Source organism: Marinomonas sargassi (assembly GCF_025716875.1).
In the GTDB taxonomy this organism is placed as follows: Bacteria; Pseudomonadota; Gammaproteobacteria; order Pseudomonadales; family Marinomonadaceae; genus Marinomonas; species Marinomonas sargassi.
Genome location: NZ_JAOVZB010000003.1, coordinates 115,344 through 230,686 on the forward strand (window position 1 = coordinate 115,344; position 115,343 = coordinate 230,686).

Consider the following 115,343-nt stretch of genomic DNA (forward strand, 5'->3'; position numbering starts at 1 on the left):
ATAGGGTACCCTGCAGCCACTTTACCTATTATGGGCATGCCGAGGTCTTCAACTGCTTCTTCAGGGGATTGGTCAACAAGGCGAATGCCGCGAGATGCGCCTGCTAACATTTCAATCGCACCTTTTTTGCAAAGGGCTTTTAAATGTTCTTCAGCAGCATTCGGTGACTTGAACCCTAATTGGCGAGCAATCTCGGCTCTAGTGGGTGGGAAACCAGTTTCGTCAATAAATTCACGGATGGTTTCTAATACGTCAGACTGTCTTTTGGTTAATTTAATCATAGGCTTATCTGGTTGTTTATACAGTAACTGTTATTATATACAGCATTCTTAACTAATCTCAATAATATAAATGCTTTCAGATGAATTAAAAAAACAAATACAGCTTGCTTACCGAGCGTATTTAGATGCTAAGTCGCATAAACCAAGAGCTGGTCAGCGAGAAATGATCGGCACTATCGCTCGAACCTTGGGGAATATTAAGCAAGGTACCGAAGGCGAGCGACTAGAAGAAAAACACGTAGCGGTTGTCGAAGCGGGAACAGGCACAGGTAAAACCCTGTCTTACTGTCTAGCGGCGATTCCTATTGCTAAAACGCGGGGGCTAAAGCTTATCGTCTCGACTGCGACTGTGGCTTTGCAAGAGCAAATTCTTCATAAGGAATTACCAAGTTTACTGGAACATACAGACCTTAGTTTCAAATATACTTTGGCGAAAGGTCGTGGACGTTACCTTTGTCTGAATAACCTTGAGGGCTATTTAGGAGAGGAAGAAGCCTCTGTTGAAGACATGTTTGCAGGCCTATTTGAGCAACATTTGCAGGCCGATGATGTTAATAGTGTTTTGTATCAAGAGATGGATGCCGCTTTATCTAAGGGTGATTGGGACGGTGATAAAGATAATTGGGATGGCATCATTCGGGAGCAAGACTGGCGACGCTTAACAACGGATCATCAGCAATGCACTAATCGTAATTGCGCCAACTATTCAGCCTGTCCATTCTTCAAAGCGAGAGCTGAGATAGAGGTGGCGGATGTGATTGTTGCTAACCACGATCTGGTACTGGCAGATTTGTCTCTCGGCGGCGGCGCTATCTTAACCGCACCGAAAGAGACGATTTATGTATTTGATGAGGGACACCATCTTCCCGATAAAGCGATAGGGCACTTTCGTCATGAAGTTCGCTTGCAAGGAAGTATCACTTGGCTTCGTCAGTTAGAAAAAAACCTAGTGACTCTAAAGCAAGAGTTAACGGACAGTGTGAGTGTTACCGGTCAGTTATTAATGAAGATCCCACAACAAATACAGAGTATTGTTAATTTCATTCAATATGCCCAACAGGGTCTAGCGCCTTATGTCGCTAATCTAGGTTTAGATCAAGATAGCAATGTCCATCGCTTTGAGCAGGGGGTTATTCCCGAAGAGCTAAGGCAGCTTGCCTATAGCCTGCAAACTTCTTTTCAAAAGCTGTTTAACAGCATTGAAAGTATTCAAGACGAGTGCAAAAAAACAAAGCAAAATGAAGGTATGGGTGTTACGCCTGAAGTGGCTGAAACATGGCAGCCAATTTTGGGGGCAGTACTAGGAAGACTTGAGCAATCTACCAGCTTGTGGCGACTTTACTCGACCTTGGATGACCAAAAATATCCGCCAAATGCCCGCTGGTTAGTATTGTCTGGACAAGGTATGGAACAAGATATTGAGTTGGGTGGGTCGCCTATTTTGGCAGCTAATACTTTACGTCAACAATTGTGGGATAAATGCTTTGGTGCTGTCGTTACTTCAGCTACACTGACTGCGCTCAATCAGTTTCATCGTTTCAATATGAGGTCTGGTGTTCCGCAAGAAAGTCAGTACTTGCAGGTGCTTAGCCCATTTGATTTCCAAAATAACGGCATTTTAGTTATTCCTCATATGGACCATGAACCCAATCAAGCGGAAAAGCATACAGTCGAAATAACGGAATATATCAATAAGCATATCGACAAGGATAAGGCGAGCTTAGTCTTGTTCTCTTCCCGTCGTCAAATGGAAGAAGTGGCGCAATCTATTGATGCTGGCTTACAAGAAATCTTATTAACTCAAGGCGAGCAGTCGAAAAGAGTGATTTTAGACTCTCATAAAGCGCGAGTGGATGATGGTAAAGGCAGTCTACTGTTTGGTTTGGCAAGTTTTGCTGAAGGTGTGGATTTACCGGGTGAATATTTAACGACCGTTTTTATCGCTAAAATTCCTTTTGCAGTACCAGATGATCCAGTTGAAGCTACGCTAGCTGAGTGGATACAAAGGCGTGGTGGTAACCCCTTCATGGAGATTACTATTCCAGATGCTTCGTTACGTTTGGTGCAGGCAACCGGTAGGCTACTGAGGAATGAGAATGACTCAGGTGAAATTCATATTTTAGATAAAAGATTGCGCACTAAGAGGTATGGCTCCCAACTGATAAACAGTTTGCCACCATATCGTCAGCAGTAACCTTGTATATCGAAACAATGTAAAGCAAAGGGTGATAAAAAATCGCCAATTAGGTACACTCTGTGCCCAGATATTAAACTCAAATTATTATAGAAGCGTAAAGATTCCAATATGGAAAACCAAACTCAAGCAACACCTTCAGAAAAACCAGCATCACCAAAACGTAATCGTCGTTCATACAAGGGTCCAAGAAATAAAAAAACGTCTGACTCAAGTAACTCCGAAGTAAAAACTAGCCATGATGCAACAAGTGGTATTTGGTCTTTAGACGATTTTCCTGTTGAGAAGGTTGAAGGTAAGCAGCGTTTCCATGACTTGAATCTGCCAGATCGAGTATTGAAGTCAATTGCTGAAATGGGTTTCGAATACTGTAGTGAAATACAAGCCGAGACTTTGCCTATTACTCTAGAGGGTTATGACATTATTGGTCAGGCTCAGACAGGGACAGGTAAAACAGCTGCCTTTCTAATTGCTATGATTAGTGATTTCTTAGATTACCCATTGGAAGAAGCTCGAGCGAATAATATCGCCCGTGGTTTGATTATTGCGCCAACACGTGAATTGGCTTTGCAAATCGCGGATGAAGCAGTCAAGTTAACGACAAATTGTCATCTTAATGTTGTTTCGCTTGTTGGTGGTTTAAGTTATGAAAAACAAAAACAAGCATTAGAAAGAGAGAATGTCGATATTCTTGTCGCAACACCGGGTCGTTTGTTGGATTTTGCTCGTAGTCGCAAAGTGCAGTTAAACAAAGTTGAATGCCTAGTGTTGGATGAAGCGGACCGAATGCTGTCTATGGGCTTCATACCTGACGTGAAAAGCATCATTCGTATGACGCCGAATAAAGAAACTCGTCAGACTATGTTGTTTAGTGCGACTTTCCCGAAAAGCGTGCAAGAACTGGCTCAGCAATGGACCTTCTTCCCAAAAGAAGTCTCTGTTGTTCCTAAAGAAGCGACGAATCAGAATATCGAACAGGTTATTTATACTGTTGAAGCAGAGCAGAAATGGCCTATCTTGAAGCAGTTGATTCAAGAAAATTCAGGTCAAAGAACCATTATCTTTGCTAACCGTCGTGATGAAACTCGTGGCCTACATGAGCGCCTACGTAAAGCTAATATCAATTGCGCCATCTTGTCTGGCGAAGTTTCTCAAGATAAGCGTGTCAAAACACTGAAAAACTTTAAAGAGGGTGCCATTCAGGTGCTAGTTGCAACCGATGTTGCAGGTCGTGGTATCCATGTAGACAATGTGGAGTTAGTAGTTAACTACTCTTTACCTGAAGATCCAGAAGACTATGTACACCGTATCGGCCGAACGGGTCGTGGCGGAGAGACAGGCAAGTCTGTGAGCTTTGCAAGTGAAGATGATGCGTTTATCATTCCTGAAATAGAAAAAGTAGTTGGTGAAAGTATTCGCTGTGAATACATGGTTGATGTCTCCCAATAGTCATCTTTTATGAATAAACGCAAATGCATTTAGAAAGTAATTTTGCAGATTTGGGTAGTGGTTTTTCCTCAAAAACGACTATCCGCCCCCTCCATGAACAGCGTTTGGTTGAGTTTAATCAGACGCTAGCTTCTTTTTTATCTATCGATATTAAACATCCAGAAACGAAAGATTTACTCTGCGGTAATGTGCCTATCTCTCATAGTGTCAGCATGGTTTATGCGGGACATCAGTTTGGCGGCTTCTCCCCTCAACTTGGTGATGGGCGAGGTGTCCTTCTGGGGGAGGTGCGTGGACAAGATAAAAACCTATACGACTTGCATATGAAAGGTGCGGGATTAACGCCTTACTCCCGTAGAGGGGATGGTCGTGCCGTGTTACGTTCATCTATACGTGAGTACTTGGCTAGTGAGGCTATGCATGCTCTTGGTGTGCCAAGCTCTAGAGCGTTAGCGCTCTATGATAGTCGGGAAGCGGTATATAGGGAGCAACCAGAAAAGGGCGCTATGTTACTAAGAGTGGCAAACGGTCATATTCGTTTTGGACACTTTGAGTACTTCTTCTATCAAGGTAAAACTGAAGAGCTGGATCAGCTAATCGAGTACTGTCTAAAGCATTATTACTCCCAATTTTTGTCATCCGAGACACCTTTAAAGAGCATGCTCATTGAGGTGGTTGAACGTACTGCTAGAATGATTGCTAAATGGCAGGCTATTGGTTTTCAGCACGGGGTGATGAATACCGATAATTTCTCCTTTACTGGAGAAACGATTGACTATGGCCCTTATGGTTTTATGGATGACTATGATCCTGCTTGGGTCTGTAATCACTCGGATTATGAGGGGCGCTATGCGTTTGAGCGTCAGCCAGGTGTTGGCTTATGGAATTTGAATTGTTTGATGCGCTGCTTTTCAAAGCACCTATCGAAAGATGAATTAGTAGATATTTTAAAGCATTATGAGCCAGAGCTTCAGTCTCATTATGACGAGCTTATGGCGGCTAAGTTAGGCCTATATAAAACAGAAAAATTGCACGCTTTACTCTCTTTTCTATTCACCATCTTGCAATCAGAAAAAATGGATTACAGTGTGTTCTTTCGCTTGTTAAGCAAGCTGGAAGAAAATACATTTTCATTAATATTGGATGAGGTTATCGATAGGGAACGTATGCGTGCTTGGTTGCTAGAGTACTGTGTTGAGCGATCTAAGCAGAAAGCTAGCTGGCAGGATGTTAGCCTAGCTATGCTACAGGTTAATCCAAAATATATTTTAAGAAACTATTTGGCTCATGATGTCATCGTGGCTGCTGAAAATGGTGATTTTTTGCCTTTCAGACGCTTGCTAAAAGTATTAACTAGCCCTTTTGATGAGCATGAAGAGTCAGAGACTCTAGCGCAGCGCCCACCAGAGTGGGGTAAGTCTTTAGAAGTAAGTTGTTCTTCTTAGTCGAAAAGGATATTGAGAGAATATGGTTATGAAGCATTCAGTATGTGTTTTGGGTGGAGGTAGTTTTGGTACTGCTTTAGCTAATATTATGGCCAATAATGGTCATCAAGTGAGTCAGTGGATGCGTAATGAAGATCAAGTAGAGGAAATTAACCTCACTGGTTTAAATAGTCGCTACTTGCCAAATGCACCGCTAAACAGTGAATTACTGGCCACCAGTAATTTAGAGCAGGCTATTCGTGAAAGCGATACTATTTTTGTATCTATTCCGTCTAAATCGTTTGAGCAGGTAGTGAACAAGATAGAGCCGTTACTTACTGCTGATAAGATGTTAATTAGTACTACGAAAGGTTTTAACCCAAATCGCTTTGAACTAATGAGTGATATATTGCGCCGTAACCCGTCGACATCAAAGATTGGTGTGCTAAGTGGACCTAATTTAGCAAAAGAGATTGCAGCAGGACAGATAACGGGTTCGGTAATTGCTAGTCCAGATGATAGCGTTAGAAACATGACGATAGATTTGCTTAAATCGCCTACTTTTCGAGTCTATGAGAGCCACGATCCAACGGGTGTTGAGTTGGCCGGTGCGCTTAAGAATATATATGCTATTGTGTGTGGATTGGCTAAGGCAATGCAGGTTGGCGAAAACACCATGGCTATGCTAATGACCAGAAGTTTGGCTGAAATGAGTCGTTTTGCTGTGCATTTTGGCGCTAATCCTATGACTTTTTTAGGTTTGGCAGGTATGGGTGACCTAATCGCGACCTGTACATCACCATTGAGTCGTAACTACCGAGTTGGTTTTGCTGTCGGCTCAGGTAAAACGTTGGACAACGCGATAGAAGAAATTGGCGAAGTAGCCGAAGGGGTTAACACCCTAAGAATGGTGGTAGGGGAGGCCCATAAGCATGGTTTGTATATGCCGCTTGCTGAAGGTCTTTCGAAATTATTGTTTGAAAACGCTGAGCTTAAAATTCTAGTGGGCTCGATGATGACTGGCGATCAAAAATGGGATGTCGAATTTGCGACAAATGAGGAGAATAAAAATGTCTAAACCAGGTTATAGTGATCAAGGTTTTTGGTTTCGTTTAGTTTTTATGTTGATCTATTGGTTGATTCTTAATGTGTCATTAACCGTTTTTGGTATTTTGCTTTTGATTGTGACGGCATTTAAATTTGCTTCAAAAGAACAGCCTGAAACTTTAGCTTGCTGGCTCACCTCAGTGACGGCTTATATCAAGCAGATTGTTTCCTTCTTATCCTTTGAAGAGGAAGAAAAGCCTTTCCCTTTTCAACCTTGGCCGGAAGCTAAAGCGGATGAGCAAAACTAAGCGCATTTACATTATGCGCCACGGGCAAGCTGAAGGTTACCATGGTGCAGGTGATTCAAAGAGAAACTTAACTCAGGCAGGTATTGAAGAAGTTGTCTCTACGGCGACCTTGTTTAAAGATAAAGGTATTTCACTTGATGCTGTGTTCGTTAGTCCATATGTTCGAGCTCAGCAAACAGCGCAAGCGTTTTTTTCTGTTGTGGGCACTGATGGCATCGAGCGTATTGACTCTGCTGATATTACCCCTGATGGTGATGTACTTCAGGTTGGAGCATGGTTATCGTCTACCCCATATGATTCCGTTTTATTAATCACTCACCAGCCTTTTGCTTCTTTTTTGGCTGACTTTTTATCAGACGAGCCACTGCCTGTTGGTTTTGCTATGCCAACCGCAGCCCTAGTTGCTTTAGAGGGTGAAGTCTTGGCGGGCGCTTGCTGTCAGTATAATTGGCAATTACTGCCGTCTTAGCTTTTTTGTGGGTTGTGTCATTGGTTTTTGTTGAGGAATAAATGGGAAAGGACGTAGTTTATAGATTGCCTCATACTGAGCTTAGAGGCTTACAATTTTTCCCATCAGAATCTTCTGATATCAAAGTACTGTCTTTACATGGTTGGCTGGATAATGCTGCTAGCTTTATAAACCTTTCAAAGCACCTTTCAAGCTTCTCTCATATCACTTTAGATCTGGCTGGACATGGTGACTCCAAGCATCGGCCTGATGGAAGCTTCTACCATCTTTGGGATTATGTATTGGATATAGTTTCAGTTCTAAAAGCTATGGAACAAAGTGTGTGGTTGGTTGGTCATAGTATGGGTGGAGCAGTGGCAATGCTGGTTGCGGCTATTGCTCCAGACAAAGTCCGAGGTTTGATTGTTTTGGATAATGTGGGGCCTCTGATTGATTCGTCTGAGGCAAGAGTGAACACTCTGCAGCGTTCTGTTAATAAAATGCTCAAACATCGGGTCGATCGAAAAAGCCTTTATCAAAATGAGGCGGAAATGATCTCTGCTCGGATGAATGGGTTCACTAAACTATCAGAAGATGCGTCTAGATTATTAGTGGAGCGTGGGGCAAAAAAAGAAAATGATACTTGGGTTTGGAAACATGATGGTAAGTTAACTTTTCCATCTCCATATCGCATGGATGAAGAGTCAGTGCGGGCTTTTATTAAAGAAATAAAGTGCCCGACATTGGTTTTATTGGCAAATGATGGTGTTTATAAAGGTAATAAGGCTTTTGTAGAAAGGCGAGCATCTCAATTTTCTTGGGTTAAGCTTAAGTGGCTCGATGGCAGTCATCATTTTCATTTAGAAGTTGATACATGCTCGGCAGTAGCAAAAGAAATACAACAATTTATAGAACTGAATTAATCATTATTTATCCTAATTGAATAGGTAAGGAAGTTGTATTATGAAACTCTATAGTGCGTTTTGGGTTGTGGCTTTAGTATTTAGCTCCTATGCGTTCTCTGTAGTTGAGATTTCACCTTATCGTGATGCGCAATTGGTGAAAAGTAAGTTGCAAGAAAATATTGCAGTGGATATCCCTCTAGGGAAAATTAGCCGATCAGGTAGAGGTTGGGAGCCGGATGTTATTCGCACTGTTAACGGAGATGAGTTTTCATCACTTTATAAAATTAATCGTAATGCCTTGTTGTCGGATGTTTATAGCTATTATCGTAGCCAGCTTTTATTAAATGGCGCGCAGATCGTTTTTGAGTGTCAAAGTAGAGGTTGTGGTAGTAGTAATGCATGGGCGAACAACTTTTTTAAAGACTATTTGCTTTATGGTTCTGACCACAGTCAGCATCTATTAGTTGTTGAGAATATGCAGGGTATATACAGCATCCTTTATTTGAATCGCCGTGGTGCTGGTGATGTAATGGTGCGTTTAGATACGGTAACCACAGCTAATATAAGTGGCTCTGAATCAGATGTTGTTGCACAAATGGCTGTGGAAGATTTACCAAGAATACGCCGTTTTTTAAATGATCTTCCAAGTGATAAAAGAGTTGTGGCGTTTGTTACTAGTAATGGCGATAGTGGAAAAACAGCTATTCAGAACGGTGACGCTTTAATATCTACGGTTGTGACTGGTTTGGGGCGTAATTTGGCTGGTAAGGTTCGTTTCATTAACCTAGCAGATATGGGGCGAGAGTCTCTAGGTGAAAACCAAATATCTTTTGTTTATATTGAGTAATATAACTCATTAAGGCTGACACTTATCCAATCGGATTGATGTTATATAACCTTAGAAGACGACATAAAGAAATAAGTGGAAGGCCTATAAGGCTGTTCGGGTCTTGACCTTCCATTTTCTCGAACAGGCTCACTCCCAAACCCTCACACATAAAACTACCTGCACAATGTAATGGCTGCTCTATTCGGACGTAGTTTTTGATCTCTTCAATTGTAAGTTGTCTAAAATAGACGTGATATTCACTGGTCTCATACTGATAACTTTCATCTTCTTGATTGAAAAGGCATAAGCCAGTTAAAAAACTTACCTTTTGACCGCTGAACTCTTTTAGCTGATTTATTGCATTTTCCTCAGAAAGCGGTTTACCTAATATCTTGTCGTTTAAGATGGCAACTTGATCCGACGCAATAATAAGAGCGTCTAGTTGAGTGCAAGTTTGATTGTATTCCTGATGAACAGCGATCGCTTTCTCAATACTTAATCGCTTGACTAGTTGGTGCGCCGATTCATGCTCTTTTTGGCTTTCGTCAATGTTTGGAGAGAGGCATTCAAAAGGAAGATTTAACCGAGTTAAAAGGCTTTTTCTATAAGGAGAGGATGAACCGAGAATAAGCTTTTTTTGCATGTCTAGTGTGCCATTTCATTGAAGGATTTCAGTATTTTACGTTTTTTTTGCCTTTGTGGGCGAATAAGGTGAAAAAAAAGCCTGAAAACGCACATAGACTTTGACAATTCCAGCCCTTAACAATAGAATTTGCCGCCATGTTGAATGACGCATTACCTAAATATTTTGACCCTCGTAAATACGCTAGCCAAGAGCTAACGCTTGAAGGAGGGGTGCCCCTTAAAAACTTTAAGGAGCTATCTGCTATTTTAGCCTCTGATGAGGGTAATGTACTTATTCATCTGAACTTTAGAGTTGATGAGGATAGGCGATATATTGCTACCGGATCAATTACAGCTCAAGTACAAGTTGTATGTCAGCGCTGTATGGGGCCTGTTCCCCACGATTTGGCGGTGGATTTATCTTTGGCTTTTGTCTATGACGAAGACCATGCGAAAAATCTTCCAGAAATTTATGATCCTGTTGTCATGACCGACGGTGAAGTAATTTTGGCAGATATGGTAGAGCAAGAAATTATACTTGCGTTACCTATTGTCGCTTATCACGAAGAAAGTGGTTGCAACCCAACAGCTGTAAAGTATGCATCGTCTACCGATGACGCACCGGATGACGAAAAACCGAATCCATTTAGTATATTGGCCCAATTAAAGGCCAAGAAAAGTTAGGAGCTCCAAAAATGGCAGTACAAAAAAGCAAAGTAACACGTTCACGTCGCGGTCAGCGCCGTTCACATGACGCTTTGACAGGCGCAACACTTTCTGTAGAAAAGACTACTGGTGAACTTCACCGTCGTCACCATATTTCTGCAGACGGTTTTTACCGTGGTCGTCAAGTTGTTGCACCTAAAGGTGAGTAACTAAGAGGCCCATGATCAGGGTAGCTTTAGACGCTATGGGCGGGGACTTAGGTCCCCGCATTGCATTTGATGGTGCAATAGAAGTTCTTTCTCGCCATAGCGATGTTTCCATTACTATTTACTATTCCCCAGTTTCTGGTGTAGATACGCCAGCGCCAAACGAACGCCTATCTCTAATTCCTTGTTCTGATGTGATTGATGGTGATGATGATATTGTTTTGTCATTGTTTCGTCGCAAAGACAGTACTCTATATCGATCTTTAGAAGCTCTATCTAATGGCACCTCTGATGTTGCTGTCACCCTAGGTAATACTGGTGCTATGGTTGCTTTGGCTAGATATGTTTTGGGGCTTTTAAGGCCTAAACTTTACCCAGCTTTGATTCGAGAACTTAGATCCAATCCATTGCGCTGTTTAGTAGACTTAGGTGCTAATGTGCACTGTGCTCCTTCTATGTTGTATGGCTTTGCTGAGTTGGGCGCCGCTTATGTGGAAGCGATAGCAGATGAAGAGGCCAAAGTGGGCTTACTAAATGTTGGAGTGGAAAGTACCAAAGGTAGTTCTGTTATTAAAAAAACCGATGATTTGTTATCGGATTGTAGTTGGCCTAAGTATTTGGGTTACGCAGAAGGTACAGAATTGTTTGATGGTGACAAAAATGTCATTGTTTGTGATGGTATGGTGGGGAATGCTGTATTAAAGGCTTCCGAAGGACTTTTGTCTTTTATTATGGAGAAGTTTAAAGCGGAGCAGGGTGCTGCGTCTTTATTGAAGAGTTTTTACCAAATTGAGCGTCGGCATGGTGCTTGTCTTGTCGGTGTACGTGGCAATTTGGTAAAAGGTCATGGTTGTTCTGATGTTCCTGCGACAGTTGGGGCAATAGAGTATGGGATTGATATTGCGCGAGCAGACCTCTGTACTGCTATGCAAACGCGCTTGTGTAATGAGGAAATAAAATGAGTACTAAATTAGCTTTTGTTTTTCCTGGTCAAGGTTCTCAGCAGCTGGGTATGCTTGCTGACCTAGCAGAGAAGCATGATGTGATAAAGCAGACATTTTCAGAGGCTTCTGATGTGTTAGGTTATGACTTATGGGATCTTGTGCAAAACGATGCTGAGCAGCTTAGTCAGACAGATAAGACACAGCCAGCTTTATTAACGGCGAGTGTGGCTTTGTGGCGTTTATGGGAGCAACAAGGTGGCGCTAAGCCGGATTACGTTGCAGGCCATAGTTTAGGGGAATACTCAGCTTTAGTTTGTGCGAACGTTATGAGCTTTGCAGATGCTGTTGCGCTGGTTAAGCTGCGTGGTGAATATATGCAACAAGCAGTACCTGCAGGTGAGGGAGCAATGGCAGCTATCATCGGCTTAGATGACGATAAAGTTGTTGCTGCTTGCGACGCCGTTGAAGGTGTAGTGAGTGCGGTAAACTTTAATTCACCTGGTCAGGTGGTTATCGCTGGCCATGTTGCTGCTGTCGAAGAAGCGATGGCTAACGCTAAAGAAGCGGGCGCAAAACGTGCTTTGCCTTTGCCTGTTAGTGTTCCATCCCATTGTGAACTGATGATTCCTGCTGGTGAGAAACTTGCAGAAAAATTAGCTTCAATTGAGTTCAATACCCCATCATGTGTATTAGTTCAGAATGTAACGGCTGAAGCGGTTTCTGATCCTGCTGTTATTAAGGCTAATTTGGTTTCTCAATTGAGTGAGCCAGTGCTTTGGACTCAATCTGTTGCTTTGCTTTCTAGCTTAGGTGTTGCCGCAACTATTGAGTGTGGTCCGGGTAAAGTTTTGAGTGGTTTGAATAAGCGTATTGTGAAAGGTTTGTCGGCATCTGCTATTGGTGATGTGGCAGGTTTTGAAGCAGCAATATCTGCATAAGTTTGGTTATTTATTTTAATTGGTTTTGTGGAGACGAATATGAGTCTTGAAGGGAAAATTGCTCTGGTAACAGGGGCAACTCGTGGAATTGGTAAAGCCATTGCAAAAGCATTGGTTGCTCAGGGCGCTACTGTTATTGGTACAGCAACAAGTGAGTCCGGTGCGCAAAGTATTAGCGAATACCTTGGTGAAAATGGTAAAGGTTGGGTCCTAGACGTGTCATCGAGCGAATCTGTTGATTCTGTAGTTAAAGAAATTACCGCTGAATTTGGTGCGCCTACCGTTTTGGTAAATAATGCCGGTATTACTCGCGACAACTTAATGATGCGTATGAAAGAAGATGAGTGGGAGCAAGTGGTGAACACTAACCTAACTTCTGTTTTCCGTGTTACTAAAGCATGTCTTCGTGGTATGACAAAAGCGAAGTTTGGTCGTGTTATTAGCATCAGCTCTGTTGTTGGCTCTATGGGCAATGGTGGGCAAACAAATTATTCAGCAGCTAAAGCTGGCTTAGAAGGTTTTAGTCGTTCTCTAGCGGCTGAGATTGCATCCCGCGGTATTACCGTGAACTGTGTTGCACCAGGCTTTATTGAAACAGATATGACTAAGGTTCTTCCAGAAGAACACAAGGCGAAATTGGTAGAGAAAGTACCTTCGGCTCGTCTTGGTCAACCAGAAGAAATTGCGGCTTCAGTCGCATTTTTAGCGTCAGAAGGCGCGGCTTATATCACCGGAGAGACATTACATGTGAATGGCGGCATGTATATGTCGTAATTTGAGTTGAATTTTATTTTGAATTCGACGAAAATACGTTTTCGGTTCATGTCGAGAATCATGTAAATAGTTATCGAATAATAATATGCTCACACTGAGCTGTTAATGAGTAGAATAGGAACTTCTAATGAGTAGCATTGAAGAACGCGTAAAAAAAATTGTTTGTGAACAACTAGGTGTTAAAGAAGAGGAAGTTGTAATGACTGCTTCTTTCGTAGATGACCTTGGTGCAGACTCTCTAGACACTGTAGAGCTAGTTATGGCTCTTGAAGAGGAATTTGATACTGAAATTCCTGATGAAGAAGCTGAAAAAATTACAACTGTACAAGCGGCGAATGACTACATCAACGCTAACTTGTAAGACTTTGATTTACTGAGTTTCCCGAAAAGCCGCTTGTATGTAATACAGCGGCTTTTCTTATTATTAGTCGTTCAATAAAAACAATAAATTCTGGAGGAATTGTATGTCTCGTCGTCGGGTTGTAGTCACGGGAATTGGAATGGTGACCCCCCTTGGCAATAACGTGAAAGATACGTGGGATAATATCTTGGAAGGTAAAAGCGGTGTGTCTGATATCACATCTTTTGATGTGAGCCAGTTCTCAACTCGTTTTGCCGCGCAAGTGAGTGACTTTGATGCGACTCAATATATGAGCAACAAAGAAGCTCGGAAGATGGATCTTTTCATTCAGTATGGCATTGCCGCCTCAGTACAGGCACTAGATGATGCCAACCTTAATGAAGAAACTGCTGATTTGTCTAGAGTAGGGTGTGCGATAGGCTCAGGTATTGGTGGTTTGCCAATGATTGAGAAAAACCTTGAATTATTGAATGCATCTGGCCCAAAACGTATTTCTCCATTTTTTGTTCCTGGCGCGATTATTAATATGATTTCTGGTCATGTGGCGATTCGATTTGGCTTTAAAGGGCCTAATATCTCCATAGTGACAGCTTGTACAACAGGTACGCATAACATAGGTATGGCTGGGCGCATGATTGCATATGGCGATGCTGACGTAATGGTAGCCGGTGGCGCTGAAATGGCAATTACACCTCTAGGTATTGGTGGTTTTGGCGCAGCTAGAGCTTTATCTACACGTAATGATGACCCTAAAACGGCAAGCCGCCCTTGGGATAAAGACCGCGATGGTTTTGTAATGGGGGATGGTGCAGGGGTGCTCGTGCTTGAAGAATACGAACATGCTGTTGCCCGTGGCGCGCAAATATATGCAGAATTAGTGGGCTTTGGCATGAGTGATGATGCCCATCACATGACGGCTCCTCCTGAGGGCGGTGCAGGTGCTGTTTCAGCAATGAGCGCGGCCTTGAAAGATGCCAAATTACAGCCAGAAGACGTGGACTATATTAATGCCCATGGTACATCTACATTAGCAGGTGACTTAGCTGAAACACAGGCTGTTAAAACTCTTATGGCTGGAGCCGCGACTGATGTCGCTATAAGTTCAACTAAGTCTATGATTGGACACCTGTTAGGCGCTTCTGGTGCCGTTGAGTCAATATTTTCTGTTCTTGCTATTAGAGATCAGATAGCGCCGCCAACCATTAACCTAAATGAAGCAGGTGAAGGCTGTGATTTAAACTATGTACCAAGCACACCGCAGAAACGCAAAATCAATGTGGTTTTGAATAATTCATTTGGCTTTGGCGGAACAAATGGAACCTTAGTGTTTAAGGGTATGAAGTAGAACTATTTAGGGTGGAGATAGCTCCACCCTAATATTTAGTGAATCTGACCTGTCGGGAGTTCACGTAAAGCCTGTATTTCCTCAGCAATATTATAATCTTGTTGTTTGCTGTCTAGCTCATACAATCGATCTTCTAAATTTTGGTATAACGCAATTTCCTCGTCACCTAAAAAGTGAAGGCATTCTCCGCCTGTGAACCATAATAACTCGCGTTTTATTAGAGGGACGAGGTTTGCATAGCAGCGAATGAAGCGGGAGAGGACATCCTGAGCAATAAAAGTGTAATCCGGGCTGTTTTGTTTGATGGTTGTGCTTAACTGATCCCATTTATCTAAAAAGTCCTGCTCCTCTTCTGCTAGATCGGTTTGGTTAAAAGGGGCGTGTTCAGAAATACGGTGACGTAAGTCTTCAAAGGCGTTGAGTATATATAGAGTGCGATTTTCCACGTAAAAACCTTGTTAGCGAATTATTTAGATGGCGTCTGCCATACGAGAGTTGTAATTATGACATATGCAATTGAAATAAGAGACCTTAAAAAGCAATACGAAAATGGTTTTGAGGCGTTAAAAGGTATTAATCTGAAGGTGAAAAAGGGTGACTTTTTTGCCTTGCTTGGTCCAAATGGTGCCGGTAAATCTACGGCTATTGGAATCCTAAGTTCCTTGGTTAATAAATCTTCTGGTTCAGTTTCGATATTTGGTGTGGATATTGATCAGGATTTCGCTAAAGCAAAAAAATACCTAGGTGTGGTACCGCAAGAATTCAATTTTAATGTTTTTGAAACTGTCTTTAACGTGGTGGTCACGCAGGCGGGCTTTTATGGCATCAAACGCCCTTTGGCCATGGAAAGAGCTGAGAAGTATTTAAAGCTGCTTGATCTGTGGGATAAAAAAGACACTCAATCGAGAATGTTATCGGGTGGTATGAAACGTCGCCTAATGATAGCTAGGGCACTAATTCATGAGCCCGAAGTGCTCATTTTAGATGAGCCTACCGCTGGTGTGGATATTGAGTTACGTCGCTCTATGTGGGAGTTCATTAAGAAGCTGAACGAGCAGGGGACGACCATTATACTAACGACACATTACTTAGAAGAAGCAGAACAATTGTGTCGAAATATTGCCATCATCAACTCTGGAGAAATTGTCGAGAATACCAGTGTGAGTGCTTTATTAAAAACCTTGAATCAAGAAACGTTTATTTTGGATTTAGATAATCCTTTGCCAAATGGGTGGGGGGTAGCAGGTTTTTCCGTAGCATTTGATGAGACTTCTTGCTCCGCTGAAGTGGAAGTGGTCAAGGGGCAGTCGTTGAATGCAATATTTAGTGCTTTAAGTGAGCAATCAATCAATGTGTTGAGTATGCGCAACAAGTCAAATCGACTTGAAGAGCTATTTGTGAAATTGGTTAAAGGAAAGTGATATGAAAAACTCTGAAATCTGGGTTGCGTTCTTTACAATTTTAACAAGAGAGATTCGTCGATTTACTCGTATTTGGCCACAAACCCTGTTGCCACCTGCCATTACGATGACATTATATTTTGCTATCTTTGGTAATTTAATCGGTAGTCGTATTGGTCAAATGGGGGGCTTTTCTTACATGGAGTATATTGTCCCTGGTTTAATTATGATGTCGGTGATTACCAACTCATACTCCAATGTGTCTTCCTCGTTCTTTTCTGCGAAATTTCAGCATAGCATCCAAGAGTTGCTAGTATCCCCTACACCTAATTGGGTGATTTTATTAGGGTATGTTTTGGGTGGTGTTGCGCGTGGTTTATTGGTTGGCTTAGTTGTCACAATACTGTCATTGTTTTTTACTAATTTGTTAGTAGAAAACTTGTTACTTACCGTATTAGTGGTATTTCTAACGGCAATTATGTTTTCGCTTGGGGGCTTTGTGAACGCGCTTTACGCTCAAAGCTTTGATGATGTGTCCATTATCCCGACCTTTGTTTTAACGCCTTTGACATATTTAGGCGGTGTTTTTTATTCGATTGATTTATTGCCTGATTTTTGGCAATCTCTGTCGCTCTTAAATCCGGTGCTTTATATGGTGAATGCTTTTAGATTTGGCATTCTTGGTGTATCTGACATTGATGCATATTGGGCATTAGTAATGATATCTGTGTTTATACTTGTTCTTTTTTCTTATAGCTTACATTTGCTTGAGAAGGGCAAGGGAATTAGAAATTGAGGTAAGTGTTATATGGGCTTTTTACCCTTAGGTCAGCAAACGGAATATGTTTCTGAGTACGATGCAGGGTTGCTTTACCCCATTCCGAGAGTGGATAAATGGACCGAGATGGGAATTGAGTCCGAACGCCTTCCATTTTATGGAGAAGATATATGGAACGCGTATGAGGTGTCATGGCTAAATTTAAAAGGCAAACCAATAGCAGCCATTGCTGAATTTCGCTTGCCTTGTAATTCGCCAAATATTGTTGAGTCAAAATCATTCAAGTTGTATTTGAATTCTTTAAATCAAATGCGCTATGAATCGATGGAAGAAGTGCAGGCTATTTTAGAGCGTGATTTGTCTAATGTAGTCAAAGGGAATGTTTCTGTTGTTTTAAGAGATGTTGATAGCATGTCTTCTTTGGTGGTATTAACGCCAGATTACTGCATTGATGAATTGGATGTGGAAATAACAGACTACCACCCGAACGCGGACCTTTTATCAGTAGCTCAAGAAGAAAGTTTTGTAGAAGAGCGCTTGGTGAGTCACTTATTAAAATCCAATTGTCCTGTGACGAATCAGCCTGATTGGGGTTCAGTCTTTATTGACTATAAAGGGCCTCAAATTAACCATGAAAGCCTATTGAAATATATTGTCTCATTCCGTGAGCATACGGATTTTCATGAGCAATGTGTGGAACGTATTTTTATCGATATTATGCGTCAATGTAAGCCTGAATCTCTCACGGTATATGCCCGTTATGTAAGGCGAGGTGGGTTGGATATTAATCCTTACCGTTCATCTGTCCCTTTGATTTTAGGTAACGATAGACTCACTAGGCAGTAATTGCTTTCAAATAAAAAAGGCGCGATATTTATCGCGCCTTTTTTATTTGAAATGTGCTCTATTTGAGTATTTGAGCTGCATGTTCTTTGGTTTTGACCTTGCTGATTATGTCTGAGATTTTGCCTTCCTCATCGATAATGAAGGTTGTTCTTACCGTACCCATAGACTCTCTGCCCATGAATTTCTTCAGCTGCCAAGTTCCATAAAGCTCATGGACAGCTTTGTCTACGTCCGCTATGAGTGGGAAAGGGAGGTCATATTTTGCGATGAAGTTTTGGTGCTTCTTTTCTGTATCCGTGCTAATTCCTAGAATCACAAAGTCTTGAGCTAGCAGGGCGTTGTAATTGTCTCTTAAGTCACAAGCTTGCGCTGTACAGCCAGGGGTGTTATCACGTGGGTAAAAGTATAAGGCAACTTTTTTTCCACGGAATTGACTTAGTGTGATGGTTTCACCGTTTTGATCTTTAGCACTAAAATCTGGTGCAATTTGTCCTATCTCGATCGTCATATTAAAAGTCTCTCAATGCAATGTCAGTGGGTAACAAAATAAGTCTATTAAATAGCTTAACAAGTCAGGCAAAAAAAATCTCTGGTTTTAAAATTCTTGTTAATTTACATGGGCTTTACGACAGTCAATTATTGTTAAACTTCCATCTGAGCGTTACTATAGGCGCGCTTATAATTTTATCGGAGACTTGAAATGATCACAGGTAGTTTAGTTGCGCTTATCACCCCTATGTCAGCAGATGGCGCTGTAGACACTAACAAATTAGATGATCTAATTGAGTTTCATATTAATGAAGGTACTCACGGTATTGTCGCGGTTGGTACAACGGGTGAATCTTCTACTTTAACCCATGAAGAGCATGCCAATGTTATTCGCCAAGTCGTGAAGACTGTTAATGGCAGAGTTCCGGTTATTGCTGGCACGGGTGCGAACGCAACCCATGAAGCCATTGATTTAACCAGAAGAGCTAAAGAAGCAGGAGCTGACGCCTGTTTATTGGTGACACCTTACTACAACAAACCCACACAAGAAGGTTTGTTTCAGCACTTTACTGCTGTAGCGGATGCTGTAGATATTCCTCAAATTCTGTATAACGTACCGGGCAGAACCATGTGCGATATGCAAAATGAGACGGTAGTGCGTTTATCTTCCCATAAAAATATTGTTGGTATTAAAGATGCTACCGGTGACCTTGAAAGAGGCGAAGCTCTTATTAAAGCTTTACCAGATTCTTGTCTAGTTTATTCAGGTGATGACCCTACTGCCGTTTCTTTAATGTTGTTAGGTGGTAAAGGAAATATTTCTGTTACAGCGAATGTTGCCCCTAAATCTGTTGCTCAAGCGGCAGAATACGCAATAAATGGTGACGCAGAACAAGCAAAAGCAGTTGATGCTAAAATTGCAACACTTCATGAGAACCTATTTTTAGAATCAAACCCTATTCCAGTAAAATGGGCTTGTACTCAACTTGGTTTATGTGGTGATGGTATTCGTCTACCGCTGACGCCATTAGCTAAGGAATATCAGTCTTTAGTTCGTGAAGCCTTAGTGAAATCAGGAGTTTTATCAGAATGAATAAAGCTCTAGCAAATGTAGCAGCTTTTAGTGTGCTGACAGTGTCCCTTTCTGGCTGTAGTTTGTTTTACACGGATCATTCTAGTGATTATCAAAATACGAAAGCGACTTCGAATAAACTAGAGTTGCCACAAGGTGCCCTTGAACAAAAAGATATAATGGTGATCCCAAATGAAGAGGTAATTGCTGACGTAACAGAGGTCACGCCTTTTACTATTCCTCGATCCCCATTTGTATTTTACCCAATGGCAGCCGTGTCTTATGTAGAAACAGAGAATTCAGTTGAATTCTCCATTCCAGCTAACGCACAACAATCTAAACGTATCATTTCAGATTACCTTTCTTCTGTTCACGGTGAGGGAGAAGTGATTGCTTCGCAGACTGAAACGACACTTGTCACAACTCAACTTAGTCTAAAGAAGCAAGGTAAGCTTGCTGCTATTTGGAGCAGTATTACTCGGTTATACCCAGAAAAAACGGTGCTTTCCCTTGAGTTTTCTGAAGGCGAGCAAAGCACTAAAGTGGCGATCCAATTCCGTCATGAAAAAAGAGGCGAAGAGCCAACAGATTGGATGAGTCCAGCAAGTAATACAGAGGTGCATTCGATTATTGCGCGTCTTTGGGGAAATATTGGTCGCAAAGTCGATGAATCTTCGGCTTATCTATCAACATTAGATAAAACAACTGATTTTCCTATCTGGATTAATCATAACGGTGAATACGGTATTCGTTTAGGAAATGATGTTACAGATGATGTTGTTGAGTCTAAAATATTATCTGCTGGACTCTACTTAATGGCTAATTCTGAAAGTACATTATCACCAGTACCTGAAGAAAAAGTAGCACGCGTTGGTGACGTTATTGATTTTGTTGTTCCAGTAGGCAATGGAGAGACAAAAAAATTATTTAACGTTTATCGTCGAGACTTAGATGATGTTGAATGGCAAGAGCGAGAATACACTTATCAAGTCCAACGTCAAAAAAAGGGTGACTTCTTAGTTATTGATGTTTCTGCTGCGAAATATCCTGAGATCGTATCCTTTATACTTGCGCAACGCTTTATAAATTAATAAGACTAACCCCTCAATTGGAGACACCCAATGGAAAAACGAGAAGAGCTGTATGCAGGTAAGGCAAAATCTGTATTTCGTACAGATGATCCTGACAAGATGGTTCTAGTATTTCGCAATGACACTTCAGCATTTGATGGTAAAAGAATTGAACAGCTAGACCGCAAAGGCATGGTAAACAATAAGTTCAATGCATTTATCATGACCAAATTACAAGAAGCTGGCATTCCTACTCACTTTGAAAAATTATTGAGTGATACTGAGTCTTTAGTGAAATGTCTCGATATGATGCCTGTAGAGTGCGTCGTACGTAACTTTGCCGCTGGTAGCTTGTGTCGTCGTTTAGGAGTAGAAGAGGGTATTACTTTAACACCTCCTACTTTTGAATTGTTCTTGAAGAACGATGAACTAGGCGATCCAATGATTAACGAGTCACACGTTGAATCTTTTGGTTGGGCGAAAGCCGCTGATCTAGCAAAAGCAAAAGAGCTTACTTACAAAGTGAACGATGTATTGAAAGCTTTGTTTGCTGAAGGTGGTATGATCTTAGTGGATTATAAACTTGAGTTTGGAATCTTTAATGGCGAAGTGGTTCTTGGTGATGAATTCTCACCTGACGGTTGCCGTTTATGGGATGCTGAAACTAAAGAAAAGCTAGATAAAGACCGTTTCCGCCAAGGTTTAGGTGGTGTTATCGAAGCATATGAAGAAGTAGGCCGCCGAATCGGTATGGACTTCGATGCATAAATAAGTCGATCGCGGTTTCGGATAATAAGTGCAATCCCTAATGGAGGAGTCTTGTCTCCTCCATTTTTTATGCAAGGATACACATTGATTAACTTTCTCCCCGTCACTATTGGTTTACGTTACGCTCGAGCTAAGCGTGCCAATCATTTCATTTCTTTTATTAGTTTCTCTTCAATAGCAGGCCTTGCACTAGGTGTCATGGTATTAATTACTGTCTTGTCCGTCATGAATGGTTTTGATCGAGAGTTGCGTCAGCGTATTTTGGGCATGGTACCCCATGCCACTTTATGGGGTAACCCTGAGTTAGATGATTGGCAGGCGAGCGCGTCAATAGTGGAAAGAATGCCTAACGTGATTGCAGTTGCACCGAATACTCAGGCACAAGTTATGTTTCAGTCTGGGTCCAGTGTCCATGGTGCCATATTAAATGGTATTAACCCTGAGCTAGAGAAGAAGGTCTCTATCATTGACGAGCATATCGTCACAGGTTCTTTGGAAGCCCTCAATGATACTCGATTTGGTATTGTTCTTGGCGGGCAGTTAGCAAGGCGGCTTGGGGTAAGTATTGGTGATAAAGTAACGGCCATCCTTCCTAAAGCGAATGTTTCTATTGTGGGTGTTTCCCCTGTATTAAAGCGTTTTACTTTGGTGGGAACATTTGAAGTGGGTGCTGAGTTAGACAGTAGTCTGGCTTATATCAACATAAATGATGCAGCGAAGTTGAAGCGTTATCCTGAGGGATCCGTAGAAGCCTTAAGAATTGCTTTTGATGATTTGTTCGTGGCATCCAGTCGAATTTGGGATATTGCCCATGCTGTACCCGGACAAAATAGGGTGAGTGATTGGACTCGAACTCACGGTAATTTGTTTCAAGCCATTCAAATGGAAAAGACCATGATTGGCCTGCTGCTCTTGTTAATTGTTGCTGTGGCGGCGTTTAACATAGTATCGACCTTGGTCATGGTGGTTACCGATAAGCGTAACGACATCGCCATCTTGAGAACCATGGGACTTACTTCTGGGCAAGTAATGTGTGTCTTCATAGTGCAAGGTATTTTTATTGGTATGTTAGGTACCTTAATCGGCGTGATTTTGGGTGTGACTTTAGCTCTTAATGTGAGCGATATCATCGCTGGAGTGCAGTCTTTATTAGATGTCCAATTTCTAAATGCAGATGTCTACTTTATTAATTATTTACCATCTCAATTGGAGTGGTCTGACGTCAGAGTCATTGTGACATCAGCTTTTATTATGACTGTCTTAGCCACCATTTATCCTGCTTGGCGAGCATCTAAAGTAGAACCTGCAGAGGCATTGCGTTATGAATAATAGTCCTGTGCTTGAGTGCAATCAGCTTTCTAAACAATATCAAGACGGCAAACAGGTCGTAGATGTGTTTAGTGATATTAGCTTTTCTCTTGAAAAAGGAAAAACCTGTGCCATTGTTGGGGCATCAGGGTCGGGTAAAACAACCTTACTCAATCTATTAGCTGGACTTGACCTAGCAACAACAGGAGAGGTTAAGCTTGCAGGTCATGCTTGGTCAAGTATGAAAGATAAGCAGCGCTCAAAGATGCGAAACCGAGAGATGGGGTTTGTTTATCAATTTCATCACCTGCTGCCAGAATTTACAGCATTAGAAAATGTGGTTATGCCCATGTGGATTGCTGGCGTGAGCAAAGAGGCTGCTAGCAAACGTGGCTCTGAATTACTTGCTCAGGTTGGCTTAAAAGATCGAATGAAGCATAAGCCATCACAGTTATCGGGCGGCGAAAGGCAGCGCGTTGCCATCGCCCGTGCTCTTGCGAACCAGCCAGCTTGTGTTTTGATGGATGAGCCGACAGGGAACTTAGATGAGACCACATCAATGGAAATACAAGCTTTAATAAATGAGCTTAAAGAAACTTGTGATATGGCCTTTTTGATTGTTACCCATGATGAAAAAATGCTTAACTGGATGGACTCAGCCTACCGACTTTCACAAGGGAAGTTAGCAAGGTTAAAGTAAGCTTTATTTGTAAATGAGTAAGCGTTAAATGTAAAAAAAAAAGCGCCGTTAAGTTATTTAGCGGCGCTTTTTTTTGAGGCTTTTATCTGTGCTTGCGTTGCTGCCAGCGCTTAATTACATGGAAGCGCCATAAGAAAATAATCAGGCCGTAGCCTATTGCGCCAGCAATTAAACCTGCCACCACGGATCCTGTGAAAAGCGGTAACCAGATGTACTCCATCTTATCCCATATCCACTCAATAGAGAGCTTGAAGTCTCTAGTGTCCTTATTCCCTAAAATGAAAGTGCCGAGTTTATAGTTGAAATAAAATACAAACGGCATGGTGAAAGGGTTAGTAATCCAGACTAAAGTCAAAGAGACGGCAATGTTTGCTCTTAGGGGGATGGCAAGTAAAGCAGATGCAAGCATTTGAAATGGCATAGGGATAAACGCCCAAAATAGGCCATTTAAAAATCCACGAGCAACTGATTTTCTATTTAAATGCCACAAATTAGCCTCGTAAATTTGAGACCCTAAAACGCCTAAAGCTTTATTTTTTTTCAGCTTTTCAGGGTTAGGAATAAATTTGCGTAAATAGTTTCTTGGCATAGTAAGGTAAAAAAACCAAAGGCAACTTAAGACATGGAGGTCTTATGTTACTAACGAGTTTGTCCATTTTAATTGGCGCCGTCTTGGTGCCGTTAGATTATGTCGGGCTGTATTCTACGCATATCGTTCTGGTGTGTCTCTACCTAATCGTCGTAAAACGTTGGATAGTGCTTTCTTTCATTTTTATTTCAATAATTTCAGCAGTTAATAGTGAATTCTTTGTTACCAAAACATTACCAATTGAAGAAGGTCAGAGGATATTAGTCAATTTTGATTCGAGAGAAATGTATCTGACAAGGGATGAACCATATCAAACAAGATTTTTTCTAAGAAAAGACAAGGTAATTATTCGTTTGCCTTCCAATGCTTATTTGGAGCAGGGCGTAGAGTTCTCTTTAAGGTACCTAGGTTTAGAGCAAGCAATTAATACGTCACGAAACAATGAAGTCTATTGGGTTAAAAAAGTAACCCTGTCAGATAAAAGTGGGGGATGGAAGCAACGGCAGCTTTACCAAAAACGATTGTCGGCTGAAATCGAGTTAGAGCCTCTAATTAAACCATTCTTAGTGCAATTAAATGATGAATCTATTAGACACAGCTGGCTGGGCGTATTGGATGAAAAGTTTGCTCACGCTTCATCATGGCGGTTTTCTAAAGCGCTACTTTTTGGCGATGCCAGCTTATGGGGTGAAAAAGATACTTGGGTAATACGAACCTTAGGCTTAGCGCATTTATTTGTTGTATCTGGTTTGCATACAGGCTTTATGTTTGTACTTGGTATGCAAATTTGTCGCGTTATTTGGTGGCTTATGCCACATCGAATACTTCTGCGTGGATTTACCCGTTGGCAGTTAGAAGCTATCGCGATTCCACCCTTATTACTTTTTTATGGCTACTTGACGAGTTGGGGGGAGCCCGTAGTACGAGCCATGATAATGCTAAGCCTTTATTTGGGGGCGCGTATTCTGTTGATACGAGTGTCTGCATTGCAGGTTGTTACTTTCACTTTATGGCTCGTTCTCTTAATTGAGCCAAGAGCTATTCTCAATGCAGGCCTATGGCTATCATTTAGTATGGTGTATTTGTTAATTAGTTTTTTTACCGTGAAACACAAATTTGGCCGTATAGTTTTTATTCAATTGATGTTGAGTACGGCTTCGATGGTCTTAATTCTAGGCTGGCAAGAGGCCATATCTAGTGTGTCTATATTGATGAATCTCGTTCTGATTCCTTTTGCGGCCTTTATCTGGTTCCCATGGGGTTGGCTTTCTTGTCTTGAGACTCTGCTTTTATCAACAGACCATGCTTATCGCGTATTAGATAGTCTACTTAGCTATGTACTAAGTTGGATGGAATGGGGGGCTTTCAATACACCGTTACTAGATTTTGAATTAAATTCCCCGTCTATACATCGTTGGCTGCTGCTATTTTTAGTTGTCTATTGGGTCTTTCATAGCCCTTTAAAAAGGGGCTGGTTAGCTTTCATTTTTATTGTAATTGTCCTGTTTTTTCCTGCTTCAAATTATTTTCAGCAAGCCGATTTTGTCGTGGAAAATAGCTATGGGAGTTTGTTGCTTTCTAATAGAGAAAAGCTGCTACTGTCCAATGATTGGTATATTGGCTCTTTAGGAGAGTTGAATGTGACCCGTAGCTTTCCTTCCTATTCTGAGATGAACCTTTTTCTATCCCCTTCCAGGGTTGTCGAGTTGTCATCAGAGACTTTGATTAATTCGAATGTCGACTGGATTGTCCTTGAGCAAGTAGGTCCCATAAGTTTAGTTACTAAGCTTGATGCCTTACAGGTTGGCTGGTTAGAAGTCTTGCCTAATGAGTCATTGCATATTTACTTTGTAGGTGAACAAATTCGCTTGAAACACTCTGCCTGCATTTATTCTATTTTTCTTTTGAGATCGGACACTTGTAAACGTGTAGAAAAACTAGAGAGTGTGGTAAATTATCGTCAAAATTGATTATCTGCAAAATCGAAATGGAGAGCCAAGTGTTAGCTTTTATTCAAACTGGTGGTTATTTTATGTGGCCATTAATTGCCTGTTCTATTTTAACGTTGGCTATTATTTTGGAACGCTTCTGGACTCTTAGGGAGTCTGACGTTGTGCCTAAGGGCTTGTTGAATGACGTAATGACACGCTTAAGAGACGATAGAATGTCGATCGATTATATTCGCTCTATGCAATCTAAAGCCGGTTTATCATCTATTTTTGCCGCTGGCTTATTGAATTCTAAGCACGGACGTAGTGCGATGAAAGAAAGCGTTCAGGAAGCAGCAAGTCATGTTATCCATGATCTAGAACGATTTATGAATACACTCGGTACAATAGCCGCCATTTCCCCTCTGCTTGGTCTATTGGGAACCGTAGTCGGTATGATTAAGGTCTTTTCAGTATTAATGGAAAGCGGCGCTGGTAATACTGCATTATTAGCAGGCGGTATTTCAGAAGCTTTGTTGACTACGGCAGCAGGCCTCGGTGTTGCCATACCTGCACTTATTTTCCACCGTTTCTTTAGCCGTAAAATTGATGTACTTGTGGTCACTATGGAACAGCAAACAACAAAATTAGTTGATGTCTTACATGGCGATAAAAGCAAGTCAGGAGCGGCGTAGTGAAGTTTCGTCGTCAAAAGATAGATGACGTACAAATTAACTTAACACCGTTAATTGACGTTGTTTTTCTATTACTCATTTTCTTCATGGTCAGTACCACCTTTAATAAAAGCACTGAGCTAACCATCGACTTACCAACAGCGACTACAGATGCTCCACGATCTGATAGGGAGCTGAATGTTGAACTGGTGATTACTGCAGACGGGCAATACGTTATTAATGGTCAAACCTTAGTGAATGAACAAGTAGCTACTCTGATACAGGGTATTACTGAAATTACCGAAGGTGATGTATCTCGTCCTCTTATTATTACCGCAGATGCAAAAGCCTCGTACGATATGGTATTGAAAGCTTATGATGCCGCCGCAGCACTTGGCATCACTAAACTTGCCCACACTGCGAAACAAGAGCAGTCACAATGAGTTTGGAGTCATTTCTAACTCGTTCTTGGTACGGTAAACATGGCTGGACAAATGTATTTCGCCCACTTCAGCCAATAGTAAAACATTGTGTCGAAAATAAGAGGAAAGCATTTTTAGCTTTCCCTGAACGGTCTTACAAAGCACCAGTGCCTGTGATTGTAGTGGGCAACATTAGTGTTGGAGGTACTGGCAAGTCCCCCATGGTAGATGCCCTCTGTAAACTCCTTATCAATAATGGTTATCGCCCTGGTATTGTCTCAAGAGGGCACGGAGTTAAGGTCACTTCACCTATTTTACTGCAAGAAGGCAGCAAAGCCTCAGAAGTCGGCGATGAGCCATTAATGCTGGCTCGTAAGACATCTCGCCCTGTGGTTGTTTACCCTAAGCGGGATTTGGCTGTTCAGCACCTTTTAAAACATACCAACATCAATATCGTTATTTCTGATGATGGCATGCAGCATTATCAATTAGATCGAGATATTGAAATCGCCATGCTAGATGCGAAAAGGGGTGTGGGTAATGGTCAGTTACTACCCGTTGGACCTTTGAGAGAGCCGATCGAACGTTTATCGACAGTAGACTTTGTTATAAGTGTTAGTCGAAAAATAACTCCTCAGTTATCAGATATTGATACGCCTGTTACCCTAATGCCGCTAGTGGCAAATGATTTGATTAATCTACATACAGGTGAGTCTTGGTTGTCATCTCAAGCCTTTGCAGAAAACGACAATTGGCATATCGTTGCTGGTATCGGTAATCCAGATCGCTTTTTAGAAACTTTATCTGGGCTCGGTCTAAACGCCCAAAATAGCAGTCATTTTTGGTTTGATGACCATCACGATTACCAAGTGGAAGATATTCCAAACGACAAGCCTGTTATTATGACGGAAAAAGATGCGGTAAAATGTCAGGCAATTGGCTTAACAAATAAAGATACATGGTATCTGCCTGTTTCTATCGATTTGCCAGATGGCTTTCAGCAGGCTTTCTTAGACAAACTTAAATCAATAAAGGTGGATACACACCATGAATAAAGCGTTATTAGATGTACTTGTTTGCCCAGTGACTAAATCTCCTTTGACACTGAGTGATGATGGCTCCGAATTGATTAGTAAAGCAGGCGGCATGGCATACCCAATTCGTGATGGCATTCCCGTATTGCTAGAAACAGAAGCTCGTACGCTGACAACCGATGAACGCCTGAATTCGAGTGCGGGAAAATGAAATCCTTTAAAGTCCTAACCGTTTGCTTGGGGAACATTTGTCGTTCTCCTGCGGCACAAGGAATTCTAGAAACGGTTGCTAAAGAAAGTCGTATTTTTTTAGAACTCGATTCTGCAGGAACCGCCGCCTACCACGTAGGGAACAAGCCGGATTCACGCTCTATTGCCAGCTTAAGGCAAGTGAACATAGATATCAGTAGTCAATCCGCTAGGCAAGTTTGTGAAGAGGATTTCTACAACTTCGATTGGATTGTCGCAATGGATAAAGCGAATCTAGCTAACCTTGAAAAACTACAGCCAGCCGATAGTCGAGCTTGTGTTGTTATGTTTGGCGAATTCTGTGAGCGCGCTCAATTTGGTGAAGTGGATGATCCATATTATGGTGGTGACGAAGGCTTTGTTCATATGAGAGAGCATCTTACGGCGATTTCCCAAGCCTTTGTTGCTCACTTAGAAACTCTTTAATTTTTAATGATCCTTAACTTCTAATGATATAGCCCCCATGACATCACCTGATTCTATCGACCAGCTTATTCAGAAAAGCATATCTCTAAAAGCCTTTAATACATTTCGCTTTGACTATGAAGCCGAATACTTTGCAATAGCAGATAACCTTGACTCATTAAGAGCATTACTTCTTTGGGGCAAAGAGAATGACCAAATTGTTACTGTAATAGGTAGTGGTAGTAATTTACTGATTTCTGGACATGTTTCTGGCTTGGTGATTATTAATCGTCTGATGGGCATTAATGCTGACACTAGCAATAGCGAAAATGTCACGCTGAGAGTGGCTGCCGGGGAAGAATGGCATAAGTTAGTTGAATACACTGTTTATCAAAATTGGTACGGCATTGAAAATCTTGCTCTCATACCGGGAACCGCAGGGGCTGCACCAGTACAAAATATTGGCGCTTACGGTGTTGAAGTCAAAGATGTTTTATCTAAAGTCCAAGTGATAGATAAACAGACAGCGGATGTGTTTTGGATCCCAGCTGAAGATTGCGGCTTTGCGTATCGTAATAGTCATTTTAAAGGTAAATGGAAAGACAATCTGATTATCACAGCGATTGAACTCAAGCTTAAGAAACAAGCAGAGTTAGAGTTAAGTTATGGTGGTCTGCATAGCCAGCTTAAAGGCGAGGCGACTTTAAAAAGTGTTTTTGAACTCGTATGCGAAGTACGGGAAAGTAAGCTACCTTCGCCAGCAAAAATAGCCAATGCAGGAAGCTTTTTCAAAAACCCGATTGTCAGCCAAGAGAAACATACATCTTTGAAGGAGCAATTCCCTGAACTTGTGTCTTTTGCCCATGGTGAACAATATAAATTGGCGGCTGGCTGGTTAATAGACCAAGCTGGCTGGAAGGGCAAAGAATATTTAGGGGTAGGGGTATACCCTAAGCAAGCTTTAGTTTTAGTGAACTATTCGGAGTCGAGCGCGAATGCTTTATTGGCTCTGGAAGAAAAAGTAAAGCATGCTGTTTTTGAAAAGTATGGCGTTGAACTTGAAAGGGAGCCTGTTGAGTTGCCGATACCTTCCCTAAGGCAAGGTGATTAAGTTTGAAAGTTGGAGTATTAGACTCTGGTGCTGGCGGCTTATCGATACTTAATAGTATTCAGCAGAAGCTACCTTATCTCGATCTTGTTTATTTGGCTGATGAAGCCTTTGCCCCTTATGGAGATAAGTCGATTCAGCAACTTCAAAATAGGCTTGTCACATTAGGACGTTTTTTTCAGCAGGAAGGTGTATCTGCCATTGTTGTAGCTTGTAATACAGCCACTGTTGTCGCTATTGATAAACTAAGGGAGAGCATCAATATCCCTATTATTGGCGTTGAGCCTGCGGTAAAGCCCGCTTGTTATTTATCTAAAGAGCGAAGAGTAGCTGTTTTGGCAACACCAGTAACGGCTAATAGTGCAAGGCTAAAACAGCTTATTGAAAAATGGCAAAACGATTCTTATGTTACTGTCCAATCTTCTGAATCATTGGCTTATGATATTGATGCATGGCCTGATTCACGGTCTAGGGTGACTGCTACAATTGAAAAGCTAGCAACAGAGATGCAAGCCAATCATATTGATGCCTTAGTACTTGCTTGCACCCATTATCCTTTAGTGAAAGCAGTGTTTGAGTCTGTTCTTGGAACAGGCTGTGAGATTATCGAGCCAAGTCTTGGTGTCGCTGCGCAGCTATTGCGTCGTCTGGAGCAGGAACTGCCAGAGCCGTTGCTGTCACGTATACAATCTGGTGTAGAAGGTCGAGTTGAGCTCTGTAGTACTAAAGGGCTTGTTAATATACCTAGGTTACAAGCTTGGGTCGCTGCAAAACATGCAGTAAGCCAACACAAGTATATTCATATTGTTTGAATCTTGTTCACTGTTTCCAATTCTCTGTTCACTCTAAACTGATAAACGCATTATTCTTCTAGCTCATCTTTAAAAAATGCCAATATTCGATCTTTTTCCCACATGGCGTCTTTATAGCCCAATTCAATAAGCGCTTTGCAAAATGGCGGGGTGAATAGTAAATAGCTAGCGGCGGAGCTAACTTTTGAAGTAGAAGAGCTACCAGCGGCTTTAAGCAGAACGCGAATGTTTTTTGGTAAGGTGTGTAAGTAATGGTGGGCGATTTCATTGAGTGCTTCTGAAGGCGAAACAATCAAGGTGTTCATAGGTAATTTGGCTTGTTTTAACTGTTTTTCTTCTGGCAGCTCACTAATCAAGTTATTTACCAATTCCAGCTGACTAATGTCCTCTTCGAGATTATCTATGAAGGCACTGTTTAAGAGTTGCCCTAAAATCTGACTCAGGCTAGGAGCCGTTACTTCTTCAACTGACTCTTCACTGGTCCATTTCTGCGGTGCTCTGTTACCACTCACACCAATGATGAAAAGTTTCTCAGCACCTAATTGAATGGCAGGGGTAATGGCAGACTTTTGTCTTATCGCACCATCACCATAATAGTGTTTGCCTACCTTCTGAGCGGGAAACAACATAGGAATCGCGCTCGATGCTAGTAGGTGCTTGACTGATAGGTCTTGTTTTATACCGTGGCTTCTTGACTTGATCCACTCATCAAAACCATTACGTCCTTTAAAAAAAGTGGTGGATTTTCCCGTTGTATAGCTCATGGCGGTTATGGCTAGGGCTGATAAGTTTTGGTTTTCGATGGCTTTGTCTATTTTGGTAAAGTCTAAATTTTGGCTTAGCAGAGCCTTTAAAGGCGAGTTGTCCATCAGAGCTAATGCCGAAGGGTTATTGTGGGAGTGAAATAGGGACAGTAAGGCTTTGGTTAAAGAACTAACCATAGGCCACCTATCAAGTGAATAGACCTGATCTGGAGTGAGGTGGCTCCATACATGGGAAAGTCGAGAGGTGGCCTTGGTGAAATTATGGGCATGGCAAGCCAGCATAGTGGCGTTAAGTGCCCCTGCGGAGGTTCCGCATAATATGGAGAAGGGGAGCTTATTATTCTCTGGGAGAATTTTCCCCATGGCAGATAAAACACCTACTTGATAGGCCGCTCGGGCGCCACCGCCAGATAGAATTAATGCGTCGTTACTTTTCATATCAACCCCGCTTAGTCTGTAGAGTTGTACTTATGTTTTATAAGGATTCTTTGTTTTATCAATTAATTATAGTATCGAGTGTAACTTTTAGAGCGCATGTAAATTTATGTTGCGTGTTCTGTCGTTGAAACTCATCTGAATTTAAGGGAGACTGTAAGAAATAATTTCAAAGACTCAATAGGTGTAAATAATATGGCAATTCACCCTCTAGCTGGACAGCTAGCCCCGCACGATTCTCTTGTAAATTTACCTGAACTATTAACTTCCTATTACTTAAAGAAGCCCAATGTCGAACATAATGCGGAAGAGCGTGTTAGCTTTGGTACATCTGGACATCGTGGTAGCGCGTTATCTGTCAGCTTCAATGAAAATCACATCCTTGCTATTTCTCAAGCGATTGCTGAATACCGCTTATCACAAAACATCACAGGCCCATTGTATGTGGGTAAAGATACACATGCTCTATCAGAAGCGGCTTTCCAAACAGTTCTTAGTGTACTGACTGCCAATGGTGTTCGTGTGAGAGTTCAACTGAATGGTGGCTTTACACCGACACCTGTTATTTCTCATGCTATTTTGACACATAACCAAACTCAATCAGACACAAGTGATGGCTTAGTGATCACGCCTTCCCATAACCCGCCGGAAGATGGTGGTATCAAATACAATTCTTCGAAAGGTGGCCCCGCGGACAAAGAGATTACCGATTGGGTTGCAAAAAGAGCCAATGATTTACTGCTTGCAAATCTTGTGGATGTGAAAACTTTTTCGCAAGAAGAAGTGAATGCTAGTGGTTTAATTGAAGAGTTTGATTATATCTCTCATTATGTCAATGATCTAGAAAACGTAATTGACATGGAGGTCATCGCTAAGGCAAATATTCGTATTGGTGTTGACCCAATGGGAGGTTCGGGTATTCACTACTGGAAGCCTATCGCGGAACGTTATGGCTTAGATATTACGGTTGTTAATACAGAAGTTGATCCTACCTTTAGGTTTGTTCCCGTAGACAAAGACGGTCGTATTCGTATGGACTGTTCTTCACCTTATTCAATGAGTGGCTTATTAAAGCTAAAAGATGACTTTGATATCGCTGTTGGCAATGACCCAGATTATGACCGTCACGGTATTGTGTGTGCTCAGTCTGGTTTAATGAACCCTAATGCCTACCTAGGTGTTGCCATTGAATATCTCTCTCAACACAGGTCTTTATGGTCGAAAGATATCCAATTTGGCAAAACACTTGTTTCTAGTGGCATGATAGACAGAGTCATCAAGGGTGTGAATGCAACACTTTGTGAAGTGCCTGTAGGTTTTAAGTGGTATGTTGAAGGCATGTATGAAGGTGCTATGGCCTTTGGTGGGGAAGAGAGCGCAGGCGCATCTTTCCTCAGAAAAGATGGCAAAGTTTGGACAACGGATAAAGACGGTTTCATTCTCGCTCTTTTGGCTGCAGAAATATTGGCAGTAACAGGTAAAGACCCTCATAGCCTTTACATGGAGCAAGTCGAAAAATATGGTAAGCCTTTCTACAAGCGTATTGATGTTGCAGCGACACCAGCGCAAAAAGCTATTCTTGGTGCATTAGATACTAAGAACGTTACGCAAACTGAGCTAGCAGGGGAGACAATAACAAGTGTGCTTACCCATGCGCCAGGTAATGGTGCTGCTATTGGTGGTCTAAAAGTTTCTACAGAAAATGGCTGGTTTGCAGCTCGCCCATCCGGCACTGAAAACGTCTATAAGATCTATTTGGAAAGCTTTATTTCTGAGCAGCATTTAGCTGAATTAGAAGAGGAAGCTAAGAGCTTAGTAAGCAGTGTCTTAAATGCTTAAAGCTTAATGTCATAAATAAAAAAAAACCCAGTCTTCATATGAAGACTGGGGATTTTTTATTGAAAAATTTATGACTTGTTTTTCTTTGACTCTTCAACAAGGTAAGCAATAAAGTTTTTAATGCTTGTTAAGTTAAACTCAGCGCTTGTCATGTGCCTATCTAAGTCGATAATGGCATGCTCCTGTTTAAGGTGCTCACGACGAGTTACTTCTTCTTTTAACTCTTCTAACGTTTGTTGAGTCTCATTAATGAGCTTATTCAACCTTTCCGTAGTGATAACTTGTAAATTTTCCATATGATCTTCTCCTTCTTAAATTAGGCTACTAACACCAAGGCATAAAGCAGGTACAAAGAAAAATACAGCAAGAATATAAGCTAGCGCTGCGAACTTGTTCTCGGCAGCGGTGGCGCCTAAAGCTTCTGCTGCTCTAACAGGAATATCGCGAAGCATAGGAAGGCCGTAAATCACGATGACACCAATGATGTTATACACAAGGTGAATAAAAGCGATCTGTAATGCGGCTTCGGCATTACCTGTTGCGGCTGTTGCTGCAAGTACTGCAGTAACACAGGTTCCAATATTGGCACCTAAAGTGAAAGGGTAGATATCCTTCAAGCGGAAAGCACCAGAGCCAGCCAGAGGTACCATTAAAGAAGTTGTTGTAGAAGAAGATTGAACCAGAATGGTGACCAAGGTGCCGGAAGCAATGCCAGATAAAGGGCCACGGCCAATAGCCGTATGCATGATGTCCTTCGCTCTGCCAACCATCAATTTCTTCAGCAATTTACCAACAATCGTAATACTGATGAAGATTAAAACGATGCCAAGGATAATAAGTGTAATGCCACCAATTTGATCCCCTAGTGAGGAAGTCATGCCTTTAAAAGTATTGACCACAGGTGCCGTAGCCGCTTTTATAAAGTTAAAACTCTTAATTGAAGCGTCACCAGAGCCGTAAAACAATCCTGACATCCAGCCGCCCAATTTCTCTAAAATGCCGAAGGCAATCTCCAAAGGTAAGAAAATAGCAACTGAGAGTAAGTTGAAAAAGTCGTGGACAGTAGCAGCAGAAAAAGCACGTTTAAATTCTTCTTTTGCTCTCACGTGACCTAGAGAAACAATGGTGTTTGTAATAGATGTGCCAACGTTTGCTCCCATTACCATAGGCACCGCCAGTTCAACGGGAAGACCACCCGCTACTAAACCGACAATGATAGAAGTAACGGTAGAGGATGATTGAATTAAGGCTGTTGCCACAATGCCGACAACTAAACCCGCAAATGGGTTACTTGCAAAAGCAAAAAGCTCTTTCGCTTGTCCACCTGCAGCCAGTTTAAAACCTCCGCCAATCATGCCTACGGCACATATTAGAAGATAAACTAAAAAGGCCACCATGGCCCACTGGGTATAGCTTTCTATATCGCTTTTATTTTGCAGCGCTGCTTGATTGTTTTCCATAATCGTAGATACCTAATAGTTAATTGGTAGCTGCGATTTTAGGCTTCATGCTTTGCAGTTATGTGACAGATAAATAGTAAAAATGTGACACTCTTTAGCTCAGCTACGACCTAAATATTTGTTAGTCTAGATAGCCATTTGCTTAAAGGAATATCAAGCTTTTGACTCAGCTTGTTTGCTTGACTCTTAAGTTCTTTATTGGAAATTGTACTTACTTGTTTCCCAGCTAAAATCACCCAGTTACCCGTGCCTGTGTCTAAGGCTCTAATATCTGAAAAATGTATTCTTAACAGGTCATGTAAATCATCACTATCATGTCCCCCTGTCCAGCAATTCAGAATGAGCCAGCCATTTTCCTTAATATTTCTTGCGCAATTTTCAATGAAAGATGTTTTTAAAACTTGCCTGTCCATGCCTTCTGCGTGGTAAATATCCGTCATCAGAAGATCGACCTTTTTACTTAAGCCTTTTTCTAAGTATTCTCCAGCATCAGCATGTTCTAAATGGATTCGCTTGCCTTTGGGTATCTTGAAGTACATTTCTGCAACATCTAACACTTCTTGTCTCAATTCAACGGCGGTAATTTGAACACTTGGAACGGCATGATAAATAGCGTTAACCAGTGTGCCGCCACCTAGTCCTAAAATACAGACTCTTTTAGGCTGGCAAAATAATAATGAGAGAGCCATAGCCTGAGTGTATTCATGTTGGAGAACATGGGGGGATGAAATGCGCATGCGGCTTTGTTCATCGCCTTCTGCAAAAGAAAGAATACGAAATTGACCATCGTCGAATACGCGAATCAGGCCAAATTCGTCGGCACTATCGTGTAAGAGAGTATGTTGACTCATTAAAGCCCTTAATATGCTTACCCTTTATAGAATAAGCCCTGTTAGAAAGTCAGTCCTGCTAAAAATAAAGTAAAACAGGGTAGTGAGTATTTGTTGGGGGTGAGATGTTATCAAAGAAGTGTTGTAAGATGTATTTTTTCGCTTATCTCTTCCGTAATGCTTGGAAATGCTCATGCCATTAATACACCCTGTTGATTTGTCTCGTCTATTAAAAGAAACCAATATTAAAGAGACAAACAGCCAAAACCTCCAGTTGGATATTTTTCGAGGAGACCTTGAGCATGAAGAGGCACCAGGCAATAAGTGGCACAAGTTACAACACCATTTGAAAGCAGCAAAACAACAAGGCGCCAAAGCGATTGCTACTTTTGGTGGACCTTTCTCAAACCATCTTCATGCCTTTAGTTCGACTCTAAAAGGGTCAGGTTTAAAAACACTGGCCGTTGTTCGCGGTGAATTACAGCCTCAACTCAACACTACGTTAAACGCTGTGATAGCAAATGGTGTTGAGCTGTGGCCTAGCTCGCGTCGTGATTATAAGTTGGCTATGGATGCGGAAGTGGTTCGAACCATTAACCGTTTATATGAGAACGTTTACTGGATTCCCGAAGGTGGGGGAGGTGAGTTAGGAGCGTTAGGGTGCATGGAATGGGCTGAGAATATTCACCGTCTTGATAGCCAATATGATGCATGGGTTGTGTCATCTGGTACAGGGACAACAGCAGCAGGGTTATTAGCTTACGAAGCGACACCGACATTGCATGTTATAAGTGCACTTAAAGGGGCGGAAGCACAAAAAGTAGAAATACTTAAACTTGCGGAAGAGATTGCCCAAAAAAACTATTTTCATCGGGAATCAGTGGAAGGTTCCATAATAAATAAACTCGCTGATAAATTATTTTTTTATTCAGATAAACACCATGGTGGATATGCCAAGCACAGTAATGAACTGACTGAGTTTATGAAAGAGTATGCAGAAGATAACTTTTATGCTCCCCTAGACCCAGTTTATACCTGCAAAAGTATGTATTTCATCATATCTGCCATGAAACAGGGTGTTTGGCCGTATTCACGTACATTATTTATTCATACTGGGGGAATACAGGGGTGGGGTGGATATTCAAATGATAAGAATCCATTTCTAAGTGCTTAACACCGTGGCGATATTCCTGTTCTTCATGTTAAAGTTGCTAAAAATGTTAGAGAGCTAATAAGCAAAGAGCTTCTTGGTTTATTTCTTCTCGCTAGGCATTCACTGAATACTGTATGGAAGAGAGTGAAGTATGAGTCTTTTTAGGCGCGTTGGTATTATTGCTCGTTTAGACAAGCCACAAATTCTAGATACCGTTAAAAAGCTGATGGAGTATTTAGAAAGTAAGGATATCTCCCCAGTTCTTGAAAACGAATTGGCAGCAATGATGCCTGGTATTAAAGTGGACGCCTCTGCTTTAAAAGAACTGGCAGATAATTGTGACATGGTTATGGTAGTTGGCGGTGATGGAAGTTTCCTAGGTGCAGCAAGAGCCATTTGTAACGACGATATTCCAGTTCTAGGTATTAACCGAGGTACCTTAGGCTTTCTGACAGATATCTCTCCCCATAATTTACAGGAAGAGTTAGACCCTATTTTTCGAGGCGAATATCACGAAGAGCAACGCTTCATGATAGAAGCCAAGGTAACGAGGCAAAATAAACCGAGTGGTGAAGGAATCGCCTTAAATGATTTGGTGCTACACCCCGGAAAATCTGCGCGAATGATACGTTTTGATCTATTTATTGATGATCAGTTCGTCATGAATCAGAAGTCAGATGGTCTGATCGTTGCCACACCAACAGGCTCTACTGCTTATGCATTATCTGCTGGTGGCCCGATTATGCTACCTAAATTAGACGCTTTGGTATTAGTGCCTATGCACCCACATACTCTAAGTAACCGTCCTATTGTGATCGATGCCAACGCAAAAATCCGTATTGTAGTATGTGAATCTAATCTAACTTATCCTAGTGTGAGTTGTGATGGTCAAATCAACATTACAGCCGCACCTGGTGATGAGATTCACATAACCAAAAAAGCAGGAAGTATTCGCCTTATCCACCCTAAAAATCACGATTTCTATAATGTCTGTCGAGATAAGTTAGGCTGGCAATCAAGCTATTTGCCTTAGGTTTCGCTGTTTAAGGCGTCAATTAACAAAGGTGTTGTTTAAAAAACTGCATGTATCCAGTTTATCGCTTTTCATCTACAGAAGACCCATCGCACTTAACGAAAGCGTTATGGCGTCATAAAATTGCCCATCAGATAGCTTTTAATGATGGGCATAATGAACTTTGGTTAAATGATCCCAATCAGTTAGATAAGGTTGAAGAGATTATAGCGCAATGGAAGCAAGACCCTTTATCCCTTGCTAGTGTAGAATTTGCTGCATCTACTTCTTCTGCTACTTCAGCTAAAGGCCAGAGTTTTTTTTCTCGCCCATTTCATACTCCCGTAACTCTTATACTGATTTTGTTGTCTGCATTTGTAGCTATGTTTACCCAGCTAGGTGCGGATTTAACTAAGGTAGGCTATTTCACTATTAGTGCTATAGAAGTACACGCAGGGCAGCTATATGCGTACAACTTACCAGATATATTTTCTACTGGTGAGTATTGGCGCTTGGTAACGCCTGCTTTTTTACATTTCGGCATTGTGCATTTAGTGTTTAACGCATTATGGATTTGGGATATTGGTCGCAGGTTAGAGTCTTTGTTGGGTTCCACCCTATGGCTGGTGGGTGTTTTGGTTATCGCGGTAGCAAGTAATGTTCTGCAATATTTGTTATCTGGATACCCTTTGTTTGGCGGCTTATCCGGTGTGGTTTACGGAATGATAGGTTTTGCCTACTTGTACCCAATATTAAATAAACAGGCCCCGAATATTATTAGCAAACCCTTATTAGCTTTTTTTGTTATCTGGCTTGGGGTGGGGTATACACCACTTCCTGAGTTGCTAGGTTTAGGTAGTATCGCTAATACCGCCCATGCCATAGGTCTCGCAACCGGCTTGTTACTGGCCTTGGTGTATGGCGTTATACATAAGCTTATATCGCGCTAACTAAACTAGCGGATTAAGAAGTAGAGAGAATAGAAATGAATTTTAAAGATATGATCGATAATATGTCACCCGAAGTCTATGCTAGCCTGAAGCAAGCCGTGGAGTTAGGTAAGTGGCCAAACGGTATAAAATTAACAGCTGAGCAAAAAGAACTGTGTATGCAGGCTGTGATTACATACGATTACGCTAACAAAGAAGAAACAGATCGTGTTGGTTACATCGACACTCAAGTTCATGATGCGTGTGATAGTAAAACAGGTACCAATGAGCATGAAACTATCAAGTGGGTCGATGGGCCAAAGGCGTCTAATTAATGCTGCAAGGTAATCTAAAAAAAATGTCGGCCGATGTGCACGACAACCAAGTTCAGTATTATTTAGAGCTCAATGGTGAGCGCGTTTTCGTCAATGAGTTACTTGGCGAAAAAGTGACTTTGCAGATAGATGGCACTATACATTGTACTAATTGTGGCAAGGTGACCAAAAAATCTTTTAGCCAAGGATTTTGTTTTAATTGTTTTCGTAAGTTAGCCGCATGCGACACCTGCATTATGAGCCCTGAAAAATGCCACTTTCATTTGGGCACCTGTCGTGAGCCAGAGTGGGCTGAAAGGTTTTGTATGCAAAGTCATTATGTGTACTTATCTAATACGTCTTCTTTAAAAGTGGGCATCACCCGTGGCGATCAATTGCCCACCCGCTGGATTGACCAAGGTGCGACGCAGGGTAGAGCACTATTTTCTGTAGAAAACCGCAGAATGTCCGGTCTAGTAGAAACCTTATTTAAAGCTCAGGTAGCAGACAAGACCAATTGGCGTAACATGCTAAAAGGCATTGATGTGGTTATGGACCTTGAACAAGAGCAAGAAAGACTAATTGAACAGGTTTATGAAGGATTGGATGCCTTACAGAGTGAGTTCGGTTTTCAATCCATTGTAGATTTGTCTGATAAGAACGAAACCTTCCAATTTCATTACCCAGTTTTGGAATATCCCACCAAAATTACCAGTTTAAATGCCGAAAAAACGCCTCGTATCGAAGGCACACTAATGGGTATCAAAGGCCAATACTGGATCCTTGATACTGGCGTGATTAACATTCGTAAATACACGGGCTACCAAGCAATACTCGAATTTTAGGAGAGAACCAGTGAAAGACAGCCAACCTTCAACGATTTACTTGAAAGACTATCAAGTTCCTCCTTACTTAATTGATAAGACAGAGCTCACATTTGACCTTGATGAAACAACAACCGTTGTGACTTCTCGATTGCATATGCGCCGTAACCCAGAATTCGGGTTATCGACCACGCCATTAGTGTTAGACAGCGGTGTCGATGTGAAGTTAATCGCTTTGGCAATTGATGATTACACCTTGCCAGAAGAAGAATATCGTCTAAGTGAAAACCAGCTAATCATATCAGCGACACCAGACGTATTTATCCTTACCTGTGAAACCTTGATTGAGCCTCAAAACAACACACGTTTGGAAGGCTTGTATCGCTCATCGTCCATGTTCTGCACCCAATGTGAAGCAGAAGGCTTCCGCCACATTACTTTCTATCTAGATCGTCCTGATGTGATGTCTATCTTCACAACGACCATTATCGGGGATGAATCTCGTTACCCTGTGATGCTGTCTAATGGTAACGAAATAGAACGCGGGAAAACGGATGAAGGCAAAACCTTCGTTGTTTGGCACGACCCATTTCCAAAGCCTGCCTACTTGTTTGCTTTAGTGGCAGGGGATTTAGAAGTTAAAAATGATGTCTTCGTCACGCAAAGCAATAAAGAAGTAAAACTGCAAATTTTCACTGAGTCTCACAATCTAGATAAAGTCGACTATGCCATGGAAGCACTAAAGCGCTCCATGCGTTGGGATGAAACCGCCTATGGTCGTGAGTACGATTTAGATATTTTCATGATAGTCGCTGTTGATGATTTCAATATGGGAGCCATGGAGAATAAGGGCTTAAATATCTTTAACTCTTCATGTCTTCTGGCAAGCCCAAAAACAACAACTGATGACAGTTACTTACGAGTAGAGGCCATTGTTGCCCATGAGTACTTCCATAATTGGTCAGGTAACCGAGTCACTTGTCGTGACTGGTTCCAGCTTAGCTTAAAAGAAGGTTTTACGGTTTTTCGTGATCAAAGCTTTTCAGCGGATATGCATTCAGAAACGGTTAAGCGTGTTGAGGATGTTTCCTTCTTAAGAACGGCTCAGTTTGCTGAAGACGCAGGTCCAATGGCTCACCCAGTAAGACCTGCATCATTTATTGAAATTTCGAATTTTTACACTCTTACGGTTTATGAAAAAGGATCAGAAATTGTTCGCATGATCCATACCTTGTTAGGTGCTGAAAAGTTCCGTGCTGGATCAGATTTATACTTCGAAAGACACGATGGACAAGCTGTTACCTGTGATGACTTTGTCTCTGCGATGGAAGATGCATCTGGAGTAGACCTTACTCACTTTAAACGTTGGTATTCTCAGTCGGGAACGCCAGTTATAGAAGTGACTGATGAGTTTGATGCTGCCTCAGGTGTATATCGCTTGACTATGACACAGCATACACCAGAGACAGCGGCGCAACCTGTAACGCTGCCATTACATATTCCTGTGAAGATGGGCTTGCTAGATCCAAATGGTCAGGAGATTTCTGCGTACTTTAATGGTCAAGAATCCCAAGAGCATGTTCTTCACTTAACTGCTGAAAGCCAAGTTTTTGAATTTACAGGTGTGACTACTCAGCCAGTACCGTCTTTGTTTAGAAGCTTCTCAGCACCAATAAAACTTCGTTATGATTATTCATCTGAAGACTTGTTATTGTTGATGTCTTCTGACTCTGATGGCTTTAATCGCTGGAGTGCAGCACAACAACTTGCAGTAAATGAATTGACTGTACTGATTAATCAAGCCATTGCCAAGCAAGCCTTGTCTATTGATTCTCAATTAGTAAAAGGTTTTAAAAATCTTTTAGAAAATAAAGAATTAGACCCAGCTATGGTGGCGCTCATTTTGGCATTGCCAAGTCAAGCTTACTTATCTGAATTGGCAGAAACTATCTATCCTGCGGCAATTAAAGAGGCAAGAGGCTTCTTCAAAAAACTTATTGCTAAAGAGTTAGAGGAAGACTTTGGAAGGCTTTATCGAGAACATCATTTAGAAGGAGAGTATTCTCCTCAAGCAAAAGATATAGCCCATAGATCATTAAAAAATATGGCTTTATCTTATTGGTTGGAAACAGATAGTGAGCTCGCTCATCAAACCGTAAAAACACAATTTGAAAGCGCGAACAACATGACAGATCAGTTTGCTGCCTTGTCGTCTGCTGTTCATAGTCAACATGAAGATGCGGAGAATATGTTGGCCTCGTTTTACGAGCAGTGGCAGCATGAGCCTTTGGTTGTTATCAAGTGGCTTATGTTAAGTGCTAATCAAGAAGCTGCAGACGCTTTATCTAGAGTGAAAGGTTTGATGGAGCATGAAGCGTTTGACTTAAAAAATCCTAACAAGGTTCGTTCTGTACTTGGTGGGTTTGGGCAAAACGTATCCGGTTTCCATCATGAAGATGGAAGTGGCTATGCCTTTTTGGCAGATCAGATTATTGTTTTAAATAAGCTTAATCCTCAAATTGCTTCTCGTTTATGTACGCCTTTGACTCGTTGGAAAAAGCTGCAGCCTGAATTGGGGCAGAAAATGAAAGGGCAACTTGAGCGTATTTTGAAAGAGGACCTTTCTAAAGATGTATATGAAGTGATTTCTAAGTGTCTAGCTTAGGGCTCACCTTATAATAAGTGGCGTTTTTTGATAGAACCTCGTATCTTAGTAATGAAAAGTATTAATGGTTTAGAGGTTCTATCTCCTTTTGCAATCTTATGTAATATCTGGCATAAGTGAGATGGTTTGTTATCAAAATTAAAATAATGATTGGAGGTGAGCGGTGAACACTTGTAGTAAGGCTTTGATTCCAATTTCTCTAGGTTTATTTATTTCGGCCTGTAGTACGACAAGTACTGAAGAAACGAATACTGCGGCTTTGTCCTCCCCTCAAGTTATTACAGATCAAGCTACTAACAATGATACGTTGCAGATATACAAGAACGATATTGCCAGCTTGAATTCAGAAAACGCCATACTTAGAGCAAAACTAAGTGCCAGAGAAGACGCTATTGCTAAGCTTCAACGTCAGCTAGACAGTAATAATGCCAAGTTAGACTCCTTGAGTTTGGCGCTAGATGAAAAAGAAGCATTAATAGCTTCTCTAGAGTCTCAGTCCATTAGTCCTTTACAAAAAGTGCGCTCTCTTCAACAAACTAACACACCGAATCAAACTTCCGTAGCGTCTCTTGCTTATGCTGATAACACCAGTACTTCTTCTGATGATGCCTCGAATAGCACAATTGCTTTAGTTAATGAGGCAGTTACTGCTTCTAATCTAGAGCAGTTGGCAGCGCTGGAAAAAGAAAAGCAATTAAGAGATGACCTTGAAGCTCAATACAATGCACTGAAGCTCAATAATGATGCTCTAATTAAGCGTATTGCAGAGCTAGAGAATGAAAACCTTTTATTGAAACAGCAAATTGAAGAGTTACATAGTCAGTCTTTGGACTCAGTAACATTGCAAAAAGACTATAACTCATTGCTCACTAAACATAGAGAGCTTCAAGATGAATTTGCCAAGCTCGAAGCTAGCTCAAATGTAACATTAGATGAGTTGGTATCTTTGCAGACAGCTAACGCGATTCAAGCAAAAGAGTTGGAAGATGCTCGTGATGAAATTGCAGCTCAAAAAGCGTTAAATCAGGCTCAAAAAATTAGGGAAGAAGAGCTCAATCAAGCTTACCTATTAAAAGAGCAAGAGTGGAATGATTTACTCGAACAGCAAAGACAAAAGCATCTAGCTGAGCTAGAGAAAGCTTTAGCTGAGAATCGACTTTATGAACGTAAGCTCAGCGTAATGGATGAGAAGCTTTTAGAGGTTCAAGAGGAAAACCTGCAACTATCTAGCTTACTTGCAGAAAAAGAAGCTGAATTGCTGGTAAAACAATCTGAAATCGACTCACTAGCGGTTGACTTGAATGAAGTTCGAAAAGAGCTGGATATCAAGGTGAACGACACCATTACTATGGCAGCCATAATGGATGCATTAGAAGCTCAAGTAAATGTCAGTCTACAGGGAATTGAATGGCAACTTCCTAATGAAATCGCATTGAATGATACGTTTGAGATTCTAGTATCTGCCAATGTTCAGCCTGCTATTGTAGGCCAAGCATTTCAGGCTGAGCTGGTTATAGATAGTGCCATTCAAATGATAAGTGACCCTATAGTTACAGCCTCTGTACAAAATGGGCGAGTGCAATGGCGCTGGCGTGTATCTGGCTTAAATGAAAGTCCAAACGCGGAACTTAACCTTTTCGTCAGTCAGCAAATTAATGTCCAAGGTAAAGTGATATCTAGGCAGGTATACAGAGGTGAAGAGACCTTGTCTCTGGTTAATACTGACGTTCTAGATAAATACGGTTTTTGGGCAGCGGCAATATTCTTGGGTTTGTTTGGTGGTTTCTTAGTTGGGCGCCTAAATAAATCTAAAAATGAGATTTAATCTCGTATTTCTTCGATAAAAACGGGGGCTAATTAGCCCCCACATCCACTTCTTTCGAATCATTCATTTTCTCATTACTATTTTTCAACCTAACCTAAACGCTTTTCGGTATAGTACGGTTGCAGATTATTTTTTGAGGTAGTGAGAGTGGTAAAGTCCGATTCGTATTCGATAATTGAAAAACGCTTAGCAGAAAACGTGTTAATCCTTGATGGTGCCATGGGTACCATGATCCAAGCCTATAAGCTTGAAGAAGAGGATTATCGAGGCGAGCGTTTCGCTGATTGGAAAAGTGACTTAAAAGGTAACAATGACCTCTTATCTCTTACTCAGCCAAAAATCATTAAAGATATCTATTCTAGCTACCTAGCGGCTGGTGCCGATATCATCGAAACCAATACATTTAACGCTAACTCGATTTCTATGTTGGACTACCACATGGAATCGCTTAGCTATGAGCTTAACTTTGAATCGGCTCGTTTAGCACGTGAAGCAGCAGATGAATTTACAAAAAACAATCCGGATAAACCAAGGTTTGTTGCTGGTGCCGTAGGCCCAACGAGTCGAACTTGTACTATCTCTCCAGACGTAAATGATCCGGGCTTTCGAAATATTCATTTTGATGAATTAGTAGAAGCTTACACTACTGCTGTAGATGGCTTAATTAAGGGTGGGGCAGATGTCCTGCTCATTGAGACCATTTTCGATACGTTAAATGCTAAAGCGGCTATTTATGCGGTTCTAGACTACTTCGAAAAGAACGGTGTTCGTTATCCTATTATGATATCCGGTACCATTACCGATGCATCGGGACGTACACTTTCAGGCCAAACGACAGAAGCTTTTTGGAACTCTATTGCCCACGCTAAACCTTTATCTGTTGGTTTAAACTGTGCCTTGGGCCCAAAAGAGCTTCGTCAATATGTGGAAGAGCTTTCACGCATTGCTGATACCCATGTTTCAGCTCATCCTAATGCAGGTCTTCCAAACGCCTTTGGCGAATACGATGAAACGCCAGAAGAAATGCTTGAAGAGATTCAAGGCTGGGTGGATTCAGGCTTCTTAAACATCGTCGGTGGTTGTTGTGGTACCGCTCCGGACCATATCAAGGCTTTTGCTGAGGCCTTTGAAAATGCAAAGCCACGAGTCATTCCTACTATTGAAAAGGCCTGTCGCTTATCCGGTCTAGAGCCATTTAATATTGATGGCAACAGCTTATTTGTGAACGTTGGTGAGCGTACCAATGTGACAGGCTCCGCTATGTTCAAGCGATTAATCAAAGAAGGTGACTTTGATACCGCCCTCGATGTGGCGCGCCAACAAGTTGAAAATGGTGCACAGATCATAGATATCAACATGGATGAGGGCATGCTGGACTCTCAAGGTGCTATGGAGCGCTTCTTAAAGTTGATTGCTTCTGAGCCCGATATTTCCCGTGTGCCAATTATGCTTGATTCCTCTAAGTGGGAAATTCTAGAAGCTGGCCTTAAGTGGATTCAGGGTAAGGGTGTTGTTAACTCGATCAGCATCAAAGAGGGTGAAGATAAGTTCAGAGAACAAGCTCGCACTCTTATGAAGTACGGCGCTGCCGTTATTGTAATGGCATTTGATGAAGTCGGTCAGGCCGATACCCGCGAGCGCAAAATAGAAATTTGTCGTCGATCTTATAACATTCTTGTTGATGAGGTGGGTTTTCCACCAGAAGACATTATTTTTGACCCAAATATCTTCGCCATTGCGACAGGTATTGAAGAGCATAACCGCTATGCATTGGATTTTATTGAAGCGACGGGAGATATCACTCGCGAGCTTCCTTATGCCAAAGTGTCAGGTGGTGTCTCTAACGTTTCCTTCTCTTTTAGGGGGAATAACCCAGTACGTGAAGCAATACACGCTGTTTTCCTTTTTCATGCGATTAAACAAGGCATGACAATGGGTATTGTTAATGCAGGGCAGTTAGCCTTGTATGAAGACATCCCAGTTAAATTACGAGATGCGGTGGAAGATGCGGTGCTGAACCGCACGCCAGATGCAACCGACAATCTATTGGCTATTGCTGGTGAGTTTGCTGGTAGTGGCGAAGTGGCAGAAAAAGAAACCCAAGAGTGGCGAAACTTGCCTGTTGCTGAACGCTTAAGTCATGCGTTAGTAAAAGGTATTACTGAATTTATCGATGAAGATACTGAAGAAGCTCGTTTGGCTTACCCTCGCCCGTTAGAGGTGATTGAAGGACCTCTAATGGATGGCATGAGTATCGTAGGTGACCTTTTCGGCTCCGGTAAAATGTTCTTACCACAAGTGGTTAAGTCTGCCCGTGTAATGAAAAAAGCCGTGGCTTATTTAATGCCCTTTATCGAAGAAGAAAAGGCGAGAAATATGGATACCGCTTCTTCAAGTAACGGCAAAATCGTTATGGCAACAGTAAAAGGCGATGTGCACGATATCGGTAAAAACATTGTTGGTGTTGTTCTGCAATGTAATAACTTTGAAGTGATCGATCTTGGTGTCATGGTGCCTGCTGAAACTATCCTTCGCACAGCAAAAGAAGAGGGTGCAGATATGATCGGCCTATCAGGTTTGATTACGCCTTCTTTGGACGAAATGGTCCACGTTGCAAAAGAAATGGAACGTCAGGGCTTTGATTTACCTGTGATGATAGGTGGTGCGACCACATCAAAAGCTCACACGGCAGTGAAAATCGAGCAAAACTACACGCGCAACCAAGTGGTTCATGTCACCAATGCATCCCGTAGTGTGGGTGTAGCGAGTACTTTGCTAAGTAAAGACCAAGAAAAGCGTCAGGCCTTTATCGATAAGGTTAAAGATGACTATGAGAAAACCCGTATTCGTTACAAAGATCGCTCAAAAGCGGGTCCTCGTGTTTCAATTGATAAAGCACGTTTAAATAAAACACCGATTGATTTCACTCAAGGTGTTAAACAGCCAAATAAGGTTGGGATGACCATTCTAACGGAAGACGATGTGGATCTGTCCGTAGTAAGAGATTACATAGATTGGACACCATTCTTCCGTACTTGGGAGCTTGCGGGTGCTTATCCGCGAATTTTAACGGATGAAGTAGTTGGTGAAGAAGCGACCCGAGTATATCAAGATGCACTCGATATGCTTGATGAAGTGATTGCTAGTAAATCTTTACAGGCTCGTGCTGTGATTGGTTTATTCCCAGCGAACCAAGTAAATGATGATGATATCGAAATCTATGCCGATGAATCCCGTACCGAAGTCATTGAGAAACTTTCTTTCTTGAGAATTCAAAATCAGCTTGGCGCACCGGGCAAATACAATCGTTGTTTAGCGGACTTCGTGGCACCAAAAGCGTCTGGTGTTGCCGATTACATGGGGGCATTTGCCTGTGCAGCAGGTTTTGGTATTGACCCATTAGTAGAGAAATATGAAGCAGATCACGATGACTATAACTCCATCATGATCAAAGCCGTTGCCGACCGACTGGCCGAAGCGACCGCAGAATACCTCCATGAAAAAGTACGTAAAGAGTATTGGGGTTATGCAGCCGATGAGACTTTATCAAATGAGCAGTTGATTAAGGAAAGGTATCAAGGAATACGCCCAGCACCGGGTTATCCTGCGTGTCCAGACCATACAGAAAAAGCCAAACTTTGGTCACTACTTGATGTTAAAGCCAACATAGATATGGATATCACAGAAAGCTTTGCCATGTTACCCACCGCAGCAGTTAGTGGCTGGTACTTTGCTCACCCTGATTCTACTTACTTTGGTGTTGGTAAGATTGGTCCTGATCAAGTGGATGATTACGCTGAGCGTAAAGGTATGAGTAAAGACGATGCAGAGCGTTGGTTGGCTCCTAACCTTGGTTATGACCCAGAAGACGATCGTATTTAATCGTTGTAATTCATGAGTCTCTGTAATCCAAATGCCCAGCGAGCTCGTACATAGAGCCATAATAGCTGGGCAATTTTTTGCCAATATATTCATAAAGTACCCGATAATGAGGAGCACATGGCTAAAACAATTAAAGATCCTGAATTGCACAAAAAACGCATGCAGGCGATTAAAACCCATGTTGATAAACGTATCGCCAAAGCTCAGGAAGATAAAGGCACTTTTGTGCTCTTGACGGGAAATGGGAAGGGCAAATCTAGCTCAGCGTTAGGTATGGTTGCCCGTGCCTTAGGCCATGGTTTGCGAGTCGGTGTTGTGCAATTTCTAAAAGGTGAGTGGAATACCGGCGAAATTGATTTTTTCAAAAGTCAGCAAGGTATACGTTGGGAAATAATGCCCGCGGGGTTTACATGGGAAACCCAAAATAGAGAAGCTGACATAGCTTCTTCCAAGGATGCTTGGCGTCATGCTTCTGAGATGCTATCAAGTACCGATTATGATTTGGTGGTATTAGATGAGTTAACTTACTTATTGCATTACGAGTATCTCGAAGAAGATCTAGTATTAGAAGCTCTCATGGCCAGACCAGAAAATCAGCACCTCGTAGTGACTGGTCGCGGCGCATCAGAAGCCCTCATCGAATTGGCGGACACTGTAAGTGAAATTAAAGAAGTGAAACATGCTTTTAAAAGAGGCATAAAGGCTCAAAAAGGTTTGGAGTTTTAAAGAAACAAAAAAGTGCTGGAAATCTCTTCCTTTTTTTGTTCTTATTTCTGCTGGTTTTTTTACACAAGTACTTATTTTTCTATCTGATAGAGGGTTATATGCCAACGATTGAACGAATGGATATTGGTCAACGTATGAGTCAAATCGTGAAACATAACGAGACTGTATACCTTTGTGGGCAAGTTGCCGAAGATGCTAATCAGGATATAGGCGAACAAACGCAAACTATGCTTGATAAGGTCGATAGCTTGTTAGAAAAATCAGGCTCCGATCGATCTTATATTCTTTCCGCTACAATCTACTTAAGAGATATGAATGATTTTGACGCTATGAATGCGGTTTGGGATCAGTGGATTCCCGAAGGTCATGCCCCTGCAAGGGCTTGTGTTGAAGCGAAAATGGCAAGGCCTGAATTATTAGTAGAAATCTCCGTGATAGCGGCTCTTAAGGAATAAAGGTTTTAATATGTGAGGTAGCTTCTCTTTCTGCCTCACAATACTTAATCTCACATCTAATTTATCTCCATTTCTTCCTGCAAATAAGACATTTGACTTAAAGGTTAAGTGACTTCTGTGCGATAATGTCCCTCATCGTCTTACTACAAACTTTGTAGTGAATAATATTTTTATGTTGAGTGGAATAATACTTTGTTAACAACAGCCAATATCACCATGCAATTTGGTGCAAAACCTCTTTTTGAAAACGTATCTGTTAAGTTTGGCGAAGGAAAGCGCTACGGCCTGATTGGGGCAAACGGTTGCGGTAAATCTACCTTCATGAAAATACTGGGTGGAGATCTCGAGCCAAGTTCTGGTAATGTTTCTAAAGACCCAAATGAACGTTTAGGTAAACTGAAACAAGACCAGTTTGCTTATGAAGAGCATTCGGTTATTGATACCGTTATCATGGGGCATGAAGAACTTTGGGCGATTAAGTCTGAAAAAGACGCTATTTATGCCAACCCAGAAATGACGGAAGCAGATGGTTTACGTGCTGGCGACTTGGAAGCTGAATTTGCTGAAATGGACGGCTACACTGCTGACTCAAGAGCTGGTGAGTTACTATTGGGTGTAGGCATACCTACAGAGCAACATTACGGCTTGATGAGCGAAGTAGCACCCGGTTTGAAGTTACGAGTATTACTTGCACAAGCCTTGTTTTCTGACCCAGATATATTGTTACTTGATGAGCCTACCAACAACTTGGATATTAATACGATTCGCTGGTTGGAAGGTGTATTAGTTGAAAGAACATGCACCATGATCATCATTTCCCATGACCGTCACTTCTTGAACTCTGTCTGTACTAACATGGCTGACCTAGACTACGGTGAAATACGTCTGTTCTCTGGCAACTATGATGAGTACATGACAGCAGCGACGCAAGTAAGAGAGCGCCTATTAGCTGATAACGCGAAGAAAAAGGCTCAAATCAATGAGCTTAAATCTTTCGTTAGCCGCTTCTCTGCCAACGCTTCTAAATCTAAACAAGCGACCTCTCGAGCTAAGCAAATTGATAAAATTCAACTAGAAGACGTTAAGCCTTCTAGTCGTCAAAGTCCATTTATCCGTTTCGAGCAAGAAAAGAAACTCCACCGTCTTGCTGTACAGGTAGAGAATCTTGCTAAGTCCTATGACGAACAACTATTCAGTGGTCTTAACATGATGGTTGAAGTAGGTGAGCGCATTGCGGTAATCGGTCCAAACGGTATAGGTAAAACCACACTGTTGAAATGTTTAGTTGGCGATACTGAGCTAACGAAAGGTCAGGTTAAGTGGTCTGAAAATGCCAATATTGGTTACTATGCCCAAGACCATGCCCATGAATTTGAGAAAGATGTCGACCTAATTGAATGGATGGGGCAGTGGGGACAAGAGAGTGATGACGAGCAAGTCATTCGCGGCACACTTGGACGTTTATTGTTCTCTCAAAATGATATTAAGAAATCAGTCAAAGTGCTATCTGGTGGTGAGCAAGGTCGTATGCTTTTTGGCAAGATAATGCTGCAGAAGCCAAACGTATTGGTAATGGATGAGCCAACTAACCACATGGATATGGAATCCATTGAGGCCTTGAACCTAGCGCTTGAACATTACCCAGGTACGCTTGTGTTCGTCAGTCATGACCGAGAGTTTGTATCTTCCCTTGCAACACGCATTGTAGAAGTGACAAGCGATGGTATCGTTGATTTCCACGGCACTTATGATGAGTACTTAGCTAAGCTTGATGCTTAATCTGTATCTAGAATTAAAAAAGGAAGGCTATGCCTTCCTTTTTTGCGCCTCATAAAAGTAGTAAGAAATATAAATCTTATCTACGTCGTCTATCTAAGTATACTTCTGGTTCTTGATATTCCAGTACTTCTACTTGGTCGCCTTGATTAACAACACCAGAGTTTAGAGCAATCAGGTTTGACCCAAATGTAATGCCTTTATTCTTCAAAACTCGAAACTTACCAAGGGTTTTTAATGGTTCGCCTCTCTTATATCTTTCACCAGTTGCAGGATCTACAGTAATAAAAATACAACGTACACAAGGTTTAACGTTTTCAAATTCCACTTCACCGATTCGTATCCGCTTCCAGCTATCTTCCTCAAAAGGCTTATTGCCTTTTACCACTAAATTAGGGCGGAACTGCGCCATACTTGACTCGATGGTACAGTTATCATTTAACTCGGCTAGTGATGCTTCGGTAGTTAAGTGAAATGGGTAACCATCAGCAAAAGCAACAGGGGTATCCGGCTTTCTTTGAGTGAATCGCTCTGATTGTGAGCCGAAGAATACTAGTTGAACTTGTTTCTCTACAATATTACTAAACCAATCGTTCACGCCTTGAGCAGCAACTTGGGCTTCAAGTTCATCCTCCCAAATAATGACCTTTTTATAATCAGGCGTTAATTGGTCTGTATGAAAAATAAAGACATCATTTTTGCTCGGATGACTTAAGTGCCACTCAGTTGCGCTTACTTCATTTACTTGCACTTGTGTGAGGGTTGGTTTGTCTCGACCTGTAACAAACTCATTATTTTCATCCACCAACATATATTGGCGGTCATTTAATAATCCTGCTGAGGTTACTTGGCAACTATCTAGGGATACACCTTGAACGGATTTAATTGGGTAAATATTGATTTCACTTAAGGAGTAATCCATTTCAGTCCTCTTAGTTTTTTGGGGTAGCTATAAAAGTAAAAAGCCTTAGAAAGTGATTCTAAGGCTTTTGTTGTAAAATGGGTATGGCTTTTAGGTCATAAATAATATGATGTTAAAGGAGGAAAGCCGTTGAACTCGACTGCACTGTAGGTCGTTGTATAAGCGCCAGTGGAAAGCCAGAACATACGATCGCCAATTTCAAGATCAAGAGGTAGGCCGTACTTGTAATGTTCATACATAATATCTGCGCTATCACAGGTTGGCCCTGCAATAATAACTTCTTCTAGTTCGCCTTTTTTTTCAACATGAATTGGGTATTTAATAGACTCATCTAATGTTTCAATGAGGCCTGAAAATTTACCAACATCCGTATAAATCCAGCGATTTAGAGCTGTAGTTGATTTACGAGAAATCAAGACAACCTCGCTGACTAATACACCAGCATTTGAAATAAGCGAACGGCCGGGCTCTAAAATAATACGTGGCATTTTATCGCCAAAATCTTCTTCAAGAAATCGAGTGATCTCTTCGGCATAAGTGGCAAGTTCATTGGTTCTAGCTATGTAGTTAGCAGGAAAACCACCGCCCATATTAATCATCTCTAGCTCTATACCATCTTCTTCCTTTAGACGTTCAAAGATGACTTTAACGCTTGCGATAGCCGCATCCCATGCGCCTATATCACGTTGTTGAGAACCAACATGAAAAGAGACCCCATAAGGAGTTAGCCCTAATTCTTTTGCAAGAATAAGCAGATCCATGGCCATATCTGGACGACAGCCAAACTTTCTAGAAAGAGGCCAATCAGCAGTAACCGTACCTTCCGTTAAAATGCGCACATAAACATGTGAGCCTGGCGCTTGCTCCGCAATATTACGAAGGTCTGCTTCAGAGTCTGTTGCAAACATGCGCACGCCTTTTTCATAGAAATAACGTACATCTTTGGCTTTTTTGATGGTATTTCCGTAGCTTACTTGCTCTGGAGATACGCCGCCAATAGCCAGTAATTTGTCTAACTCATATCGAGATGCAACATCAAAATTTGAACCTCGATCTCGTAGTAATGTAAGGATTTCAGGTGCTGGATTAGCCTTGATAGCATAATAAATATCAGCTACTGGGAAGCCTTTCGTTAACTCAGAATAGGCTTCATCAATAATCTCAGTATCAATAACAACAAAAGGCGTTTCTTTTGTTTCTGCAAAAGCTTTGAATCGAGAGAAGCGCTCTGTACTATAAAATGAATGGACGTCAATGGTCATTAAGTTACCCCTTAAATGTGCAAAACATAAACCTTATGAAATACGTCCTAGCTTACCCCGTCCTCTTATGGCTGTTACTTATCCGGCATTATTAATTTGCGTTAATAAAGAGCCTTAAGCGACTAGCGCGGCAGTTGAATCGGTGCGGATTATGTTCAGCAATGACGCGATTCGCATAATAAACGCATAGGGGCTTGCGTCAAGTATTTTAGAATAAAAAAGAGCCCTATGATGCATCATAGGGCTCTTCAATATATGGGGGAATTTAATTGGTTACTTTGGTTTGCACGAAATGTAAGGCACTGCCAGCAATAAGGGCGGAGACGAAATATATGGCCTCAGCTGAGTTATTTGCTATAGCGGTAAGTCCAGGTCCTGGGCAGTAGCCAGATAACCCCCAACCAATACCAAATAGGCTGGCACCTAAAATGAGTTTGGAATCAATTTGTTTGAGTTTCGGAATGCTCCAATCATTAAAAAAGAGCGGTTTAGCGAGTCTTTTTTGAACCCTATAAGCACAGAGACCAACGCTAATAGCCCCCACCATCACAAATATTAATGATGGGTTCCACTCGCCAAAAATATTTAGAAAACCCAATACGACTGTTGGGTTAGCCATTTCTGAAACAGCTAAGCCTAAACCAAAGATTAGCCCTGATGTAAGAGAAATAAGAGCAAACATATTTTTTCCTAAAGATTAGATAAAAGAGGATATAAAAACAGTCAAAATGGCAGTGGCCATAAAAGTGACTGTAGCGATAATTGAGCGACCTGAAAGCCTAGATATTCCACAAACACCATGGCCGCTTGTGCACCCACCTCCTAATCGAGTTCCATAACCGACTAATAGTCCAGAGATGATTAGAAGAATAGGGCTTCTTGTTTCAGGGAAGGCTACAGTTTGCTCAACTAAAGAACCATAACTTGCACCACCGACAATTAAACCAATAATAAATAGTGCGGGTGCTAGTCGATCGCTTTTAAATAAGGCATTAGATAATATGCCGCTAACACCAGTAACACGACCCAAACACAATAAATAGATTAATGTGGCTAGCCCAATTAATGCTCCTCCTAGTAAGGGAGAGATAAAAAGTTCCATGTACTGCCTCTTATATTAGATATTTCTAATTACTATAAATTAGCAATATCTAATATTCAAGTGCTCTGTAATATTCGGGAGCTTTCTAATTTTCAAGATCTATAATATTTCATTAAATTTACATAGCTTTACTAGGGCAATTAAAGACTATTGATAATAGTCACGGTACCCTAATAGGCGAATATAAATGAGACCTGATATGAACGAGTTATCTCTTGGTGCTTCTGCTGATGATGCTGAGTGCATCTTCCTTTTACCCAATAAACCATTACTTCCCGAAGACGAAGAAGGGAAGCAATTAACATCAGCCGATGTTGCTCATATTATTGAATTGAACGGAAATCATTGGCGAAAGATTTTTACCATCATGGCAAAACTAGCCTCGCCATCTTCTGAAGATTGGCGCCAATTTAGAGACCTACAACTATTAGAAAAGGTAAGGTTGGTATTCTGTATTGAACAACTCGAAGATTTTTCTGGTCTGGTTTATCTAGTAGGGAATAGCTTTAAAGAGATTTTGCCTGTAAATGATCAGGCTTTAGCAGTTGGTGAAAAGCATACGGCTTATATTTATCAATCTCGTGTATGGTGCCCATACTTAGATTACCGACAATTCCCTAACATACTTGTAGAGTCATTACGTGAACACCTTAAGGAGCGACCATGTTTGCATCGTTAAAAAAATTATTCGCAGTGCCAGTAGAGTCTAAAGAACAAATATCCTACCAAAAGGCCGTAGCCGCCTTGTTAATGGAAGTCATGTTAGCTGACCATGAAGTGGACCAAAGTGAAGAAGCAGAAATTAAAAAGTTCTTACTTGAGTCAACAGATCTTGGTGATGAAATCGATGCGCTTTATGAAGAAACCATAGCGGGAGTGGAAGAGGCTAATGACCTTTATCAATTTACTAGAGTGATTAACTCCGTTGCGTCTATTGAGCAAAAGATGGAGCTATTAAAGGGTCTATGGCGAGTAGCCTTAGCAGACGATCATTTGGACTCCTATGAAGACCATAGAATACGACGAATCAGCGAATTACTTTTAATGCCCCATTCTGAATTTATCCAAGCTAAGTTGTTTGTTCAAAACGAAGTAGCTCAAGAGAAATAGTGTTCCGGATCTAATTACATATTTCCAATATTTATTTGCAAGAGCTGCACACGCCTATTTCGTGAAAAATGAGATAGGTGTGTTAACTAGAAAATTCCTTTCATAAATACCACCTTTTACGAAAAAGGCTTGTTATCAAGCAGTTAATGGTGATTATATGTTGTCATTGCATCCGCTTAAATAATATTATTTAACGGCTTACAAGTTAATTCTCCATAAATTTTGTTAATTGTGTATATGAGATTTTCATGCGAAAAGATGATGACGTTGAGATTCCAAGTCTAACATTAGATCAAGATGAAGTTAGTGAAAGAAGGCCAAATAAAGCAGCACCTCAGCCTAGGGCAACACCTTCTCCTTCTAGGCCTGCTCATGCGCCCCCGGTAGCGCATAAAAAAACCAGCCTCGCAGGTATCTACATATTATTACTTCTGATTCTAGGAGCTTCAGGTGGTGCTGGCTATTGGCTGTGGGATCAAAACCAACAGCTGCGTAATGAGCTTTACGGTGCGAAAAGTGAAATTCAAAACCTAGACCATCAATTGCTTGCTGCTGATGTTTCGGCGAATAAGCAGGGTCAAACCATAGAAGAGACCTTAAAAATACACGATAGTGAAATTCGTAAACTTTGGGGTGTGGCTTATGATAGAAACAGAAAAGCCATTGCTGAGAATAATGAAGTACTGGAATCCATTAATAAAAAGTTAGCCACTTTAAGTGATAATGTTTCAACTCAAGGTAAGCGTATCGCTATTCAAGCTGAAGCCTTTAATGAAGTGGAAGCTAACTATAATAAAATTCTACCAACCGTTAGTGCTATTGACCAAAAAGTCCAAGGAACTGAAATTGTTCTAGGTGAGCAAGCTAAGACCCTTGCTTCTATGGATGAAAAATTGACCGCACAAACTGGTTTAGTTGAAGTTCAATCTATTGATGCAGCTCGACTACAAAGTGCATTAGATAATATAAAAGGTGAGTTAACGGCACTGGAGTCTAAGTTGGCTTCTGTTGAAAGCAATGTTGCTAAAGAGGAAACTGCAGTGTTGCCGGCTGAAATGGCTAATATTCAGCAAACTCTGAGCAACCATGAAGATGCAATTCAATCCAATGACACTTTCAGAACGCAAGTGAATGCAGAGATCATTCGTTTACGTAAGCAAATTAATCAGTTTATTTTAGAGCAGCAATTAAACGCTGAATAACTCTTCTCTAAAAAGCCGCCATACAAATACGTTTGATGTATCTGTATGGCGGTTTTCTATTTTTCTCACACATCAGTTTTTAATATCGATATACAAGAAAAGTCTATTTGAAAGTGTTTTTATAACTTTTGGATATGATATAGTGTGCCTATTACGAAATCCTTACAACAGAGATGAGGAATTATGACTGAGGAAAGATTAACTCACCTAAAACAGCTTGAAGCCGAGAGTATTCACATTATTCGTGAAGTGGCTGCTGAATTTGATAATCCAGTAATGCTGTACTCCATTGGTAAAGACTCAGCTGTAATGCTGCACCTTGCCATGAAAGCGTTTTACCCTGGTAAGCCGCCATTCCCTTTAATGCACGTTGATACGGGCTGGAAATTTAAGGAAATGATCAAGTTCCGTGATGAACTTGTTTCCAAGCTTGGTCTGGAGCTTATTGTTCATCAGAACCAAGAAGGCCTAGACCAAGGTGTAGGACCATTTACACATGGTAGCTCCAAGCATACTGATGTCATGAAAACCCAAGCTCTAAAGCAGGCTTTAGATAAATACGGTTTTGATGCAGCTTTCGGTGGTGCTCGTCGTGACGAAGAGAAATCTCGTGCGAAAGAGCGTGTTTACTCATTCCGTGATAAGCAGCACCGTTGGGATCCAAAAAACCAACGTCCAGAGCTGTGGAATATTTACAACGGCAAAGTAAATAAAGGTGAAAGCATTCGAGTTTTCCCTCTATCTAACTGGACTGAGCTAGATATCTGGCAATACATCTATTTGGAAAGTATTCCAATTGTACCTCTATATTTCTCAGCAGAGCGTCCTGTTGTTGAGCGAGACGGCACGTTAATCATGGTAGATGATGAACGTATGCCTCTAAACGGTGAAACGCCTGAAATGAAGTCTGTTCGTTTCAGAACTCTTGGTTGTTACCCATTAACAGGGGCTGTTGAGTCAGAAGCAGCGACCTTACCTGAAATCATTCAGGAAATGCTATTAACAACCAGTTCTGAGCGTCAAGGCAGAATGATCGACCATGACTCATCTGGGTCAATGGAAGAAAAGAAAAAACAAGGCTATTTCTAAGTTTGGAGTAAAGAATGTCTCATCAGTCAGAATTGATCAGCCAAGACATACTTGGCTACCTGAAACAGCATGAAGAAAAAGATCTGCTGCGCCTATTAACTTGTGGCAACGTGGATGATGGTAAAAGTACCCTTATTGGTCGTTTATTGCATGACTCTAAATTGATTTATGAAGATCATTTAGATGCAGTAAAACGTGATAGTAAAAAATCTGGTACGCAAGGTGAAGAAGTCGATCTAGCGCTTTTGGTAGATGGCTTACAAGCTGAGCGTGAGCAGGGTATTACAATTGACGTAGCTTACCGTTATTTCTCTACTGAGAAGCGTAAGTTCATCATTGCTGATACACCTGGGCACGAACAATACACACGCAACATGGCAACAGGTGCTTCCACTTGTGACCTAGCCATTATCTTGATTGATGCCCGTTACGGTGTGCAAACACAAACTCGTCGTCACTCATACATTGCAGCCTTATTGGGTATTAAGCACGTGGTTGTGGCCGTTAACAAAATGGATTTGGTGGATTTCTCTGAAGAGAAGTTCAACGAGATTCAAGCGGATTACCTTGCCTTTGTTGAGCAGCTTGGCGACCGTAAACCTGGTGATATCCAGTTTGTTCCTATGTCTGCTTTACGTGGTGACAATGTTGTTAACGCATCAGAAAGTATGGCTTGGTACCAAGGTCAGCCTTTGATGGCTATCTTGGAAACAGTACAAATTAACCGTGATGTAAAACGCGATTCTTTCCGTTTACCGGTTCAATATGTTAACCGTCCTAACCTCGACTTCCGTGGCTTTTCAGGAACCATTGCAGCAGGTGTTGTAAAACCGGGTGACAAGATTGTTGCTTTACCATCAGGTAAAACATCAAAAGTGGCTGAAATCGTAACTTACGATGGCAACTTGTCATCTGCGAAAGCAGGACAGGCTGTTACTATCACGCTAGAAGATGAGATTGATATCAGCCGTGGTGACATGTTGTCGCACACTGATCAAGAACCATTGATCGCTTCAACACTGCGTGCATCTGTTGTTTGGATGGCGGATCAGCCATTAGTATCTGGCAAGCTTTACGACTTTAAATTAGGCACTCAAACGGTACCGGGTAAAGTTCATCACTTTAACCACCGTGTTGATGTGAATACTTTAGAGCACAGTGATATTGAATCACTAGAGCTTAACGGTATTGGTGATTGTGTCATTCAATTTGATGCACCAGTAGCATTTGACGAATACCAAAACAGCCGTCTAACAGGTGCTCTGGTTATCATTGACCGCCTAACTAACGTAACTGTTGGTGCTGGTATGGTGGAAGAGGCTGTGGCTGATATCGATAGTGATACTGCTGTAACCGCTGAAGATCGTGCCGCTCGCCTTGGTCAGAAACCTGCTGTTATTGCTCTTTCTGCCGAAGCACTAGAAAAAGCAGAGTCATTAGAGCGTCAGCTTATTCGTCAAGGTATTGTTGCCTTAGTGAAAGCGGATGCGACAGCCGAAGAAGCCAGCTTACTTCGTCAAACAGGTGTTGCTGTCTTAGTCTCTAATGCTGACATAGCAGACTCAGCAATTAACGAAACAGCGTTGAATGATGTTGTTGATTTGGTTATTGAAAACGTACGTTTATAGTATTGTTCTATAAAAGCTTTATTTTATAAATAGCCATATTAAAAAGGCCATAGCATTTGTATGTTATGGCCTTTTTTTACTTTTGCACTACACATACTAGGATGGTAAAAGCTGCTAAATAATCCTATTTATGCTGTATGCCGTTAACTTTTTGAATATGTCCTCTTTAATTACCTATCAACAAGAAGAATGGACGCTAATTATAGAATGTGAAAGACTCTAACCATATAAATTGTGACGCTAAGGTATGGCACTCACCATGTTCAATGCAGTTAAATTAGGTTATGAAAAAATATCGATTAGGTTTTTAAAGTTTTTCTTATTTTTTGCTTTAACTAGCTTTACGAATAATTTCGTAAGCACTCCAGAACAATCAGAGATCAGTAAAAATTACGAGAAATATTATGAAGAGATAAAACGCCAAGAACTATCTCAGCTTGAATTTGAATATTTAATTAAAAAAAGTGATGAGTATTTGGACTATGAACATAGTAAAAAAGTCACTTCTAGTGAAATAGCTTACTCTGTTCAAGTGAAAATAATATTTTTCCTATCGTGGTTTGTGTTTTTTACCTATCTTTCAAAGCGTTATAAATATCAAAAAATTGATTTTCTTGTGTCTATAGGTGCTATTTTCTTAGGTGGTATCATTTTCTTAAGCTTACTGGAAATAGCTTTATATATAATTTTTACAGGGGGATCTATGTTGGTTTTCTGTAGAAAGCGAAATTAAAAGTCCCCATAGATAGCGTGAAATACGTATAGTATGCGCTCTTTGTTAGGCTGAAGGATATCATGACCCTAACATCTTGGTTTAATAAACCACATGAATACATTTCTTTATAGAACGCTCACTGGAGGTAGGGTGCTAGCTTGCCTAAGATAGTGTATATCTTATGATCGAAAGGGGCTTCAACTGTTAAAATTTCATTTGTCTTTGGGTGAGTGAACTGCAATTCTGAAGCATGCAGCATTAATCTAAAGTCATCTGGCCATAGTTCTTTTACTACCTTGTTGATGTGGCGGCAACCGTAACAAGAATCCCCAACCAAAGGGTTATAGGTATGCTTAAAGTGTCGTCGAATCTGATGCTTTCTACCTTGTTTAGGTCGAACTTCTAGCCAACTTAAACGCATACTTGAATATCGACTTACAGCAACAGGTAACTCATAACGAGCAAGGCGAGTGAAGTGCGTTTCAGCATCTTTTTCAGTCCCTTCAATTTTGAATCTTGAACGACCTTTCTGCTCGTTGAGTTTTGCTAGCGGGTAATTTATTACGCCGCTTGGCTCACTAAAGCCTCGTACCAAACAATGGTAGGTTTTGTTAGTTTCCGATTCCATAAATTGCTGTGAAAGCTGTCTTGCTATATCCGGTGTAAAGGCCATTATCAATACACCAGAGGTTCCTCTATCCAAGCGATGAACAGGAAACACCCATCTTCCTGTTTGGTCCCTCAAGCGCTGTACAACAGCATCTTCTTCCTCTTTCGCTAGGTGAGTTCTATGAACTAAAAGCCCAGCAGGTTTATTAACAGCCACTAAGTATTCATCTTGATATAAAATTTCTAATGACATGTTATTTATTGTTCAAACCATCTATGAAGGTAGTGATCTTCGCGGTGGCAATGTCCACAAGTTTTTGCATAGCTTCATTACTGGCCCAAGCAACATGTGGGGTAAGTAAGAAGTTTGGAAGTTGACTCAGCTTCTGCAATGGGTGGTCTAAAGGCATAGGCTCTTGTGTAGCAACATCAAACGCTGCACCTGCGATTTGTTTATTCTGAAGTGCCCCTAAGAGAGCTTCCTCATTTACTATTCCACCGCGACTGATATTTAGAAGTATTGAATTCGATTTCATGAGGTCAAATTGAGCTTTACCAATCAGGTTTGTCGTCTCTTCAGTCAAAGTGCAGTGCAAGCTAATCACATCGGCTTGCGGCAATGCACTTTCAAAAGGGACATAACCGTCACGAATCGTTTCCGCACCTTTACGCTCTGCAAAAATGACTTCCATTCCGAATGCTTCTGCAATATTAGCAACCCGTTTTCCTAATGAACCACCACCTATAATTACCATGGTGGTACTAGACAAATCTTGTATTGGGTAATCAAGGAAGCAAAAGTGCTCTGATGATGCCCATTTACCGTTTTCCACGTCCTGCGTGTAGGAAAACAAATTACGGCGTAAGGCCAGTAGCATAGAAAAGGTGTGTTCAGGAACCGTAATAGTGGAATAACCTTCAACGTTTTGTACTTTGATATTGTTCCGCTCACATGCGGCTTTATCAACATTGTTCGTGCCAGTAGCCATAACTTGCACTAGTTGTAAGTTAGTCGCTTGGTTCAGGGAGCCCTCATTTAGTAAAATTTTATTGGATAGGACGATATGAGCGTCTTTAATTCTCTCAGCTACTTCTTCTGGTTGGGTATTTTCATACTCAACGAATTCAGTGACCTTATTAGATAGTCTAATTTTGATGCTTTCAGGAAAGGATCCTCGATCTAAAAAAACCGCTTTCATTATTTCTCCTTATTTTTATCTAATAATTTTTCTACGTAAGGCTGTATATTCTTAAGCACTACGATTTGTCCATTTTTATTTGGGTGAAGGCCATCGCTAAGCATTAGGGTTTTATCTAAAGCAACATCTTTTAGCATGAATGGCATATAGAGTAGCTGATATTTATCAGCAATGGTTTGGTAAAGATTGAAAAACATTTGGGTGTAACGTCTGCCATAGTTTTGCGGTATCTGATTACCAACAAGTAATACTGCAGCACCTTGATTATGAGCTGATTCGACCATGTTTTCTAAATTCAAAGTGGTCTGATCAAGTGGGTAACCACGTAAAGCATCATTAGCACCAAGCTCAAGAATAACCCAGCGCGGTTGGTGGTTTTCTAGTAAAGCAGTGAAGCGAGAAAGTCCTCCTTGGGTTGTTTCGCCACTTACACTGGCGTTAATGACCTTCACCTCTGGGTAAGACGTTGTAAGCTGTTTTTCAAGTAAGCTCACCCAGCCATCTTGTTGAGGTAAGTTATAGGCCGCACTTAGACTATCGCCCATTACTAATAGTGTGGTGGAAGTGGCATTGGCACTGGCACTGGTGGCAAAGATAAAAAGAGAACATAGAATCAGTAAAGTTTTTTTAATAAACATATATAACCTTATTTAGAGAAAAGTCAGCATGACAAAAAATACAGCAATTAAAGTATCTAATTTAACTCACACTGTGACATCAAATACAGGGGATTTGACCATATTGAAAGGAATAAATATGGAAGTTATGGAAAGTGAGTCTGTGGCTATTGTCGGTTCTTCTGGGTCTGGTAAGTCGACCTTGTTGGGGTTGCTTGCAGGTTTAGATGTGAATACATCTGGTGACATTACTATCTATGACCTACCTTTCTCCAACCAAAGTGAAGAGCAACGCGCTTTGATGAGAGGAGAATATGTGGGCTTTGTTTTCCAGTCTTTTCACCTCTTACCTAGCTTACAGGCAATTGAGAACGTCATGCTGCCTGCTGAGCTTAAAGGCGATAAAGAGGCTCGTAAAAAAGCTGAAGAGCTGTTGGATAAAGTGGGCCTATCCCATCGTTTAACCCATTACCCGAATCAATTGTCTGGAGGCGAGCAGCAACGAGTTGCTATCGCAAGAGCCTTCGCCTCTCAACCAAAAATTTTGTTTGCTGACGAGCCGACGGGGAATCTTGATGAGGCGAATGGCAAGTTAATTGTCGATTTACTGTTTGATCTTAATAAGTCCCAAGGAACGACTCTGGTGATGGTGACCCATGATAATGAACTGGCCAAAATGTGTGATCGCCAACTGGTTATGTCTGCAGGTCAACTAACGGAAAAAACATCATGAATTTCTCATTTCGTTTAATGTTTCGAGATTTACGCAGTGGTGATTTGGTAACACTGCTACTGGCACTGGTTATTTCGGTGAGCACAGTCACATCCATAGGCCTCTTTATTGATCGCCTACAACTTTCCTTTGAACAAGAATCCGCTAACCTTTTGGCTGCAGATCGCCTTGTTCGTTCTGATGAGGTTATTCCTGACTCTTGGAAAGAGAAAGCGGATGACTTGTCATTACAGAAAGCGGAGCGTACTTCCTTCACTACCATGATGTTTGCAAATGACGCTTTGCAATTGTCACAAATTAGCGCAGTGACTGACAGTTACCCGTTAAAAGGGGCTTTTCTTGTTGAAGACACCCTGTTTGGTACTGGCTATAAAACAGAGTCATCACCTAAATCAGGTGAGGTTTGGGTGTCATCACGACTAGCAAGCTTGTTGGACATCAAGATTGGGGATCAAGTTGAAATAGGTGATGCTTTATTCAAGGTAAGTAAATTCCTCGTAAGAGACCCAGGGTCTAGTACTTCCGCTTTTGCTATATCGCCACGTGCTGTCATCAACCTAGTAGATTTAGAAGCGACCAATGTCATCATACCGGGAAGTCGTGTGCGTTATTCAATTTTACTAGCAGGCGAAGCGGAAGCCTTGAGTGAATATGAAAGCTGGGTAAAACCTCAGTTTGATCTCGGTCATCGTTGGCGTACACCTACACAAAGGGGAGAGCGCATAGGGGATACCATAGGCAGAGCGGAATCCTTTTTATTATTAGCTGGTACCCTTGCTGTTGTTATGTCGGGCGTGGCTATGGCGTTGGCATCGGCACGCTTTGTAAAACGCCATTTGATGCAAGTAGCTATTTTAAAAACCTTGGGAGCAACGCCTAATCTACTGGTTAAACTGTTCGCGCAACAATTTACCATTCTCTTCTTATGCGGTGCTTTGATTGGTTTAGGCATCGGCTGGGGCATGCAGGAGCTGATCGCCAGTTTATTATCTAACTTAATGTCGACGGCATTACCTGAACCTTCGGTTAGTCGATTATGGCTTGGGGCCGCTACGGGCGCCATTTCCATGTTGGTGTTTTGTTTCCCGTTAATGCTTAGGCTTATACAAATATCTCCGCTTTCCGTATTACAGCCTAGTGCAAAAATAGAGCAAAACACCTTATTGATATATGCCATTGGCTTTGTTGGTATGTACGGCTTGATGTGCGTTTACACCAAGGGCTTTTTATTACCGAGTATAATGACGATCGCCATATTGGCTATTGGATTGGTAGTAGCGCTGATTGGCTGGGCAGTATTTCGCTTAGGGCGCTCCTTAACATCTGGTGCCACAAGCGGTTGGCAAATTGGCTTGGCCTCTTTATACCGACGTCTAGTCCCTAATTTGTTCCAGCTTTTAGTATTCACTCTTATTATTATGCTTGGCTTGATCTTGGTTGGCGTCAAATCCAGTTTAATCGCAGACTGGCAGCAACAGTTGCCAGAGGATGCGCCAAACCATTACCTTTTCAATGTACAAGCGGATCAAATAGAGTCCATTGATGGCAAAACGCAAGAATTGGATGTGGAAAGGTCTAGCTGGTATCCCATGGTCCGAGGACGCGTTACCTATGTAAACGATACCTCAATTGAAAGTTTGTACCCAGATGGGCGAGGGGAACCTGAACTTTATGATCGAGAGCTAAATTTAACTTGGTCGGATGAGATTGGTGAAGGAAATTCACTCATTTCTGGTGATTTTAAAGCTAATGGATTATCCGTTGAGTTAAGTGCTGCGCAAGAAGCGAATGTTGGGCTCGGCGACGAACTGACCATTAATATTGGTGGTAACCCTATAAGATTACCTATTACGTCAATTCGTAAAGTAGATTGGGGGTCTATGAGACCTAATTTTTATCTTATTTTGCCTAAATCCGCTCTAGAAGATTACCCTGCTAACTTCGTGAGTAGCCTGTTTATAAGTGATAACAATGCCCAGTCTTTTTATAAGACTATGTCGCAATTTCCAACCGTTTCTATATTAAACGTTGGTGATATCCTGAAACAGATACAAACCATAGTTGGACAACTTTCTAATGCTATTCAATTAGTACTGGTTTGTATTCTCAGTGCAGGGGCGCTTGTTCTCTTAGCTAGCGTACGCTCTACTCTTGAGGAGCGTTTAGAAGAAGGGGCCTTACTACGAGTTTTGGGAGCCAAAAGTTCTTTGGTGCGTCAGGCATTATTGATTGAGTTTGGTGCGCTAGGTCTCTTTTCTGGACTATTAGCCGCATTAGGTGCCGAAACCTGTTTATACGGACTGCAAGTCTTTGTATTTCAAACTCAAGCTAGCTTCCACCCTATGCTCTGGATAATAGGGCCTAGTATTGGCGTTTTAATTATTACAGCAATTGGTATATTTGCGAGTAGGACTGTGTTAAAAGTGCCTCCTATGCATTTATTGCGTGATTTATAAAATGTCGTAACTACCTAGGCTGTTTGAATGTTTGTTGAAAAAAGTGGCTACATTGTCAGTCGCCACACTAAAGAGGTGAATGGGCGAATTGAAATGAGCCTTTTCATCAAAACTCCTGAAGGGACGGTAAAAGTCGTTCCAGACAAACAGCATAGTGTCTTTTTTACTGATGCCGCTCCAGATAGTTTTCCTACAGGGCTATCTGGAGTCTCGGTATCTTCTACTCATTTTAAAAGTTTCGAAAACCATCCTGTTACTTTGATACAGAGTCAAAGCCTAACTATCCACCAACAAATGGTGAAGCTCGCCAAGGCGAATGGTCACTCAGTTTTTGAAGAAGACGTTAAACCCCATAACCGTTATTTGATGGAAAGGAATATTCGTGGTGCTGTGCGCTTCATTGGTATTCCTGATACATCACAGCAAACCTTCCAGCAAGCTCGACTTATTGTTGGTGATTATTTGCCCAATTGGCTTATTTGGTCTCTCGATATAGAAACATCGGTTACTCACAATAAGTTGCTTTCTATTGGTGTTACATCGAACGACCTACGAGTGTGCCTTATTGTCAGCGAGCAACACATTGAATCCGATGAAATTCACTGTTTCGCGACCGAAAAAGAAATGTTATTGGCATTCATTGCTTTTGTAAAAAAGCACTCCCCAGATATTTTTATCGGTTGGAATCTAATTAGTTTTGATTTGCATTTTATCGATAAGCGTTGCCAAGTATTAGGTATACGACCTGCGTTTGGTCACCATGGTGAAAGCTGGAATATTCGAGCTTCTGAAAATCAAGGTCGTTATTTTATAAGCATCCCCGGGCGAGTTGCCTTGGATGGGATAACGCTTCTCAAAGTAGGTGGGTATCATTTTGAGTCATACAGCTTAAACAATGTCAGCAAAGAAATATTAGATGACGGTAAACTTTTGCATGGTGGAGAGCGCTGGCAAGAAATAGAGCGCTTACACCAAGAAGACTTGCAAGCCTTTGTCGCTTACAACCTGCAAGATTGTGATTTGGTTTTACGCATTTTCGAAAAGTTACAACTGATAGAGTTACAGCAGACGAGGGTGGATTTAACTGGTATTCCTTTTGAACAGCCCGGTGGCTCTGTTGCATCATTTGAAAACCTTTACATACCACGGCTTCATAAGGCTGGGTGGGTTGCTCCTGCTTGGCGAGATGAAGAGTTTGTGGCAAGCCCCGGTGGCTTTGTTATGTCTTCTATCCCAGGGCTTTATAAAAACGTTTTAGTATTTGATTTTAAAAGCTTGTATCCAAGTATTATTCGTACCTTTTACGTTGATCCTCTTGCACGGGTAACTGCTACTATCAATGAAAGCGGCAATGCTTCTGGTGTTAATCCTATGGTGCCCGGTTTTCTTGGAGCTCAGTTTAATCGTCACATGGCTATTTTGCCTGAATTGATTCGAGAGCTAGCAGAGGCAAGGGAAGGCGCAAAAAAAGACGATAACAGTATCCTAAGTTATGCTATTAAAATCATTATGAATTCTTTTTATGGTGTGCTTGGGTCAAACGTGTGTCGTTTTTACCATGCAGAGTTAGCCAGCTCGATTACTATGCGCGGCCATGAGTTATTAGCAAGAGCAAAAGGTTGGTTAGAAGAAAGCGGCACTAAAGTCATTTATGGTGATACAGACTCTTTATTTGTCACTTTGGATGACACACATAGTGATCCGTTAAAAACGGGTGAAGAGCTTTGCCAGAAAATTAATAAATGCCTTGTAGATTGGTGTCGTGACTATGCCAATCTGGAATCTCATTTAGAGCTAGAGTTTGAATGTGTCTATGAGCGTTTCTTCATGCCGACCATTCGAGGTCAAGAGGAGGGCAGTAAAAAACGTTATGCTGGCCGCTCTAATGGTCAGTTGGTTTTCAAAGGTTTAGAAGCTGCTAGAAGTGATTGGACTCCTTTTGCTCGTCAATTTCAAAGGACACTCTTTGAAAAAGTATTTAATGACGAAAACCCAGTTGCCTTTATTCAAGGAACTATAGATAAATTGCGTTTAGGTGAATATGACGATCAGTTAATTTATAGCAAGCAACTTAGTAGGCCTTTGGACTCATATACAAAAAATAAACCGCCCCATGTCAGGGCGGCTGCCCTTGTTGACCAAAAACGAGCAGAAAGCGGCTTGCCTTTAGAATTTAATAAAGGTCGAAAAAGGGTGTATTACCTATATCAGATATCAGGTGTTATTCCCTATGAAACCGCTGAAGACCTCGTTAATTTAGATTATGAGCACTATATAGAAAAACAGCTCCAGCCCATTGCCGAAAGCATATTGCCGTTTTTTGGGGTGAGTATGGACAGCCTTCTTTCACAACAGATTTCACTGTTATAACTGTCATTCAGAGTATTATTTCGCTAACTCTAAGTTAAATAGGTTAACTGTATTTTTAAGTACCTGCTTGTTTAGCTCTTCTACAGACATTTCTTTTAATCTTGCTACTTCTTCGGCAACCCAAGGTAAGTATTTTGGATGATTTTTCTTAGGCCTTGGACGAATACTTCTTGGTAATAAGTATGGGGCGTCTGTCTCGAGTAAGAGTTTATCCAGTGGAATTTTAGGTACTGACGCTTGTAAATCGGCACCACGCCTTTCATCGCATACCCAACCGGTAACACCGATTGAAAGACCAAGATCTAGGTAGTTACTTAGTTCATCTTCATTGCCAGTAAAACAGTGAATGATTGATTTCTCTGCAAGAGTAGAGTGCTTGCTTAGAATTTTTATCATACTGTCATGGGCGTCTCGTTCATGCAGATACAGCGGTAAATCAAACTCAGCAGCGAGTTCAATTTGTTGCTCAAAGGCATAAATCTGTTCCTCTGGTGTAGAGTAATTTCGGTTAAAATCTAGGCCAGTTTCGCCGATTGCAACTGGGCGTCTTTTAAAAATAAGTTCAGAGAAGGCTTTTTTGCTGGTTGCGTGAAATGTTTTAGCTTGATGGGGGTGACAACCTATAGTGTTCCACACATTCAAATACTGAAGAGAGGTCTCCTGAACTAGAATACTTTCTTCTAAGTCCGAAGCGATACAAATCATGCCTTTTACACCTGCTTCACACATTTCTGTTAGATGTATATCTAGATCATCTAGTAAAAAAGTAGGGTTAACATTTACGCCAATATCTATCATATAAATACTTAATTATTAATGTGAGAAGCGAACGATTTTACGCACAGAATTGAGTTTTGTCTGCTGCGCTTATTGTTTAACTATATTTCTCTATTACTCGTTAATAATTTATATATCTCACCAAGATATAAATATTATGAGTATTCATGGCCTTTTACTCTCTACAGTATTAGAAAAATACAAAAAAATGCTGTAACACTTAACTGAATACCATATGATGAAGTATCCTGTTATGGTTATAATAAATAATTGAATAGATTGTAGAAAATTTTGGAGTGATATATGGCGAGCGTGTTAGAAGCTGTAGACCAAAGGACTAACTTGGTTGGCGAAAACCGTTTGGAGCTGCTGATGTTCCATTTAGGCGGTATGCAAATGTTTGCAATCAATGTGTTCAAAGTTCAAGAAGTTGTTCAGCTGCCAAAGCTTAACCTCATGCCTCATCGCCATCCTTCTGTTGCTGGTGTGACGCACTTCAGGGGGAAAACAATTCCAGTTATAGATCTTTCTGAATCCATCGGCATGAAGCCAATTGATCGCTCTCAACCTTGTAACCTTATTGTTACAGAGTACAACAATACTATTCAGGGCTTTATGGTCGGAAAAGTAGATCGCATTATTAATATGTACTGGAGCGAAATATTACCGCCACCTGACGGAGCAGGACGCCAGCATTATCTAACGGCTATCACGCGTGTAAATGAGCGTATCGTAGAAATCATTGACGTGGAGAAAATACTCGCTGAAATTTCACCCTACGATGGCACTATTAGTGATGATGTCATTGATAAAGACCTACTGTCTCTTGCTAAGGGTCTTGAAGTCCTGATTGTTGATGACTCTAAAGTCGCACGGTCTCAGGTTGAATCAACTCTGAACTTTTTAGGTATCACAGTCCATCAAGCAACCGATGGAAAAAGAGGCCTGCAGATGTTGAAAGATTGGGCAGCTGATGGTGATAATGTACCAGAAAAGCTCCTCATGATGATCACTGATGCCGAAATGCCTGAAATGGACGGTTACACCTTAACTCGTGAAATTCGCGATGACCCAAGACTAAAGGATATATATATTGTTCTACATACATCTCTAAGTGGTAGCTTTAATAAGGCCATGGTTCAAAAAGTAGGTTGTGACGATTTCCTTTCTAAATTCCAACCAGATAAATTAGCCACTGTCATTCAAGACAGAATGAGACAGGTTATTTATAAAGAATAATAGGCTTTTTTGGTGTAAGGAAGCAGGCTAGCGCCTGCTTTTTTGTTTCTATATGAATTTACCAAAACTGTTTTTATATTAAGTTTAAAGTTATGACAATTGAGCTTACGTTATTTTTAATGCTTATTGGCATAGTCGCTGGAGTGCTAAGTAAAGCAGTAAACTTTTCTCCTGCCTTTATTGCGATTTCAGCTGCCTATTTCTTCTTACCAATTTTTAATACTTCATTAGAGCATGCTCTTCTGTCTGTCGTTGCAACTAGTATTTTCTCATTTCTACCTATGCATATTTATACTTGGCTAGAGTCGATGAGAAGTAAGTCAATAGATTTTCCTATGCTTGTGCAGTTTTCACCAGGTATTGCCCTAGGTGCAATCATTGGCGCGCAGGTACTATCTTTTATGAATCCTATTGTCTTTAAAGTATGCTTTTCCTTGTTAGTTATTATTTATACTTATAACGCTCTTCTATCGAGTAATCTAATCACTCATAAGGTGCGTAAAACATCAAAAGGCTTCTCACTGCTAGTGGGAATGCTTGTTGGGGGAGTGTCATTACTAGCGGGGAGTTGTGGTCGAGTTTTAGGTGATTCGCTTTTCTCTTTTTTAAGCAAAGACCTAAATAATAAAGAAGCTACTGTTAGAGGTTTTGTTGTTTTCACCTCCATTGCAGCTCTTATCGGTTTTGCGTTTCCAGCTCAAGGCTTTGATACACATAATTTGTTTGGATTCACTGGTGCAGTACACTTACCTTCAGCGCTTATAATGGGACTCAGCTTCAGTGTTGCTTATTTATTATGCCGTAGACAAATCAATGATTTAGATAAAAATGTTCTGATAATATCTTGTGTTCTGTTTTTAGTATTTACTGTATTTAGACTTTGGTTGTGATTACAGCTCAGGTTTTTCTGATTTAAAAAGCCATTTGAATAGGGCTATAAGGTTTAAAATGAAAGAAAATGTGAAGTATGGTGTTTTATTAATGAATTTAGGGACACCAGACGCTCCCGAAAAGAAAGCTGTTCGCCGCTTCCTTAAAGAGTTTTTGTCAGACTCTCGAGTAGTGGATCTAAACCCTCTAATTTGGCGCCCTATATTAAACCTTATTATATTAAACCTGCGTCCAAGCAAGGTAGCAAAAGTCTACCAACAGGTATGGATGGATGAAGGCTCACCCTTATTGGTGCTCAGTAACCGATTAAAAAAAGCACTTTCTGATTCTTTAGCTAGCTCTGACGAACAAGCGATTCCTGTTGAGCTAGCAATGACATACGGTAATCCAAGTGTAGAAAGTGCGGCAAATCAGCTGAGAAAGCAGAGGGTAGATAAGATTCTTGTGATACCTATGTACCCTCAATTTTCTGCTACTACCACTGCGGCAGCTTACGATCGTTTAATGAAATCGTTGAAAAAGTGCCCCCATTGGCCATCCCTTAACCTTACTCAAGATTACGCAGACCATCCTTTATACATAAAAGCGTTAGCAAACTCGATTAGAGCCCAATGGGAAAAACAAGCAGAGCAAAGGCATTTAGTGTTTTCTTATCACGGCATACCCAAACGCTATGTTAGCCAAGGGGACCCTTATGCTAGTCGATGTGAATTAACCAGTCAGTTGGTCGCCAAGGAGTTAGGTCTTAAAGACTCGGATTGGACGCATGTTTATCAATCACGATTTGGGCGAGAAGAGTGGTTGAAGCCCTATGCCGATGCGACGTTAAAGAGTATGCCAAGCAAAGGTATAGAAAGAGTTAATGTCATTAGCCCGGCTTTTAGTATGGATTGCATTGAAACTTTAGAAGAAATTCAAATCGAGCTTAAGGAAGAGTTTGAATCTAGTGGCGGAGAAGCGTTTGATTATGTCCCCGCATTAAACGACTCAGATGATCATGTCGCTTTATATACAAGCCTAGTTATAGAAAACACTCAACAGTGGAAAGCTAATGATTAATAAAACGGTATCTACTATTGCTTTTGATGCAGACGACACATTATGGCGTAACGAGGATATTTTTATCCATGCTCAGGATGAATTTATTAAATTGCTTTTAGCCTACCATGATGAGAATTTTATTCGCTCCCATTTGAATGGAGTACAAGTTAAGAATTTAAAACATTTTGGCTATGGAGTGAAAGGCTTCACACTGTCTATGATAGAAACGGCCATAGAATTAACAGAAGGGCGTATTGTTGGCAGTGAAGTACACCAAATAATAGAGCTCGCAAGACGTATGCTGGCAACTCCAATCGAGCTGTTAGACAATGTTAAAACAACATTAAAAATGCTTAAAAAAGATTACCGTTTAATTGTCATTACCAAGGGTGATTTATTAGACCAAGAGAGTAAATTTACTCGTTCTGGCTTAGTTGGTCTTTTTGATGCATTTGAAGTCGTTAGTGATAAAACAACAGAGTCATACAACCAAGTTTTAACAAGAAATGGCATAGATAAAAGCTCATTCTTAATGGTCGGAAATTCTTTAAAATCAGACATATTGCCAGTTTTAGATTTGGGGGCGCAAGCGATACATATCCCTTACCATAGTACATGGGAACATGAAGAGGTTGAAAACAAGGTATTAGAAAATTACCCACAACTACAAACCTTATCTGATATACAAGAGCTGCCTTCTTGGTTAACAAAGAGTAAATAAAAGAGTGGCTGAAAAACCTAAAACACCATCGCGAACAAGTAACTGGGAGCAAGAGTTTCTAGAGCAAGATGATGCTCACATAAAAGCGGCAAAAATCCGTTATCGATGCCCAAAATGTGAAAGTTTGTTGGTTTTAAAGCAGGGCAGTAAAGGTGAGTTTTGGGGGTGTGAAGCCTACCCAGGTTGTGATTACACAGCTAATGACGAGGGGGGCAAGCCTGTTCGAGCAAAACGCTACCTTTGCCCAACCTGCCAATCACCTATGAAGCGTAAGACTTATCAAGATAATGCCTTCTGGGGGTGTTCTAGCTACCCTGAATGTAAAACCACAGTTGAAGATGACAATGGCGTGCCTTCTAGTACTAAGAAGTACCCATGCCGATCCTGTGGCCACTATTTGATTCGTAAAAAAAGTAAAAATGGTTATTTTTGGGGCTGTGTACGTTACCCTGACTGCACTAATACATTAAACGATAATAATGGCTTACCCGTTCTTCGCAAAAAGCGCTAAGCACTTTTCTCTATATCTATCAGTGCACTTTCTAGTGTTGTAAAGGTAAAATCGAACCCGGCCCCTTCTAATTTCTTTGATGATACCTTAGGGCCTTCTGTAAGTAGTTGCGCCATTTCCCCAAACAGTAACTTCAATAGAAATCTCGGTGTTTTCAAGGCGGCTGGTCGGCCTAGTACTTTTGCATAAGTCGTGGCGAAGTCTTTTTGCGTTATATATTGAGGAGCTACAAGGTTATAAGTACCTGTTAAGCTGTCTGTCTTAATACTATCCAATATGGCTCGGATGACATCTTCAATATGAATCCATGAGAACCATTGATCTCCTTCAGCTATTTGGCCTCCTAATCCCATTAGAAAGGGTAGGCGCATTTTCTGCAAAGCGCCGCCATCTCCTAACACCACTCCTAAGCGAAATATCACCACATTTGTTTGATTATCTTTAAAGCGCTCAGCCGCTTTTTCCCAGTTATGGCAGAGCTGAAAACAAAAACCTCGGGTTGATGGTGTCTGTTCATCAAATTCACCTTCTTTTGTTAAGCCATAAAAGCCAATTGCTGACATAGAGATAACTTTTTTAGGCGCGACTTTCAGTGCCTCTCTTATCTGGTCGGTTAAACTAACACGACTTTCATACAAAACTTGTTTGCGCTTTTTGCTCCAAGGCTTGCTCGCTATATTTTCACCCGCTAAATTGATAAAAACATCAAGTTCAACATTAAGTTCACTCAATGAGGTGATATCAAGCTGAATTATTCTCTTATCCAATAGGGTAGAGTGCTCCCTTACTAGTGCGTATATTTCATACTCGTCTGACTGCATATGAGCCAATAAATTACGCCCAATAAAGCCAGTTGCTCCAGAAATCAGAATTTTCATCTTTATAACCTCAAAGTAATCGGGATCTTATTGTTATACGTAATAAAAAGAGAACAAGATCAATTACTTCCTAATCCACCCTTTTTCTCTTCACTTTTCTTGTTTTGGCCTTGGATTTGGAAGGTTTTTTGTTCGAGATCTTCTTTTTCTTCAAGAGGATGGCTAAAATGAGGAAACCAGAATTTAAGGCATTACAATGTTAAGTAAAAATTACGACCACATTATCCTTCTTGCACACGGAAGTCCTGACCCTCTCTGGAAACAGCCTTTTGAATCCATATACAATGAAGTAACTGAAATATATGGAGCAGAAAAATCTAGTTTAGCTTATATGGAGCTTACTACACCGACTCTTGAAGATGCTGTCGCAGCATTGGATAAGGATGTTCGAAGTGTCGCTGTATTACCTTTGTTCTTAGCGGTGGGAAGACATTTAAGAAAAGATGTCCCTGCGCAAATAGAAGCATTACAGACAGATGATTTAAGCATAGAATTACTTCCGCCAATTGGCGATGATTTAGTGGTAAAAAACGCCATGCGTACAGCAATTGCACAACATCTAGGCTCAGCTTAAGATGGTCGTATTAATTTTGAGTTTATGGAGTCGAATGGATGCTGTTTAGACATCTTCCTGATGAAATATTTCAGGCGCTAAGTGGTTCAAATAGAGCACTCATTGAAGCGGTTTTAACCGACTTAGCTGAAGTCTTTTACGATCATGCAGAAGATCCAATTAAAGATAAATCCACTATTATTGAGTCTATCGAAGATACTCTCCATAAAGTGGATACCTTTTCATGGCACGAAGATCATAAAGAGTCATTTGATTCCCCTAAAACGATCCACGACTATGCATTGCGCATTTATCACCGCTTAGTTAACACAGGTTGGCTGGTTGAGGAACAAGAGTTATATCGTGTGAGTGTTCTGATGACACCACAGATATCTATGTTACTGAGATCATTGGTGGAAATTAGCCGTCATGGTAAGCGTAATTACGGTGCAACTGTACTTAGTATTCTAAGTAATTTAGAAGCAGTGGCTAAACACCCAACAGAACGTGGGGTTACTTTACGACAATCTGCGGAAGCATCACGAGACTTCTCTGCGCATCTCAACCAAATTCTTCTAGGTATTCGAAGCCTACAGCGGGAGCTATTCGCCAGCCGCGATCCTAAAGTCATTGTTGCTGGCTTCTTTGATTTGTTTGTAGAAGGGATTTTGATCGCTGATTACAAAACCATCAAAACGAGCAATAACCCATTCCGCTTTCGTCGCCAGATATTAGAGCTTACACAAGAGTTTCTAAGTGATACTGATACTCTAAATAAAGTGGCTCAATGTTATGTGGATCAGCAGTTAATTTCGCTTGAAGAAGCGCAAGTTATGGTTGAGAAAGACTGTCGAGATATTATTCAGACATTCAGTAATATTGAGCAAAGATTAGAACGAATTGATGAATACCGTTACCGATTAGAAAAACGTGCAGCCGATACTGCCCGTTACATGGACAACTCCCGCCCAGGTTTAGCCAATAAAGTTGCAGGTATCATTTCCGATGTGGCTAAGTTCGAACACTTGCCCGTTTTAAAGAACGTCTTTGGTAGTCGTTTTGTCGGAGCCTCCTCAGCGGCACAGCCTATGAAGCGCAGGGAGCCACCACCACCTAGAGTCATGACCCCCTCTGAAGTGTCAGCAGATGCAATCAAGTTACGTGATTTACAACGCCGTTTCCATGAAGCAAGGCAAGTTACCGTTCCTAAAATGCAGACCTATTTAGAAAGGCAAATGCAAGCAGACAAGAGTAAGCATATTTTAGATTTTACTATTGAATCTGTAGAAGACTTTGTTTGCTTTGATCATTTGCGTTATATCGGTTCACTTGGCGTAAGTGCCAAAAAATTAGAAGACTCTTTTGAAATACATTTCACAAACCAATATCTAGATGTACATGAGTTTGTTGAATGTCGTGAATTTAATGTAGTACGTAGGAGCAAGGCCAGTGCTTAAAGAATTAAAAAAAGTGGTTGAGGAATCAGGCAAAGATGCCCAGGAATTCCAACAGACTGCAAACTTTGTTGTTGCCAATCAATTTGTCAGCGCTTTTAAGCATGGTCAACGAAAACACTATTTACTCGTTGAATCCTATCAAGATTACTTTGACAACTTATTTGATGCCCTTGGTTTAAAGCTTTATGTCAATGAAAATGAGCGATTAGCTGGTGTTTTGCCTGTGCAGAGAGAAGCCTTTGTACGACTTAAAACAGAAGATACCTTGTTCCTTCTAGTACTACGTCAAATATACGAAGAAAAAATTGAAAACTTTGAGGTCGATAATGGTTTTGTGGCGACAAATACCCACACAATTTTAGATAGATACGTGCAGCTGGTAAAACGTGAAATCCCTTCTGAGACACGCTTCAAAGACATTTTGGCGTTATTTAGTCGCCATGGCGTCATTATTCGCGGTAAAGCTTACGAAGAAGACAGCAAAAACTTGATGATCAATATCACTCCTGTAGTACGACTCATAGTAACCGAAGCCTACCTTCGTCAGTTAGAGTCTTTCAATGGAGCTGATCCAGAAGATGACGATATTGATGCAGAAATCGAAGACACGACAGAAACCGAACAGGATTAAGGCCAAAATATGAAAAAGCTAAATCGTATCGTATTAGTTAATTGGTACCTGCTTGGTGCAGAAGAAATTAGTATACGTGGTAACACCGCCATCATAGGCCCAACAGGTTCAGGTAAATCATCTTTACTGGATGCCATTCAAACCGTACTTACAGGTGCTAGTAAGCGTCACCTTAATTACAACGCCAGCGCCAATGACGGTAAAGCTAGTGGGCGTAGTATCCGCTCCTATATTCTAGGTATGATAGATTCAGGACAGGCCAACGCCAAAGTATTTGGTACACAGCCAAGGCAAGATGCAACCAGCTACCTAGCGCTGGTTTTTGAGGATAGCGTGTCTGGTACGGAGTCTACTGTTGGTTTGGCTTTAAGTGCTTCCCTTGCGTCGCCAGAAGAGCAGGTATTAGGTCGTTTCGTGTTGCCTAATTATGGTGCTAGGAAAACAGATTATATCGATCAAATGTCGGGAAAAAGCTATCAAGCTAAGCCTTGGGTAGAAGTTCGCGAGACAATGAAAAAAGCCTGTCTCGACCCCTACATTAAGTCCGGCAGTGCTTCTGCTACTCAGTATATTAATACTTATCTTAAAGAACTTAGCCCTAGTGAAGATCAGCTCATCACCTTGGATGGTTTTTTAAAGAACTTCAAGAATGCACTGAAGTTTGTGCCAATCGCATCTCCAACTCGCTTTGTACAAGATTTTGTATTGGCTGAAGCCCCTTTGCAAGTTGGGGCTTATCAAAAATCCTTGAATGAGTATCGACACCTAGAAGCTAAAACACTTGAAGTATCTAAGCGTATTGATGACCTAAAAGTCATCCAAGTTGACTGTGATAAAAAACATCAACAAGAACAAAGTGCTATTAATTACCAATGGATCGCGACAGAAGCTCGTTTTGATGAGTTAGGCAGTAAGCAAGACGAAATTCAAGATCAATATGAACTACAAAAAGAGCGTGAAGAAGAGATCGAGGAAGAGCTAACGACACAAGCTAGCTTATTAAAGCAACTTCAAGCTCAATTACTACGACTTGAGCAGCAGTACGAACATTCTGATGTTGGTTTAAAGATTCAACAGTTAGAGCAGAATAAAAAGCTTTTGACCTTGCAAGGTCAGCAAGACCAAAAAGCGGTCTTGCAAGCTCGTCAATTAATTCAAATGTTGTCCGCTTTATATTCCTTTGAAGAATTATTATCGAAAGACGTTGTTAATCAAGTTAAAGAATTATCTGAGTTTCATGGTTTAATCAGTGAAAGCGGGCAAGTACTAGGAAATTTGAAACCACTGACGCAAAAGCTTAGTGAGTTGAATGATCTTTTAGATAAAGAAAAATCGTTGCTTTTCTCTCAGCGCACAGAGTTGAACCGTAGCATCTTGAATCTAAAGGATGAATGTAAACAGCTAGAGTCTGATGTTTCTTCCTTAAAAGGTGGTGTTAGTCCTTTATCGCAAAATACCAAACGACTTATTAGTCTTTTAAAAGATGCCAACATTACTGCGACACCTCTTAGCCATCTCGCTGAAGTTACTGATCGTAAATGGCAAGACGCTATTGAAGGTTACTTAGGGGCTCAACGAGAAGCACTCATTGTCGAGCCTGAGGATGCAGAAGAAGCCATTCGTATTTTCAGAGCACACAGACGCCAGCTTATGGGTTGTCGGGTTATTGATACCACTCAGACTAGACTTTGGTTGAGTAGAGGGAACGATAATTCTGCATTGCGTTATATACGTTGTAATAATGATCATGCTCAAGCTTATTTGAATCGTCGACTAGGTGGTATTAAACCTGTAGATACAGAGCGTCAATTATTGCGTGAAGACAGCGCAATGACTGCGGATGGCATGCTTAAACTTTCTGGAACAATTTCTACGATTCGTTTTACCTCTCATATGATGGTTGGTATCAACACTGATGGCATGAGAGAGTCCAGAGAAAAACAATTAGCTCAGCTTTCCGGTGAGCTAATGAGTTTCTTAAAATCTGATCAAAAGCTTGAGCAAGCCGATTCTTTACTCGGTCGTATCATGGCGAACAATCAGCTTGATACAGATTCATTAAACAATGCAGGTCATACATTAACGCGTTTAACTCAAGAACTTTCTTCTGTCGAAGAAGAAATGGCAGCGCTTCAGAAACATGACGATACAGACCTACAAGAACGCATCGAAGAGTTAAAAGCACGTATTAGTAATGTTGAGCTAGAACAGAAAAAAGGCGATCGTGAACGTCAGCAAATTGCAGAGCAGTTCGGTGCACTTAATACGCAGAAAACTCAGCTTAGCAATGCTCTTTCGGCACTGGATGAGGAGCGTACCAAGTTAACATCCAACCCGAAATACGATGCAGAATTTGCCAGTGAGCGATATGCACTACTAGAAAGTAGCATGGTTAACGGTGCAGCAATCTACAAAGAAGCCATAAGCCGATCAGAGAAGGCCAGTGAAAAGGCACGTAGCTTTGATCAGAAAGTACGTAAAGAAGTCGCCGACCATTATGCAAAATATCACCATGACAATTTAGACAATGATGTTCAATTAGACTACCTCGAGTCTAAGTTTGAAGAGTTTGAGCGATATGTTGCTTATCAGATAGAAGTGCTAGGTGAAACAGAGCTTGCTAAGTATGCTAAGCGAGCGGAATTGGCACGTAGGGAGGCAGAAGAGACCTTTAGATCTGATTATGTTTCAAAACTTAAAGACTCTTTAGATCAAGTGGCTCACATTATTCGAGAGCTTAACTCTAGTCTTAAGCGTCGACCGTTTAACCAAGAAATTTATCAGTTCCGTTATTACCCTAATGGCGATATGAAAGATATTCTGGATCTTGTTGAGCGATTCAGTGCGCAGGATCAAGCAAACGTTGGAGGGCTATTTGATCCTCATTTAAATGACTCTCCAGAACATGCTCGAGCGATAACAGCCATTCAAGAACTTATTTCTGATGAAGAGAAGCAACAGGATCTTGCAGACTACCGTAAGTTTTATAACTTTGAAGTCGATATTTTGGATGCAGCTGGTAACAAGAAAACAACCTTAAGCCAACGAATCCAAACAGGTTCTGGTGGTGAACATCAGATACCATTTTATTTGGCAATTGCAGCTGCATTATCAACAACCTATCGCTTACATGAAACTGCAGAAGGCGAAGTTGTTGGTGGTTTCTCCCTCGCCATGTTTGACGAAGCCTTTAATAAGATCGATATGGTGAAAACATCCACTTGTATGGGTTTTATGAAAGACATTGGTCTGCAAGTTATAGCTGCAGCTCCTGATGATAAACGCGCTGTTATGGCGGCAAATATGGATACTATTATCAGTGTCTGGCGTGAGGGGGGAGCGGTGTCAATTGATGTCGCTTATCCAAAATCAAAAGGAAAAAACCTGCTTAATGGTCAACTAGAAGACCGTAAGCTTGAGGTATAACAGTCCTGTGAAAATACAAACTGAAATTGAATCAATCATTAATCAAGAATTTGATGTGCAATATATTAGCTTGGAAAATGAGAGCTATATGCACAATGTACCAAAAGATAGTGAATCTCATTTCAAATTGATTTTGGTATGTGATATTTTTAATGGCAAAAGGCCAGTTCAAAGGCATCAGCTTGTTTATCGTACCTTAAGTGAAATTATGCCCAAAATACATGCGCTTGCTTTGCATTTGTATACCACAAAAGAGTGGGATGAACGTAACTCATCAGCTCCATCTTCACCTAAATGTCATGGAGGCGAATAATAGCCGTAATGAGTATTTCTATAGCAACTGATGACAAAAAAGATTATGTCACTATAACTATCATTGGCAATTTCGACTTTTCATTATTTAATGATTTTCGAAATGCCTATACGGATTTAGAGAAAAGCTACAGCCTCTATATTGTCGATATTTCTAACGTGGAATATTTAGACAGTGCAGCATTAGGTATGCTTTTAAGCATGAAGAACACAGTATCAGGAAATGCAACCATTCAATTGAAAGGTGCAAATGATTTCATTAAAAATATTCTAATGATTTCACGTTTTGATAAGCGCTTTGATATTAAGTAGTAAGGATACATTTAATGAAATTGTTGTGTGTAGACAGTGAGCCTGCGTATCGCGAAATAATCTCCCTTTGCGCTCAAGAAGAAAATCTTGAGGTACATACAGCATCAACATATAAAGAAGCAATGGAAGCTTTTTTAGAGCATGAGCCAGATATCGTTACATTGGATGTACTGATAAAGGGCGGCAATGCATTTAATTTAGTTAAAGAATTCAAAGCTATCGCCGGAGAACGTTTAGTTCCTATTGTTTTTGTAACTTCCAACTCATCTGATTTAATGATGGATCAGTGCTTTGTTATTGGTGCAGATGACTTTATTCCTAAGCCTTTCAATGAGCAGCTATTTAATATTAGGCTCAAAGCTCACATGCGTAATGTTCAACTTATGCAAGAAATGTATGGAAAAAATAAAACCTTAACCTATTTTCAGACAATGATAGAGCGTGAGCATGAGATGGCTCATCAAGTGCTTAACCATATTCAAAATCGAAATGAAATTAACACCAGAAACCTAGCGGTTACACGTTTATCTGCAGCAAGTTTCAACGGTGATTTAGCTCTGGTTAAAACCAGAATTGATAACTCTACACTTATCTTCGTTGGTGATTTTACGGGACATGGTTTGTCTGCTTCTATTGGTGCATTACCTATAATGCAGGCTTTTTTTGATGCTGTTGATGAACTTACAGAAGTGAGTGATCTGGTGACTCAAATCAATCGAATGCTATTAAGTATATTGCCAGACTATATGTTCTGCGCAGGCTATTTGATGCTGATTTCAGAGCAAGGTGAAATTTCTTACTGGGGTGGTGGAATGCCCGACGCACTTATTCTTCGTGATTCAGGAAGCCTTGATGCTATTAGCTCAAATCATATGCCTTTAGGTATTCTACCCATTCATGAATTCGAATCTGATTTTCATACCAGTCAACTCCATGATGGAGATACACTGCTTATTGCTTCAGATGGGGTATTAGAACTTAAGAATAATAAAAACGAAATGCTAGGGAAGGAGCTTTTAAAAGCTTATATTTCTCAGGCTTATAGCAATAATGAAGAAGACTTAAGAGTATCTCAATTCAATATGGAGAAAAAATTATCACGCTATCTCGGGGAATGTGAGCAATTGGATGACATAACCCTTGTAGCCTATAAGAAGGCCCGCACCTAGTTCAAAGGGTGAAGGCTTTCTAATACTTTATCTTTTTTTCTTTTTGTTCTTATTCTGCTTATGTTTGTTATTATTCGCTTTTGGAAAAGGGCGCTTTTCGGGCTCTGTTCTTAGCACTAAAAACATATCAGTCACTACTTCGGGTATTTGCGCTATACAGGATTGCGTCAACTTCTCACTTGATCTTATTTGAACAACTTCTTCATCATCAAAGAGATCAGATGCTACCATCATAGGCAAAAGCAATTCTGCAATAGCTTCTTCTTTATCAGATTCAAACCAGTGAACCTCAGTCATGAAAACACCTTCCATGAACCCTGTTGCCCACTCTTGTAACTCACTGAGTTCATCTTCAGCACTGGCCATTTCAATATCACAAGGAAGAATAAAGCCATCTTCTGACTCAAGCTCCTTCTCAATATCGGCATACAAGCGAATCAAGTATTGATGTATTTGTTTTCCTTCTTTTGAGCTATTGAACTTAGGCTCTTCTTCAAAGACTACTGGTAGCCATTGCTCAGAAGCAATATTCGCAGGACAGATAGCGAGAGCAGTGAGAAAGCCATGAGCCATTACAAAATTTTGACATTCTTCATGGACTTGGTCTGATTCCAAAAAAGCTTCAAGTGTTTCTAATTCAAGATCATCAAGGGGTTGGTGTGCCATGAAGTCATATTTCCTATTATGGATTTTTAAAAGAAGTTGATTCTAACTAAAAGAGTATTAAAAATCGATGCAGAATATCTGCCGTTAAGAGATAATCTAAGAATGGATGACAAGTTAGCTGTACTTACTCAATTAGGCTTTACAGATTACCGCCCACTTCAAGAAGAAGCCATAGACGCTTTATGTGAGAATAGGGATGTCTTGCTAGCTGCACCGACTGGTGGAGGGAAGTCTTTAGTCTATCAATCGGCAGGATTAATTCGCAGAGGTGTTGCTGTTGTTATCAGCCCTTTATTGTCACTTATGTCACAACAAGTAAATGAGCTGAATAAAAAAGGCATTAATGCAAGGTTTCTAAACTCTACATTAAACCCTGGTGAACAGGACGACCTAGTATGGTCATTACGTCATTGCCATATAGATCTGCTTTATTTATCTCCAGAGAAATTAGTACAGGCCTCTGTGCTAGGAGTTTTACAAAGTGTTGAAATATCTTTGTTTGCAATTGATGAGGCCCATTGCATTACCCAATGGGGGGGGGATTTTAGGCCAGAATACAGCCAATTAGGAAAATTGAGAGAGCTATTTCCTGATACTCCCATTATCGCCTTGACCGGATCGGTCGATAAAAAAACGGCCGACCAAATTAAAAGTTCCTTAAGCTTAGATAATTGCCTTGTTTTGCGTAATAGCTTTGACCGTTCAAACATACATATTCGAATAGCGCAAAAAAGAAAAGCCAAGCAGCAGATACTCTATTTTATTAAAAATGAAGTGCCGGGGGAAACCGGCATTATCTACTGCCGTTCACGGAAAAAGGTCGATGAACTTACGGCCTGGTTTAATGACTTAGGTATTCCTAGTTTTGGCTACCACGCGGCAATGACTAATGATGAAAAACAAAAAAACCACACAGATTTTATAGGGACGTATGGTAGTCTAATGTTTGCAACGACCGCATATGGTATGGGTATAGATATTCCTCATATTAGGTTTGTGATTCACGTTGATCTTCCAAATAGTCCAGAAGCATTTCTTCAAGAAATTGGTAGAGCGGGAAGAGATGGAAGACCCGCTAAGTCTCTACTACTTTATGGTTTGCAGGACATGCTCCAAGCAAAAAAGCTAGCATCAAACTCAGGTGCTAGCTCCAATGAATCTCTACAAAAGCTATTTGAAATTTTAGAAACGAGAGGGTGCCGGCGAGTAAATATGCTAGCTTACTTCGATGAAACTGTTGAGGTATGCAACAACTGTGATCGCTGCAACTCAGTAACATCAGAGCAAAATGTAACAACAGCTTGCCAAAAGATACTTTCACTTATCTATCATACAAAGGGACTTCACCCTTTTTCAGTCTTAATCCAGACTTTAATCGGCAAAAGAAGTAAAGCCGTAACCTCTTTAAGGGCAGAGCTTTCTCCTTTATTTGGAAAGGGGAAAGAGTTAAATGAAGCGCAATGGAAAGCCATAGTTAGATACCTTCTTGCACTTGAGTACATCGAGCTTGGTGAAGGTCACGCATTTACTGTTCACCTAACAGAAAAGTCTAGGGTGTTATTACAGGGAAAGGAACAGGCGCTGATAGCAAGTGAATATTATTATCCAATCATTGATGATGGCCAGTTTTCAGAAGAAAACATAAAGCTTCATCAAATAACAGCGTGGCGAAATGAGAATAAGGTGGCACAAGTAAATGACAGTCAATTAAGGCTAATTTGTTTACATCAACCTAAAACAATCGCATCATTAAGTAGATTAACAGGGCTATCAAAAGAAGTGGTATCGACCTTTTCTACGGATATCCTAAATCTACTTCATGAGCCAAGCGAAAAGAGAAATACGTAATGTCCTCAGCACATACCCATGCTATTGACCCATTACGGGATTTAAAGCTTATAGAGGATCAGGTTGACCTTTGTGTCGCCCAAGCAAATGCTTTTTTTGAAACGAAATTCACACCGCCTTCCTGTAATTTTAGACAAAAGGGGCGGGCGGCTGGAACGGCTCATCTACAAAAAAATGAAGTACGCTTCAACCCTTTTATGTATCAACAAGACCCAGCCTCATTTATTGAAACTGTTGTTCCCCATGAAGTTGCTCACATTATCATTTTTCAAATTTATGGCAGTAAAGTAAAGCCTCACGGTAAAGAATGGCAAGCTATGATGATGAAGGTATATGGCTTAAAACCAGATAGAACTCATCAATTTGACACGCCATTACCAAAAGAGTCCTATGAATATCACTGTTCATGCGAATGCTATCAATTCTCTAAACAGCGCCATAATCGTGCCCAAAAAGGTGTTGAGTACATCTGTAAAATTTGCAAAACAACTTTGCAATATATTAAAACCAATAAAAATTCATAAACTAGCAGATACTTTACTTTTGACAGAGAGCTTTTGCTCTTATTTCAGATGCGGTTTTTAGCGTAATAGAGTATGATGTGTGCGTTTAATTTATAGCGTGTATTCAATGGACTTATCAAACCAACCTAAAGCCAAGCTTGAACTCAACAAGCTTCAAAAGCGTCTTCGTAGATTAACTGGCCAAGCAATTTCTGACTTCAACATGATTGAAGAAGGGGATAAAGTAATGGTTTGTTTATCGGGCGGGAAAGACTCTTACACTATGCTTGAAATTCTTAGAAATTTACAAGCAAGCGCTCCAATTGACTTTAGTATTGTGGCTGTTAACCTAGATCAAAAGCAACCAGGCTTTCCAGAACATATTTTACCAGCATATCTAGAGACACTTGGGGTAGACTTTCACATATTAGAGCGTGATACCTACAGTATTGTTAAAGAGATAGTGCCTGAAGGCAAAACTACATGTGGTTTATGTTCACGTTTAAGACGCGGCTCTTTGTATGGATTTGCAGAAGAAATCGGTGCCACTAAAATTGCACTTGGCCATCATAGAGATGATATTTTAGAAACACTCTTTTTGAATATGTTTTTCGGTGGAAAAATGAAATCTATGCCACCGAAATTGTTAAGCGACAATGGTAAGCATGTAGTAATTAGGCCTTTAGCCTATTGCAAAGAAAAAGATATTGAAGCGTTCGCCCAATTAAAAGAATACCCAATTATCCCATGTAATTTGTGTGGCTCCCAAGAGAACTTGCAAAGGCAAGTTATTAAAGACATGTTACAAAAATGGGATAAAGACTTTCCTGGCAGAACCGATACCATGTTTACAGCACTACAAAATGTTGTTCCGTCGCATTTAGCAGACACTGAATTATTCGACTTTAAAGGGTTAGCACAATCTGAAGGCGCCCTTAATCGCCTTAATGTTATTTCATTGTAGGACCATAGAAATGAATCAAAAATTTAAAACTTTATTATTAACAGCTGGAGTTCTAGGTGCATCATTTACATATGCTTCTAACGCCACAGTAAGCTTAACAAATGAAACAGCACAAGGTGATATCGATCTACAATTGGGTAATATTAACCTTAATGCAGGTATTACTCATGATGTAGATGTAAACGCTTCTACAACACACGTTGGAATAAATGTACAGGACTCAGAAAGTGGAGGTGGTGGTCCACTTGAAATTGGTGTAGGTATACGAGCTATTTTGATTGATGCTGATATCAATGATGATGAAGATGAATTATCTGCAGCATTAGGTGTAGGCGGTTGGTATAGATACACCATCCAACAAGCCAATCGCTTAAGCCTGTATGCTTCTTTGTACTACTCACCTGAAGTCCTGTCATTCAGTAACTTAGACCATACTTATACTTATGAAACACGACTTGAATATATGACAACTCAGAATGCACGCGCTTTCATTCGCTACGGCAATACTGTTGTTGTATATGATGATGGTGAACGAAATGAAATAAACAGAGGCTTCTCTGTTGGTGCCAATGTTGGTTTCTAAAAGCCAACAAATATTTAAAAAATAAAAAAGGTGGCTGTGCCACCTTTTTTATTACCCTAAATTCGAAGTAAAAAATTATTCGCCATCATAAGCGCATAAACTAAACACTGGGATACCTGTTTCGCGTAGCTTCTCACTGCCACCTAAATCTGGTAGATCGATGATTGCAGCCACTTCTTTTATACTAGCCCCTTGCTCTGTCAGCAATTTTATCGCAGCAAATAGAGTCCCGCCTGTTGCAATTAGGTCATCAAATAATAAAACTCTATCGCCACTTTGTACGGCTCCTTCTTGAATTTCAAGTTCTGCCTCACCATATTCCAAAGCATATTTTTGAGAAACCGTTTTTCCTGGTAATTTTCCTTTCTTTCGGATCAAAATAAGTGGCTTTTGTAACTCATATGCAAGCACAGCGGCGATTAAGAACCCACGGGCATCAATGCAAGCTATATGAGAAATATCCTCAGACATGTAACGATGGACGTAAGCATCCACTACCATGCGCATGCCTTTTGGATCTGTGAAAATAGGGGTGATATCGCGAAAGCTAATGCCTTCTTTAGGCCAATCTTCTATTGTTTGAATCAGAGATTTAACATAAAAATCATCATAGAGCATATATGTACGCCTTTGTATATTATTAGATACAGGCGATTTTATCACAAACGGCTGGAGCGCCTATGAGTTTTTGCATTTCATTAAAGTCTAATATTTCAATTTCCTTGCCATCAACATGAACCAATCCATTGCTCTGAAAGCGAGTGATCACCCGACTAACAGTCTCAACTGCCAACCCGAGATAATTACCTATCTCCCCTCGAGACATTGATAAGCGAAATGAACTTGCCGAATAACCACGTTTTTTAAACCTATTTGATAAATTTAATAAGAAGGACGCAATTTTCTCATCTGCATTTTTTTTGCCTAATAACACCATCATTTGCTGATCGTCCGATATTTTTCGGCTCATCAGTTTAAATAATTGATGTTTTAAAGAGGGAATTTGGCTCGATAACTCTTCTAAATGGGTGAATGGAATTTCACAAACCGTTGTCGTTTCTAAAGCTTTGGCAGAGATAGGGTAGGTATTTGTGTCAATTCCGCTTAACCCTAATAGTTCACTAGGGCAATAAAAGCCTGTAATTTGCTCTTCCCCTAGAGACGTTATGTTAAAGGTTTTAATCGTTCCTGAACGCACAGCAAATACAGAGTCAAACGCATCACCTTGACGGAACAAGAATTCACCTTTTTTAAGAGGTTTCTTCCTTTCTATGATTTGGTCTAGCCTTGTAATATCTTCATCAGCAAGAGCAATAGGAAGACAAAGGGCACTTAAACTGCAGTTTTGACATTGAGCGGTAAGTGTACTGCTAAACCGTGATGACATATGTGCGATAGACATGAATACTCCTAAAATCCTGCTTATATTACTTTTGAGTAAGATGTGTTTTGACCTAAATACTTATCAAACACCATACAAATACAACGTATTAGCAATCTACCTTTCCCCGTAACTTTATACGTGACTTTATTATTATTTTGCAAGATTTCTAACATACCATCGTCTAAGTACTCTCGAAGTTTGGCTACCTCATTTTGAAAGTACTCATGAAAGCAAATATCAAACTCTTTTTCTATTATATGACACTCTAGCTTGAATGAGGTTATAAGAGTCATTATAACTCTATGCCTTAACTTATCATCAAAATCACTGATATAGCCTTTATTGATTGCTAGCTGACCATTTTCAATACAGGTTTTATAGCGGTCTAAATTAGTATGATTTTGGATATAAATACCATTTAAATTACTGATAGATGAAACGCCAAATGCAATTAATTCAGTTCCCAAGTGTGTAGTATAACCCTGAAAATTACGCTGCAAGAGCTCTTCTTTTTGAGCAAGAGCAAGACTATCTGTAGGCTTAGCAAAGTGATCCATACCAATATATTCATAACCACTTTCAATGAGTAGTTGAATTGACATTTTGAGAATGGCTAATTTGCTGTCAGCAGGAGGCAAGCTTTCCGCTGGTATTCTTTTTTGCGCTGGAAATCGTTCAGGCAAATGAGCATAGTTGAAAAGGGATATACGATCCGGTGATAAAGAAAGCGCCTTTTTAAGCGACTCCCGAACCCCTTCGACTGTCTGATTAGGTAATCCATAAATTAAATCAAAATTAACTGATTTTATACCTAAGTTACGGACATCAGAAACAAGATCTTTAACTAATTCAAACGATTGAATACGATGAACTGCTTTTTGCACTTGAGAATTAAAATCTTGAACGCCAATACTGACGCGATTTATCCCCATTCGATGTAACAACTCTAACTTTGACTTAGATATTTCTCTAGGGTCTATTTCAATACTATAATCTTGAGACCCATCATTAATAAGGTTGAAGTATTCTTTTATATAGTCAAACAGCTTCGATAACTGTTCTTCTCTTAAAAAAGTGGGAGTTCCGCCACCAAAGTGTAGTTGAGTTACTTGGCGATTTGGATCAAGCATGAGGCTTCTTAACCTCATTTCCTCTCCCAATAATTCTACGTACTCATCGCCTTTATCATATTGCTTAGTGACTATTTTATTACAACCACAGTAGTAACAGAGGTGTGCACAAAACGGAATATGAAAATATAAACTTAAAGGAGAATCAGATGGAGCTAACATTTTATCGACAAGCGATATCTTACTAATACTCTCATTAAACTGGGGCGCCGTTGGGTAGGAGGTATATCTAGGCCCAGTTAAATTGTACTTACTGATAAGTGAAGCGTCCCAAATCATGGTATATTCCTACAAGAGTTACTAAGTAAGAGTATTACGCATCTATGTATTTATTATGCTGACACAGATCAATCTTTCTACCTTAATACTGAGATAATAAAATGGTGTACAATCAAAGTTTAATTTTGCCCTTCTGATTATGATAGAACCTACACTATTTGTTGCTCATGGCTCAGGTGCTGGTCACAGTACACCTTTTTTAAATTCATTAATCACTGCGCTAGAGCAATCCAATACGAGTATTAAACAGGTTACTCCAGTAACCTTTTCTTATATGGAACAACAAGAAAAAGAAGGGAAAAAACGACCACCTCCTAGAATTGACAAGCTTATTCCTGAATATCAAAACATTGTTGGTAATGACACATGCATTGTTGCCGGTAAGTCTTTAGGTGGAAGGGTAGCGACACAACTATCTTGTTTACCCAATGTAAAAGCCATTGTATGTTTTGGATTCCCATTTCATCCTCCTGGGAAACAAGAAAAACATAGGCTTTCTTTCATACAGGGCTTAAAGGTTCCTTGTTTAATAATACAAGGCACTAGAGATAAACTAGGAAATTATGAGTGGGTTAATCAACAAGCTATTCCAAATAATGTCGATATTATATGGATAGAAGGCGCTGACCATGACTTTAAAACTCTAAAATCATTCAAGAAAAATCAAATGGAAACAGTTTTTGAGATTGCAGAAATAACTAAAAACTGGCTTAAGAAAACAGTTGGAGTGTAGACAACTTAATGGAATACAATGAACTATTAGATACAACAGGTCTTCTTTGCCCTGAACCCGTTATGATGCTACATGCGGAAATGCGTAGACTAAAGACCAAAGATGTTTTGAAAGTGATTGCAACAGACCCATCAACAACACGAGACATACCGAAATTTTGCCAATTTCTTGGTCATAAATTACTTGATCAAACACAAGATAATGATACGTACTACTATTGGATAATGAAAAAATAGCTTCTTTCATTTGAAAATATAGAGGTCAGAGGAGTGAAGTAGATTAAGAAAGAGCTAATATAAGCCCTTTCTTAATAGAAAAAATCACAAAGGGTTAGTGACTTTCAGTGAATTCCGAAATTAGATCATCAACAGATGGCTCGGGAAGATCTGTAGCGTCTTTTGAATTTTCATCGTGCTCGCTAACATTTTCCATTTCTTTCGGTTTGACGAAAACAAAACGACGAGGACGGGCTGGAGCTATAGCTTCTTCTTTTTCAGGAAGTAAGCCTAATCGTTCAAGTTTTTTGTGTGCTTGTTCTTTTCTTTCTTTCGCTTTTTTTGTGACAAAGCGACGACTAGCAGAAGCTTTACGAGCTTTTTTCTGCTCTTTCATTGCTTCCTTTGATCCTGTTTTGCCTAACTTCCCGCGCATGCTGCGGGACTTCTTCAATCGAGCCATAATAACCTCACTATTAACTTAGTTATTGTAACAACGAATTAACAGAAGGTCATCATAACTTCTTTCAACAAGCCCTTTTAAACTGTCGGTGGCCTTTATTTCTAAGAGAGCCTATCTCTCCAAACAATCTTCTAATATCCCCTGAATTTGACGTTTTCAGAGCAACTTTAAGATTATTGAAAACCAAAATACTCTCGTCGATTAAAGCTATATATAGTTCCTTCTCTGCAGCAGTATCATTTTCAAGAGTTAAAGAGTAAGGGAGCACTTCTCGAGACTTTGTTAAATGCAAAATCACATTGTCAGCATATTTTTCTGCAGAACTATGATCGCCAGATTTAACATTCATTGAAAGCGACTTCAAATCGTCCTTAATACCTATCATATAAGCGTGCAACTCTGTACTACCGCACACACCATGCCCATAGACAGAGAAGGAGAGAACAAGAGCGAACCCAACTAACCATTGCTTAAGCATATAACCTCCAAAAAGACTATTGTTGTAATAGTCTCTAAGATGAAAAATTAAGGGAGTAACTTATCTACGATAACACAGTCATTTGTTTCGTTTCGGCTTGATTTTATCTTGTCTAGAAGCTTTTGAGCCGTTTCTTTTTTACTACCAGACACATATTTAGAGTCCACAATCTTTTGTGTTTTTTCTATATAAGATTCTAACTTAGGCGTACAAAAATCTTTAATGGCAAATGCTTGGCTAGAGGATAACAGTACAAAACTAACACCTGTAGCGAAGGCAATCTTTCTAAATAACATTAACACTTTCCTTTATTATATAAAATTTGTTAAAAATTAGACCATAGCTAAAACAAAAATCAAACAACACAAAGAGATCGGAAGGTTTAACTTTCTCATTTTTAAGAAATTTTTTGTAAATTCGCACTACAATCATAAGCATAACAACAAATACGCAATCAAGGACGAGTTCATGAAAGCGACAGTGCCAATATCAAACGTTATTGACTTACTGAAGTGTCTAGAAAAAAAATCAATTTGCACAACCAGTTTACTAGAAGAACTTGGACACTCAAAAATAGAGATTGACTCAGCTACTGAGTTTTCGGCCTACCAATATAGTTTACTATATCAAAAAGCCATGATGCTTATGAAAGATGAGTCATTCGGAATACTAAGTGGCGGAAAAATGCCAAATGGTGCTTTCAAAATGATGTGTCTAAGCATTTTACACGCAAAAACCCTTTCACATGCATTACATAGGTGTAGTGAATTTTATGAGATCTGCAAAGGTCCTAAAATCAAACCAGTCCTAATTCGAAAGGGACAGTCTGCCTTAGTCACATTTTCGATGTTAAATGGAGAAAAAGAGGACATAAATGACTTGCTTGCCAATGAGTCAATAGGTCAAATTCGTAACACCCTTTCTATGTGGCATCACTTTATTTCATGGCTAATTGGCCGGCGCTTAATATTAAAAGCTGCCTACTTTTCAAGCTCTCAACCCGAGAATACAAGCGACTACAAAGCACTTTTTCAATCTGAGGTGAAATTTGATCAACATGCTAATAGCATTGTTTTCTCAGCAAGCTACTTAGATATGCCCATTATTCAAACCGAAAACAGTCTAAAAGATTTCATAAAGACAGCCCCGTATCAATTGCTAGTGATGGTGGAGAATGACAACAGCCTAAAGTCACAAATAATCGCTATAATAGGTAAAGACTTTTCAAGACAAATTCCCAGTGCGGAAGAAGTTGCTAGTACTTTATATATGAGTATTTCAACATTACGTCGTCGATTACATGCTGAACATACTTCCTATCAACAAATAAAAGATGAATGCAGGAAAGAAGCAGCACTGAACTACATCAGCTCACCTCAATTAACTTTAAATGACATAGCGACTTTACTAGGCTTTGATGAGCCGAGTGCTTTTTTTAGGTCTTTTAAAAAATGGGTCGGCATGACACCAAGCGAATATAGAAACCACTTAAATGATGATACGTAACGACAAAAACACTTCACAACTAAGATAATCACTAAATACTACCAAAAAATGCCATAAAGAATGGCTTAATTTGTTATTGAGTAAAATAAGCAGATTCATCATTTTAGAATGACGTGAACCATGTTGGGAGAGAGGTATGAGTGATTACCAATATCCAATCAATGACATCCTATTCAGCTTATTTTCCATAGCTAAGGTAGAAAAGCTAAATTCATATTTAGAAGAACCAATAGAAAAAGACTTCATAGAGGCTCTACTACATGAAGCAGCAAAATTAGCGGAGCAAGTTATAGCCCCTACAAATTCTGTTGGGGATGCGCAGGGAGCCCAATTAGTTGAAAATGATGTTGTTGAGTCAGAAGCTTTAAAGAAGGCATTTCAAATTTACTCGGGGAGTGGTTGGATTGGTCTCTCTGCTTCACCCCAATATGGTGGACAAGGGTTACCATCCTACATTTCTACAGCAGTGAATGAAGGTATTCAGTCTGCAAATCTATCTTTTTCTTTGTGTCCATTATTAAGCCAAGGTGCAATTGAAGCCATAGAAAAACATGCCAGCAACGAGATAAAAGATTACTACTTGCCGAATTTACTGTCTGGAAAATGGTCAGGAACTATGAATTTAACAGAAGCAAATTCTGGGTCAGACCTATCAAGCATTCAGTGTAAAGCAACCCCTGATGGTGATTATTACCGCATTAAAGGGCAAAAAATATTCATCACTTGGGGTGATCACCAAATGAGTGAGAATATTATTCATCTGGTATTGGCAAGAACCCCCAATTCGCTTAAAGGTATGAAAGGCATTTCACTTTTTCTTGTTCCAAAGTTTTTGGTTAGCAAAGACGGAACATTAACACGTAATGATTTAAAACCTATTTCGATTGAGCATAAATTAGGGATACATGCCTCTCCAACTTGTGTAATGAGTTTTGGAGAAAATCAGGGGACAGTAGGCTACCTCATAGGGAAAGAGAACACTGGTATTCGCTCTATGTTCACCATGATGAATAATGCTAGGCAAAGTGTCGGTCTACAAGGACTCAGCATCTCAGAAAGGGCGTATCAAAAGGCTCTAGCCTACGCTAAAGAGCGTCAACAAGGGGTTAATTCAATTGGTGAAAGAGCGAACATTATAGAACACCCTGATGTGCTTCGAATGTTGATGACAATGAAGTCTCAAATTGATGCCATGAGATCATTTATTCATGTCGCAGCAAGAGAAAATGATTTGTCTCAGCTAGCCATTGGTGAAGAGCAAACTCTATCGAAAGCTAGAACAGCACTATACACCCCAATAATAAAAGGCTGGATTACTGAGCAAGCTCAAGAAGTTACATCCTTAGCCATTCAGATACACGGAGGTGCTGGTTATATTGAAGAGACTGGGGTAGCTCAGTTCGCCCGTGATGCCCGAATATTACCTATTTATGAGGGAACTAATGGCATTCAAGCCATAGATTTAATTAGTAGAAAATTGCATTTTGACAAAGGGGAAGCAATGAGAAAATTGCTTTCGGATATTGAACACGAAGCTGATAACTGGGCCATTCGCAATTCGCAAAACCAGATAGCTAATTTTAAAAAGTCCCTAAGTCAGGCCAAACAGTCTACCCGATATTGTCTGGAAGCAATGGATCACTCTGCTGTTCTAGCAACAGGCGTAGCGCATTCTTATATGATGCTGATAGGGTATATGGTCGGTGGTTGGCTGCAGTTAAGAGCTCTAAATGAACTCACAGTCGATAGTAATATTTTACCAGATGAAGTAAGAAAATCCTGGGTCGATTCGATCAACTTTTATTGTGATCACATATTAATAAGAACAAATACCCATTTCGAATCTATTTGTAACGGCCAGCCTACGTTAAACCAGTTATCTTCGAGCAGCTTTGAACGATAAGTATAACTTTTTGATCATGTCTGAGTAGATTTAATTACCCTCATATTCAATAATGAACAGTCGCTAACAATCGTCGAGCATTCATATGAAGCTTTGGGTAGATGCGGACGCTTGTCCAAATGTAATTAAGCAAATTCTTTTTCGTGTTGCAGAGCGAATTGAGAAGAAATGTATTTTAGTCGCAAATCAGGCAATAAGCATACCTGCATCAAAGTGGATTGAACGACGAGTTGTAAGCTCAGGTTTTGATGAGGCAGATAATTATATTGTTGAAAATTTAACTCCCGGTGATTTTGTTATTACTGCGGATATTCCATTAGCATCAGACGCCATCACAAAAGGTGCTTTGGCCATTAATCCTCGTGGCGAACTTTATACTCAAGAAAACATAAAGCAGAGGCTTGCTATGCGGGACTTCATGGAGCAAATGAGAGCGTCAGGAGTTCAAACAGAAGGACCAACTAGTTTCAGTCAACAAGATAGAATGTCCTTCGCTAATACACTTGATAGGTTATTAGCAAAACATATTACATAAATATCAAGGCATGCAGTCAAACCAATCTATTTGTTTGTGTCGGATTACTCCCAGTTATAGGTGATTTAAATGAGAAAAATCGTAGTTGTTGGCGGAGGAGCTGGAGGTTTAGAACTAGTGACTAAACTTGGTCATGCTTTTGGTAAAAAGCGCCAAGCAGAAGTCATTCTTATCGATAAAAGCCAAACTCATATATGGAAGCCTCTACTTCATGAAGTGGCAACAGGCTCATTAGATATTAATAATGACGGCTTAAATTATCGTGCTCATGCTGCAAAGCACTCTTATAGCTTTCAATTGGGTACTCTGACTGGGGTTAACCCACAATCAAAAGAGTTAACCCTTAAATCGTTATCAGATGAGAAAGGGCATATTATTTTACCGGAGCGCATCATATCCTATGATATTCTCATTATGGCTGTGGGTAGCGTTAGTAACGACTTTGGCACTCCCGGTGTATCAGATCATTGCTATTTCTTAGATTCACATAAACAAGCGGAACGCTTTCAGCAAGCACTTTTATACCAATTTTTACGCATTCAGCAAGAAGGTGATACTGCAAAACTGCAGTTAGCTATAGTTGGTGGTGGCGCAACTGGTGTGGAGTTATCGGCAGAGTTATTTCATGTTGCCGATATGTTAAAAGCATACGGAATGCCAGAAATGTCAGGAAAGAGGGTAAATGTACAGTTGATTGAAGCGGGAGCACGTATATTACCCGCTTTACCAGATCGTATCGCTGCGTTAGCTAAAAAAGAATTAACCCGACTTGGCGTAACTGTTTCAGAAAATACAAGAGTAATAAAAGCTGATGAGGAAGGTTTTGTTACTGCAGATGATAAAAAAATAGCAGCAGATCTGATGATATGGGCGGCAGGTGTCAAAGCGCCTGATTTCATTTCTCAGATTGAAGGCATTGAAACCACTCGTAATAATCAGATCCTAGTTAAAAAAACGTTGCAAACTCATAACTATGAAAACATTTATGTCATTGGCGATTGCTGTGCTTGTGAGCAAGCAGATGGCTCTTTTGTCCCGCCTCGCGCACAATCAGCACATCAAATGGCGTCACTCGTGTTCTCAAATATTAAGTCATCCTTCTTAAATGAGCCTCAAAAAGAATATACCTACAAAGATTACGGATCCTTAGTAAATCTCAGTAACTACAGTACCGTCGGAAGTTTGATGGGGAACTTAATGGGCGGAGGGATGTTTATTGAAGGGCGAATTGCACGTTTTGTTTACGTCTCTTTATATAGGTTACACCTTATCGCTATACATGGTTGGTTAAAAGCAACGGTTATCATGGCTGCTCAAAAAATAGGTAAAGTAGTAAAGCCAAAATTAAAGCTACATTAAATGTAGCCTCAAGCATTTTAAGTTATGTCTCATTTAGCGTCATGAAAGGCACTAAATGAGACATAGGACTCCTTTTCAGCTCTAGGTTTTAGAGCGACTACTGTATACACATATCCATTACATGCTTTTACATATTTGCCTTTGTTAACTTTGTGCCAAATTGTTTCGATAAGTAAAATTGTTTGTTTAATCATAGATGTCATGAAAAAATGACCATTTGGTCATATCCCCAGATCTCAACTCTAAGAAAATATAAATAAGGCAAGTGTTTATGAAGGGAGAAGGTAACCCATTAAAGCTAAATAGGTTAATCCTATTTACTGCTTTAACAGCCACCATTATTACCTTAATAAACAGTCTTTATTCCACTTATAAAGTACAAGAAGGGTATTTAATTACTCAAGGTATCGAAGTTAACCGTGTATACGCTAAAAAGCTAGCAGATACCACTGAACTTTTTCTGAACGCATCTTTACAGCAAGTTGCTTATACGGCACAAAAAGCCTCTACTAAAATGACAAATAAAGAGGCTCTAGTAGAGGAAGTCGAGCAAGTTCGAGCTCAAACAGATAACTTTAACGCCGTTATTATAAATAGTAAGTCAGGTCGGACATTAGCCAGCTCTCCAGTTGCTTTACATCTAAGTGGCTTTATTAACATAGTAAAATACAATTCCCTTTCAAATAAAACTTTAAATGTTAGCCCTGCTTCTCAAGGTCGGGGTGCTAAAGAATTAGTGATTTTAATGTCATCACCCATTGTTAATTTAAAAAAGCATTTTCTAGGCTCTATATCCGGTGCGATTTATTTAAAGCAGGACAATATTTTCAACAAAATTCTTGGGCAAAATCACTATAAAGACAATTCAAGTGTTTATGTAATAGATAACAAAAACCAAGTTTTGTACCACAACGATTTATCTCATGTTGGCTCATTTTTATCAGACTCCAGAATAGCTGCTTTAATTTCAAATACTGAAGAAGGTAGCGGTGTAATTAAAAAAAATGATAGAGAGCTACTGGTAGGGGTAGCTAAAGTAAAAGCTACTGATTGGCTGATCGTTGTAGAGACCCCAAAAGAATCTACAATGCTGCGTCTATCAGACGTAGTTAAAGAGGTCGTATTAACGACACTACCTGTAACGATAATGGTATTACTTTTTATCTGGCTGTTTGCACAATCTATTTCTGCTCCTCTTCAAAAGCTTGAGCGGCGCTCAAAAGCATTAAGTGATATGGATACAGTGAAAGACATCGAAAAAATTAATTCTTGGTACTTTGAGAGCTTGAGTTTAAAAATAGCAATTATCAGCAGTATGAAACTGATACATAAACAAATAGGTAAACTAAAAAATGATGTAAATACCGACCCATTAACAGGAACCAATAACAGAAGAGCATTACAACTTCGTCTAGAAGAGTATCTAGCAATAGAGGTCCCTTTCACTATATTTGCACTTGATATAGATCACTTTAAAATAGTAAATGATACCTATGGGCATAAAGCCGGTGATGATGTCCTCAAACAGCTAGTTGCGTTAATTAATAGCTTTTCAAGAGAAAACGATATGCTAGTAAGAACAGGCGGGGAAGAGTTTGTCTTTATAGTAGAAAACCTATCAAGAGTAGGTGCTTTATCATGCGCCGAACGTCTTAGATTACAGGTAGAAAATGAAGTATTTGATAGTGTAGGAGATATCACGATCTCAATAGGAATATCCTCATGGCAACCTAAAAGCAGATCCATTGAAAACGCTCTATCACTCGCAGATAAAGCTCTATATGAAGCTAAGCAAAAAGGCAGAAACTGTTGCGTATTATCTGAGTAATTAAAGCACCGACAGTACCAGATATACCTTTTTAGATATGAAAATTTTAAAAAATTAACTTTTATCTAAGCATTTAAAGCATAATTACATCAATCGCTTAAACATTATTTCAAAATATTGTTATAGTTATATCTAGTAGAGTTGTTTTATCAATCTCGTCATCCTATTCAGTCATCCAGTATGAAACTTCAGAGGGCTCTTGCTTTGTCTAAAGTCAAAGGTAGTATTTTAAAACTGAATAGACTTATCTTATTTACCGCTTTAACCGCTACCGTAATCACCTTTATTAATAGTCTCGCTTCTAACTATCAAGTTCAAAAGGAACAGTTAGTATCTCAAGCTATTGATGTTAACCGTGCTTACGCAAAAAAATTATCCGACACTACAGAAATATTTCTACAGTCATCATTACAACAACTCAATTACACTAGTAAAGTCGCAGCAAACAAAATTGATAATCTAGCATTTCTGCAAGAGCAGACAGCTCAACTCAGATATCAAACCAAATCCTTTAACTCAACATTACTTGGCAATAAAGACGGAATCATTTTAGCCGGCTCCAAAGAAGTGGATGCTTTAATTGGAAGACTTGGACTCATATCACCTAGAGCTATAGAAGAAAAGGCTGTATTTATAACGGAGCCTTTCCCCAGCAGTGTGTCCGGGATATTAATCATCCTCATGACAGTACCTATGTTTGATGCTGATAACCAATATGCAGGCTTTGTTGGCGGCTCTATATATCTTGAAAGAGACAACATTTTAGGCAACATATTGGGAGAGCATCATTACAAAGATGGCTCAACCATATATGTAATAGACAAAAGTAAAAAGATTCTCTATCACAATGATTTAAGTAAAGTAGGTACTTTCGCAGATGTTGATTTAGATACTGTCGAAAGTAACGAGGGAGAGGGCGGTCTAATACATATGGAAAGCGGTGAAGACGTACTTATAGGCTACTCAAAAGTACCTAGTACGGACTGGGTTATTATCGCCCAAACGCCCGTCGCATCATCATTACTACCATTAACAGGCATTATGGAAGAAGTAGTTTTACACACTACGCCTATTACCTTCGCTGTTTTCATCTTTGTCTGGTTTTTTGCTCGATCAATATCTTCACCATTACAACAACTTGCTGAAAAAGCAAAACTTCTTGAAAGCCCATCGACCATTCAAGATATTGAGAAAATTAATTCTTGGTATGTTGAGAGTCACGGCCTTAAAAAATCTATCTTAAGCAGCATGAAGCTGATTCATAAACAAATTGGCCAGTTACAGCGAGACGTTACAACAGATCCGTTAACAGGTGCTAATAATAGACGTGCTCTTAAATTTCGACTTGAGCAATATGAATTATTGGAAACACCATTCTCTGTTCTAGCTTTAGATATTGATTACTTCAAGCACATAAACGATAGCTATGGACATAAAGTTGGTGACGATGTTCTAAAGCGCCTAGTTGAACTCATGGTAAGCTTTTCAAGAGACAGTGATATGGTCGCTCGAGTTGGTGGTGAGGAATTTATTTTCATTCTTGAAAACTGTTCACAAGAAGAAGCATATACATGCGCAGAAAGATTACGCATTAAAATATCTGAAGAAGAATTTAATGTTGTTGGACACCTTACAGTATCTATCGGTGTATCATCTTGGCAAAAAGATAGCATTTCAATCGACCACAGTTTAAATCTAGCTGATGAAGCCTTGTATGAAGCTAAAGGCAGAGGCCGTAACAGAAGCGTCATTATCGAATAATTAGAAAGCCATTAGCATATTGGATCAGAGTTAAGGGATTCTTAAGCAAATACACTATTTCCGATAATAACATTTATCGGAAATATTAGACTAAAAGCAATCGCCTTTTAAAGCGATCAATTAGATGGATTTAAAATTTCCTCCAGTTCACTCAATGTGCTCACTTCATAGGTAGGAATTATATGTTCAGCCTGCTTACTATTAGAATTTAGCCAGCAAGTATCAAAGCCAAAATTATTTCCGCCTAGAATATCTGATTCCAATGTATCACCCACCATGAGTACCTGATTTTTGTTTGGAGTCTCCATTTTCTCAAATGCATACTGAAAAATATCACGGTGAGGTTTGGCAATACCGACAAGCTCAGAGATAACCAAAAGAGAAATATGGGAGTCAAAACCTGTACGCTCCAAACGGACTTTTTGTAGCGCCGCAAAACCATTGGTTATTATGCCAACCTTAATATTCTTTTTTTGTAAGCTTATTAGTAACTCTTTTGCACCTGCGAGCGGCTCACAGATCTCAGCCATACAGTCAAGAAACTCTGAATTCAGTTTTTTTGCACTCACACTCAATTTATTGGCCCACTGGGTAAACCGTTTAGTCTGTAATTCCGCAGCGGTAATAGCACCATTTTGATAATCTACCCATAATGGCTTATTAACCATTTGATAGGACTCAAAGTCGGCTTGAGTAAAGTTAACTCCATAACGCTCAAAAAGCTTTTTAAGACCAGAAAAGTTATCGAAGTGAAACAAAGTTTCATCAGCGTCAAACAACACCCATTTATAATCCATCTTACTTCCCTCGTTCATTATAGATAATGCTCTGCATGCAAAATGGGGGCTAAAGCCAAGACAAGCGCTTGAGTATAAATACTTTCTCTAGTCGCTACATTGTTTGTTAAGAGGCCTATCGCACCGCCTTTTTGGCGTATATTTGAAGTGTTAAAAATATCATCCATTACATGGCCTAACTCTTCATTATTCTCTAATCGTTTAAATACTTTACTTGGTAATGGCAAATTCGCAGATCGACCAGTTGTTAGACTCATATTTTTAGTAAGGATAGAAACATAGGCGAATGTAGCGGCGCCCTCTTCAAATTTATCCACTCCTCCTTCCATAGAAACAAAGTAATCAAATCTGTTTTCTGAGTCCAGATTAGAGCAGTATCGTACCCTATTTTCAGCCCCCAAACGGGTTTCTGACTCTGTCATGGGTTGGTTAGCCACCCCTGAAAGGGCTTCCATACCTTCACACTGAATCACAAGATCAGGAAAAACAGCTAAAAAAGCATTTTTAGCGGCTGAGACTTTTACTGGGTTGGTGGATGCAACGCATAAATAAATTTCTTTAGTCATTTTTACCGCCAGATAAATCCTTTTAATTTTGAAATAAAAAAGCCGTAACTAAACTCAGTCACGGCTCATTAAAAAATACTCAAGCAACTTTAAGCTTAAGCCTGCCCTTTGATGATAGGCGTTGGGCACACTACATCCGCATTTTGCGCCCTGTGTCTTAGTAAGTGATCCATTACCGTTAACGCAAGCATTGCTTCTGCTATTGGCGTTGCACGAATACCAACACAAGGATCGTGACGCCCCTTAGTGACAACTTCGATCTCATTACCTTCTCTATCGATGCTTTTTCCAGGAGTAACAATACTCGATGTTGGCTTAAGTGCCATATGAACAACAAGATCTTGGCCTGATGAAATACCACCAAGAACGCCACCGGCATGATTACTTAAGAAGCCTTCAGGTGACATTTCATCTCTGTGCTCACTACCTTTCTGTTCAACAACAGCAAAACCATCACCAATCTCAACACCTTTTACTGCATTGATGCTCATCATAGCCTTGGCAACATCTGCATCTAAGCGATCAAATACAGGTGCACCTAAGCCTGGCATAAGGTTTTTCGCAACCACAGTTATTTTCGCGCCAATAGAGTCTTTCTCTCGGCGTAATGCTGTCATGTATTCTTCAAGTTCTGGGATAGCATCTGGATCAGGGCTAAAAAAGCTATTTTCATATACTTGGCTAAGGTCTTTAACTTCCAGTTTGATTGGACCGAGTTGAGATAGGTAACCTTGAATCTCAATACCAAACTGCTGCTTTAGGTATTTTTTAGCAATTGCACCCGCTGCAACTCGCATTGCGGTTTCACGAGCGGAGGAACGGCCGCCACCACGGTAATCACGAAAACCGTACTTTTGGTCGTAGGTATAATCGGCGTGGGCAGGACGGAATGTGTCCGCAATGTTGCCATAATCTCGAGAACGCTGATCGGTATTTTCAATTTGTAAACCAATTGGCGTTCCTGTCGTTTTCCCTTCAAAAACACCTGAAAGGATTTTTACTTGGTCTGGTTCACGTCTTTGAGTTGTGAACTTTGAGGTACCAGGCTTACGAAGGTCGAGATCTCTCTGTAAATCTTCTTCAGATATCTCAATCCCAGGCGGGCAACCATCCACAATAGCACCTAGTGCTAAACCATGACTTTCACCAAAAGTGGTGACTTTAAAAAGTATTCCAAATGTATTACCAGACATAGGCTAATTCTGCTCTTGTAAAAGTTCGACAAGTTGTTCTTTATTTAATACGAAAACGCCATTTCCGCCATTCTCCAATTCAACCCACATAAAAGGTGTATCTGGATAGGCAGCTTGCAATGCGATTTCTGTGTTACCTACTTCATACACGAGAATACCGTCATCGTGTAAGTAATGGGCAACTTGAGATAAAAATTCATGTGTGAAAGTAAGACCATCTTCACCGGATGTTAATGCTAGCTCAGGCTCTCTATGGAATTCTGCTGGCGCACTATTAAAGTCATCTGCATCCACATAAGGAGGGTTGCAGATAATTAGGTCATATTGTTTACCATCTAACCCTTTAAACATATCTGAGTGAATGGCTTGCACCCTATCTTCCACCTGATGGGTAATAATATTTTCATTAGCCACTTCAAGGGCGCTCTCACTGATGTCGGTTAAATCCACATTAGCGTCATCAAACACCAAAGCGGCAGCAATACCTAAACAGCCAGAACCAGTACACATATCTAGTATGTTAAGTGGGTAATGGGATAGCCAAGGAGAAAATTCTGCCTCAAGTAAAGCAATAATCGGAGAGCGTGGAATCAAGGTGTCTTTTGTTACTTTAAAAGGTAACCCCATAAACCACGCTTTACCTAACAAGTAAGGTAGCGGTTCACGCTTTTTAATGCGCGTATCAACCAGTTTTATAATATGTTTCTTTTCATTCACTGTAAGAGAGCATTCCAGCATGTCTCGATCGAAATCGAGCGGCAAGCTTAAGCTTCCCATAACCAATTGAACAGCTTCATCCCACGGGTTATCTGTGCCATGACCATAAAAAAGGTCAGCCTTTTGAAAACGAGTGAAGGTCCAACGGATAAAGTCTTTTATGCTGGATAAATCTCGAATGGCGGATTGTCTCGTACTCATTATTTCTTCTTAGTGAAAATTTTAATGGCGCATTATAGCGCCTATTCATCAATCTCTCTATCTTTGTTCTGAAAACTCAATAAAGTTGCCGTCATCGAATCTAATCTATCATTGAGATTTTGCCACTTAGCATCGCTGTCTTCTTTTTGAAGAGTCGCTTGTTTTTGTTCTAATTCAAAAGTACGTCTGTTATCCGCTTTTAAAGAAGCCAACTCGTTATCTAATTTTGCTAAATCAACCTCTTTCTGAGATAAATTTGCCGCAAGTAAATTATTCTCTTCCTTCTCTTTTTTGAGCTGATGGAAGAGGACCTGATTTTGATTTTTTAAATCTTGACGCCTTTCTTCACTATAAGAAAGTTTAGCTTTCAACTCTGATAACTCTATCTGACTTTTAGCATAAGATTTTGAAAGAGTTTCAAATTTCTCCTGTAAGCTAGATAAAGCTTGGGAGAGTGATAGATACCCTCCTTCTACGGCATCTACTTTTAATTTCTGCTTAGACTCAGCATCTACTGTTTTTTCATCTAAAAGCTGTCCAAGTTGTTCCATTAGCTTTCGATTAAAGCTTTTAAAAGTTGGAGCTAAGACTTCTGACAATGACGCAAACTGATTCTCTTGGTGTTCCCGATATAAGTCCTCCCATTCAGAGATAGCTTTCATAAAAGTGGTGTTTGAGCACTTTCTTCCATCCTTGTTCGAAAAATATTCCGCTAATCTTGGAATATTTGGATATTGGTTCAACTCCATCAACTCCCAGCAAGCCATATGTATTTCTTCTGATGTGATATTTGCCTTTCTAGCCACAGAACACCTCCAATGAAAACAAAAGATAAATTAGATAAAAATATTACACTATTTATTTTAAAGGTTGAAGATGCAGCTCAATGTAACAAAGACATAAAACATGAAAAAAACTCAAGGCACAAAAAAAGCCCCTCGTTGGGGCTTTTGATAAAACATATGCTAATAGCTTAATTCAAAGAAATCTTATTAAAAACTGAGTGCACCATCTCAACCCCCAATTCCTTTACAAAATCTTCTAGGTTTTGTTTCTTTGACTTATAAAATACAGGCTCAGCATCGGGAAAACGCTTTTCTAAAATACGACTCACACTAGATAGGCCGTCAACCAAACCAATCTCAATCGCCTGTGTTCCAGTAAACACCATGCCAGAAAAAACATCCTCATTGATAATCAAACGATCACCACGACCTTCTTTAACTGCACTAATAAACTGCTTATGCGTTTCATCAAGAACAGACTGCCACTTCTCTTGCGCTTCTTCCGTCATAGGGGAAAACGGATCCAAAAATGCTTTATTTCTGCCTGCTGTAAAAGTACGACGCTCAACACCAATTTTCTCTAGCAAGTTACTCGCATCAAAACCCGATGAAATAACCCCGATGGACCCGACTAAGCTGGCTTTGTCTGCATATATTTCAGTTGCGGCAGATGCAATATAATAACCACCCGAGGCCGCCATATCTTCCACCACCACAATCACAGGAATATCTGGATACTCCTGCCTTTTATCCATGATGGCATCATAAATAATTCCCGAGTGAACAGGGCTACCACCTGGGCTATTCATCTCAATAACAACCCCCTGCAATCTTGAGTTTTGGTAAGCATTATTTAAAATTCCTACAAATTCGTAAGATTCAATATCCGCTTCAGCACCAATCACACCACGCATAGGAAGCATAGCGACAACATCTTGAGGTAAAGCCACTTCATCAAAGTTACTTTTATATAACCAGCTCCCCAACAAACTCAAAACAATTGCAAAGGAAATTGAACGAAAAAATATCTTCCAACGTCTTGCACGACGTTTTTCAACTAAATTTTCGTTTAGCGTTTTTTCTAGAAGCCCCCATATGGCAGAGTTTGGGTCTACTAGGTCTTTTTTAACAGGCTCTTTTTCCTGCGCTTCACCTTCCGTCACTTCAGTTTGTTTTTTCTCTTCCTCTTCAGTCCAACTCATTCCTTTAACTCCAAAACATCTATCAGTTCATCAAAGTTATTTATTAAAGCATAAGGGCGACAAGCCTCTAAACGGTAAGACTCATGGGCGCCATAAGTCACTCCTACACTCCTAATACCTGCGTTATGTGCCATATTTAAATCGTATTCTGTGTCGCCCACCATAACCACATCTTCTGGTGAAATAGCCAATTCTGACAACAACTCATTCAGCATAAGAGGGTCTGGCTTGGATAAAGTTTCGTCCGCACATCTTGATGATTGAAAGTAATTTCGAGTGTCAGTAAGATCCAACACCCTTTCTAACCCTCTTCTGGTTTTGCCTGTAGCAACCGCCATAATGATGCCTTTCGATTTCAGGCTGTCTAGCGTTGTTATAACATTAGCGTAAGCTTCTGGAGGCACTTGATCTCTCGCAACATACAATTTTTTATAATGTTCGATAATTTCTTCTTGCGCTTCATTGGAAAGCTCAGGCCATACTGTGGAAACCGCCTTATCCAATGAAAGCCCTATAATATTTTTTATATCGTCTTTTTCTCGCTTTGGTGCATTAGATAGCTCACCCGCATGCAGCATGCTTTGACAAATCTTATCGATAGAATCGAATAAGGTACCGTCCCAATCAAAAATCACTAACTTAACCATAGATACCTCTTAAGAATATTGCGCCGAAAGTGTAACATAGCGAGAATTCACTTTTTAAGGAAAGACAATGACTTCCGGATATACACTAGAGCAACTTTCAGTAGACCAAAGCGTAGAATACCGTAAAACCGTTACTCAAGCTGACGTTCAAGCATTTGCTGACGTCACTGGTGATACGAACCCAGTTCATTTGGATGAAGAATATGCAGCAACCACCTCATTCGGCAAACCTATTGCCCATGGCATGCTGACTGCTGGTTTTATCTCTGCCGCAATAGGCACCCAATTACCTGGCCCCGGCTGTATCTACCTAGAGCAAAGCTTGAAATTCCGAGCTCCAGTATTTGTTGGTCAGGAAGTGGTTACCAAGGTTACCGTAACAGACATCAATGAACGCCGCTGTCGTGCAACGTTAAAAACCACGTGCGAATGTGACGGAAAAGTCGTTGTCACAGGTGAAGCAACTATTATGCTTCCAGCATAAATACACACAGTTAACTAAACTATGATGCCTCTCGCCTTAATTGATAATCTAGACAACCTGCCTAACCCATTTACAAGGTTTCAGCTAATTGTCGATCAATTAAGGCCACATATTCCACAGCTGGATAAAACAGAATATCAGCAAGATCTGCAGCTGGCTCTTTGCTTTATTTATAGCTATAACGGCTCCCAAGCCACCTTTAATTCTTATCGACGAGAAGTTGAGCGATTGCTTTTATGGTCTTGGAACATGGCTAATTGCCCGAGCACACAACTTAGGCGCGAGCAAATAGAGGAATTTATTCATTTTTGCGCAACACCACCTGAAACATGGATTGGCACAAAAAATGTTGCCCGCTTTAAATTGCAGCAAGGTTTAAGAAAGCCAAACAATGAATGGCGCCCTTTTGTCGCTCATATCAGTAAACTCGAATTTAAAAACGGCAATACACCTAAAGCAAAGCAGCACTCTTTTTCGCAAGCTGCCATACGAGCGACCTTCTCTATCTTATCCTCCTATTACGGTTTCCTCATGCAAGAAGATGCGGTGGAGCAAAATCCTGTCGCATTAATACGGCAAAAAAGTAAATTCATCAAAAAAGAAGTCTCTAGAAAGCAAGTTAGACGAATATCCAACCTGCAATGGGATTACGTTATTGAGACAGCAGAGATGCTAGCTGAAGAAGACCCGGTGATGCATGAGCGCACCCTCTTTATAATGAATGCTCTTTTGGGAATGTACCTGCGTATTTCAGAATTAGTAGCCGATGAAAGGTCGGCTCCGATTATGGGTGATTTTATAAAAGACGCCGATGGGCATTGGTGGTTTAAGGTTCTTTCTAAAGGCAACAAAGAAAGGCTGGTGACAGTATCTGATGACATGCTGCAAGCACTCATTCGTTACCGCCGCTTTAGAGACCTAGCCGACTTGCCAACCATTGCCGAAAGCACTCCTCTCATTCCTAAAAATCGCGGCCAAGGTGCCATGACCAGCTCAAGACAAGTACGTAATATTGTTCAAAGTTGCTTCGACAAAGCCTACGTTCGCATGTGTGAAGATGGCATGAAGAACGACGCTGAAGACTTGCGAGTAGCAACAGTTCACTGGTTAAGACATACTGGCATTTCGGAGGATGTAAAAACTAGACCGAAAGAGCATGTTAGAGAAGATGCAGGACATGCCAGCATGGCCACGACAGACAAATACATAGATACCGAGTATAGGGAACGTCACGCCAGTGGCCGTAAGAAAAACTTACGCCCACATTAAGTTTAGTAAAACCCTATTTCTACCAACGCTCTAAACTCTCTTCATCCCGTATGTTGGCAGACACCCATTTGGAGTCGCTTCCCTGATTTTCTTTCTTCCAAAACGCTGCGCGGCTCTTAAGATAATCCATTATAAAATCGCATGCTTGAAAGGCTTCCGCCCTATGGGCAGAACTCACTCCCACAAAAACGATCTGGTCATCCACAGATAACGTGCCGACTCGGTGTACCACGGTAACATTAAGCAATTCCCAACGCCCTTTTGCCTCAGTAACAATAGAGCTCAAGTTTTGCTCTGTCATTCCCGGATAATGTTCAAGCTCAAAAGAACATTGCTCTTTGGGAAGATCCGCAAATTGCCTGACCAAACCAACAAACATGACAACGGCACCTGTTTTATTCTCTTCAACTAGGCACTCATATAATGACTGAACATTAAAATCTTCTTGCTGAACTCGTATCATTTAGCCACCCGTCACAGGAGGAAAGAAAGCCACTTCCTTTACATTTTCAGGAATCACATCAGTATCACGTGAGAATTCGAAATCTATAGAAGACTGAATACCCGACTCTAACAAAGATCCCCCATTATTGAGCTCTTTTGAAAGCTTATGCTTCAACTCTTCAACTGTTACGGGGAGGTTTAACTGAGCTTCATAGGATGCAATACCCATGCGCTCTTTTAGTGAAGCAAAAAACACAACATTAACATTCTGCATTTTTACTACTCCAGTCACCGCTTTTACCGCCAGTCTTTTCCAATAAAGAGACATTATTAATAACGATGCCTTTATCGACTGCTTTACACATATCGTAAAGAGTAAGAGCGGTAATACTTGCCCCTGTCAAAGCTTCCATTTCCACACCCGTCTTGCCTGAGAGTGAGCATGTGCAAAGCACTTCTAATTCATTTTTCGAGATAACAGAAATATCTACCGTCACCTTGGTTAACATTAAAGGGTGACACAGAGGAATTAAGTCTGATGTCTTTTTCGCTGCTTGAATGCCAGCAATACGGGCTGTTGCAAGCACATCTCCTTTAGGTAAGCCGCCTTCTATCACTTTGGTGAGAGTAGATTCTTTCATCGACAAAACAGCTCTTGCCGTAGCACTACGTTTAGTGACACCTTTATCCGATACATCCACCATGTGAGCATGCCCAAGGTGGTCTAAGTGTGTTAGTTCATTAGCCATAAAACCGTTAACTCGTATATAAAATTACAACATCACCTAATAAAGAGCGCACTCTATATATAGGGAAAATAATAACATTTAGACAGCATCTTTGGTGAGGGACTTTAGAAATACCAAAATTACTGCCACTTATATTGATCTGAATATATAGATTAGAAAAAGCCACAAGAGCCTGTTATCGCTCGGGGACAAATATCCATCAATACATTTCACTACAAATAGTTGATTTTTGACACGCTATTATGGATATATCAGATAATTTTCACTATAGTTTTTAATAAGGATTACAAATCAGACATAGGAAGATCATGAAAAGGCTTATTTTCATTACAATCTGTATTGCTGTAACCCTCCTGTCTACCTCTGTATTATCTAGAACTATACCTTTAGAAAACTTACCAACCCTAATATCCAATAAAGACACAACCGCAAATGAGGTTTTAGCATCTTCAGACTTTCAAACTGATTTATATGAAGAGTCGCAGGATTTTTCTAATGAAATTTTTTGGCATAAAATTTCACTTCCTAAGCCTGAAATACTTGAAGGGAAGCGTAGCTGGCAACTTAACCTAAGTTACTACGTCATTGAAGAGTTAGATTTTTACTTATATCACGGGGATCAACTCCATCAGCATTGGTCCCGTGGAGCCTTACAAAATTGGACTAAAGAAAGCGGAACTTACAGCGGCATATGGATACCTATCACCTTATCACTCAACGAAAACACCACGCTTTTAGTACGCAAGGCAGGCAATAGCCCTTTACTAACCCCCTTTAAGATATTTGATGCACAAGAAGCTGAAAAACAGAAAAAACAAAAAGTGTTCTTCTGGGCTTTTATTATTAGCAGCCTACTAATGCTCTTTACCCACAACTTATTCGTCTATGTCTTATTAAAGCAACCAGGGTTCCTATACTACCTTTCTCTAAACGCTATCCTATTTATAGCGCTAGCTATCATCACTGGCTTTAATCGATGGATATTCCCCGAAGACGTGAGTCAATGGATTATGAGGAACCTATTTACTGTTTTTGGCGTTGGCACATGGGTCATATATCGATTTAGCATTAACTTTTTAAAAGAAACTAAAACACCCGCACCAAACTCAGTATTTAATAAATATGGCGACATCATTTTTATTGTCTTTTTGATTTTGAGCCAAACAATTATAGTCAAATACCATGCCCTCGCCTTCGCACTACTAGAGGTATTTATTTTAATAACCTGCACATCTTGGGGTATATCGGCTTATCTGAAAGGTTTCTTAGTGGCTAGGTTCTACCTATTTTCTTGGGTATCTCTAATGGTGGGTTGCATATTAAACACTATGATTTACTGGAAGCTTCTCCCTGTAAACATTGTCACTGAAAGTATTTTGCCAATTAGCTGTTTAATTCAACTGCTTGGATTGTCCTTTGCTGTTGCCGACAAATCCAATTATTTCGAAAAGGAAAGAAAGGCGGCTAACTTAACAGATAAAGCAACTGACCTTCCTAATCGTTCATACTTTTTTGACGAATTACCAATAGAAATCAAAAAGGTACAAGCTTTTCACCCTCAACTTGCTTTAATCGTTATTAATATCACCAGCCATATGAGCTTTAGTAAGGCTTTTGGACCTGTTAAAGCAGACTCAACCTTATCAAACATGATTAATTTAGTTCATGGAAAAGTACGGAAAATGGACGGTGTTTTCCCTATGAAAACACTCAATGGGGACACTAAGTACATCATCAGAATGAGCCCTACCATTATTGGTGTTTTAAGTACAAAACCTCATGAGCTAGACAGGCAAGTTTTACAGATTGAAGAAATAATAAATAAATACAACGATATAGATAACTCTCTATTTTGCCATGAATACAAAATTGGCAGTGCACTTTACCCATCTCAAGCCGACACTTTAGACGCACTGTACCAGAACGCTTTAATCGCAAATAACTCTGATGATTCCCCAGACAGTAACTGGACATCGTATGATGAAGAGATCAAAAGCAGCCATATTTACCACATAAGTCTCATTACTTATTTAACGGACGATATAAAAAACAACAAGCTCCATTTTGAAGTACAGCCACAAGTAGACTTAGAGGAGAATAAAATTTGTGGTGCTGAAGTATTAATACGCTGGAAAAGTGAGCTGTTGGGTAAGATACCTCCCTCCAGCTTTATACCACTTGCCGAACAAACTGGATTAATTCACCTCCTTACAAAAATGATTTTTGAGAAAGTTTTTACTTGGGTTTCAGAGTCCCCTCAGTTAACCACTCAAAACTTGTCTCTTAATATTTCTGCATTAGATTTATTACAAGAAAACTTTGCAACTCAAATAGAAAGCTTGATTAAGCAATACAACCTCTCTGCATCGCAATTTACAATAGAAGTTACAGAAACAAGCAGTTTCGAAAATAGTCCAATGGTTCAAAACAATATTTCTAAACTACACGACATTGGCTTTAAGCTTTCCATAGACGATTTTGGTGTTGGCTTCAGCTCTATGCAAAATATCATTTCCCTAGATGCCGATGAGCTGAAGATCGATCAATCTTTTGTAAAAAACTTAAGTCATGACAAACAAAGCCAGATACTTTGTCAAAACATCATTAATTTTAGCAAACAGCTGAATATCACTAATGTTGCAGAAGGCATAGAGTCAGAAGATGAACTCAACCTCCTGAAAAAATGGAACTGTAAAATAGGACAAGGTTATTTCCTATATCGTCCGATGTCACCAAACGCCTACCTAACATTAATAGAAGAACAAAATCAGCCTTTGTCCGAGTAATTATTTGATGCATAATATCGTCTTATTCAATGCTGTATGCTGGGTTTATAAACCACTATGAGTCTTATCGATGACTATGAACTTCTGGATATCCCTACCACTGCCACAGAGAAAGAAGCAAAAGCAGCATTCAGGCGGTTAGCAAGACAATATCACCCAGATAAAAACCCAGACACAGATACTACTGAAATCTTCCAGCGCCTACAGTCCGCTTATGAAAGTGTTGTTAGTGCAATTCGCCAAGGTTCTAAAACCAATGACTGGAAGCCCTTTAGTTTTAACGAAGCTGGCGCCTACGCAAGACAAAGAAAAACACAACGCACAACAAGAAACACAGACAAAGAACAAGAAGCCTTTATAAAAGAAAGACAACGCGCCTATGAAGAAATGAAGCGTAATAATGCCGTTCAAGAAAAGGCTAAACATGATGCAATTAATGCTGCTCGTAACACTCTAAACGAAAGACGGATGAAGGCACTCTATGAAGAGGCTCTGAAATCTTCAAAAGAGTTTGCTGAAAAAAATCGTCAATATAGCCATGATGAAAGCTATTTCAAAGGCGACATCCCTCCTTACCAGAGCTTTGTTGATGATGACGAAGACATAGAGGCTCAACAAGATGAAGCTATTAGCCACCCTATTCGTTTAGATGCTGCGAAAGCCGCTTTTAGAGCTTGCACCTACATTGCTTGCTTTGCTGCTGGTATCTACGGCACATTACATTGGCAATCATCCTCACAAACAGATACCGCTAATAACAAAGAAACCGATTACGTCAGTGGCTTATACCCTCAATTTAGAAGCGCTATTAATCATACCCTTCACGCCACCAATTTATACGCAGAGCCAGACAGAACAAGCACAGTGATACGCCAACTGCCTGAGCAAACAAACTTACAGAGCATTAAAATGCAGGGTGACTGGTTGACTATTCGTCATCAAGGAATGAATGGCTGGGTGGAGGCAAAAGACATTGGTTTTGGCAGTATCGAGAACGCTCTATCAACAGGCTGTATGGGGTACCCGGGAGTTGTTCCTGATCATGGTGAAAGTATTGGCGAGGCCAACGGGAAAAGTAGATTAAGAATCTTAAATCAACTACCTCAGCATAGTTTATTAACTTTCGAGTCTTACGATGGCAAAGCCCCTTTTTCTATTTACCTACATGCCAGACAATCTTATGCAGCAAACTACATACCCAGAGGCCAATATCGATTGGTGTTAGAAACGGGATCTCTGTATCATCAGGCCTGCAATCGCTTTCTTTTTAATTATGCTAACAAGGTGATTTTAGAGAATGTTGATTTCGCTAGTACTGAGCAATCACTAGCACTTAAACCATAACTGCAAACTATAAACCACAGACTAATTATTCAGAGTACATTTGAGTCCATGCTAAGTAATATACGAATTGTTTTGATCAACACCTTTCACCCTGGAAATATTGGCGCCATAGCACGCGCAATGAAGAATATGGGGCTTACTAATCTGTACTTAGTGGACCCAAACGACTACCCATCAGAAGAAGCAACCAGCCGTGCAGCGGGTGCCGTCGACTTACTAGAAAACGCAACCATTGTGCCGACTTTCGAAGAAGCGATAGCAGACTGTAGCTTGGTTATAGGTACCAGCGCTCGCCACAGAACCTTTCAGCTTCCTATTATGAATGCTCGTGAATGTGCCGAGAGTGTGATTCCTGAAGCTAACTCACATAATGTTGCCATTGTATTTGGTAGAGAGACAACCGGGCTACTTAATGAAGAAATTGCGCAATGTCATCGTCAAGTTTATATCGATGCCAATGATGAATATCCTGTTCTAAACATTTCTCAAGCAGTTCAAATTGTTGCCTATGAAATCTGGATGGCCAACCAAAATAAAGACTTTTCTAAACAAGACGCTGCTGAATATCCACGTAAAAAAGACATGGACCTTTTTTACGAACACTTAGAAGAAACCTTATATGGCATCAACTTTATTGTGAAAAACCACCCCGGAAAGGTTTTAGATAAGTTACATAGGTTCTTTAATCGCTCACGCCCTGAAAAACAAGAACTTGGTATCCTTCGTGGGGTGCTGGCAGCGGTTCAACGCGAAGCGGGATTAACAGAAGCAAACAACCATCCAGAGACTAAGAAGAAAGACTCAGAATAGTCTTTCTCTAAGAAATAAAAAAACGCAGCACTTATTGATAAGTCACTGCGTTTTGATAAGTCACTGCGTTTTTTTGTAGATAAATAAGGTTAAATTAAGCGCGGCCCGTAAACTTACGCTCTTCAACATTTACCTTAATACGATCGCCAGTGGAAATATGCTCAGGAACTTGAACTATCGCACCAGTAGACAGGGTTGCCGGTTTAGTTCGAGAAGTAGCAGAAGCCCCTTTAATAGAAGGGTCTGTTTCAACAACTTCCAATTCCACAACAGTTGGCAATTCAATAGCGACCGGAGAGTCATCAACTAGCACCACCTGTAAACCTGCCGTTTCTTCATTTAAAAACAAGACTTCGTCTTCGATTGACGCTGTGTTCAAGTTGTATGGTGTGTAATCTTCAGTGTCCATGAAAACATGCTCTTCCCCATCAATATAAGAGAATGTCGCTGGGCGTCGAATTAAGTCGGCCAAATCAAGCATTTCAGAATCTTTAAACGACTCATCTAATTTACGGCCAGTCACTACATCATACATGCGAAAACGGTAAATACTTCCACCAGCACGGCCTTGCGGTACAGAGCGTTCAATATCTTTGACGATATAGGTTTTACCATCAAAACTAACGGCGACATTTTTTTTAATTTCACTTGCCTTAGGCATACTTTAATCCTACTTCAATATTATTTTTAATTTTTTGAGCGCGCTCAACTACTTATACTCAGTATACTTTTTAGAGCTACCTTTAACCTTCTCAACTGGGTAGTTCATCCCATTTTTTGCAATCTTTGCTTGTGCGGCGGACAACAAATCAATGTTTAACTTATCCGCTAAGCGAACGGTAAACAACAGAACATCTGCCAATTCTTCCTCTACCGCCTGAAATTGATTAGCGTCTAACTTGCTAGATTCTGCTTCTGTTAACCAGCGAAAGCAATCTAACAGCTCTGCGGCTTCACCAGCTAATGCCATGGATAAGTTTTTAGGGGAATGAAAC

The 115,343-nt window shown here is 40.4% G+C and carries 118 protein-coding genes (2 of these 118 cut by a window edge); 81 read left to right on the plus strand and 37 right to left on the minus strand.

All coding sequences use genetic code 11. The annotated features are described in order from the left end of the window. Positions 1-281 carry the beginning of a transcriptional repressor LexA gene (lexA, locus tag OFY17_RS07395; RefSeq protein ID WP_263530087.1) on the minus strand. It extends 340 nt beyond the left edge of the window, so the window shows 281 of its 621 coding nt (coding positions 1-281); its start codon is at positions 279-281; the stop codon falls past the left edge of the window. Between the two features lie 70 nt (positions 282-351). Between lexA and dinG the strand changes: the two genes are divergently transcribed. The 8 genes from dinG (at position 352) to OFY17_RS07435 (ending at position 8,903) form a co-directional block, all read left to right on the plus strand. Next, a complete protein-coding gene (gene dinG, locus OFY17_RS07400) occupies positions 352-2,475 on the plus strand; it encodes an ATP-dependent DNA helicase DinG (RefSeq protein WP_263530088.1) in 2,124 nt (707 codons plus the stop codon). A 111-nt stretch (positions 2,476-2,586) separates the two neighbouring features. Continuing rightward, positions 2,587-3,924: a DEAD/DEAH box helicase gene (locus tag OFY17_RS07405; RefSeq protein WP_263530089.1), complete on the plus strand. Its 1,338-nt coding sequence runs from the start codon at positions 2,587-2,589 to the stop codon at positions 3,922-3,924. A gap of 23 nt (positions 3,925-3,947) precedes the next feature. Then, positions 3,948-5,369: a protein adenylyltransferase SelO gene (locus tag OFY17_RS07410; RefSeq protein ID WP_263530090.1), complete on the plus strand. Its 1,422-nt coding sequence runs from the start codon at positions 3,948-3,950 to the stop codon at positions 5,367-5,369. Positions 5,370-5,397: 28 nt separating this feature from the next. Next, a complete protein-coding gene (locus tag OFY17_RS07415) occupies positions 5,398-6,426 on the plus strand; it encodes an NAD(P)H-dependent glycerol-3-phosphate dehydrogenase (RefSeq protein ID WP_263530091.1) in 1,029 nt (342 codons plus the stop codon). Next, the gene (locus tag OFY17_RS07420) at positions 6,419-6,703 is read left to right on the plus strand and encodes a DUF4389 domain-containing protein (protein WP_263530092.1); all 285 of its coding nucleotides are present in this window, start codon (positions 6,419-6,421) and stop codon (positions 6,701-6,703) included. The genes OFY17_RS07415 and OFY17_RS07420 overlap by 8 nt, the downstream gene beginning before the upstream one ends. Then, positions 6,690-7,172, plus strand: a complete 483-nt coding sequence (sixA, locus tag OFY17_RS07425; protein WP_263530093.1) for a phosphohistidine phosphatase SixA — start codon at positions 6,690-6,692, stop codon at positions 7,170-7,172. The genes OFY17_RS07420 and sixA overlap by 14 nt, the downstream gene beginning before the upstream one ends. Positions 7,173-7,213: 41 nt before the next feature. Next, positions 7,214-8,074 (plus strand): alpha/beta fold hydrolase, encoded by an 861-nt coding sequence (locus tag OFY17_RS07430; RefSeq protein WP_263530094.1) that lies wholly within the window; start codon positions 7,214-7,216, stop codon positions 8,072-8,074. Between the two features lie 40 nt (positions 8,075-8,114). Then, entirely contained in the window at positions 8,115-8,903 is a 789-nt protein-coding gene (locus OFY17_RS07435; RefSeq protein WP_263530095.1) for a DUF4892 domain-containing protein, read from the plus strand. Positions 8,904-8,925: 22 nt separating this feature from the next. Here the strand turns inward: OFY17_RS07435 and OFY17_RS07440 are convergent, their stop codons facing one another. Next, a complete protein-coding gene (locus tag OFY17_RS07440) occupies positions 8,926-9,528 on the minus strand; it encodes a Maf family protein (protein ID WP_263530096.1) in 603 nt (200 codons plus the stop codon). Positions 9,529-9,665: 137 nt separating this feature from the next. Between OFY17_RS07440 and OFY17_RS07445 the strand changes: the two genes are divergently transcribed. The 7 genes from OFY17_RS07445 to fabF all read left to right on the plus strand — a co-directional run bounded on the left by OFY17_RS07445 (position 9,666) and on the right by fabF (position 14,743). Beyond that, the gene (locus tag OFY17_RS07445; RefSeq protein WP_263530097.1) at positions 9,666-10,193 is read left to right on the plus strand and encodes a YceD family protein; all 528 of its coding nucleotides are present in this window, start codon (positions 9,666-9,668) and stop codon (positions 10,191-10,193) included. Between the two features lie 11 nt (positions 10,194-10,204). Further along, the gene (rpmF, locus tag OFY17_RS07450) at positions 10,205-10,384 is read left to right on the plus strand and encodes a 50S ribosomal protein L32 (RefSeq protein WP_263530098.1); all 180 of its coding nucleotides are present in this window, start codon (positions 10,205-10,207) and stop codon (positions 10,382-10,384) included. 11 nt (positions 10,385-10,395) lie between these two features. Then, complete coding sequence (locus OFY17_RS07455) at positions 10,396-11,343, plus strand: fatty acid synthesis protein (protein ID WP_263530099.1); 948 nt, start codon at positions 10,396-10,398, stop codon at positions 11,341-11,343. Next, entirely contained in the window at positions 11,340-12,263 is a 924-nt protein-coding gene (gene fabD / locus OFY17_RS07460) for an ACP S-malonyltransferase (RefSeq protein WP_263530100.1), read from the plus strand. The genes OFY17_RS07455 and fabD overlap by 4 nt, the downstream gene beginning before the upstream one ends. A 39-nt stretch (positions 12,264-12,302) precedes the next feature. Next, positions 12,303-13,037 carry a 3-oxoacyl-ACP reductase FabG gene (gene fabG, locus OFY17_RS07465; protein WP_263530101.1) on the plus strand — a complete coding sequence of 245 codons (735 nt, stop codon included), beginning with the start codon at positions 12,303-12,305 and terminating at the stop codon, positions 13,035-13,037. 127 nt (positions 13,038-13,164) lie between these two features. Beyond that, positions 13,165-13,398, plus strand: coding sequence for an acyl carrier protein (gene acpP / locus OFY17_RS07470; RefSeq protein ID WP_263530102.1), 234 nt, complete (start codon positions 13,165-13,167; stop codon positions 13,396-13,398). 103 nt (positions 13,399-13,501) lie between these two features. Further along, positions 13,502-14,743: a beta-ketoacyl-ACP synthase II gene (gene fabF / locus OFY17_RS07475; RefSeq protein ID WP_263530103.1), complete on the plus strand. Its 1,242-nt coding sequence runs from the start codon at positions 13,502-13,504 to the stop codon at positions 14,741-14,743. A gap of 35 nt (positions 14,744-14,778) precedes the next feature. Here fabF and OFY17_RS07480 read toward each other — a convergent pair whose 3' ends face one another. Then, positions 14,779-15,189 carry a PA2817 family protein gene (locus OFY17_RS07480; RefSeq protein WP_263530104.1) on the minus strand — a complete coding sequence of 137 codons (411 nt, stop codon included), beginning with the start codon at positions 15,187-15,189 and terminating at the stop codon, positions 14,779-14,781. A gap of 57 nt (positions 15,190-15,246) precedes the next feature. Here OFY17_RS07480 and OFY17_RS07485 point away from each other — a divergent pair, with 57 nt between their 5' ends. The 3 genes from OFY17_RS07485 to queF are packed head-to-tail and all read left to right on the plus strand — an operon-like array spanning position 15,247 to position 17,767. Continuing rightward, complete coding sequence (locus tag OFY17_RS07485) at positions 15,247-16,164, plus strand: ABC transporter ATP-binding protein (protein WP_263530105.1); 918 nt, start codon at positions 15,247-15,249, stop codon at positions 16,162-16,164. Position 16,165: 1 nt separating this feature from the next. Beyond that, on the plus strand, positions 16,166-16,939 hold the full coding sequence (locus tag OFY17_RS07490) for an ABC transporter permease (RefSeq protein WP_263530106.1): 774 nt from the start codon (positions 16,166-16,168) through the stop codon (positions 16,937-16,939). A gap of 12 nt (positions 16,940-16,951) precedes the next feature. Next, positions 16,952-17,767, plus strand: coding sequence for an NADPH-dependent 7-cyano-7-deazaguanine reductase QueF (gene queF, locus OFY17_RS07495; RefSeq protein ID WP_263530107.1), 816 nt, complete (start codon positions 16,952-16,954; stop codon positions 17,765-17,767). A gap of 58 nt (positions 17,768-17,825) precedes the next feature. Here the strand turns inward: queF and bcp are convergent, their stop codons facing one another. Beyond that, positions 17,826-18,275: a thioredoxin-dependent thiol peroxidase gene (bcp, locus tag OFY17_RS07500; RefSeq protein ID WP_263530108.1), complete on the minus strand. Its 450-nt coding sequence runs from the start codon at positions 18,273-18,275 to the stop codon at positions 17,826-17,828. A gap of 192 nt (positions 18,276-18,467) precedes the next feature. Here bcp and dapA point away from each other — a divergent pair, with 192 nt between their 5' ends. The 5 genes from dapA to OFY17_RS07525 all read left to right on the plus strand — a co-directional run bounded on the left by dapA (position 18,468) and on the right by OFY17_RS07525 (position 23,174). Further along, positions 18,468-19,349, plus strand: coding sequence for a 4-hydroxy-tetrahydrodipicolinate synthase (gene dapA, locus OFY17_RS07505; RefSeq protein ID WP_263530109.1), 882 nt, complete (start codon positions 18,468-18,470; stop codon positions 19,347-19,349). Then, the gene (locus tag OFY17_RS07510) at positions 19,346-20,419 is read left to right on the plus strand and encodes a hypothetical protein (RefSeq protein WP_263530110.1); all 1,074 of its coding nucleotides are present in this window, start codon (positions 19,346-19,348) and stop codon (positions 20,417-20,419) included. Before dapA ends, OFY17_RS07510 begins: the two co-directional genes overlap by 4 nt. A gap of 30 nt (positions 20,420-20,449) precedes the next feature. After that, entirely contained in the window at positions 20,450-21,166 is a 717-nt protein-coding gene (gene purC / locus OFY17_RS07515) for a phosphoribosylaminoimidazolesuccinocarboxamide synthase (RefSeq protein ID WP_263530111.1), read from the plus strand. 84 nt (positions 21,167-21,250) lie between these two features. After that, positions 21,251-22,495, plus strand: a complete 1,245-nt coding sequence (locus OFY17_RS07520; protein ID WP_263530112.1) for a lipoprotein-releasing ABC transporter permease subunit — start codon at positions 21,251-21,253, stop codon at positions 22,493-22,495. Beyond that, a complete protein-coding gene (locus tag OFY17_RS07525) occupies positions 22,488-23,174 on the plus strand; it encodes an ABC transporter ATP-binding protein (RefSeq protein WP_263530113.1) in 687 nt (228 codons plus the stop codon). Before OFY17_RS07520 ends, OFY17_RS07525 begins: the two co-directional genes overlap by 8 nt. Before the next feature lie 82 nt (positions 23,175-23,256). On the opposite strand, the gene OFY17_RS07530 is transcribed toward OFY17_RS07525, so the two are convergent. Then, a complete protein-coding gene (locus tag OFY17_RS07530; protein ID WP_263530114.1) occupies positions 23,257-23,763 on the minus strand; it encodes a DUF2062 domain-containing protein in 507 nt (168 codons plus the stop codon). A 44-nt stretch (positions 23,764-23,807) separates the two neighbouring features. Here OFY17_RS07530 and OFY17_RS07535 point away from each other — a divergent pair, with 44 nt between their 5' ends. Genes OFY17_RS07535 through murI form a run of 8 tightly spaced genes read left to right on the plus strand, consistent with a single transcriptional unit; the run spans position 23,808 to position 30,395 of the window. Beyond that, complete coding sequence (locus tag OFY17_RS07535; RefSeq protein ID WP_263530115.1) at positions 23,808-25,733, plus strand: ComEC/Rec2 family competence protein; 1,926 nt, start codon at positions 23,808-23,810, stop codon at positions 25,731-25,733. Between the two features lie 29 nt (positions 25,734-25,762). Then, positions 25,763-26,386 (plus strand): MotA/TolQ/ExbB proton channel family protein, encoded by a 624-nt coding sequence (locus tag OFY17_RS07540; RefSeq protein WP_263530116.1) that lies wholly within the window; start codon positions 25,763-25,765, stop codon positions 26,384-26,386. Continuing rightward, positions 26,386-26,808, plus strand: coding sequence for an ExbD/TolR family protein (locus OFY17_RS07545; RefSeq protein WP_263530117.1), 423 nt, complete (start codon positions 26,386-26,388; stop codon positions 26,806-26,808). The genes OFY17_RS07540 and OFY17_RS07545 overlap by 1 nt, the downstream gene beginning before the upstream one ends. After that, a complete protein-coding gene (lpxK, locus tag OFY17_RS07550) occupies positions 26,805-27,842 on the plus strand; it encodes a tetraacyldisaccharide 4'-kinase (protein WP_263530118.1) in 1,038 nt (345 codons plus the stop codon). The genes OFY17_RS07545 and lpxK overlap by 4 nt, the downstream gene beginning before the upstream one ends. Beyond that, positions 27,835-28,032, plus strand: a complete 198-nt coding sequence (locus OFY17_RS07555; protein ID WP_263530119.1) for a Trm112 family protein — start codon at positions 27,835-27,837, stop codon at positions 28,030-28,032. Before lpxK ends, OFY17_RS07555 begins: the two co-directional genes overlap by 8 nt. After that, positions 28,029-28,496: a low molecular weight protein-tyrosine-phosphatase gene (locus OFY17_RS07560; protein ID WP_263530120.1), complete on the plus strand. Its 468-nt coding sequence runs from the start codon at positions 28,029-28,031 to the stop codon at positions 28,494-28,496. Before OFY17_RS07555 ends, OFY17_RS07560 begins: the two co-directional genes overlap by 4 nt. Positions 28,497-28,533: 37 nt before the next feature. Further along, positions 28,534-29,586 (plus strand): UDP-N-acetylmuramate dehydrogenase, encoded by a 1,053-nt coding sequence (murB, locus tag OFY17_RS07565; protein WP_263530121.1) that lies wholly within the window; start codon positions 28,534-28,536, stop codon positions 29,584-29,586. Positions 29,587-29,588: 2 nt separating this feature from the next. Continuing rightward, on the plus strand, positions 29,589-30,395 hold the full coding sequence (gene murI / locus OFY17_RS07570) for a glutamate racemase (protein WP_263530122.1): 807 nt from the start codon (positions 29,589-29,591) through the stop codon (positions 30,393-30,395). Positions 30,396-30,445: 50 nt separating this feature from the next. On the opposite strand, the gene OFY17_RS07575 is transcribed toward murI, so the two are convergent. Continuing rightward, positions 30,446-31,597: a patatin-like phospholipase family protein gene (locus OFY17_RS07575; protein ID WP_263530123.1), complete on the minus strand. Its 1,152-nt coding sequence runs from the start codon at positions 31,595-31,597 to the stop codon at positions 30,446-30,448. Between the two features lie 192 nt (positions 31,598-31,789). Here OFY17_RS07575 and pgm point away from each other — a divergent pair, with 192 nt between their 5' ends. Beyond that, positions 31,790-33,433 (plus strand): phosphoglucomutase (alpha-D-glucose-1,6-bisphosphate-dependent), encoded by a 1,644-nt coding sequence (gene pgm / locus OFY17_RS07580; protein ID WP_263530124.1) that lies wholly within the window; start codon positions 31,790-31,792, stop codon positions 33,431-33,433. A 68-nt stretch (positions 33,434-33,501) separates the two neighbouring features. Here pgm and OFY17_RS07585 read toward each other — a convergent pair whose 3' ends face one another. From OFY17_RS07585 to OFY17_RS07595, 3 genes are all read right to left on the minus strand, one after another. Then, a complete protein-coding gene (locus tag OFY17_RS07585) occupies positions 33,502-33,729 on the minus strand; it encodes a hypothetical protein (RefSeq protein WP_263530125.1) in 228 nt (75 codons plus the stop codon). A 15-nt stretch (positions 33,730-33,744) separates the two neighbouring features. After that, positions 33,745-34,893, minus strand: a complete 1,149-nt coding sequence (locus OFY17_RS07590; RefSeq protein ID WP_263530126.1) for a Na/Pi symporter — start codon at positions 34,891-34,893, stop codon at positions 33,745-33,747. Positions 34,894-35,003: 110 nt separating this feature from the next. Then, entirely contained in the window at positions 35,004-35,744 is a 741-nt protein-coding gene (locus tag OFY17_RS07595) for a spermidine synthase (protein ID WP_263530127.1), read from the minus strand. Positions 35,745-35,916: 172 nt separating this feature from the next. On the opposite strand from OFY17_RS07595, the gene OFY17_RS07600 reads away from it, so the two are divergent. The 11 genes from OFY17_RS07600 (at position 35,917) to OFY17_RS07650 (ending at position 51,287) form a co-directional block, all read left to right on the plus strand. Continuing rightward, positions 35,917-36,897 (plus strand): 1-aminocyclopropane-1-carboxylate deaminase/D-cysteine desulfhydrase, encoded by a 981-nt coding sequence (locus tag OFY17_RS07600; protein WP_263530128.1) that lies wholly within the window; start codon positions 35,917-35,919, stop codon positions 36,895-36,897. Positions 36,898-37,027: 130 nt separating this feature from the next. Beyond that, on the plus strand, positions 37,028-37,909 hold the full coding sequence (locus OFY17_RS07605; protein ID WP_263530129.1) for an NAD(+) kinase: 882 nt from the start codon (positions 37,028-37,030) through the stop codon (positions 37,907-37,909). Positions 37,910-37,959: 50 nt separating this feature from the next. Further along, positions 37,960-38,838 (plus strand): rhomboid family intramembrane serine protease, encoded by an 879-nt coding sequence (locus OFY17_RS07610; RefSeq protein WP_263530130.1) that lies wholly within the window; start codon positions 37,960-37,962, stop codon positions 38,836-38,838. A 35-nt stretch (positions 38,839-38,873) separates the two neighbouring features. Next, on the plus strand, positions 38,874-39,152 hold the full coding sequence (locus OFY17_RS07615; protein WP_263530131.1) for a YeaC family protein: 279 nt from the start codon (positions 38,874-38,876) through the stop codon (positions 39,150-39,152). Continuing rightward, on the plus strand, positions 39,152-39,976 hold the full coding sequence (locus OFY17_RS07620; RefSeq protein ID WP_263530132.1) for a DUF2797 domain-containing protein: 825 nt from the start codon (positions 39,152-39,154) through the stop codon (positions 39,974-39,976). The genes OFY17_RS07615 and OFY17_RS07620 overlap by 1 nt, the downstream gene beginning before the upstream one ends. Positions 39,977-39,986: 10 nt before the next feature. Further along, a complete protein-coding gene (gene pepN / locus OFY17_RS07625; RefSeq protein WP_263530133.1) occupies positions 39,987-42,620 on the plus strand; it encodes an aminopeptidase N in 2,634 nt (877 codons plus the stop codon). A 163-nt stretch (positions 42,621-42,783) separates the two neighbouring features. After that, a complete protein-coding gene (locus OFY17_RS07630) occupies positions 42,784-44,445 on the plus strand; it encodes a coiled-coil domain-containing protein (RefSeq protein WP_263530134.1) in 1,662 nt (553 codons plus the stop codon). Between the two features lie 147 nt (positions 44,446-44,592). Beyond that, positions 44,593-48,327, plus strand: coding sequence for a methionine synthase (gene metH / locus OFY17_RS07635; protein WP_263530135.1), 3,735 nt, complete (start codon positions 44,593-44,595; stop codon positions 48,325-48,327). A 117-nt stretch (positions 48,328-48,444) separates the two neighbouring features. Next, on the plus strand, positions 48,445-49,053 hold the full coding sequence (gene cobO / locus OFY17_RS07640; protein ID WP_263530136.1) for a cob(I)yrinic acid a,c-diamide adenosyltransferase: 609 nt from the start codon (positions 48,445-48,447) through the stop codon (positions 49,051-49,053). Positions 49,054-49,151: 98 nt separating this feature from the next. Next, the gene (locus OFY17_RS07645; protein WP_263530137.1) at positions 49,152-49,508 is read left to right on the plus strand and encodes a RidA family protein; all 357 of its coding nucleotides are present in this window, start codon (positions 49,152-49,154) and stop codon (positions 49,506-49,508) included. A 192-nt stretch (positions 49,509-49,700) separates the two neighbouring features. Beyond that, entirely contained in the window at positions 49,701-51,287 is a 1,587-nt protein-coding gene (locus OFY17_RS07650) for an ABC-F family ATPase (RefSeq protein WP_263530138.1), read from the plus strand. Positions 51,288-51,363: 76 nt separating this feature from the next. Here the strand turns inward: OFY17_RS07650 and OFY17_RS07655 are convergent, their stop codons facing one another. The 4 genes from OFY17_RS07655 to OFY17_RS07670 all read right to left on the minus strand — a co-directional run bounded on the left by OFY17_RS07655 (position 51,364) and on the right by OFY17_RS07670 (position 54,570). Next, the gene (locus OFY17_RS07655) at positions 51,364-52,206 is read right to left on the minus strand and encodes an MOSC domain-containing protein (RefSeq protein WP_263530139.1); all 843 of its coding nucleotides are present in this window, start codon (positions 52,204-52,206) and stop codon (positions 51,364-51,366) included. Positions 52,207-52,301: 95 nt separating this feature from the next. Beyond that, entirely contained in the window at positions 52,302-53,468 is a 1,167-nt protein-coding gene (locus OFY17_RS07660; RefSeq protein WP_263530140.1) for a type III PLP-dependent enzyme, read from the minus strand. Between the two features lie 265 nt (positions 53,469-53,733). Continuing rightward, positions 53,734-54,150, minus strand: a complete 417-nt coding sequence (locus tag OFY17_RS07665; RefSeq protein WP_263530141.1) for a DUF6691 family protein — start codon at positions 54,148-54,150, stop codon at positions 53,734-53,736. Between the two features lie 15 nt (positions 54,151-54,165). Further along, on the minus strand, positions 54,166-54,570 hold the full coding sequence (locus tag OFY17_RS07670; RefSeq protein WP_263530142.1) for a YeeE/YedE family protein: 405 nt from the start codon (positions 54,568-54,570) through the stop codon (positions 54,166-54,168). Positions 54,571-54,757: 187 nt separating this feature from the next. Here OFY17_RS07670 and OFY17_RS07675 point away from each other — a divergent pair, with 187 nt between their 5' ends. The 6 genes from OFY17_RS07675 to OFY17_RS07700 all read left to right on the plus strand — a co-directional run bounded on the left by OFY17_RS07675 (position 54,758) and on the right by OFY17_RS07700 (position 60,332). Beyond that, positions 54,758-55,249, plus strand: coding sequence for a DUF6942 family protein (locus OFY17_RS07675; RefSeq protein WP_263530143.1), 492 nt, complete (start codon positions 54,758-54,760; stop codon positions 55,247-55,249). Then, a complete protein-coding gene (locus OFY17_RS07680; protein ID WP_263530144.1) occupies positions 55,234-55,680 on the plus strand; it encodes a tellurite resistance TerB family protein in 447 nt (148 codons plus the stop codon). The genes OFY17_RS07675 and OFY17_RS07680 overlap by 16 nt, the downstream gene beginning before the upstream one ends. A 248-nt stretch (positions 55,681-55,928) precedes the next feature. Then, a complete protein-coding gene (locus OFY17_RS07685) occupies positions 55,929-56,882 on the plus strand; it encodes a hypothetical protein (protein WP_263530145.1) in 954 nt (317 codons plus the stop codon). 183 nt (positions 56,883-57,065) lie between these two features. Further along, complete coding sequence (gene cysD, locus OFY17_RS07690; RefSeq protein ID WP_263530146.1) at positions 57,066-57,971, plus strand: sulfate adenylyltransferase subunit CysD; 906 nt, start codon at positions 57,066-57,068, stop codon at positions 57,969-57,971. Between the two features lie 14 nt (positions 57,972-57,985). Then, positions 57,986-59,599 carry a sulfate adenylyltransferase subunit CysN gene (gene cysN / locus OFY17_RS07695; RefSeq protein ID WP_263530147.1) on the plus strand — a complete coding sequence of 538 codons (1,614 nt, stop codon included), beginning with the start codon at positions 57,986-57,988 and terminating at the stop codon, positions 59,597-59,599. A gap of 259 nt (positions 59,600-59,858) precedes the next feature. Continuing rightward, positions 59,859-60,332: a hypothetical protein gene (locus tag OFY17_RS07700; RefSeq protein WP_263530148.1), complete on the plus strand. Its 474-nt coding sequence runs from the start codon at positions 59,859-59,861 to the stop codon at positions 60,330-60,332. A gap of 118 nt (positions 60,333-60,450) precedes the next feature. On the opposite strand, the gene OFY17_RS07705 is transcribed toward OFY17_RS07700, so the two are convergent. The 3 genes from OFY17_RS07705 to OFY17_RS07715 are packed head-to-tail and all read right to left on the minus strand — an operon-like array spanning position 60,451 to position 62,760. Further along, entirely contained in the window at positions 60,451-61,176 is a 726-nt protein-coding gene (locus tag OFY17_RS07705) for a pseudouridine synthase (protein ID WP_263530149.1), read from the minus strand. A 1-nt stretch (position 61,177) separates the two neighbouring features. Next, on the minus strand, positions 61,178-62,122 hold the full coding sequence (locus OFY17_RS07710) for a D-2-hydroxyacid dehydrogenase (RefSeq protein ID WP_263530150.1): 945 nt from the start codon (positions 62,120-62,122) through the stop codon (positions 61,178-61,180). Beyond that, positions 62,122-62,760: an arylesterase gene (locus OFY17_RS07715; RefSeq protein ID WP_263530151.1), complete on the minus strand. Its 639-nt coding sequence runs from the start codon at positions 62,758-62,760 to the stop codon at positions 62,122-62,124. The genes OFY17_RS07710 and OFY17_RS07715 overlap by 1 nt, the downstream gene beginning before the upstream one ends. A gap of 28 nt (positions 62,761-62,788) precedes the next feature. On the opposite strand from OFY17_RS07715, the gene OFY17_RS07720 reads away from it, so the two are divergent. The 3 genes from OFY17_RS07720 to OFY17_RS07730 are packed head-to-tail and all read left to right on the plus strand — an operon-like array spanning position 62,789 to position 68,298. After that, a complete protein-coding gene (locus OFY17_RS07720) occupies positions 62,789-63,472 on the plus strand; it encodes an ABC transporter ATP-binding protein (RefSeq protein ID WP_263530152.1) in 684 nt (227 codons plus the stop codon). After that, on the plus strand, positions 63,469-65,928 hold the full coding sequence (locus OFY17_RS07725) for an ABC transporter permease (protein ID WP_263530153.1): 2,460 nt from the start codon (positions 63,469-63,471) through the stop codon (positions 65,926-65,928). The genes OFY17_RS07720 and OFY17_RS07725 overlap by 4 nt, the downstream gene beginning before the upstream one ends. A gap of 27 nt (positions 65,929-65,955) precedes the next feature. Then, positions 65,956-68,298, plus strand: coding sequence for a DNA polymerase II (locus tag OFY17_RS07730; protein ID WP_263530154.1), 2,343 nt, complete (start codon positions 65,956-65,958; stop codon positions 68,296-68,298). Between the two features lie 15 nt (positions 68,299-68,313). Here the strand turns inward: OFY17_RS07730 and OFY17_RS07735 are convergent, their stop codons facing one another. Next, entirely contained in the window at positions 68,314-69,096 is a 783-nt protein-coding gene (locus OFY17_RS07735) for a TatD family hydrolase (RefSeq protein WP_263530155.1), read from the minus strand. A 282-nt stretch (positions 69,097-69,378) separates the two neighbouring features. Between OFY17_RS07735 and OFY17_RS07740 the strand changes: the two genes are divergently transcribed. From OFY17_RS07740 to OFY17_RS07760, 5 genes are all read left to right on the plus strand, one after another. Further along, on the plus strand, positions 69,379-70,314 hold the full coding sequence (locus OFY17_RS07740) for a chemotaxis protein CheV (protein WP_263530156.1): 936 nt from the start codon (positions 69,379-69,381) through the stop codon (positions 70,312-70,314). Between the two features lie 92 nt (positions 70,315-70,406). After that, positions 70,407-71,204, plus strand: a complete 798-nt coding sequence (locus OFY17_RS07745) for a sulfite exporter TauE/SafE family protein (RefSeq protein WP_263530157.1) — start codon at positions 70,407-70,409, stop codon at positions 71,202-71,204. Between the two features lie 58 nt (positions 71,205-71,262). Further along, positions 71,263-72,264 carry a ferrochelatase gene (gene hemH / locus OFY17_RS07750; RefSeq protein ID WP_263530158.1) on the plus strand — a complete coding sequence of 334 codons (1,002 nt, stop codon included), beginning with the start codon at positions 71,263-71,265 and terminating at the stop codon, positions 72,262-72,264. Further along, positions 72,257-72,967, plus strand: a complete 711-nt coding sequence (locus tag OFY17_RS07755) for an HAD family hydrolase (protein ID WP_263530159.1) — start codon at positions 72,257-72,259, stop codon at positions 72,965-72,967. The genes hemH and OFY17_RS07755 overlap by 8 nt, the downstream gene beginning before the upstream one ends. Positions 72,968-72,971: 4 nt before the next feature. Beyond that, positions 72,972-73,478: a DNA topoisomerase family protein gene (locus tag OFY17_RS07760; RefSeq protein WP_263530160.1), complete on the plus strand. Its 507-nt coding sequence runs from the start codon at positions 72,972-72,974 to the stop codon at positions 73,476-73,478. On the opposite strand, the gene OFY17_RS07765 is transcribed toward OFY17_RS07760, so the two are convergent. After that, positions 73,475-74,356: a TIGR01777 family oxidoreductase gene (locus OFY17_RS07765; RefSeq protein WP_263530161.1), complete on the minus strand. Its 882-nt coding sequence runs from the start codon at positions 74,354-74,356 to the stop codon at positions 73,475-73,477. The genes OFY17_RS07760 and OFY17_RS07765 overlap by 4 nt on opposite strands. 196 nt (positions 74,357-74,552) lie before the next feature. Between OFY17_RS07765 and OFY17_RS07770 the strand changes: the two genes are divergently transcribed. From OFY17_RS07770 to OFY17_RS07800, 7 genes are read left to right on the plus strand one after another with little or no spacing between them, the layout of a single operon-like run. Continuing rightward, positions 74,553-74,930, plus strand: coding sequence for a sirohydrochlorin chelatase (locus OFY17_RS07770; RefSeq protein WP_263530162.1), 378 nt, complete (start codon positions 74,553-74,555; stop codon positions 74,928-74,930). Between the two features lie 38 nt (positions 74,931-74,968). Beyond that, positions 74,969-76,366 (plus strand): Wadjet anti-phage system protein JetA family protein, encoded by a 1,398-nt coding sequence (locus tag OFY17_RS07775; RefSeq protein WP_263530163.1) that lies wholly within the window; start codon positions 74,969-74,971, stop codon positions 76,364-76,366. Continuing rightward, positions 76,359-76,997 carry a DUF4194 domain-containing protein gene (locus tag OFY17_RS07780; protein WP_263530164.1) on the plus strand — a complete coding sequence of 213 codons (639 nt, stop codon included), beginning with the start codon at positions 76,359-76,361 and terminating at the stop codon, positions 76,995-76,997. The genes OFY17_RS07775 and OFY17_RS07780 overlap by 8 nt, the downstream gene beginning before the upstream one ends. A 9-nt stretch (positions 76,998-77,006) precedes the next feature. Further along, positions 77,007-80,423: an SbcC/MukB-like Walker B domain-containing protein gene (locus OFY17_RS07785; RefSeq protein ID WP_263530165.1), complete on the plus strand. Its 3,417-nt coding sequence runs from the start codon at positions 77,007-77,009 to the stop codon at positions 80,421-80,423. Between the two features lie 13 nt (positions 80,424-80,436). Next, positions 80,437-80,736 (plus strand): BolA family protein, encoded by a 300-nt coding sequence (locus OFY17_RS07790; RefSeq protein ID WP_407659404.1) that lies wholly within the window; start codon positions 80,437-80,439, stop codon positions 80,734-80,736. An 8-nt stretch (positions 80,737-80,744) separates the two neighbouring features. After that, positions 80,745-81,047 carry an STAS domain-containing protein gene (locus tag OFY17_RS07795; protein WP_263530167.1) on the plus strand — a complete coding sequence of 101 codons (303 nt, stop codon included), beginning with the start codon at positions 80,745-80,747 and terminating at the stop codon, positions 81,045-81,047. Positions 81,048-81,061: 14 nt separating this feature from the next. Then, positions 81,062-82,216: a fused response regulator/phosphatase gene (locus tag OFY17_RS07800; protein WP_263530168.1), complete on the plus strand. Its 1,155-nt coding sequence runs from the start codon at positions 81,062-81,064 to the stop codon at positions 82,214-82,216. 27 nt (positions 82,217-82,243) lie between these two features. On the opposite strand, the gene OFY17_RS07805 is transcribed toward OFY17_RS07800, so the two are convergent. Then, positions 82,244-82,882, minus strand: coding sequence for a YecA family protein (locus tag OFY17_RS07805; RefSeq protein WP_263530169.1), 639 nt, complete (start codon positions 82,880-82,882; stop codon positions 82,244-82,246). Between the two features lie 102 nt (positions 82,883-82,984). Here OFY17_RS07805 and OFY17_RS07810 point away from each other — a divergent pair, with 102 nt between their 5' ends. From OFY17_RS07810 to OFY17_RS07825, 4 genes are all read left to right on the plus strand, one after another. Then, positions 82,985-84,730: a RecQ family ATP-dependent DNA helicase gene (locus tag OFY17_RS07810; protein WP_263530170.1), complete on the plus strand. Its 1,746-nt coding sequence runs from the start codon at positions 82,985-82,987 to the stop codon at positions 84,728-84,730. Continuing rightward, positions 84,730-85,254: a SprT family zinc-dependent metalloprotease gene (locus OFY17_RS07815; RefSeq protein WP_263530171.1), complete on the plus strand. Its 525-nt coding sequence runs from the start codon at positions 84,730-84,732 to the stop codon at positions 85,252-85,254. Before OFY17_RS07810 ends, OFY17_RS07815 begins: the two co-directional genes overlap by 1 nt. 106 nt (positions 85,255-85,360) lie before the next feature. Then, the gene (ttcA, locus tag OFY17_RS07820; RefSeq protein ID WP_263530172.1) at positions 85,361-86,197 is read left to right on the plus strand and encodes a tRNA 2-thiocytidine(32) synthetase TtcA; all 837 of its coding nucleotides are present in this window, start codon (positions 85,361-85,363) and stop codon (positions 86,195-86,197) included. Positions 86,198-86,207: 10 nt separating this feature from the next. After that, entirely contained in the window at positions 86,208-86,780 is a 573-nt protein-coding gene (locus OFY17_RS07825; RefSeq protein ID WP_263530173.1) for a YfaZ family protein, read from the plus strand. Between the two features lie 75 nt (positions 86,781-86,855). Here OFY17_RS07825 and OFY17_RS07830 read toward each other — a convergent pair whose 3' ends face one another. The 3 genes from OFY17_RS07830 to hemN are packed head-to-tail and all read right to left on the minus strand — an operon-like array spanning position 86,856 to position 89,573. Then, positions 86,856-87,398 (minus strand): adenine phosphoribosyltransferase, encoded by a 543-nt coding sequence (locus OFY17_RS07830; protein ID WP_263530174.1) that lies wholly within the window; start codon positions 87,396-87,398, stop codon positions 86,856-86,858. A gap of 22 nt (positions 87,399-87,420) precedes the next feature. Next, positions 87,421-88,182, minus strand: coding sequence for a fumarate/nitrate reduction transcriptional regulator Fnr (gene fnr / locus OFY17_RS07835; protein WP_318013662.1), 762 nt, complete (start codon positions 88,180-88,182; stop codon positions 87,421-87,423). Positions 88,183-88,202: 20 nt separating this feature from the next. Beyond that, positions 88,203-89,573, minus strand: a complete 1,371-nt coding sequence (gene hemN / locus OFY17_RS07840; protein ID WP_263530175.1) for an oxygen-independent coproporphyrinogen III oxidase — start codon at positions 89,571-89,573, stop codon at positions 88,203-88,205. Between the two features lie 139 nt (positions 89,574-89,712). On the opposite strand from hemN, the gene OFY17_RS07845 reads away from it, so the two are divergent. Together OFY17_RS07845 and tusA are read left to right on the plus strand one after the other, a co-directional pair. Continuing rightward, on the plus strand, positions 89,713-90,306 hold the full coding sequence (locus tag OFY17_RS07845) for an alpha/beta family hydrolase (RefSeq protein WP_263530176.1): 594 nt from the start codon (positions 89,713-89,715) through the stop codon (positions 90,304-90,306). A gap of 8 nt (positions 90,307-90,314) precedes the next feature. Further along, entirely contained in the window at positions 90,315-90,542 is a 228-nt protein-coding gene (gene tusA / locus OFY17_RS07850) for a sulfurtransferase TusA (protein ID WP_263530177.1), read from the plus strand. A 94-nt stretch (positions 90,543-90,636) separates the two neighbouring features. Here tusA and OFY17_RS07855 read toward each other — a convergent pair whose 3' ends face one another. From OFY17_RS07855 to OFY17_RS07865, 3 genes are all read right to left on the minus strand, one after another. Then, entirely contained in the window at positions 90,637-90,984 is a 348-nt protein-coding gene (locus tag OFY17_RS07855) for an HAD family hydrolase (RefSeq protein WP_263530178.1), read from the minus strand. Between the two features lie 64 nt (positions 90,985-91,048). Then, positions 91,049-91,462 (minus strand): cytochrome b562, encoded by a 414-nt coding sequence (locus OFY17_RS07860; RefSeq protein WP_263530179.1) that lies wholly within the window; start codon positions 91,460-91,462, stop codon positions 91,049-91,051. A gap of 47 nt (positions 91,463-91,509) precedes the next feature. Beyond that, entirely contained in the window at positions 91,510-91,758 is a 249-nt protein-coding gene (locus OFY17_RS07865) for a hypothetical protein (RefSeq protein ID WP_263530180.1), read from the minus strand. A 172-nt stretch (positions 91,759-91,930) separates the two neighbouring features. On the opposite strand from OFY17_RS07865, the gene OFY17_RS07870 reads away from it, so the two are divergent. The 6 genes from OFY17_RS07870 to OFY17_RS07895 all read left to right on the plus strand — a co-directional run bounded on the left by OFY17_RS07870 (position 91,931) and on the right by OFY17_RS07895 (position 100,354). Continuing rightward, positions 91,931-92,968 (plus strand): AraC family transcriptional regulator, encoded by a 1,038-nt coding sequence (locus OFY17_RS07870; RefSeq protein ID WP_263530181.1) that lies wholly within the window; start codon positions 91,931-91,933, stop codon positions 92,966-92,968. Between the two features lie 136 nt (positions 92,969-93,104). Beyond that, positions 93,105-94,871 (plus strand): acyl-CoA dehydrogenase, encoded by a 1,767-nt coding sequence (locus OFY17_RS07875; protein ID WP_263530182.1) that lies wholly within the window; start codon positions 93,105-93,107, stop codon positions 94,869-94,871. An 85-nt stretch (positions 94,872-94,956) separates the two neighbouring features. Further along, positions 94,957-95,406: a YaiI/YqxD family protein gene (locus OFY17_RS07880; protein ID WP_263530183.1), complete on the plus strand. Its 450-nt coding sequence runs from the start codon at positions 94,957-94,959 to the stop codon at positions 95,404-95,406. Between the two features lie 69 nt (positions 95,407-95,475). Next, a complete protein-coding gene (locus OFY17_RS07885; RefSeq protein WP_263530184.1) occupies positions 95,476-96,765 on the plus strand; it encodes an NAD(P)/FAD-dependent oxidoreductase in 1,290 nt (429 codons plus the stop codon). A 271-nt stretch (positions 96,766-97,036) separates the two neighbouring features. Continuing rightward, positions 97,037-98,593 (plus strand): sensor domain-containing diguanylate cyclase, encoded by a 1,557-nt coding sequence (locus OFY17_RS07890; protein ID WP_263530185.1) that lies wholly within the window; start codon positions 97,037-97,039, stop codon positions 98,591-98,593. 204 nt (positions 98,594-98,797) lie between these two features. Continuing rightward, complete coding sequence (locus OFY17_RS07895) at positions 98,798-100,354, plus strand: sensor domain-containing diguanylate cyclase (protein ID WP_263530186.1); 1,557 nt, start codon at positions 98,798-98,800, stop codon at positions 100,352-100,354. Between the two features lie 116 nt (positions 100,355-100,470). Here OFY17_RS07895 and yjjG read toward each other — a convergent pair whose 3' ends face one another. The 7 genes from yjjG to OFY17_RS07930 all read right to left on the minus strand — a co-directional run bounded on the left by yjjG (position 100,471) and on the right by OFY17_RS07930 (position 106,462). Then, positions 100,471-101,151, minus strand: a complete 681-nt coding sequence (gene yjjG / locus OFY17_RS07900) for a pyrimidine 5'-nucleotidase (protein WP_263530187.1) — start codon at positions 101,149-101,151, stop codon at positions 100,471-100,473. Between the two features lie 17 nt (positions 101,152-101,168). Beyond that, complete coding sequence (gene yjjX / locus OFY17_RS07905; protein WP_263530188.1) at positions 101,169-101,717, minus strand: inosine/xanthosine triphosphatase; 549 nt, start codon at positions 101,715-101,717, stop codon at positions 101,169-101,171. A gap of 95 nt (positions 101,718-101,812) precedes the next feature. Continuing rightward, positions 101,813-102,910, minus strand: coding sequence for a chorismate synthase (gene aroC / locus OFY17_RS07910; protein WP_263530189.1), 1,098 nt, complete (start codon positions 102,908-102,910; stop codon positions 101,813-101,815). Positions 102,911-102,913: 3 nt separating this feature from the next. Then, on the minus strand, positions 102,914-103,828 hold the full coding sequence (gene prmB, locus OFY17_RS07915; RefSeq protein WP_263530190.1) for a 50S ribosomal protein L3 N(5)-glutamine methyltransferase: 915 nt from the start codon (positions 103,826-103,828) through the stop codon (positions 102,914-102,916). Positions 103,829-103,869: 41 nt separating this feature from the next. Further along, a complete protein-coding gene (locus OFY17_RS07920) occupies positions 103,870-104,634 on the minus strand; it encodes a hypothetical protein (protein ID WP_263530191.1) in 765 nt (254 codons plus the stop codon). A 167-nt stretch (positions 104,635-104,801) separates the two neighbouring features. Next, entirely contained in the window at positions 104,802-105,815 is a 1,014-nt protein-coding gene (sppA, locus tag OFY17_RS07925) for a signal peptide peptidase SppA (protein ID WP_263530192.1), read from the minus strand. Then, positions 105,812-106,462, minus strand: coding sequence for an HAD-IA family hydrolase (locus tag OFY17_RS07930; RefSeq protein WP_263530193.1), 651 nt, complete (start codon positions 106,460-106,462; stop codon positions 105,812-105,814). Before OFY17_RS07930 ends, sppA begins: the two co-directional genes overlap by 4 nt. Before the next feature lie 67 nt (positions 106,463-106,529). Between OFY17_RS07930 and OFY17_RS07935 the strand changes: the two genes are divergently transcribed. Next, complete coding sequence (locus tag OFY17_RS07935) at positions 106,530-106,946, plus strand: MaoC family dehydratase (RefSeq protein ID WP_263530194.1); 417 nt, start codon at positions 106,530-106,532, stop codon at positions 106,944-106,946. A gap of 21 nt (positions 106,947-106,967) precedes the next feature. Then, the gene (locus OFY17_RS07940; protein ID WP_263530195.1) at positions 106,968-108,215 is read left to right on the plus strand and encodes a tyrosine-type recombinase/integrase; all 1,248 of its coding nucleotides are present in this window, start codon (positions 106,968-106,970) and stop codon (positions 108,213-108,215) included. Between the two features lie 19 nt (positions 108,216-108,234). Here the strand turns inward: OFY17_RS07940 and OFY17_RS07945 are convergent, their stop codons facing one another. The 3 genes from OFY17_RS07945 to moaC are packed head-to-tail and all read right to left on the minus strand — an operon-like array spanning position 108,235 to position 109,408. Then, the gene (locus tag OFY17_RS07945) at positions 108,235-108,678 is read right to left on the minus strand and encodes a molybdenum cofactor biosynthesis protein MoaE (RefSeq protein ID WP_263530196.1); all 444 of its coding nucleotides are present in this window, start codon (positions 108,676-108,678) and stop codon (positions 108,235-108,237) included. Further along, positions 108,679-108,933 (minus strand): MoaD/ThiS family protein, encoded by a 255-nt coding sequence (locus tag OFY17_RS07950; RefSeq protein ID WP_263530197.1) that lies wholly within the window; start codon positions 108,931-108,933, stop codon positions 108,679-108,681. Further along, complete coding sequence (moaC, locus tag OFY17_RS07955) at positions 108,920-109,408, minus strand: cyclic pyranopterin monophosphate synthase MoaC (RefSeq protein WP_263530198.1); 489 nt, start codon at positions 109,406-109,408, stop codon at positions 108,920-108,922. Before moaC ends, OFY17_RS07950 begins: the two co-directional genes overlap by 14 nt. A 308-nt stretch (positions 109,409-109,716) precedes the next feature. Here moaC and OFY17_RS07960 point away from each other — a divergent pair, with 308 nt between their 5' ends. From OFY17_RS07960 to trmJ, 3 genes are read left to right on the plus strand one after another with little or no spacing between them, the layout of a single operon-like run. Next, on the plus strand, positions 109,717-112,194 hold the full coding sequence (locus OFY17_RS07960; protein WP_263530199.1) for an EAL domain-containing protein: 2,478 nt from the start codon (positions 109,717-109,719) through the stop codon (positions 112,192-112,194). A 57-nt stretch (positions 112,195-112,251) separates the two neighbouring features. Beyond that, positions 112,252-113,538 (plus strand): DnaJ domain-containing protein, encoded by a 1,287-nt coding sequence (locus tag OFY17_RS07965; RefSeq protein ID WP_263530200.1) that lies wholly within the window; start codon positions 112,252-112,254, stop codon positions 113,536-113,538. A 48-nt stretch (positions 113,539-113,586) separates the two neighbouring features. Further along, the gene (gene trmJ, locus OFY17_RS07970; protein ID WP_263530201.1) at positions 113,587-114,348 is read left to right on the plus strand and encodes a tRNA (cytosine(32)/uridine(32)-2'-O)-methyltransferase TrmJ; all 762 of its coding nucleotides are present in this window, start codon (positions 113,587-113,589) and stop codon (positions 114,346-114,348) included. 94 nt (positions 114,349-114,442) lie between these two features. On the opposite strand, the gene efpL is transcribed toward trmJ, so the two are convergent. Together efpL and OFY17_RS07980 are read right to left on the minus strand one after the other, a co-directional pair. Further along, on the minus strand, positions 114,443-115,009 hold the full coding sequence (gene efpL, locus OFY17_RS07975) for an elongation factor P-like protein EfpL (RefSeq protein WP_263530202.1): 567 nt from the start codon (positions 115,007-115,009) through the stop codon (positions 114,443-114,445). A gap of 48 nt (positions 115,010-115,057) precedes the next feature. Further along, a protein-coding gene (locus OFY17_RS07980; RefSeq protein WP_318013663.1) for a nucleotide pyrophosphohydrolase crosses the window boundary here: on the minus strand, positions 115,058-115,343 show its 3' portion. The gene runs 86 nt beyond the window's last position; 286 of the gene's 372 nt are visible here — the last part of the coding sequence; its start codon lies off the right edge, out of view; the stop codon is at positions 115,058-115,060.

What these genes read in the sequence shown, in the direction of transcription:
- OFY17_RS07890 (WP_263530185.1), top strand. Translation starts at nt 97,037, where the DNA reads ATGAAGGGAGAAGGTAACCCATTAAAGCTAAATAGGTTAATCCTATTT.
- acpP (WP_263530102.1), top strand. Translation starts at nt 13,165, where the DNA reads ATGAGTAGCATTGAAGAACGCGTAAAAAAAATTGTTTGTGAACAACTA.
- OFY17_RS07935 (WP_263530194.1), top strand. Translation starts at nt 106,530, where the DNA reads ATGACTTCCGGATATACACTAGAGCAACTTTCAGTAGACCAAAGCGTA.
- OFY17_RS07680 (WP_263530144.1), top strand. Translation starts at nt 55,234, where the DNA reads ATGTTTGCATCGTTAAAAAAATTATTCGCAGTGCCAGTAGAGTCTAAA.
- OFY17_RS07665 (WP_263530141.1), bottom strand. Translation starts at nt 54,150, where the DNA reads ATGTTTGCTCTTATTTCTCTTACATCAGGGCTAATCTTTGGTTTAGGC.
- OFY17_RS07800 (WP_263530168.1), top strand. Translation starts at nt 81,062, where the DNA reads ATGAAATTGTTGTGTGTAGACAGTGAGCCTGCGTATCGCGAAATAATC.
- fabD (WP_263530100.1), top strand. Translation starts at nt 11,340, where the DNA reads ATGAGTACTAAATTAGCTTTTGTTTTTCCTGGTCAAGGTTCTCAGCAG.
- OFY17_RS07510 (WP_263530110.1), top strand. Translation starts at nt 19,346, where the DNA reads ATGAATAAAGCTCTAGCAAATGTAGCAGCTTTTAGTGTGCTGACAGTG.
- OFY17_RS07930 (WP_263530193.1), bottom strand. Translation starts at nt 106,462, where the DNA reads ATGGTTAAGTTAGTGATTTTTGATTGGGACGGTACCTTATTCGATTCT.
- OFY17_RS07670 (WP_263530142.1), bottom strand. Translation starts at nt 54,570, where the DNA reads ATGGAACTTTTTATCTCTCCCTTACTAGGAGGAGCATTAATTGGGCTA.
- OFY17_RS07860 (WP_263530179.1), bottom strand. Translation starts at nt 91,462, where the DNA reads ATGCTTAAGCAATGGTTAGTTGGGTTCGCTCTTGTTCTCTCCTTCTCT.
- OFY17_RS07880 (WP_263530183.1), top strand. Translation starts at nt 94,957, where the DNA reads ATGAAGCTTTGGGTAGATGCGGACGCTTGTCCAAATGTAATTAAGCAA.
- OFY17_RS07730 (WP_263530154.1), top strand. Translation starts at nt 65,956, where the DNA reads ATGTTTGTTGAAAAAAGTGGCTACATTGTCAGTCGCCACACTAAAGAG.
- OFY17_RS07600 (WP_263530128.1), top strand. Translation starts at nt 35,917, where the DNA reads ATGCCATTAATACACCCTGTTGATTTGTCTCGTCTATTAAAAGAAACC.
- OFY17_RS07420 (WP_263530092.1), top strand. Translation starts at nt 6,419, where the DNA reads ATGTCTAAACCAGGTTATAGTGATCAAGGTTTTTGGTTTCGTTTAGTT.
- OFY17_RS07660 (WP_263530140.1), bottom strand. Translation starts at nt 53,468, where the DNA reads ATGACCATTGACGTCCATTCATTTTATAGTACAGAGCGCTTCTCTCGA.
- purC (WP_263530111.1), top strand. Translation starts at nt 20,450, where the DNA reads ATGGAAAAACGAGAAGAGCTGTATGCAGGTAAGGCAAAATCTGTATTT.
- OFY17_RS07655 (WP_263530139.1), bottom strand. Translation starts at nt 52,206, where the DNA reads ATGGATTACTCCTTAAGTGAAATCAATATTTACCCAATTAAATCCGTT.
- OFY17_RS07725 (WP_263530153.1), top strand. Translation starts at nt 63,469, where the DNA reads ATGAATTTCTCATTTCGTTTAATGTTTCGAGATTTACGCAGTGGTGAT.
- fabF (WP_263530103.1), top strand. Translation starts at nt 13,502, where the DNA reads ATGTCTCGTCGTCGGGTTGTAGTCACGGGAATTGGAATGGTGACCCCC.
- trmJ (WP_263530201.1), top strand. Translation starts at nt 113,587, where the DNA reads ATGCTAAGTAATATACGAATTGTTTTGATCAACACCTTTCACCCTGGA.
- OFY17_RS07825 (WP_263530173.1), top strand. Translation starts at nt 86,208, where the DNA reads ATGAATCAAAAATTTAAAACTTTATTATTAACAGCTGGAGTTCTAGGT.
- fabG (WP_263530101.1), top strand. Translation starts at nt 12,303, where the DNA reads ATGAGTCTTGAAGGGAAAATTGCTCTGGTAACAGGGGCAACTCGTGGA.
- OFY17_RS07620 (WP_263530132.1), top strand. Translation starts at nt 39,152, where the DNA reads ATGCTGCAAGGTAATCTAAAAAAAATGTCGGCCGATGTGCACGACAAC.
- sixA (WP_263530093.1), top strand. Translation starts at nt 6,690, where the DNA reads ATGAGCAAAACTAAGCGCATTTACATTATGCGCCACGGGCAAGCTGAA.
- OFY17_RS07950 (WP_263530197.1), bottom strand. Translation starts at nt 108,933, where the DNA reads ATGCAGAATGTTAATGTTGTGTTTTTTGCTTCACTAAAAGAGCGCATG.
- ttcA (WP_263530172.1), top strand. Translation starts at nt 85,361, where the DNA reads ATGGACTTATCAAACCAACCTAAAGCCAAGCTTGAACTCAACAAGCTT.
- OFY17_RS07490 (WP_263530106.1), top strand. Translation starts at nt 16,166, where the DNA reads ATGAAAAACTCTGAAATCTGGGTTGCGTTCTTTACAATTTTAACAAGA.
- OFY17_RS07585 (WP_263530125.1), bottom strand. Translation starts at nt 33,729, where the DNA reads ATGGAAAATTTACAAGTTATCACTACGGAAAGGTTGAATAAGCTCATT.
- OFY17_RS07805 (WP_263530169.1), bottom strand. Translation starts at nt 82,882, where the DNA reads ATGGCACACCAACCCCTTGATGATCTTGAATTAGAAACACTTGAAGCT.
- OFY17_RS07530 (WP_263530114.1), bottom strand. Translation starts at nt 23,763, where the DNA reads ATGCCAAGAAACTATTTACGCAAATTTATTCCTAACCCTGAAAAGCTG.
- OFY17_RS07615 (WP_263530131.1), top strand. Translation starts at nt 38,874, where the DNA reads ATGAATTTTAAAGATATGATCGATAATATGTCACCCGAAGTCTATGCT.
- tusA (WP_263530177.1), top strand. Translation starts at nt 90,315, where the DNA reads ATGGAATACAATGAACTATTAGATACAACAGGTCTTCTTTGCCCTGAA.
- OFY17_RS07700 (WP_263530148.1), top strand. Translation starts at nt 59,859, where the DNA reads ATGTTCAATGCAGTTAAATTAGGTTATGAAAAAATATCGATTAGGTTT.
- aroC (WP_263530189.1), bottom strand. Translation starts at nt 102,910, where the DNA reads ATGTCTGGTAATACATTTGGAATACTTTTTAAAGTCACCACTTTTGGT.
- OFY17_RS07430 (WP_263530094.1), top strand. Translation starts at nt 7,214, where the DNA reads ATGGGAAAGGACGTAGTTTATAGATTGCCTCATACTGAGCTTAGAGGC.
- OFY17_RS07795 (WP_263530167.1), top strand. Translation starts at nt 80,745, where the DNA reads ATGAGTATTTCTATAGCAACTGATGACAAAAAAGATTATGTCACTATA.
- OFY17_RS07560 (WP_263530120.1), top strand. Translation starts at nt 28,029, where the DNA reads ATGAAATCCTTTAAAGTCCTAACCGTTTGCTTGGGGAACATTTGTCGT.
- OFY17_RS07440 (WP_263530096.1), bottom strand. Translation starts at nt 9,528, where the DNA reads ATGCAAAAAAAGCTTATTCTCGGTTCATCCTCTCCTTATAGAAAAAGC.
- OFY17_RS07855 (WP_263530178.1), bottom strand. Translation starts at nt 90,984, where the DNA reads ATGGCTCGATTGAAGAAGTCCCGCAGCATGCGCGGGAAGTTAGGCAAA.
- OFY17_RS07960 (WP_263530199.1), top strand. Translation starts at nt 109,717, where the DNA reads ATGAAAAGGCTTATTTTCATTACAATCTGTATTGCTGTAACCCTCCTG.
- OFY17_RS07435 (WP_263530095.1), top strand. Translation starts at nt 8,115, where the DNA reads ATGAAACTCTATAGTGCGTTTTGGGTTGTGGCTTTAGTATTTAGCTCC.
- OFY17_RS07720 (WP_263530152.1), top strand. Translation starts at nt 62,789, where the DNA reads ATGACAAAAAATACAGCAATTAAAGTATCTAATTTAACTCACACTGTG.
- OFY17_RS07740 (WP_263530156.1), top strand. Translation starts at nt 69,379, where the DNA reads ATGGCGAGCGTGTTAGAAGCTGTAGACCAAAGGACTAACTTGGTTGGC.
- yjjX (WP_263530188.1), bottom strand. Translation starts at nt 101,717, where the DNA reads ATGACTAAAGAAATTTATTTATGCGTTGCATCCACCAACCCAGTAAAA.
- cobO (WP_263530136.1), top strand. Translation starts at nt 48,445, where the DNA reads ATGGCTAAAACAATTAAAGATCCTGAATTGCACAAAAAACGCATGCAG.
- OFY17_RS07525 (WP_263530113.1), top strand. Translation starts at nt 22,488, where the DNA reads ATGAATAATAGTCCTGTGCTTGAGTGCAATCAGCTTTCTAAACAATAT.
- rpmF (WP_263530098.1), top strand. Translation starts at nt 10,205, where the DNA reads ATGGCAGTACAAAAAAGCAAAGTAACACGTTCACGTCGCGGTCAGCGC.
- queF (WP_263530107.1), top strand. Translation starts at nt 16,952, where the DNA reads ATGGGCTTTTTACCCTTAGGTCAGCAAACGGAATATGTTTCTGAGTAC.
- OFY17_RS07945 (WP_263530196.1), bottom strand. Translation starts at nt 108,678, where the DNA reads ATGATACGAGTTCAGCAAGAAGATTTTAATGTTCAGTCATTATATGAG.
- OFY17_RS07485 (WP_263530105.1), top strand. Translation starts at nt 15,247, where the DNA reads ATGACATATGCAATTGAAATAAGAGACCTTAAAAAGCAATACGAAAAT.
- fnr (WP_318013662.1), bottom strand. Translation starts at nt 88,182, where the DNA reads ATGTCTATCGCACATATGTCATCACGGTTTAGCAGTACACTTACCGCT.
- OFY17_RS07830 (WP_263530174.1), bottom strand. Translation starts at nt 87,398, where the DNA reads ATGCTCTATGATGATTTTTATGTTAAATCTCTGATTCAAACAATAGAA.
- OFY17_RS07870 (WP_263530181.1), top strand. Translation starts at nt 91,931, where the DNA reads ATGAAAGCGACAGTGCCAATATCAAACGTTATTGACTTACTGAAGTGT.
- OFY17_RS07815 (WP_263530171.1), top strand. Translation starts at nt 84,730, where the DNA reads ATGTCCTCAGCACATACCCATGCTATTGACCCATTACGGGATTTAAAG.
- OFY17_RS07705 (WP_263530149.1), bottom strand. Translation starts at nt 61,176, where the DNA reads ATGTCATTAGAAATTTTATATCAAGATGAATACTTAGTGGCTGTTAAT.
- OFY17_RS07710 (WP_263530150.1), bottom strand. Translation starts at nt 62,122, where the DNA reads ATGAAAGCGGTTTTTTTAGATCGAGGATCCTTTCCTGAAAGCATCAAA.
- OFY17_RS07770 (WP_263530162.1), top strand. Translation starts at nt 74,553, where the DNA reads ATGTTAAGTAAAAATTACGACCACATTATCCTTCTTGCACACGGAAGT.
- OFY17_RS07735 (WP_263530155.1), bottom strand. Translation starts at nt 69,096, where the DNA reads ATGATAGATATTGGCGTAAATGTTAACCCTACTTTTTTACTAGATGAT.
- OFY17_RS07410 (WP_263530090.1), top strand. Translation starts at nt 3,948, where the DNA reads ATGCATTTAGAAAGTAATTTTGCAGATTTGGGTAGTGGTTTTTCCTCA.
- OFY17_RS07405 (WP_263530089.1), top strand. Translation starts at nt 2,587, where the DNA reads ATGGAAAACCAAACTCAAGCAACACCTTCAGAAAAACCAGCATCACCA.
- OFY17_RS07610 (WP_263530130.1), top strand. Translation starts at nt 37,960, where the DNA reads ATGTATCCAGTTTATCGCTTTTCATCTACAGAAGACCCATCGCACTTA.
- moaC (WP_263530198.1), bottom strand. Translation starts at nt 109,408, where the DNA reads ATGGCTAATGAACTAACACACTTAGACCACCTTGGGCATGCTCACATG.
- pgm (WP_263530124.1), top strand. Translation starts at nt 31,790, where the DNA reads ATGGCAATTCACCCTCTAGCTGGACAGCTAGCCCCGCACGATTCTCTT.
- OFY17_RS07715 (WP_263530151.1), bottom strand. Translation starts at nt 62,760, where the DNA reads ATGTTTATTAAAAAAACTTTACTGATTCTATGTTCTCTTTTTATCTTT.
- OFY17_RS07865 (WP_263530180.1), bottom strand. Translation starts at nt 91,758, where the DNA reads ATGTTATTTAGAAAGATTGCCTTCGCTACAGGTGTTAGTTTTGTACTG.
- bcp (WP_263530108.1), bottom strand. Translation starts at nt 18,275, where the DNA reads ATGACGATCGAGATAGGACAAATTGCACCAGATTTTAGTGCTAAAGAT.
- OFY17_RS07875 (WP_263530182.1), top strand. Translation starts at nt 93,105, where the DNA reads ATGAGTGATTACCAATATCCAATCAATGACATCCTATTCAGCTTATTT.
- yjjG (WP_263530187.1), bottom strand. Translation starts at nt 101,151, where the DNA reads ATGGATTATAAATGGGTGTTGTTTGACGCTGATGAAACTTTGTTTCAC.
- OFY17_RS07965 (WP_263530200.1), top strand. Translation starts at nt 112,252, where the DNA reads ATGAGTCTTATCGATGACTATGAACTTCTGGATATCCCTACCACTGCC.
- OFY17_RS07675 (WP_263530143.1), top strand. Translation starts at nt 54,758, where the DNA reads ATGAGACCTGATATGAACGAGTTATCTCTTGGTGCTTCTGCTGATGAT.
- cysN (WP_263530147.1), top strand. Translation starts at nt 57,986, where the DNA reads ATGTCTCATCAGTCAGAATTGATCAGCCAAGACATACTTGGCTACCTG.
- sppA (WP_263530192.1), bottom strand. Translation starts at nt 105,815, where the DNA reads ATGAGTTGGACTGAAGAGGAAGAGAAAAAACAAACTGAAGTGACGGAA.
- OFY17_RS07810 (WP_263530170.1), top strand. Translation starts at nt 82,985, where the DNA reads ATGGATGACAAGTTAGCTGTACTTACTCAATTAGGCTTTACAGATTAC.
- efpL (WP_263530202.1), bottom strand. Translation starts at nt 115,009, where the DNA reads ATGCCTAAGGCAAGTGAAATTAAAAAAAATGTCGCCGTTAGTTTTGAT.
- OFY17_RS07535 (WP_263530115.1), top strand. Translation starts at nt 23,808, where the DNA reads ATGTTACTAACGAGTTTGTCCATTTTAATTGGCGCCGTCTTGGTGCCG.
- OFY17_RS07605 (WP_263530129.1), top strand. Translation starts at nt 37,028, where the DNA reads ATGAGTCTTTTTAGGCGCGTTGGTATTATTGCTCGTTTAGACAAGCCA.
- dinG (WP_263530088.1), top strand. Translation starts at nt 352, where the DNA reads ATGCTTTCAGATGAATTAAAAAAACAAATACAGCTTGCTTACCGAGCG.
- hemN (WP_263530175.1), bottom strand. Translation starts at nt 89,573, where the DNA reads ATGATTTGGGACGCTTCACTTATCAGTAAGTACAATTTAACTGGGCCT.
- OFY17_RS07940 (WP_263530195.1), top strand. Translation starts at nt 106,968, where the DNA reads ATGATGCCTCTCGCCTTAATTGATAATCTAGACAACCTGCCTAACCCA.
- OFY17_RS07575 (WP_263530123.1), bottom strand. Translation starts at nt 31,597, where the DNA reads ATGAAAAGTAACGACGCATTAATTCTATCTGGCGGTGGCGCCCGAGCG.
- OFY17_RS07590 (WP_263530126.1), bottom strand. Translation starts at nt 34,893, where the DNA reads ATGGAAAACAATCAAGCAGCGCTGCAAAATAAAAGCGATATAGAAAGC.
- OFY17_RS07415 (WP_263530091.1), top strand. Translation starts at nt 5,398, where the DNA reads ATGAAGCATTCAGTATGTGTTTTGGGTGGAGGTAGTTTTGGTACTGCT.
- lpxK (WP_263530118.1), top strand. Translation starts at nt 26,805, where the DNA reads ATGAGTTTGGAGTCATTTCTAACTCGTTCTTGGTACGGTAAACATGGC.
- OFY17_RS07555 (WP_263530119.1), top strand. Translation starts at nt 27,835, where the DNA reads ATGAATAAAGCGTTATTAGATGTACTTGTTTGCCCAGTGACTAAATCT.
- OFY17_RS07645 (WP_263530137.1), top strand. Translation starts at nt 49,152, where the DNA reads ATGCCAACGATTGAACGAATGGATATTGGTCAACGTATGAGTCAAATC.
- OFY17_RS07775 (WP_263530163.1), top strand. Translation starts at nt 74,969, where the DNA reads ATGCTGTTTAGACATCTTCCTGATGAAATATTTCAGGCGCTAAGTGGT.
- prmB (WP_263530190.1), bottom strand. Translation starts at nt 103,828, where the DNA reads ATGAGTACGAGACAATCCGCCATTCGAGATTTATCCAGCATAAAAGAC.
- OFY17_RS07745 (WP_263530157.1), top strand. Translation starts at nt 70,407, where the DNA reads ATGACAATTGAGCTTACGTTATTTTTAATGCTTATTGGCATAGTCGCT.
- OFY17_RS07785 (WP_263530165.1), top strand. Translation starts at nt 77,007, where the DNA reads ATGAAAAAGCTAAATCGTATCGTATTAGTTAATTGGTACCTGCTTGGT.
- murB (WP_263530121.1), top strand. Translation starts at nt 28,534, where the DNA reads ATGACATCACCTGATTCTATCGACCAGCTTATTCAGAAAAGCATATCT.
- cysD (WP_263530146.1), top strand. Translation starts at nt 57,066, where the DNA reads ATGACTGAGGAAAGATTAACTCACCTAAAACAGCTTGAAGCCGAGAGT.
- OFY17_RS07845 (WP_263530176.1), top strand. Translation starts at nt 89,713, where the DNA reads ATGATAGAACCTACACTATTTGTTGCTCATGGCTCAGGTGCTGGTCAC.
- OFY17_RS07685 (WP_263530145.1), top strand. Translation starts at nt 55,929, where the DNA reads ATGCGAAAAGATGATGACGTTGAGATTCCAAGTCTAACATTAGATCAA.
- OFY17_RS07595 (WP_263530127.1), bottom strand. Translation starts at nt 35,744, where the DNA reads ATGAGTCAACATACTCTCTTACACGATAGTGCCGACGAATTTGGCCTG.
- OFY17_RS07755 (WP_263530159.1), top strand. Translation starts at nt 72,257, where the DNA reads ATGATTAATAAAACGGTATCTACTATTGCTTTTGATGCAGACGACACA.
- dapA (WP_263530109.1), top strand. Translation starts at nt 18,468, where the DNA reads ATGATCACAGGTAGTTTAGTTGCGCTTATCACCCCTATGTCAGCAGAT.
- OFY17_RS07765 (WP_263530161.1), bottom strand. Translation starts at nt 74,356, where the DNA reads ATGAAAATTCTGATTTCTGGAGCAACTGGCTTTATTGGGCGTAATTTA.
- hemH (WP_263530158.1), top strand. Translation starts at nt 71,263, where the DNA reads ATGAAAGAAAATGTGAAGTATGGTGTTTTATTAATGAATTTAGGGACA.
- OFY17_RS07445 (WP_263530097.1), top strand. Translation starts at nt 9,666, where the DNA reads ATGTTGAATGACGCATTACCTAAATATTTTGACCCTCGTAAATACGCT.
- OFY17_RS07455 (WP_263530099.1), top strand. Translation starts at nt 10,396, where the DNA reads ATGATCAGGGTAGCTTTAGACGCTATGGGCGGGGACTTAGGTCCCCGC.
- OFY17_RS07885 (WP_263530184.1), top strand. Translation starts at nt 95,476, where the DNA reads ATGAGAAAAATCGTAGTTGTTGGCGGAGGAGCTGGAGGTTTAGAACTA.